Origin of the sequence: Pseudomonas rhodesiae (assembly GCF_007858255.1) — a bacterium.
GTDB lineage: Bacteria > Pseudomonadota > Gammaproteobacteria > Pseudomonadales > Pseudomonadaceae > Aquipseudomonas > Aquipseudomonas rhodesiae.
The window spans coordinates 288,358-402,116 of record NZ_VFEU01000001.1; the positions used below are offsets into that span (position 1 = coordinate 288,358).

Annotated in this window: 100 protein-coding genes, 2 tRNA genes, 1 pseudogene and 1 riboswitch (2 of these 104 only partly in view); of the genes and pseudogenes, 65 read left to right on the forward strand and 38 right to left on the reverse strand. The window is 61.3% G+C overall.

Annotated elements, in window-relative coordinates; translation table 11 throughout:
- The 3 genes in view from FIV35_RS01210 to FIV35_RS01220 are tightly spaced (each overlapping or abutting the next) and all read left to right on the forward strand, a layout consistent with a single transcriptional unit that may run on beyond the window.
- Positions 1-665, forward strand: partial view of a DUF6625 family protein gene (locus FIV35_RS01210; RefSeq protein ID WP_034136626.1) — the 3' portion only. The gene continues 220 nt to the left of window position 1, outside the view; the window shows 665 of its 885 coding nt (coding positions 221-885); its start codon lies off the left edge, out of view; its stop codon occupies positions 663-665.
- Entirely contained in the window at positions 662-1,816 is a 1,155-nt protein-coding gene (locus FIV35_RS01215; protein ID WP_034136627.1) for a glycosyltransferase family 4 protein, read from the forward strand. The genes FIV35_RS01210 and FIV35_RS01215 overlap by 4 nt, the downstream gene beginning before the upstream one ends.
- On the forward strand, positions 1,813-2,697 hold the full coding sequence (locus tag FIV35_RS01220; RefSeq protein WP_034136628.1) for a glycosyltransferase: 885 nt from the start codon (positions 1,813-1,815) through the stop codon (positions 2,695-2,697). The genes FIV35_RS01215 and FIV35_RS01220 overlap by 4 nt, the downstream gene beginning before the upstream one ends.
- Before the next feature lie 46 nt (positions 2,698-2,743).
- Here the strand turns inward: FIV35_RS01220 and FIV35_RS01225 are convergent, their stop codons facing one another.
- Positions 2,744-4,597, reverse strand: a complete 1,854-nt coding sequence (locus FIV35_RS01225; protein WP_034136629.1) for a bifunctional O-antigen ligase/aminoglycoside phosphotransferase family protein — start codon at positions 4,595-4,597, stop codon at positions 2,744-2,746.
- A gap of 157 nt (positions 4,598-4,754) precedes the next feature.
- On the opposite strand from FIV35_RS01225, the gene msbA reads away from it, so the two are divergent.
- The 3 genes from msbA to FIV35_RS01240 all read left to right on the forward strand — a co-directional run bounded on the left by msbA (position 4,755) and on the right by FIV35_RS01240 (position 9,049).
- The gene (msbA, locus tag FIV35_RS01230) at positions 4,755-6,560 is read left to right on the forward strand and encodes a lipid A export permease/ATP-binding protein MsbA (protein WP_034136630.1); all 1,806 of its coding nucleotides are present in this window, start codon (positions 4,755-4,757) and stop codon (positions 6,558-6,560) included.
- Positions 6,561-6,696: 136 nt separating this feature from the next.
- Positions 6,697-8,121 carry a bifunctional D-glycero-beta-D-manno-heptose-7-phosphate kinase/D-glycero-beta-D-manno-heptose 1-phosphate adenylyltransferase HldE gene (hldE, locus tag FIV35_RS01235; RefSeq protein ID WP_034136631.1) on the forward strand — a complete coding sequence of 475 codons (1,425 nt, stop codon included), beginning with the start codon at positions 6,697-6,699 and terminating at the stop codon, positions 8,119-8,121.
- On the forward strand, positions 8,114-9,049 hold the full coding sequence (locus tag FIV35_RS01240) for an NAD-dependent epimerase/dehydratase family protein (RefSeq protein WP_034136632.1): 936 nt from the start codon (positions 8,114-8,116) through the stop codon (positions 9,047-9,049). The genes hldE and FIV35_RS01240 overlap by 8 nt, the downstream gene beginning before the upstream one ends.
- 29 nt (positions 9,050-9,078) lie before the next feature.
- Here the strand turns inward: FIV35_RS01240 and FIV35_RS01245 are convergent, their stop codons facing one another.
- The 4 genes from FIV35_RS01245 to FIV35_RS01260 form a co-directional block, all read right to left on the reverse strand.
- Positions 9,079-10,047: a hypothetical protein gene (locus tag FIV35_RS01245; protein ID WP_034136633.1), complete on the reverse strand. Its 969-nt coding sequence runs from the start codon at positions 10,045-10,047 to the stop codon at positions 9,079-9,081.
- Positions 10,048-10,088: 41 nt separating this feature from the next.
- Positions 10,089-10,901, reverse strand: coding sequence for an aldo/keto reductase (locus FIV35_RS01250; protein WP_034136634.1), 813 nt, complete (start codon positions 10,899-10,901; stop codon positions 10,089-10,091).
- Positions 10,898-12,067 (reverse strand): NAD(P)/FAD-dependent oxidoreductase, encoded by a 1,170-nt coding sequence (locus tag FIV35_RS01255; protein WP_034136635.1) that lies wholly within the window; start codon positions 12,065-12,067, stop codon positions 10,898-10,900. The genes FIV35_RS01250 and FIV35_RS01255 overlap by 4 nt, the downstream gene beginning before the upstream one ends.
- An 82-nt stretch (positions 12,068-12,149) precedes the next feature.
- The gene (locus FIV35_RS01260; protein WP_034095574.1) at positions 12,150-12,485 is read right to left on the reverse strand and encodes a DMT family transporter; all 336 of its coding nucleotides are present in this window, start codon (positions 12,483-12,485) and stop codon (positions 12,150-12,152) included.
- A 101-nt stretch (positions 12,486-12,586) separates the two neighbouring features.
- Here FIV35_RS01260 and FIV35_RS01265 point away from each other — a divergent pair, with 101 nt between their 5' ends.
- A complete protein-coding gene (locus FIV35_RS01265) occupies positions 12,587-13,477 on the forward strand; it encodes a LysR family transcriptional regulator (protein WP_034095575.1) in 891 nt (296 codons plus the stop codon).
- Between the two features lie 23 nt (positions 13,478-13,500).
- Complete coding sequence (waaA, locus tag FIV35_RS01270; RefSeq protein ID WP_034136636.1) at positions 13,501-14,778, forward strand: lipid IV(A) 3-deoxy-D-manno-octulosonic acid transferase; 1,278 nt, start codon at positions 13,501-13,503, stop codon at positions 14,776-14,778.
- A gap of 139 nt (positions 14,779-14,917) precedes the next feature.
- Here the strand turns inward: waaA and FIV35_RS01275 are convergent, their stop codons facing one another.
- Positions 14,918-16,357, reverse strand: coding sequence for a TolC family outer membrane protein (locus tag FIV35_RS01275; RefSeq protein WP_034095577.1), 1,440 nt, complete (start codon positions 16,355-16,357; stop codon positions 14,918-14,920).
- Positions 16,358-16,551: 194 nt separating this feature from the next.
- Positions 16,552-16,657, forward strand: a riboswitch (TPP riboswitch).
- Between the two features lie 149 nt (positions 16,658-16,806).
- Between FIV35_RS01275 and thiC the strand changes: the two genes are divergently transcribed.
- Positions 16,807-18,696: a phosphomethylpyrimidine synthase ThiC gene (gene thiC / locus FIV35_RS01280; RefSeq protein WP_034136637.1), complete on the forward strand. Its 1,890-nt coding sequence runs from the start codon at positions 16,807-16,809 to the stop codon at positions 18,694-18,696.
- A gap of 156 nt (positions 18,697-18,852) precedes the next feature.
- On the forward strand, positions 18,853-20,142 hold the full coding sequence (gene cytX, locus FIV35_RS01285) for a putative hydroxymethylpyrimidine transporter CytX (RefSeq protein WP_034136638.1): 1,290 nt from the start codon (positions 18,853-18,855) through the stop codon (positions 20,140-20,142).
- Here cytX and FIV35_RS01290 read toward each other — a convergent pair.
- Positions 20,111-20,857, reverse strand: a complete 747-nt coding sequence (locus FIV35_RS01290; RefSeq protein WP_034136639.1) for an RsiV family protein — start codon at positions 20,855-20,857, stop codon at positions 20,111-20,113. The two genes, cytX and FIV35_RS01290, sit on opposite strands and share 32 nt — an antisense overlap.
- Positions 20,858-21,050: 193 nt before the next feature.
- Here FIV35_RS01290 and FIV35_RS01295 point away from each other — a divergent pair, with 193 nt between their 5' ends.
- The 8 genes from FIV35_RS01295 to FIV35_RS01330 all read left to right on the forward strand — a co-directional run bounded on the left by FIV35_RS01295 (position 21,051) and on the right by FIV35_RS01330 (position 29,931).
- Positions 21,051-21,668: an NUDIX domain-containing protein gene (locus FIV35_RS01295; RefSeq protein WP_034136640.1), complete on the forward strand. Its 618-nt coding sequence runs from the start codon at positions 21,051-21,053 to the stop codon at positions 21,666-21,668.
- Complete coding sequence (locus tag FIV35_RS01300) at positions 21,659-22,108, forward strand: DUF1249 domain-containing protein (RefSeq protein ID WP_003171323.1); 450 nt, start codon at positions 21,659-21,661, stop codon at positions 22,106-22,108. The genes FIV35_RS01295 and FIV35_RS01300 overlap by 10 nt, the downstream gene beginning before the upstream one ends.
- Positions 22,109-22,205: 97 nt before the next feature.
- Positions 22,206-23,021 (forward strand): 3',5'-cyclic-AMP phosphodiesterase, encoded by an 816-nt coding sequence (cpdA, locus tag FIV35_RS01305; protein ID WP_034136641.1) that lies wholly within the window; start codon positions 22,206-22,208, stop codon positions 23,019-23,021.
- A 121-nt stretch (positions 23,022-23,142) separates the two neighbouring features.
- The gene (locus tag FIV35_RS01310; protein WP_034136642.1) at positions 23,143-23,751 is read left to right on the forward strand and encodes a YqiA/YcfP family alpha/beta fold hydrolase; all 609 of its coding nucleotides are present in this window, start codon (positions 23,143-23,145) and stop codon (positions 23,749-23,751) included.
- Positions 23,752-23,805: 54 nt separating this feature from the next.
- Positions 23,806-25,710 carry a DNA topoisomerase IV subunit B gene (parE, locus tag FIV35_RS01315; protein ID WP_034095584.1) on the forward strand — a complete coding sequence of 635 codons (1,905 nt, stop codon included), beginning with the start codon at positions 23,806-23,808 and terminating at the stop codon, positions 25,708-25,710.
- Positions 25,710-26,705 (forward strand): esterase-like activity of phytase family protein, encoded by a 996-nt coding sequence (locus FIV35_RS01320; protein ID WP_034136643.1) that lies wholly within the window; start codon positions 25,710-25,712, stop codon positions 26,703-26,705. Before parE ends, FIV35_RS01320 begins: the two co-directional genes overlap by 1 nt.
- A gap of 73 nt (positions 26,706-26,778) precedes the next feature.
- Complete coding sequence (gene parC / locus FIV35_RS01325; RefSeq protein WP_034095586.1) at positions 26,779-29,043, forward strand: DNA topoisomerase IV subunit A; 2,265 nt, start codon at positions 26,779-26,781, stop codon at positions 29,041-29,043.
- 177 nt (positions 29,044-29,220) lie between these two features.
- Positions 29,221-29,931 (forward strand): PqiC family protein, encoded by a 711-nt coding sequence (locus tag FIV35_RS01330; RefSeq protein ID WP_167416792.1) that lies wholly within the window; start codon positions 29,221-29,223, stop codon positions 29,929-29,931.
- A gap of 193 nt (positions 29,932-30,124) precedes the next feature.
- Here the strand turns inward: FIV35_RS01330 and FIV35_RS01335 are convergent, their stop codons facing one another.
- Positions 30,125-31,657, reverse strand: coding sequence for an AhpA/YtjB family protein (locus FIV35_RS01335; protein ID WP_034136645.1), 1,533 nt, complete (start codon positions 31,655-31,657; stop codon positions 30,125-30,127).
- Positions 31,658-31,790: 133 nt separating this feature from the next.
- Here FIV35_RS01335 and serB point away from each other — a divergent pair, with 133 nt between their 5' ends.
- Positions 31,791-33,005 carry a phosphoserine phosphatase SerB gene (serB, locus tag FIV35_RS01340; protein ID WP_034095589.1) on the forward strand — a complete coding sequence of 405 codons (1,215 nt, stop codon included), beginning with the start codon at positions 31,791-31,793 and terminating at the stop codon, positions 33,003-33,005.
- Between the two features lie 133 nt (positions 33,006-33,138).
- Here serB and asd read toward each other — a convergent pair whose 3' ends face one another.
- The 3 genes from asd to FIV35_RS01355 are packed head-to-tail and all read right to left on the reverse strand — an operon-like array spanning position 33,139 to position 36,426.
- Positions 33,139-33,999, reverse strand: coding sequence for an archaetidylserine decarboxylase (asd, locus tag FIV35_RS01345; RefSeq protein ID WP_034095590.1), 861 nt, complete (start codon positions 33,997-33,999; stop codon positions 33,139-33,141).
- Positions 34,000-34,014: 15 nt separating this feature from the next.
- Positions 34,015-34,833 carry a rhodanese-like domain-containing protein gene (locus tag FIV35_RS01350; protein WP_034136646.1) on the reverse strand — a complete coding sequence of 273 codons (819 nt, stop codon included), beginning with the start codon at positions 34,831-34,833 and terminating at the stop codon, positions 34,015-34,017.
- A 57-nt stretch (positions 34,834-34,890) separates the two neighbouring features.
- Positions 34,891-36,426: an HDOD domain-containing protein gene (locus tag FIV35_RS01355; protein ID WP_034136647.1), complete on the reverse strand. Its 1,536-nt coding sequence runs from the start codon at positions 36,424-36,426 to the stop codon at positions 34,891-34,893.
- 167 nt (positions 36,427-36,593) lie between these two features.
- On the opposite strand from FIV35_RS01355, the gene motA reads away from it, so the two are divergent.
- On the forward strand, positions 36,594-37,445 hold the full coding sequence (motA, locus tag FIV35_RS01360) for a flagellar motor stator protein MotA (protein WP_034136648.1): 852 nt from the start codon (positions 36,594-36,596) through the stop codon (positions 37,443-37,445).
- Positions 37,446-37,448: 3 nt separating this feature from the next.
- The gene (gene motB, locus FIV35_RS01365) at positions 37,449-38,465 is read left to right on the forward strand and encodes a flagellar motor protein MotB (RefSeq protein ID WP_034136649.1); all 1,017 of its coding nucleotides are present in this window, start codon (positions 37,449-37,451) and stop codon (positions 38,463-38,465) included.
- Positions 38,466-38,530: 65 nt separating this feature from the next.
- On the opposite strand, the gene rsgA is transcribed toward motB, so the two are convergent.
- Positions 38,531-39,562 carry a small ribosomal subunit biogenesis GTPase RsgA gene (gene rsgA, locus FIV35_RS01370; RefSeq protein ID WP_034111514.1) on the reverse strand — a complete coding sequence of 344 codons (1,032 nt, stop codon included), beginning with the start codon at positions 39,560-39,562 and terminating at the stop codon, positions 38,531-38,533.
- Between the two features lie 109 nt (positions 39,563-39,671).
- On the opposite strand from rsgA, the gene orn reads away from it, so the two are divergent.
- Both orn and FIV35_RS01380 read left to right on the forward strand, forming a co-directional pair.
- Positions 39,672-40,214, forward strand: coding sequence for an oligoribonuclease (gene orn, locus FIV35_RS01375; RefSeq protein WP_034136650.1), 543 nt, complete (start codon positions 39,672-39,674; stop codon positions 40,212-40,214).
- 172 nt (positions 40,215-40,386) lie between these two features.
- The gene (locus FIV35_RS01380; protein WP_173603573.1) at positions 40,387-41,004 is read left to right on the forward strand and encodes a trimeric intracellular cation channel family protein; all 618 of its coding nucleotides are present in this window, start codon (positions 40,387-40,389) and stop codon (positions 41,002-41,004) included.
- On the opposite strand, the gene queG is transcribed toward FIV35_RS01380, so the two are convergent.
- Positions 40,983-42,065: a tRNA epoxyqueuosine(34) reductase QueG gene (queG, locus tag FIV35_RS01385; RefSeq protein ID WP_034136651.1), complete on the reverse strand. Its 1,083-nt coding sequence runs from the start codon at positions 42,063-42,065 to the stop codon at positions 40,983-40,985. The two genes, FIV35_RS01380 and queG, sit on opposite strands and share 22 nt — an antisense overlap.
- Before the next feature lie 63 nt (positions 42,066-42,128).
- Between queG and FIV35_RS01390 the strand changes: the two genes are divergently transcribed.
- From FIV35_RS01390 to FIV35_RS30210, 13 genes and pseudogenes are all read left to right on the forward strand, one after another.
- Positions 42,129-42,989, forward strand: a complete 861-nt coding sequence (locus FIV35_RS01390) for an NAD(P)H-hydrate dehydratase (RefSeq protein WP_034136652.1) — start codon at positions 42,129-42,131, stop codon at positions 42,987-42,989.
- Positions 42,977-43,447 (forward strand): tRNA (adenosine(37)-N6)-threonylcarbamoyltransferase complex ATPase subunit type 1 TsaE, encoded by a 471-nt coding sequence (gene tsaE / locus FIV35_RS01395; protein ID WP_034136653.1) that lies wholly within the window; start codon positions 42,977-42,979, stop codon positions 43,445-43,447. Before FIV35_RS01390 ends, tsaE begins: the two co-directional genes overlap by 13 nt.
- 15 nt (positions 43,448-43,462) lie before the next feature.
- Positions 43,463-44,884: an N-acetylmuramoyl-L-alanine amidase gene (locus FIV35_RS01400; RefSeq protein WP_034095601.1), complete on the forward strand. Its 1,422-nt coding sequence runs from the start codon at positions 43,463-43,465 to the stop codon at positions 44,882-44,884.
- On the forward strand, positions 44,884-46,797 hold the full coding sequence (mutL, locus tag FIV35_RS01405; RefSeq protein WP_034136654.1) for a DNA mismatch repair endonuclease MutL: 1,914 nt from the start codon (positions 44,884-44,886) through the stop codon (positions 46,795-46,797). Before FIV35_RS01400 ends, mutL begins: the two co-directional genes overlap by 1 nt.
- Complete coding sequence (gene miaA, locus FIV35_RS01410) at positions 46,797-47,768, forward strand: tRNA (adenosine(37)-N6)-dimethylallyltransferase MiaA (RefSeq protein ID WP_034136655.1); 972 nt, start codon at positions 46,797-46,799, stop codon at positions 47,766-47,768. Before mutL ends, miaA begins: the two co-directional genes overlap by 1 nt.
- Positions 47,769-47,860: 92 nt before the next feature.
- Positions 47,861-48,121 (forward strand): RNA chaperone Hfq, encoded by a 261-nt coding sequence (gene hfq, locus FIV35_RS01415; RefSeq protein WP_034095604.1) that lies wholly within the window; start codon positions 47,861-47,863, stop codon positions 48,119-48,121.
- A gap of 12 nt (positions 48,122-48,133) precedes the next feature.
- Positions 48,134-49,435, forward strand: a complete 1,302-nt coding sequence (gene hflX / locus FIV35_RS01420; protein WP_034095605.1) for a ribosome rescue GTPase HflX — start codon at positions 48,134-48,136, stop codon at positions 49,433-49,435.
- A gap of 96 nt (positions 49,436-49,531) precedes the next feature.
- Positions 49,532-50,707, forward strand: coding sequence for an FtsH protease activity modulator HflK (gene hflK, locus FIV35_RS01425; protein ID WP_034136656.1), 1,176 nt, complete (start codon positions 49,532-49,534; stop codon positions 50,705-50,707).
- Complete coding sequence (hflC, locus tag FIV35_RS01430; protein ID WP_034095607.1) at positions 50,707-51,573, forward strand: protease modulator HflC; 867 nt, start codon at positions 50,707-50,709, stop codon at positions 51,571-51,573. The genes hflK and hflC overlap by 1 nt, the downstream gene beginning before the upstream one ends.
- A gap of 292 nt (positions 51,574-51,865) precedes the next feature.
- Positions 51,866-53,053, forward strand: coding sequence for an ATP phosphoribosyltransferase regulatory subunit (locus tag FIV35_RS01435; protein ID WP_034136657.1), 1,188 nt, complete (start codon positions 51,866-51,868; stop codon positions 53,051-53,053).
- A gap of 54 nt (positions 53,054-53,107) precedes the next feature.
- Positions 53,108-54,397: an adenylosuccinate synthase gene (locus FIV35_RS01440; RefSeq protein WP_034095609.1), complete on the forward strand. Its 1,290-nt coding sequence runs from the start codon at positions 53,108-53,110 to the stop codon at positions 54,395-54,397.
- Positions 54,398-55,512: 1,115 nt separating this feature from the next.
- Positions 55,513-55,566, forward strand: a pseudogene (locus tag FIV35_RS30205) (hypothetical protein); the annotation flags it as partial.
- 201 nt (positions 55,567-55,767) lie between these two features.
- Positions 55,768-56,472: a methyl-accepting chemotaxis protein gene (locus FIV35_RS30210; protein WP_371918512.1), complete on the forward strand. Its 705-nt coding sequence runs from the start codon at positions 55,768-55,770 to the stop codon at positions 56,470-56,472.
- A 50-nt stretch (positions 56,473-56,522) separates the two neighbouring features.
- On the opposite strand, the gene FIV35_RS01450 is transcribed toward FIV35_RS30210, so the two are convergent.
- The 4 genes from FIV35_RS01450 to FIV35_RS01465 all read right to left on the reverse strand — a co-directional run bounded on the left by FIV35_RS01450 (position 56,523) and on the right by FIV35_RS01465 (position 59,601).
- On the reverse strand, positions 56,523-58,082 hold the full coding sequence (locus FIV35_RS01450) for an ABC transporter permease (protein WP_034136659.1): 1,560 nt from the start codon (positions 58,080-58,082) through the stop codon (positions 56,523-56,525).
- Positions 58,082-59,107 carry an extracellular solute-binding protein gene (locus FIV35_RS01455; protein WP_034111524.1) on the reverse strand — a complete coding sequence of 342 codons (1,026 nt, stop codon included), beginning with the start codon at positions 59,105-59,107 and terminating at the stop codon, positions 58,082-58,084. Before FIV35_RS01455 ends, FIV35_RS01450 begins: the two co-directional genes overlap by 1 nt.
- Positions 59,108-59,251: 144 nt before the next feature.
- Positions 59,252-59,338, reverse strand: a tRNA-Leu gene (locus FIV35_RS01460).
- A 176-nt stretch (positions 59,339-59,514) separates the two neighbouring features.
- A tRNA-Leu gene (locus tag FIV35_RS01465) sits at positions 59,515-59,601 on the reverse strand.
- Positions 59,602-59,825: 224 nt separating this feature from the next.
- Here FIV35_RS01465 and rnr point away from each other — a divergent pair.
- The 13 genes from rnr (at position 59,826) to FIV35_RS01530 (ending at position 77,938) form a co-directional block, all read left to right on the forward strand.
- A complete protein-coding gene (gene rnr / locus FIV35_RS01470; protein ID WP_034136660.1) occupies positions 59,826-62,453 on the forward strand; it encodes a ribonuclease R in 2,628 nt (875 codons plus the stop codon).
- Positions 62,450-63,214, forward strand: coding sequence for a 23S rRNA (guanosine(2251)-2'-O)-methyltransferase RlmB (gene rlmB / locus FIV35_RS01475; RefSeq protein WP_034136661.1), 765 nt, complete (start codon positions 62,450-62,452; stop codon positions 63,212-63,214). The genes rnr and rlmB overlap by 4 nt, the downstream gene beginning before the upstream one ends.
- 200 nt (positions 63,215-63,414) lie before the next feature.
- Positions 63,415-63,837, forward strand: a complete 423-nt coding sequence (rpsF, locus tag FIV35_RS01480; protein ID WP_003236224.1) for a 30S ribosomal protein S6 — start codon at positions 63,415-63,417, stop codon at positions 63,835-63,837.
- A 28-nt stretch (positions 63,838-63,865) separates the two neighbouring features.
- A complete protein-coding gene (gene rpsR, locus FIV35_RS01485) occupies positions 63,866-64,096 on the forward strand; it encodes a 30S ribosomal protein S18 (protein WP_002551829.1) in 231 nt (76 codons plus the stop codon).
- Between the two features lie 36 nt (positions 64,097-64,132).
- The gene (locus tag FIV35_RS01490; protein WP_034095615.1) at positions 64,133-65,026 is read left to right on the forward strand and encodes a YybS family protein; all 894 of its coding nucleotides are present in this window, start codon (positions 64,133-64,135) and stop codon (positions 65,024-65,026) included.
- 18 nt (positions 65,027-65,044) lie between these two features.
- A complete protein-coding gene (rplI, locus tag FIV35_RS01495; protein WP_003171376.1) occupies positions 65,045-65,491 on the forward strand; it encodes a 50S ribosomal protein L9 in 447 nt (148 codons plus the stop codon).
- Positions 65,492-65,602: 111 nt separating this feature from the next.
- Positions 65,603-67,000, forward strand: coding sequence for a replicative DNA helicase (gene dnaB / locus FIV35_RS01500; protein ID WP_034095616.1), 1,398 nt, complete (start codon positions 65,603-65,605; stop codon positions 66,998-67,000).
- 97 nt (positions 67,001-67,097) lie between these two features.
- Positions 67,098-69,401, forward strand: a complete 2,304-nt coding sequence (locus FIV35_RS01505; RefSeq protein WP_034136662.1) for a YgiQ family radical SAM protein — start codon at positions 67,098-67,100, stop codon at positions 69,399-69,401.
- Between the two features lie 208 nt (positions 69,402-69,609).
- The gene (gene ssp4 / locus FIV35_RS01510; RefSeq protein ID WP_034095618.1) at positions 69,610-70,542 is read left to right on the forward strand and encodes an Ssp4 family T6SS effector; all 933 of its coding nucleotides are present in this window, start codon (positions 69,610-69,612) and stop codon (positions 70,540-70,542) included.
- On the forward strand, positions 70,539-70,988 hold the full coding sequence (locus FIV35_RS01515) for a hypothetical protein (protein WP_034136663.1): 450 nt from the start codon (positions 70,539-70,541) through the stop codon (positions 70,986-70,988). The genes ssp4 and FIV35_RS01515 overlap by 4 nt, the downstream gene beginning before the upstream one ends.
- A 188-nt stretch (positions 70,989-71,176) precedes the next feature.
- The gene (locus FIV35_RS01520; RefSeq protein WP_083377914.1) at positions 71,177-74,467 is read left to right on the forward strand and encodes a transglutaminase family protein; all 3,291 of its coding nucleotides are present in this window, start codon (positions 71,177-71,179) and stop codon (positions 74,465-74,467) included.
- A gap of 94 nt (positions 74,468-74,561) precedes the next feature.
- Positions 74,562-77,048, forward strand: a complete 2,487-nt coding sequence (locus tag FIV35_RS01525) for a circularly permuted type 2 ATP-grasp protein (RefSeq protein ID WP_034095621.1) — start codon at positions 74,562-74,564, stop codon at positions 77,046-77,048.
- Positions 77,048-77,938, forward strand: a complete 891-nt coding sequence (locus tag FIV35_RS01530; RefSeq protein ID WP_034136666.1) for a transglutaminase family protein — start codon at positions 77,048-77,050, stop codon at positions 77,936-77,938. Before FIV35_RS01525 ends, FIV35_RS01530 begins: the two co-directional genes overlap by 1 nt.
- Positions 77,939-77,984: 46 nt before the next feature.
- Here FIV35_RS01530 and FIV35_RS01535 read toward each other — a convergent pair whose 3' ends face one another.
- Complete coding sequence (locus FIV35_RS01535) at positions 77,985-78,167, reverse strand: hypothetical protein (protein WP_034095623.1); 183 nt, start codon at positions 78,165-78,167, stop codon at positions 77,985-77,987.
- 332 nt (positions 78,168-78,499) lie between these two features.
- Here FIV35_RS01535 and azu point away from each other — a divergent pair, with 332 nt between their 5' ends.
- Positions 78,500-78,946 carry an azurin gene (gene azu / locus FIV35_RS01540; protein WP_034111536.1) on the forward strand — a complete coding sequence of 149 codons (447 nt, stop codon included), beginning with the start codon at positions 78,500-78,502 and terminating at the stop codon, positions 78,944-78,946.
- 106 nt (positions 78,947-79,052) lie between these two features.
- Here azu and nadE read toward each other — a convergent pair whose 3' ends face one another.
- From nadE to FIV35_RS01555, 3 genes are all read right to left on the reverse strand, one after another.
- Positions 79,053-79,880, reverse strand: a complete 828-nt coding sequence (gene nadE, locus FIV35_RS01545) for an NAD(+) synthase (protein ID WP_034136667.1) — start codon at positions 79,878-79,880, stop codon at positions 79,053-79,055.
- Positions 79,881-79,883: 3 nt separating this feature from the next.
- Positions 79,884-81,098, reverse strand: a complete 1,215-nt coding sequence (gene pncB / locus FIV35_RS01550; protein ID WP_034136668.1) for a nicotinate phosphoribosyltransferase — start codon at positions 81,096-81,098, stop codon at positions 79,884-79,886.
- Positions 81,099-81,269: 171 nt separating this feature from the next.
- Positions 81,270-82,160, reverse strand: coding sequence for a LysR family transcriptional regulator (locus tag FIV35_RS01555; RefSeq protein ID WP_034136669.1), 891 nt, complete (start codon positions 82,158-82,160; stop codon positions 81,270-81,272).
- A gap of 152 nt (positions 82,161-82,312) precedes the next feature.
- Here FIV35_RS01555 and amaB point away from each other — a divergent pair, with 152 nt between their 5' ends.
- From amaB to FIV35_RS01600, 9 genes are all read left to right on the forward strand, one after another.
- Positions 82,313-83,803: an L-piperidine-6-carboxylate dehydrogenase gene (gene amaB / locus FIV35_RS01560; RefSeq protein WP_034136670.1), complete on the forward strand. Its 1,491-nt coding sequence runs from the start codon at positions 82,313-82,315 to the stop codon at positions 83,801-83,803.
- A gap of 106 nt (positions 83,804-83,909) precedes the next feature.
- Positions 83,910-85,193 (forward strand): L-pipecolate oxidase, encoded by a 1,284-nt coding sequence (gene amaA, locus FIV35_RS01565; RefSeq protein ID WP_034136671.1) that lies wholly within the window; start codon positions 83,910-83,912, stop codon positions 85,191-85,193.
- 374 nt (positions 85,194-85,567) lie between these two features.
- Positions 85,568-86,704, forward strand: coding sequence for a branched-chain amino acid ABC transporter substrate-binding protein (locus tag FIV35_RS01570; RefSeq protein ID WP_034136672.1), 1,137 nt, complete (start codon positions 85,568-85,570; stop codon positions 86,702-86,704).
- A 183-nt stretch (positions 86,705-86,887) separates the two neighbouring features.
- Positions 86,888-87,802 carry an ABC transporter permease subunit gene (locus tag FIV35_RS01575; protein ID WP_034095631.1) on the forward strand — a complete coding sequence of 305 codons (915 nt, stop codon included), beginning with the start codon at positions 86,888-86,890 and terminating at the stop codon, positions 87,800-87,802.
- A 3-nt stretch (positions 87,803-87,805) separates the two neighbouring features.
- The gene (livM, locus tag FIV35_RS01580; RefSeq protein WP_034136673.1) at positions 87,806-89,083 is read left to right on the forward strand and encodes a high-affinity branched-chain amino acid ABC transporter permease LivM; all 1,278 of its coding nucleotides are present in this window, start codon (positions 87,806-87,808) and stop codon (positions 89,081-89,083) included.
- Positions 89,080-89,955 carry an ABC transporter ATP-binding protein gene (locus tag FIV35_RS01585; RefSeq protein WP_034136674.1) on the forward strand — a complete coding sequence of 292 codons (876 nt, stop codon included), beginning with the start codon at positions 89,080-89,082 and terminating at the stop codon, positions 89,953-89,955. Before livM ends, FIV35_RS01585 begins: the two co-directional genes overlap by 4 nt.
- Positions 89,952-90,668, forward strand: coding sequence for an ABC transporter ATP-binding protein (locus tag FIV35_RS01590; protein ID WP_034095634.1), 717 nt, complete (start codon positions 89,952-89,954; stop codon positions 90,666-90,668). The genes FIV35_RS01585 and FIV35_RS01590 overlap by 4 nt, the downstream gene beginning before the upstream one ends.
- A 707-nt stretch (positions 90,669-91,375) precedes the next feature.
- Positions 91,376-92,140 (forward strand): SDR family oxidoreductase, encoded by a 765-nt coding sequence (locus FIV35_RS01595; protein ID WP_034136675.1) that lies wholly within the window; start codon positions 91,376-91,378, stop codon positions 92,138-92,140.
- Between the two features lie 179 nt (positions 92,141-92,319).
- Complete coding sequence (locus FIV35_RS01600) at positions 92,320-93,225, forward strand: cation diffusion facilitator family transporter (protein ID WP_034136676.1); 906 nt, start codon at positions 92,320-92,322, stop codon at positions 93,223-93,225.
- Here the strand turns inward: FIV35_RS01600 and FIV35_RS01605 are convergent.
- The 5 genes from FIV35_RS01605 to ureE all read right to left on the reverse strand — a co-directional run bounded on the left by FIV35_RS01605 (position 93,197) and on the right by ureE (position 97,305).
- Complete coding sequence (locus tag FIV35_RS01605) at positions 93,197-94,315, reverse strand: AGE family epimerase/isomerase (RefSeq protein ID WP_034136677.1); 1,119 nt, start codon at positions 94,313-94,315, stop codon at positions 93,197-93,199. The two genes, FIV35_RS01600 and FIV35_RS01605, sit on opposite strands and share 29 nt — an antisense overlap.
- A gap of 569 nt (positions 94,316-94,884) precedes the next feature.
- Positions 94,885-95,457, reverse strand: a complete 573-nt coding sequence (locus tag FIV35_RS01610; protein ID WP_034136678.1) for a HupE/UreJ family protein — start codon at positions 95,455-95,457, stop codon at positions 94,885-94,887.
- Positions 95,458-95,479: 22 nt separating this feature from the next.
- Positions 95,480-96,094 carry an urease accessory protein UreG gene (ureG, locus tag FIV35_RS01615; protein ID WP_034095639.1) on the reverse strand — a complete coding sequence of 205 codons (615 nt, stop codon included), beginning with the start codon at positions 96,092-96,094 and terminating at the stop codon, positions 95,480-95,482.
- Positions 96,095-96,133: 39 nt separating this feature from the next.
- The gene (locus tag FIV35_RS01620; RefSeq protein ID WP_034095640.1) at positions 96,134-96,808 is read right to left on the reverse strand and encodes an urease accessory protein UreF; all 675 of its coding nucleotides are present in this window, start codon (positions 96,806-96,808) and stop codon (positions 96,134-96,136) included.
- Complete coding sequence (gene ureE / locus FIV35_RS01625; protein ID WP_034111550.1) at positions 96,805-97,305, reverse strand: urease accessory protein UreE; 501 nt, start codon at positions 97,303-97,305, stop codon at positions 96,805-96,807. The genes FIV35_RS01620 and ureE overlap by 4 nt, the downstream gene beginning before the upstream one ends.
- Positions 97,306-97,582: 277 nt before the next feature.
- Between ureE and FIV35_RS01630 the strand changes: the two genes are divergently transcribed.
- Positions 97,583-98,089 carry a C40 family peptidase gene (locus FIV35_RS01630; RefSeq protein ID WP_034136761.1) on the forward strand — a complete coding sequence of 169 codons (507 nt, stop codon included), beginning with the start codon at positions 97,583-97,585 and terminating at the stop codon, positions 98,087-98,089.
- Positions 98,090-98,094: 5 nt separating this feature from the next.
- Here the strand turns inward: FIV35_RS01630 and FIV35_RS01635 are convergent, their stop codons facing one another.
- Both FIV35_RS01635 and FIV35_RS01640 read right to left on the reverse strand, forming a co-directional pair.
- On the reverse strand, positions 98,095-98,727 hold the full coding sequence (locus tag FIV35_RS01635) for a TetR family transcriptional regulator (RefSeq protein WP_034095642.1): 633 nt from the start codon (positions 98,725-98,727) through the stop codon (positions 98,095-98,097).
- Between the two features lie 152 nt (positions 98,728-98,879).
- A complete protein-coding gene (locus FIV35_RS01640) occupies positions 98,880-99,284 on the reverse strand; it encodes a hypothetical protein (protein ID WP_034136679.1) in 405 nt (134 codons plus the stop codon).
- Between the two features lie 370 nt (positions 99,285-99,654).
- Here FIV35_RS01640 and FIV35_RS01645 point away from each other — a divergent pair, with 370 nt between their 5' ends.
- Entirely contained in the window at positions 99,655-101,724 is a 2,070-nt protein-coding gene (locus FIV35_RS01645; protein ID WP_034136680.1) for an AsmA family protein, read from the forward strand.
- Between the two features lie 97 nt (positions 101,725-101,821).
- On the opposite strand, the gene FIV35_RS01650 is transcribed toward FIV35_RS01645, so the two are convergent.
- Positions 101,822-102,352, reverse strand: coding sequence for a ferritin-like domain-containing protein (locus tag FIV35_RS01650; protein WP_034095645.1), 531 nt, complete (start codon positions 102,350-102,352; stop codon positions 101,822-101,824).
- A gap of 175 nt (positions 102,353-102,527) precedes the next feature.
- Here FIV35_RS01650 and FIV35_RS01655 point away from each other — a divergent pair, with 175 nt between their 5' ends.
- Complete coding sequence (locus FIV35_RS01655; RefSeq protein WP_034136681.1) at positions 102,528-103,418, forward strand: esterase/lipase family protein; 891 nt, start codon at positions 102,528-102,530, stop codon at positions 103,416-103,418.
- Here the strand turns inward: FIV35_RS01655 and FIV35_RS01660 are convergent.
- Complete coding sequence (locus FIV35_RS01660) at positions 103,415-104,293, reverse strand: DMT family transporter (protein ID WP_034111555.1); 879 nt, start codon at positions 104,291-104,293, stop codon at positions 103,415-103,417. The genes FIV35_RS01655 and FIV35_RS01660 overlap by 4 nt on opposite strands.
- Before the next feature lie 120 nt (positions 104,294-104,413).
- Between FIV35_RS01660 and FIV35_RS01665 the strand changes: the two genes are divergently transcribed.
- A complete protein-coding gene (locus tag FIV35_RS01665) occupies positions 104,414-104,716 on the forward strand; it encodes a PsiF family protein (RefSeq protein WP_034136682.1) in 303 nt (100 codons plus the stop codon).
- A gap of 182 nt (positions 104,717-104,898) precedes the next feature.
- Entirely contained in the window at positions 104,899-105,912 is a 1,014-nt protein-coding gene (locus FIV35_RS01670; RefSeq protein ID WP_034095649.1) for an AI-2E family transporter, read from the forward strand.
- A gap of 125 nt (positions 105,913-106,037) precedes the next feature.
- On the opposite strand, the gene FIV35_RS01675 is transcribed toward FIV35_RS01670, so the two are convergent.
- Positions 106,038-107,306 carry an Hsp70 family protein gene (locus FIV35_RS01675; protein WP_034095650.1) on the reverse strand — a complete coding sequence of 423 codons (1,269 nt, stop codon included), beginning with the start codon at positions 107,304-107,306 and terminating at the stop codon, positions 106,038-106,040.
- A gap of 239 nt (positions 107,307-107,545) precedes the next feature.
- On the opposite strand from FIV35_RS01675, the gene FIV35_RS01680 reads away from it, so the two are divergent.
- Complete coding sequence (locus FIV35_RS01680; protein WP_034136683.1) at positions 107,546-108,484, forward strand: DnaJ C-terminal domain-containing protein; 939 nt, start codon at positions 107,546-107,548, stop codon at positions 108,482-108,484.
- 21 nt (positions 108,485-108,505) lie between these two features.
- Here the strand turns inward: FIV35_RS01680 and FIV35_RS01685 are convergent, their stop codons facing one another.
- The 7 genes from FIV35_RS01685 to FIV35_RS01715 form a co-directional block, all read right to left on the reverse strand.
- The gene (locus FIV35_RS01685; protein WP_034136684.1) at positions 108,506-109,633 is read right to left on the reverse strand and encodes a sensor histidine kinase; all 1,128 of its coding nucleotides are present in this window, start codon (positions 109,631-109,633) and stop codon (positions 108,506-108,508) included.
- A 94-nt stretch (positions 109,634-109,727) separates the two neighbouring features.
- On the reverse strand, positions 109,728-111,428 hold the full coding sequence (ureC, locus tag FIV35_RS01690; RefSeq protein ID WP_034136685.1) for an urease subunit alpha: 1,701 nt from the start codon (positions 111,426-111,428) through the stop codon (positions 109,728-109,730).
- A gap of 111 nt (positions 111,429-111,539) precedes the next feature.
- Positions 111,540-111,845 carry an urease subunit beta gene (locus FIV35_RS01695; protein ID WP_034111559.1) on the reverse strand — a complete coding sequence of 102 codons (306 nt, stop codon included), beginning with the start codon at positions 111,843-111,845 and terminating at the stop codon, positions 111,540-111,542.
- Positions 111,842-112,375, reverse strand: coding sequence for a GNAT family N-acetyltransferase (locus FIV35_RS01700; protein WP_034136686.1), 534 nt, complete (start codon positions 112,373-112,375; stop codon positions 111,842-111,844). The genes FIV35_RS01695 and FIV35_RS01700 overlap by 4 nt, the downstream gene beginning before the upstream one ends.
- 5 nt (positions 112,376-112,380) lie before the next feature.
- Complete coding sequence (locus tag FIV35_RS01705) at positions 112,381-112,893, reverse strand: GNAT family N-acetyltransferase (RefSeq protein ID WP_034136687.1); 513 nt, start codon at positions 112,891-112,893, stop codon at positions 112,381-112,383.
- Between the two features lie 9 nt (positions 112,894-112,902).
- Positions 112,903-113,205 (reverse strand): urease subunit gamma, encoded by a 303-nt coding sequence (gene ureA / locus FIV35_RS01710; RefSeq protein ID WP_003171437.1) that lies wholly within the window; start codon positions 113,203-113,205, stop codon positions 112,903-112,905.
- Between the two features lie 146 nt (positions 113,206-113,351).
- Positions 113,352-113,759, reverse strand: partial view of an urease accessory protein UreD gene (locus FIV35_RS01715; protein ID WP_034136688.1) — the 3' end only. Its footprint extends 432 nt past the window's final position; only the last 408 of its 840 coding nucleotides appear in the window; the start codon falls outside the window, past its right edge — the gene reads right to left on this strand; the stop codon is at positions 113,352-113,354.

Below are 113,759 nucleotides of genomic sequence, written 5' to 3' on the forward strand. Positions count from 1 at the left end.
GCTTCGGGCCTCAGGCGCCTTACAAACTGTGCGACATCAAACCCGCGCTGGGGTACATCCATGCGGATCGCCTCACGGGTTATGATTTTTGGGCATTTGGTGACCTGGACCTTATCTACGGCAACCTGCGTCGCTATTTCACTGCCGAGCGGTTGGCCGGCTATGACCTGTTCTCCACCCATGAACGGCGGGTCGCTGGCCATTTGTGCCTGATTCGCAACACCGCTGAGATGCAGCGTGTTTTTATGCGGATCAAGGATTGGGAGGCGCGCTTTGCTGATGAAGCGCATCATGCGCTGGATGAAGGTGCCTTCAGCCGAATTTTTCTGTGGCGTAAGAATTTCCCGAAGCCGCTGTTTGAGTTGGTGGGAAAGTTCAACCCCTGGCGTCGACGTAGCGATTTCACTGAAGCGTTCAGCACACCGGGTGGCGTGATCAAGTGGCACGACGGCAGTGATCGCTTTCCCCATCAGTGGTTCTGGAAGGACGGTCGCTTGACCAACGACAGGGACGGCGAGCAGGAATTTCCCTATTTCCATTTCGTGTGTTGGAAACGAAATCAGTGGCCGTTGTTGCCAGAGTCGAGCGCGGAGTACATCCAGGCGCTGGCTGCTGAGCCATCCTGGGTCGTTGATGCCACCGGTTTCCATCGAGGAGAGTTATGAGTCGGCGTTTCAAGGTCCTGCAATTACAGCCTGACTACAATGTCAAATCCCATGATTTTGCCGACCTGGCTGAGCAGATCGTCAAGGCATTGCCCGCAGAGCGCTATACAGTCACGGCGGCATTCCTGCGCGGCCGTCCTGGGCCGGCGGACCCGGTCAGTCGCGCCGAAACGTCCGTTTATTTCGAGTTTTCCGACAAGTCCCTTAAAGGGATGAGGCTGCGCGCCATGTGGCGGCTCTATCAATTCTGCCGCAAGGAAAAGTTTGATGCCGTCGTGTGCAACCGCTTCAAGCCGGTCAACATGATGTTGCAGTTGAACCGCTGGTTGAAAATTCCTCTGTGTGTCGGCATTTCCCACGGCTTTGGTGAATATGATCGTCTGTACCGGCGCAAGCAGGCCTCGCGCTGGATCGACGAACACTGGCGGTTTGTCGGAGTTTCGCCTGCGGTCAAACAGTACCTGCTGGATTGCCAGTGCGGATTTACCGACCAGAACACCTACGCCATTACCAATGCTATCGATATCGAACAGGCCGAAGCCTTGCAGCATCCGCGGGAGCGCGCGCGTCAGTTGTTGGGCATCGACCCTTCGGTGCGCTTGATCGGTGCCTTGGGGCGTCTGGTCCCCGTGAAGGGCCATACCTATTTGTTGCAGGCATTCGCGGCGCTTAAAGATAAATACCCTAATGCGCAGCTCGCCATTATTGGTGCGGGACGTGAGCAGTCCAACCTCGCGGCCCAAATCCAGAGCCTTGGCCTGGCAGGCCGAGTCCATTTGCTGGGATTCAAGGAGAACGCACTGCAATATGTGCGGGCCTTCGATATCTGGGCAATGCCCTCGCTGGCAGAAGGTCTCGGACTGGCCTTGCTGGAAGGTATGAGCGGCCGCTTGCCGGTGATCGCCTCCAGCGTGCCGGCCATGCTTCCGCTGATCGAAGGCGCGGGTGGCCTGGCGGTGGAACCGGCCAATGTGCCCGACCTGACACAGGCGCTGGATACCTACTTGGCGTTGCCCGATGAAGCCCTCGCTCAAAAAGGCGAGCAGGCTTACCAGTACCTCCAAGCGCAGCACGATATTGAAGTGTTTCGCCAGCAATACCTGAAGTTGATTGATTCAGGCTTGGCTCAAGTAGACAGGAACAACGTATGAACCAGAGTCAGCCCTTGGTCACTGTGATCATTGCGTCTTACAACCACGCTCCCTATATCGAGCAGAGCATTCTCAGCGTCCTGAATCAGACCTACTCCAATATCGAGTTGCTGGTGATTGATGACGGTTCGACCGACGACAGCGTAGAGCGTATTCGTCGCTTGCAGGAGCGTTACTCGTTCGACTTTCGTGTCCAACAGAATCAAGGTCTTACCAACACGCTCAATGGCGCTGTGGCGCGGTCCCAGGGGCCGTTGGTTGTGCCGTTCGGTTCTGATGACATCATGTTGCCGGAGCGCATAGCCACCCAGGTCGCCTATATGGACGGTAAGCCTGAAGTCGGTATCTGTGCCGGCAATATAGAGCTGATCGATTCGAATGGCGAACTGTTCCCAGAGAAACGCCAGCGCCGGGATGTACCCTTTCGGCGGCTTGATTTCGATGACATGTTTCTGGAGCGCAAACCTTATCCGCCAGCGCCCACGCTGATGATTCGGCGCGAGGCGCTGGAAAAGGTCGGCGGGTTCGACCCCGAGATCCGTCTGGAAGATTTGTTGATCGAGCTGAAGATCACCCGCGCCGGGTACTTCATCGATGGCCTGAATGTGCTGATGGCTCGCTACCGCAAACACGCCACTAACTCATACAAGAATCATCGATTCATGATCGACAACATCCTGCGCTCATACGCGCTGTTCAGCGATCATCCTCGCTATGACGAGGTGCGTTACAAGTTTCTCAGCTCGATGTTCCTCAAAACCGCCAACCGCGATCGCACATTGGCGCGTGAGCTGCTCGCGCAGATTCCGTTCCGCGCGTGGAACAAGAAAACCTGGCGTGGTTTGAGCCGGCTGTATCTTTCTCCATTGGAAAAAGACTGACATCGCTGCCCGGCGCCCCAGCTTCGAGGCGCCTCTTGCTAGGGCCTCAAGTCGCGGGGCGAGTGAGCGTCAGCACCTGTTCGCGGATTTTGCCAGTGGCGTGTGCCGATGCAACCGATGCGTAGCCGCTGACCAATGGTTCGAAGTGCGTGTCGAATAGCCAGTTACGGTCCTGCGGATAGCGTTGCATGTGCTTCAAGTTACGCTGTCGCAGGGCGCTGCGAAGCGCTGACGGGTAGATGCGCATGTCGGCCAGGTCTATAAGCCCGAACTCACCGTCCTCCAAGAGCAATACATTGCCCAAATGCAGGGAGCGGAAATAAATGCCGCGCTCATGCAACACGGCCATGAACCGGCCTAGTCGCTCCACCAGCGCTTCTCGAACGCCGCTGTCGAGGCTTTGCAGGGCCTGGCGTACCGTCAAGCCGGTCAGGGGCTGATAGCGCACAGCACTGCTGCCATCGCGCAAGCTATACACATCGAGAATGCGTGGCGCAGCAATACCCAGTTGCTGCAGATGTTGGCTGTTGGTGGCGAAGCGCTGGGAGTAGGGGTTGAACCCGCCGGAGGTATACCAGCGCCGAGCCCTGAACAGTTTGAGGAAACTGCCGTCCTCCAGGCGCAATACTTTGGGGCCGAGACCGTCCTCTTCTATCACCTGCGCGCCTTTGGATAGCGCTTCGAACGCCTGTGGGGCAGGTGTCTGCACCGCCATGCCCAGCAGACTGCGACGGCGCTGTGCAATGCTCAGGCCGGCGATCAGCGCCAGGGGGATCCACAGCAGGAACCAGTGTTCCTTAGGGCGCGACAGGATGCCGCCACCTTCGGTCAAGCCGGCGCCGATGCCGTACGCCAACAGGGCCGATGTCAGCAGGAACAGCGGTTGTGCGCGTTCCTTGAAGCCTTTGTACAGCCCCCAGCCCAGCATGAAGATCCATGGGATGAACCCGATGATGCCGACGTAATAGAGCACGCCGAGGGCAAAACTGTGAGGTTCGTACAGCTCGTAAGCGTCCACGACCAGCGACAGATCCGAGTTGAAACTGTGGCCGATCCACGGGTGTTCAGCGATGCGGTGTAGCGTCATGCTCCACAATTCAAGACGGTACGAACTGCCTCGTTCGGTAATCGCCTCGGGATAAAACAGCAAAAGCGCCGCAGCGCCCAGTACCAGCGTGGCGATCATCATTGCCGAACGGCGATTACGTCGCACGAAGGCGATCCAGAAGGCTGCCAATGTCAGGGCAACCAGCGGGGTGCGTGAGCCGGTCGCCAATACCGCGAGCGTCATCACCGCCAGCGCGGGAGCGCTGAACCACAGTACTCGCAACCGCTGGGCGGTTATGCAGATGTACAGCCAGTAGATGCAGAAGAAGCCGAATACGTGGGAGCTGAGCAACGGGTTATCGAGGGCGCCGCGACCGCCGATCATGCGCATGCTCGGCTCGAAGCCTTTGGCGAACGCAATCAGGTTGGCCAGGCAGACGATCAGCGCAATTACCGCCGCACTGAAGAAGATCGGTTTGAACATGTCGTTGCGGTAATGCAGCAGCAGCCCACAGCCGGCAAACAGCATGAATGTGTGCAGCGGTCGCTTGAACAGGTCGGAATCCACCGTGGGTTGCGGGCTCCAGAGCAGCGTGGTCAACGCCCACGCACAAAACACCAGAAACGCGATCACCAGCGGCTCGCGCAACAGCTCCTTGATTTCCCTGGGGCGCAGGCACAGCAACAGCAAGGTCGGCGCGCTGAAAAGTCCGTAGTAGAACTTGTGCAGCACATTGCGGTTGGTCACGAAGAACAGCGAACTTAAAAGCAGTAATAAACCTATGGGTAGAATCCATAGAACCAGGAAGTCGAAAACGCGATTTGCGCCATAGCTGAGGCGGTTGGAGTGCATACAGAAAGCCATTCCAGGAAGAGAAAGCCGACCATCTTAAAGTAGTGGCTATATAATGTCGCCGATTGAGGCCGGCCGGGTGTTGGGTCATGCCGGGTGCAAGTACAACAGAGAAGCTGTGCTAAAGTCAGCCTCCTTTTTTAAAACGCCGCGTGATATGACCGACTCCAGTCCGAGCGCAAGCCCTTCGAGCTTGAAAATATATTTCCGCCTGCTCAGTTACGTGAGGCCCTACGCGGGCTTGTTCGCGTTGAGTATCGTCGGATTTCTGATTTTCGCGTCGACCCAGCCGATGCTGGGTTACATCCTTAAATATTTTGTCGACGGCCTCTCCAACCCAGAAGCGGTGCTGTTCCCAACAGTGCCGTACCTGCGTGACCTGCAATTGCTGCAGGCTGTGCCGCTGTTGATCATTTTGATCGCGGCCTGGCAGGGCCTGGGGTCTTTCCTGGGTAACTACCTGTTGGCCAAGGTCTCTCTGGGGCTGGTTCACGACCTGCGGGTGCAGTTGTTCAACAACCTGTTGACGCTGCCCAACCGCTACTTCGACAACCACAACTCCGGGCACCTGATCTCTCGCATCACCTTTAACGTGACCATGGTCACCGGTGCGGCGACAGACGCGATCAAGGTGGTGATCCGCGAAGGCATGACAGTGATCTTCCTGTTCGCCTCCCTGTTGTTCATGAACTGGCGCCTGACATTGGTGATGATCGCCATCCTGCCGTTGATCGCGGTGATGGTCAGCACGGCCAGCAAGAAATTCCGCAAGCAGAGCAAGAAGATCCAAGTCGCCATGGGCGATGTGACCCATGTGGCTTCGGAGACTATCCAGGGTTACCGCGTCGTGCGCAGCTTCGGCGGCGAAGTCTACGAGGAGAAGCGTTTCCTCAAGGCCAGCCAGAGCAATACCGACAAGCAACTGCGCATGACCCGCACCGGAGCCATCTATACACCGGCGCTGCAACTGGTGATCTACACCGCCATGGCCGTGTTGATGTTCCTGGTGCTGTACCTGCGTGGCGATGCGTCGGCGGGCGATATGGTGGCTTACATCACCTTGGCCGGTCTGTTGCCCAAGCCGATCCGCCAGCTGTCGGAAGTCAGCTCGACCATCCAGAAAGGCGTGGCCGGTGCCGAAAGTATTTTCGAACAGCTCGACGAAACACCGGAAGTCGACCGCGGTACTGTCGAGCGTGACAAGGTCAGCGGCCGCCTGGAAGTGCGTCAGCTGAACTTCACTTACCCAGGCACCGATCGCCATGTGCTCAAGGACATCAGCTTTACCGCCGAGCCTGGGCAGATGATCGCCCTGGTGGGGCGTTCCGGCAGCGGCAAATCGACGCTGGCCAGCCTGATCCCGCGTTTCTATCACCATGAAAGCGGTGAGATCCTGCTCGACGGCGTAGAGATCGAAGATTACAAACTGCTCAACCTGCGCAAGCACATCGCCCAGGTGACCCAGCACGTAACCCTGTTCAGCGACACCGTCACCAACAACATCGCCTACGGCGATCTGGCCGGCGCGCCACGGGCCGATGTTGAAGCGGCGGCGGCGGACGCCTATGCCAAGGACTTCATCGATCAGTTGCCCAAAGGCTTCGATACCCAGGTGGGTGAAAACGGTGTGCTGCTGTCCGGCGGCCAGCGCCAGCGCCTGGCAATTGCCCGTGCCTTGTTGAAGAACGCGCCGCTGCTGATTCTGGACGAGGCCACATCGGCCCTCGACACCGAATCGGAACGGCATATCCAGGGCGCGCTGGATAAAGTCATGCAGGGCCGCACCACCCTGGTGATCGCCCATCGTCTTTCCACCATCGAGAAGGCCGACTTGATTCTGGTGATGGACGACGGTCGGATCGTCGAGCGTGGCACCCATGCCGAGTTGCTGGCCCAGAACGGCTATTACGCCCGTCTGCATGCCATGGGCCTGGATGCCCCGGTCTCGGCGGATATCACTTAAGCCCGCCTGCGCTACGGCTGACGATGGCGGGGGAGTGCGCTCCCTCGCCATACCATCTTCTGTCACACCCCCCACAAGCCTGCTGTAACCCTGTGCTAATATCGCGCCCCTGTTCATTTTGTATGTGGGTTGCTCCATGAAGTTGTCCATGCCGCGATTCGATCAAGCCCCTGTCTTGGTGGTCGGCGATGTCATGCTCGACCGTTACTGGCATGGTGGTACCTCACGGATTTCCCCTGAGGCACCGGTACCGGTAGTCAAGGTCGAGCAAATCGAAGACCGTCCAGGTGGCGCTGCCAACGTTGCCCTTAATATCGCCGCCCTCGGCGCTCCGGCCTCGCTGGTCGGTGTGACCGGCGACGATGAAGCCGCCGACAGCCTGGCCAACAGCCTGCGCGGCGCCGGCGTGCGTGCGCTGTTCCAGCGCATCGCCCATCAGCCGACCATCGTCAAGCTGCGGGTCATGAGCCGTCACCAGCAGTTGCTGCGAATCGATTTCGAAGAGCCCTTCGCCACCGACGCCCTGGCCCTCAGCGGTCAGGTCGACGAACTGCTCGAAGGCATCAAGGTGCTGGTGCTGTCCGACTACGGCAAAGGCGCGTTGAAGAACCACCAAATGCTGATCCAGGCCGCCAAAGCCAAGGGCATCCCCGTATTGGCCGATCCCAAGGGCAAGGACTTCTCGATTTATCGAGGTGCCAGCCTGATCACGCCGAATCTCAGCGAGTTCGAAGCTATCGTCGGCGGTTGTGCCGATGAGCACGACTTGGTGAACAAAGGCGCCACGCTGATGGCTGACCTTGATCTGGGCGCCTTGCTGGTCACCCGTGGCGAGCACGGCATGACCCTGCTGCGCCCCGGCCACCCGGCGATGCATCTGCCGGCGCGGGCCCGTGAAGTGTTCGATGTCACCGGCGCCGGCGACACAGTGATCTCCACCCTGGCCGCGTCCATCGCCGCTGGCGAAGAACTGCCCCACGCGGTGGCCCTGGCCAATCTGGCGGCGGGCATCGTGGTCGGCAAGTTGGGCACCGCGGCCATCAGTGCTCCGGAATTGCGTCGCGCGATCCAGCGTTCCGAAGGCTCGGAGCGCGGTGTGCTGAGCATCGAGCAATTGCTGCTGGCGATTGATGACGCCCGTGCCCACAACGAAAGCATTGTGTTCACCAACGGCTGCTTCGACATCCTCCACGCTGGTCATGTGACGTACCTGGAGCAGGCCCGCGCCCAAGGCGATCGTCTGATCGTCGCGGTCAATGACGATGCGTCGGTCAGCCGTCTGAAGGGCCCCGGCCGTCCGATCAATAGCGTCGACCGGCGCATGGCGGTCCTGGCCGGTTTGGGCGCGGTGGACTGGGTGATCAGCTTCCCTGAAGCGACCCCTGAAAATCTGTTGGCCCAGGTCAAACCCGATGTGCTGGTCAAGGGCGGTGACTACTCCGTCGACCAGGTGGTCGGCGCCGATATCGTCAGCGCTTACGGCGGCACGGTCAAAGTGCTGGGCCTGGTGGAGAACAGCTCGACCACGGCAATCGTCGAGAAGATCCGCAACAATGAATAAGGCTGAACCGTTGGTTTTGATCACCGGGGGCGCGGGCTTTATCGGCTCGCATCTGGTCGATGCACTGCTTGCCAAAGGCTATGCCGTGCGGGTGCTGGATAATCTGTCCACCGGCAAACGCAGCAACCTGCCCCTGGACAATCCGCGCGTGGAGCTGCTCGAAGGCGATGTGGCCGACGCCGAACTGGTGGGTCAGGCTGCCCTCGGCGCGACGGCGGTCGTACACTTGGCCGCCGTGGCCTCGGTGCAGGCCTCGGTGGACGACCCGGTCAGCACGCACCAGAGCAATTTCGTCGGCACCTTGAATGTGTGCGAAGCCATGCGCAAGGCCGGGGTCAAACGCGTGGTGTTTGCGTCCAGCGCGGCGGTGTATGGCAACAATGGCGAAGGGGCCTCGATCGACGAAGAGACCACCAAGGCGCCGCTGACGCCCTACGCGTCCGACAAGTTGGCCGGCGAATACTACTTTGATTTCTACCGTCGCCAGCATGGTCTGGAGCCGGTGATGTTCCGTTTCTTCAATATCTTCGGGCCGCGTCAGGACCCGTCCTCGCCGTACTCCGGCGTAATCAGCATCTTCTGCGAACGTGCCCAGCAGGGCCTGCCCATCAGCGTGTTCGGTGATGGCGAGCAGACTCGCGATTTCATGTACGTGGAAGACCTGGTGGACGTATTGGTGCAGGCCATCGAAGCGCCGGATGCGCCGCTGGGTGCGATCAACGTGGGCTGGAACCGCACCACCACCCTCAAGCAGGTCTTGCAGGCATTGGAAGAAGCGGTGGGCTCGTTGCCCGCCGTGACTTACGGGCCGGCGCGTTCGGGAGATATCCGACATTCGCGGGCGAACAACCAGCGGTTGCTGGCCAGCTTCACCCTGCCTGAACCCACGCCGTTGAAGGTCGGTTTGCAGCGCCTGCTTAACGGCTGAATCCTGTGGCCAGTACGCTAATTGCTTGATTAGCGGCTGGCCTTTTTCCTCGGCACAATCTTGCCCAGCATCCGCCGCGCTTTGCCGGTCAGGCGTTTGAGTTTCGATTCTTTCTCCGGCTGCGCCAGGCCCTGCTGGCGCAGCCAATCCTTCCAGCGAATCCGCTCTTCTCGCACCACCCAGCCGTCCTGCTGGGCGAAGCTCTCCGCCAGGAACAGGCCCCGTGTGCTGGCGGGGTGCAGTTGGTCTTTCTTGACTGTGTACAACTCGGCCAGTGGTTGACCGTCTTTCAGTGGCATCAGGTACAAGTCCGGGCGTTGACGGTCCAGGCGCGCTACCAACTGGTCGCCTTCCAGGCGCTCATCCACATGGAACAGGCTCAGGGACTTGGCTTCCTTGGGCACTTCCAGGCGCAGGTCGTAAATCAATTGCAGCGAGGCGGTGGGCAGGTGCACATAGGCCCGTGGGCGTTCGATCAACTGGGTGGTGGCGCAGCGGACCGGGCGCGCGGCGCCGGACAATGGGCTGAGGCGAAACGGCAGCGCCTCGCGGTAATGCAGGGCGGCGGAGTAGGGCGCCGGCAGCCAGGTATCGTTGAAGCGCCCGCCGAGCCAGCCTTCGGGGGTTTCCAGCAGGCACTCTTCGGCGATTTCCTGGATGGCGGTGTGCAGCGGCAGGTTCAATTCGTGAGCCGGGACGTAGCCGGAAATCAGCTTGAGCACCACGTCGCCCCGGTCCTGGCGGCGCTGGCGCACCAGCACCCAATAATCGCGGTTCTGCCAGTGCAAGGTCAGACGCACCGAGACCCCAAGGTTGGCCAGTTCCACTGCGAAGCGCTCGGCGTCCGGTACGTCCACCGGTTTGCGCCGTTGCAGGGTCTGGGCGAAGTTGAGCGGCATGCCGACGCTCTGGTAACTCAGGCCCTCGGGGGTGGCTTCAACGTGCAGCGGCAGTGTCTTGAAGTTGCTGGGGTTTTTTCTTATGAGCGTGCGCGGCATGTCGGCTCCTTCTTGCGACGGGGTCGGCCGCGTGGGCGGCATCAGCGTTGACGAATGACCTGGGCAGCGGTCGCCACGTTATGGGCCAGGTGCAGCGGGTTAATGGTCCCGACAATAGCACTGGCGACGCCCGTTTGCGCAAACAACAAGGTGAAACTGGCGCGTATTGGATCCATTCCGGGTTCCAGGCAGACATGGCCGCTGGCCAAGGCTTTTTTGACCAGGATGCCTTTGCCGTGGGCCGCTGCATAATCAATGACGGCTTTCTCGGCCTGTTCGTTCAGATTGTAGGTGACCATCGCGCAGTCGCCTTGCTCCAGGGCCTTCAAGCCGCCTTCGACGGTTTTGCCGGAGAAACCGAAACCGCGAATCTTGCCCTCTTGCTTGAGCTGCGCCAGGGTCTGGTACACCTCGCAGTCGTTGAGGATGTGCAAGTCGTTGCCGTCGGAATGCACCAGTACCAGGTCGATAAAATCCGTTTCAAGTCGTTTCAAGCTGCGTTCTATCGACATGCGCGTATGCGCTGCACTGAAATCGTGACGGGAGACACCCGCTTCGAACTCTTCACCCACCTTGCTGACGATCACCCAGTCCTGGCGCTGACCACGCAACAGCGGCCCCAGGCGTTCTTCGCTCATGCCATAGGCCGGCGCGGTGTCGATCAGGTTGATCCCCAGCTCGCGAGCCTGGCGCAATAGCATGCGCGCCTCGTCATCCCCTGGAATCTGAAAGCCGTTGGGGTATTTCACCCCTTGATCGCGCCCCAGTTTGACGGTGCCCAGGCCCAGCGGCGAAACAAGCAGGCCGGTGTTGCCCAGCGGGCGATGCAGGTCGTGCAGGGTCGGCAAGCTCATGGCAGCAGGGTCTCCCAGGCGGGTACGCCGAGGGCGGGTTTGGGCAACTCCGGCAGCGGTTGCGTGGGGCCTGGCTGGATGCCATCGCGTTCCAGGCTGTGCAGCACGCGGTCGGCGAAATCTGGCGCCAGGGCCAATTTGGTCGGCCAGCCCACCAGCAGGCGGCCCTGTTCGGCGAGGAAAGCGTTATCGGGACGGCTCAGGCCCGACTGCAGCGGTTCGGCACGGTCGACTCGCAGGGTGGCCCAGCGGGTCTGGTGCATGTCGATCCAGGGCAGCAAATGCGCCAGCTCTTTCTGTGCTGTGGCGATTTGTGCTTCCGGTGTGCGCGCCACGCCATCGGCCTCGGCGATGTCGCCGCCCATGTACCACACCCATTCGCCATTGGCGGCCGGGTGCGTGGTGATGGTCAGGCGCGGCTTGGTGCCGCCGCCCAGGCAATGGGCATACAGCGGCTTCAGGCCGGGGCCCTTGGCGAGGATCATATGCAGTGGCCGCGTCTGCATGGCCGGCTGGCTCAAGCCCAGGGCACTGAGCAAGTCGGCAGTGCCGGCGCCCGCGCTCAATACAATGCGTTGGGCGCGAATCTCGCGGCCGTCCACCTTCAGGCCCACCAAGGTGCCACCGTCCTGCAGCGGTTCGATGTGCTGCCCGGCGAGCAGGCTGTCACCGCCCAGTTGTGCCAGGCGCTCGATCACGCTGGGCACGTCCACCACCAGTTCGGCCAGGCGATAGACCTTGCCTTTGAAGCGCTTGTCTTGCAGAGCTGGCGGCAAATCGTCGCCTTTGACCTGATCCACACGGCCACGCACAGCCTTGCTGGCGAAGAAGCTGGTGAGATTGCCGGCGAGGGTGCCGGGGGACCACAGGTAGTGCGCCTGGGACAGTACGCGCACCCCGGACAGGTCCAGCTCGCCGCTGCCGGCCAGGGCCTCGCGCCAGCGGCGCGGCATGTCGGCGATGGCTTCGGAGGCGCCGGTGAGGGCGCCGTGCAGGGCGTATTTGGCGCCGCCGTGAATGATCCCCTGGGACTTCACACTTTGTCCGCCGCCGAGGGTGGCGCTTTCTACCAGCACCGTGGAAAACCCCTGGCGGCGCAGGCGCACGTTGAGCCAGAGGCCGGCAACCCCGGCGCCGACAATCAGAACGTCGGTGGAAATAGGCATGCGCGCGGGACCTCTGCGTTGGAAATGGGCGCCTAGTATAGCGCGCTGCGCTGCCTCATCAGTGCGACACGTTGGCCGCGACTCAATGCCCAGCCGTTTTCGAGAACAGCTGAATCACCACCACCCCCAGCACAATCAGGCCCATGCCCAGCATCGCCGGCAGGTCGAGCTTCTGCCCGTAGATAAACAGCGCCGCCACGCTGACCATCACGATCCCCATCCCGGCCCACACGGCATAGGCCACGCCCACCGGCACCGTGCGCACCACCAGGGTCAGCATCCAGAACGCCACGCCGTAGCCGACGATCACCAACAGCAGTGGGATCGGCGTGCTCCAGCCCTTAATGGCTTTCATGGATACCGTAGCGATCACTTCCGAGCAGATGGCGATGGCCAGGTAGCAGTAGGCGGCATTCATAGGTCAATCCTCGGCGTAGGGCGGGTCAATAGGCCGGCATTTTAGCGGCTGCTTAGATGGGGTAAAGTCATTACCTATCAGTATGAGAGATAGGTTGCTCCATGAGCGTTCAATGGAATCTGGAACAGATGCGCTTATTTGTGAACGTTGCCGAGCAGCGTTCTTTTTCGGCGGTGGCGCGGGGGCAGCGCAAGGCGCAGTCGGCGGTCAGCAGTGGGATTGCAATGCTGGAGGCTGACCTGGGCGTGAGCTTGTTCGAGCGCAGCAGCGGCCGCCAGCCGCGGCTGACCGAAGCCGGCGCGGTGTTGCTCGAAGAGGCCCGGGAAGTTTTGCGCCAGTGCGAACGCCTTAACGGTCGCGCCTTGTCATTGATGCGCGGCGAAGAAGCCTGCCTGCGCCTGGCTCAGGACGAGGCCATGCTGTACCAGCCAGTGCTCGACAGCCTGGACGCCTTGGCCGGGCAATTTCCCAATCTGGAAGTGCAGCTTTCCAGTGCAGCCCAGGGCGATGTCGCACGCAAATTGGTGGAGCGCAAGGCTGACCTGGGCATGCTGTTCTATCACGATCAAATCCCCGAAGCGCTGGAGCGCCGCGTGGTGGGCAGTGTGGAGATGGTCACGGTCTGCGGGCGCCACCACCCGCTGGCGGCGCAGAATCGCGTGGATTGTCAGGGCCTGGCGCAATACCGTCAGTTGCTGATGTCGACCCAGACCAGTGTCTACCCCGGCAGTGAAGCCGCCAGCCCGCAGGTCTGGCGGGCCGACAGCTTCTACGTGCTGGCCGAATGGTTGATCCGTGGCCTGGGTTGGGCCTGGCTTCCCCGGCATGTGGTGCAATACCCCGCGTATCAGAACCTGATGGTCGAACTCGACAGTGAATGGACTCCGCCGGCGCTGGTGGTGGAGCTGGTCTGGCGGCGCGATGAACCCCTGGGGCCCGCCGCGAGATTTCTCGCCGAACGTTTTGCCGAGTGCCTGCGGGCGATTGACTGAAAAAGCCGATAAACTCCGCCGCCATGAATAGAACTCTCTACACCTGCCTGTTTTACCTGGCGCTGCCATTGGTGGCTTTACGTCTGTGGCTGCGCGCGCGCAAGGCGCCGGCCTATGCCCAGCGCGTGGGCGAGCGGTTTTCCTACGGTTTGCCGGCGATGCAGCCGGGCGGGATCTGGGTGCACGCCGTCTCGGTGGGCGAAAGCATCGCGGCTGCGCCCATGGTGCGCGGGTTGCTGGCGCGTTATCCGGACTTGCCGATCACGCTCACCTGCATGACGCCCACCGGCTCCGAGCGTATCCAGGCCCTGTTCGCCAACGAGCCGCGCATCCAGCACTGCTATTTGCCCTATGACGTGCCGTGCGCGGCCAAGCGTTTTCTGGATCGCGTGCAGCCGAAACTGGCGGTGATCATGGAAACCGAGCTGTGGCCCAACCATATTCACGCCTGCGCCCAGCGCGGCATTCCGGTGGCGCTGGCCAATGCGCGGCTGTCGGCGCGTTCGGCCAAGGGCTATGGGCGCTTCGCCAAGTTGACCGCACCGATGTTGTCCGAGATGAGCCTGCTTGCCGTGCAGACGCAGACCGAGGCCCAGCGTTTCCTGAGCCTGGGCGCACGCCCCGAGACCGTGGAAGTGACGGGTTCGATCAAGTTCGACCTGACCATCGACCCGCAGTTGCCGGCCCGCGCCGCCGCGCTGCGTGCGCAATGGGGTGCCACTGAGCGGCCGGTGTGGATCGCCGCCAGCACCCACGCCGGCGAAGATGAAGTGGTACTTGCCGCCCATCGTCAACTGCTCGACAGCTACCCCAATGCGTTGTTGATCCTGGTGCCGCGCCATCAGGAACGCTTCGGGCCGATGTTCGATCTATGCCAGCAGCAAAGCTTCGCCACGGTTCGGCGCTCCAGCGGCGAGCCCGTCACGGCGCAGACATCGGTGCTGCTGGGCGACACCATGGGGGAGTTGCTGTTTCTGTACGCCCTGGCCGACAGTGCTTTCGTCGGCGGTAGCCTGGTGGCGACCGGAGGGCACAACCCATTGGAGCCGGCAGCGTTGGCGCTGCCGGTGATCATGGGGCCGCATGTGTTCAACTTCCTCGAAATCACCGCGATGATGCGCGAAGCCGGTGCGTTGCGCGAAGTGGATGACGCCGAAGGGTTGGCCGAAGCCGTGCGACAGTTGTTCGAGCTGCCTCAGGATGCCCGCAAGATGGCGCAGGCGGGGCTCAAGGTGATGCAGGCCAACCAGGGCGCGCTTGAGCGCTTGCTCAATGGTTTGGGCCGATTGATCGCGATTTAAAGGGAGAAAGGGGCTTGCCCTTGATGACGATCTGTCAGGTCAAAAAGTGTTGGCTGTCTTGCGCTATCGGGGGCAAGTCGAATCGTCGCACCGCCCCTCCCGCATGATCAAGCCCCTCACACATGATTTAGCCGCGTGATTAATTATTCGGGCGGGCCTTGAGCTGTTCGGCGGCGGCCTTGGCCAGGTCCGGCGGCAGGAAGTCGCGGTCCGGGTTGTAGTCAGCCTTGAGGTAGCGCGCCAGGTCCTGCAGATCCCCAGGGTTCAACGTGCCCGCGGCCTGCTTCAAACGCAGGTTGTCGAGGATGTAGTCGTAGCGGCTGTTGTTGTAGTTGCGTACCGAGGCATAGAGCTGGCGCTGGGCGTCGAGCACGTCGACGATATTGCGCGTACCCACCTGATAGCCGATTTCCGTGGCTTCCACCGCGCTCTGGTTGGAGATGATCGACTGGCGGCGCGCCTGTACCTGTTCCACATCAGTGTTAACCGCGCGGTGCAGGTTGCGTGTGTTTTCCACCACCTGGCGGCGCAAGCCTTCGCGTTGCTGCTCGGTCTGGCCCAGGCGCGAGTACGACTCGCGGACCTGCGAGCTGGTCAGGCCGCCGCTGTAGATCGGGATATTCAGGCGCAGGCCGATGGTGCGTTGTTCCACATCGCCGCGATAGGGCGTGCCGAAGGCATTCGGGTTGCTGAACCCCAGCGCATCGTTATCGCCTTTTTCGTATTGCGCCACCGCGTCCAAGGTTGGCGCGTGACCGGCCTTGCGCTGCTTGAGGACTTCCTCGGCGGCGGTGACAGCATAGTTGCTGGCCAGCAGGTTGAGGTTCTGGCGCCCAGCGGTCTCGACCCAGGCCTTGGCGTCGTTCGGCAGCGGCGGCAACACCGGCAGCGTGTGGACAATGCCCTGGATCGAGTTGTACTGACGGTTGGTCAGGGTGATCAATGCTTCAAACGCATCTTCTACCTGACGCTGCGCCAGAATCCGGTTGGCCCGCGCGGTGTCGTAGCTGGCTTGGGATTGCAGCACGTCAGTCTTGTCCGACAAGCCCACGTCGAAGCGCTCGTTGGACTGATCAAGTTGGCGTTTGAAGGCGTTCTCTTCGGCCTTGGTCGAGGCCAGGTTGTCCTGGGCGCGCAGCACGGCGAAGTAGTTCTCTGCGCTCTGCAGAATCAGGTTCTGTTCGGTGGCCGACAGTTGCAGCGCTGCCTGTTCATTGGTGGCTTCAGCCGCCTGCAACTGGAACCAACGGTCGGCGCGGAACAGCGGCTGGCTGAGGGTCGCGCGCCAGGAGTGGGCATCGCGGTTGGCGGTGGCGGCCGGTGTGTCGATCTGGGTGCGTACATTGTTGATGTCGGCGCCGCCGGAGAGGTTCGGCAGCAAGCCGGCGCGGGCCTGAGGCACCACTTCTTTTTGCGCGCCGTATTGGGCGCGGGCGGCGGCCAGGTCGGCGTTGTTATCCACCGCTTCCTGATAGACGCTGACCAGGTCGGTTCTGGCGGACAAGGGCGCTTCAGCTGCCCAGACCATTCCGTTGGTCGCACAAGACACGGCAATAGCCAGTGAGAGTTTGCGCAGCATGAGGCGATCCCTGAATAAATATTACGGTGATAATTCGACGGCCAAGGCTACGGCGGCTGTTTCAGAGCGTCAAGCCTTGGGCAGTAGCCGAGTGTAGTGGCGCCGACCCGACGCAACAATCCTGCAATCATGCCATTCATCACGCTGAAAGCAGCACCATTGGCAATTTGCCCATTCCATGGTCTAGACTGGCCGCGTTCTTGTCGGGGTGCCTTGTTGGAAGGCTGAGATCGGTAAATACCGGATCCCGTTGAACCTGATCAGGTTAGCGCCTGCGTAGGGAACAAGATTTCTCGTCACCCGGCGAGTCCTCTTGTGCTTCGTCCGGGATGTTGTTCGTTTACCGAGCAGCCCTCGTGCGCCAAGCACAGCACTGGTTCCAGTGCGTCCATCCGTCACAGGTTCGCTCCGACAAACATCCACCGCCTGGATAAGTTGGAGAGCCCGTGATGACTACAAAACTAAAAAATACCGTGCATTTGAGTGAATCGGCCAAGGTCGACTCTGGCTCCGTGCAGCCGTTTACCCGCTCGCAAAAAATCTACGTGCAGGGCACTCGCCCGGATATCCGCGTCCCCATGCGCGAAATCAGCCTGGACGTGACCCCCACCGATTTCGGCGGTGAAATCAACGCCCCTGTCACCGTGTACGACACCTCGGGCCCCTACACCGACCCCAATGTGATCATCGATGTGCGCAAAGGCTTGGCCGATGTGCGTTCGCCGTGGATCGAATCCCGTGGCGACACCGAGCGGCTGGCCGGCCTGACCTCGCATTTCGGCCAGCAGCGCCTGAGCGATGCCGAGCTGACCGCCCTGCGTTTTGCCCATGTGAAGAACCCGCGCCGCGCCAAGGCCGGTGCCAACGTCACCCAGATGCACTACGCGCGCAAAGGCATCATCACCGCCGAGATGGAATACGTCGCCATCCGCGAGAACATGAAGCTCGAAGAAGCCCGGGCCAGTGGCTTGCTCGACCAGCAGCACGCCGGCCACAGCTTCGGCGCCAGCGTGCCGAAGATCATCACCCCGGAATTCGTGCGCGAAGAAATCGCCCGTGGCCGCGCAATCATCCCGGCCAACATCAACCACACCGAACTGGAACCGATGATCATCGGCCGTAACTTCCTGGTGAAGATCAACGGCAATATCGGCAACAGCGCCCTGGGTTCGTCCATCGAAGAAGAAGTGGCAAAACTCACCTGGGGCATCCGCTGGGGCTCGGACACGGTGATGGACTTGTCCACCGGCAAACACATCCATGAAACCCGCGAGTGGATCATCCGCAACTCGCCGGTGCCGATCGGTACCGTGCCGATCTACCAGGCCCTGGAAAAAGTCGGCGGCGCCGCCGAAGACCTGACCTGGGAGCTGTTCCGCGACACCCTGATCGAGCAGGCCGAGCAGGGTGTCGACTACTTCACCATCCACGCCGGTGTGCTGCTGCGCTACGTGCCGCTGACCGCCAAGCGCGTCACCGGCATTGTGTCCCGTGGCGGTTCGATCATGGCCAAGTGGTGCCTGGCGCACCATAAAGAGAACTTCACCTACACGCATTTCGACGAAATCTGCGAAATCATGAAGGCCTATGACGTCAGCTTCTCCCTGGGCGACGGCCTGCGCCCCGGTTCGATTGCCGACGCCAACGACGCCGCGCAGTTTGGCGAGTTGGAAACTCTCGGCGAACTGACCAAGACCGCCTGGAAGCACGACGTGCAAACCATGATCGAAGGCCCCGGCCACGTGCCGATGCAGTTGATCAAGGAGAACATGGACAAGCAGCTCGAATGCTGCGACGAAGCGCCGTTCTACACCCTCGGCCCGCTGACCACCGACATTGCGCCTGGCTACGACCACATCACCTCCGGCATCGGTGCGGCGATGATCGGCTGGTTCGGTTGCGCCATGCTCTGCTACGTCACGCCCAAGGAGCACCTGGGCCTGCCGAACAAGGATGACGTAAAGACCGGCATCATCACCTACAAGATCGCCGCCCACGCGGCCGACCTGGCCAAGGGGCACCCGGGCGCGCAGATCCGCGATAACGCCTTGAGCAAGGCGCGCTTCGAGTTCCGCTGGGAAGACCAGTTCAACCTCGGCCTGGACCCGGATACCGCGCGCTCCTACCACGACGAAACCCTGCCTAAGGACTCGGCCAAAGTCGCGCATTTCTGCTCGATGTGCGGGCCGAAGTTCTGCTCGATGAAAATCACCCAGGAAGTGCGTGAGTACGCGGCCAACCAGCGCATTGACGCGGTGGATGTGGACGTGGCCAAGGGCCTGGCGGAGCAGGCGGAGCGGTTCAGACAGGAAGGCAGCCAGTTGTACAAGAAGGTCTAAGGCGGAGACGGCGGTGCCTGTACCGCCGTTATCGGGGGCAAGCCCCCTCCCACATTTTGAATGGCAAACACATTCAAGTGTGGGGGGCTTGTCGAGTCGTCGCACCGCCCCGATTGCAATCTCCCTAACAACACATGCCCCTCAGAGATACCCGCCTTGAGCACTCAATCGAGTACCTATTCCCCTGACATCGCGGTGCCTGCTGACAAAAGAGTCTTCGGCGCCCGCGACCTGTTTTCCCTGTGGTTCTCCCTCGGCATCGGCCTGATGGTCCTGCAAACCGGCGCATTGCTCGCGCCGGGCCTGGGCTTGTCGGGTGCCTTGCTGGCGATTTTCCTCGGCACTCTGGTCGGCGTGCTGTTGCTGGCCGCTGCCGGTGTGATCGGTAGCGACACCGGCTTGTCCGCCATGGCTGCGCTCAAGCTCAGCCTTGGGGCCAAGGGCGCCAGCCTGCCGGCGCTGCTCAACTTGTTGCAGTTGATCGGCTGGGGCTCGTTCGAAATCATCGTGATGCGTGATGCCGCCAGCCTGTTGGGCAGGCGGGCGTTCGGCGAGGGCAGCCTGTTGGCCAGCCCGCTATTGTGGACGCTGTTTTTCGGTGGTCTGGCAACCTTGCTGGCGGTCAGCGGGCCGCTGACGTTCGTGCGCCAGATCCTGCGTAAATGGGGCATCTGGTTGCTGTTGGCGGCCTGCCTGTGGCTGACCTGGAACCTGTTCGCCAAGGCCGACCTAGGCGCACTCTGGGCCCAGGCCGGTGACGGTTCGATGCCCTTTGCGGTGGGGTTTGATATCGCCATCGCCATGCCGCTGTCCTGGCTGCCGCTGATCGCCGATTACTCACGCTTCGGTAAACGCGCCAAAAGCGTATTCGGCGGTACCGCGCTGGGCTTTTTAATCGGTAATTTCTGGCTGATGAGCCTGGGTGTGGCCTACACCCTGGCGTTCGCGCCGAGCGGTGAAGTGAATGCGTTGCTGCTGGCATTGGCTGGGGCTGGACTGGGGATTCCGCTGCTATTGATCCTGTTGGATGAATCTGAAAACGCCTTTGCCGATATCCACTCGGCGGCGGTGTCCAGCGGGATGTTGCTGCGTTTGAAAGTCGAGCACCTGGCATTGGCTATCGGCGTGATCTGTACTCTGATCGCCTGCCTGGCGCCGCTGGCGCAGTACCAGAATTTCCTGCTGTTGATCGGTTCGGTGTTCGCGCCGCTGTTCGGCGTGGTGCTGGTGGATCATTTTGCCCTGCGCCGTCGTGGCCAGGGCGTACCGACTGCTCTGCGTTGGCCGGCGCTGTTGGCCTGGTTGGGTGGGGTTGGCACCTATCACCTGCTGGCCAATCTCTACCCGGATATCGGCGCGACCCTGCCGGCGCTGGTGCTGGCAGGGTTGCTGCAGTTCATGCTCGGGCGGGCCTTCAGCGGCGCGCGGGCACCAGTTCGGGCTTGAGGATGCCTTCCAGGCGCGAGTAGGGGATCTGCAACTCGACGTGGCCCAGGGCGTACGGTGCGATGGTCGAGGTCGGGTACTTAAGGATCACGCCGCCGTAGGTCAGCGCCACGTTCGGGGTTTTCTGGAAGGGGTAGGTCTTCACGAACTCCTGCTCCAGGCTCAGGCGGGTGCTGATCAACCAGCTATTGTGGGCGACCTGGGCGGCTTTCCAGAATGCGTCTTCCTTGCCCGGCAGCAGCATGTCGGTCAGGGACAGGGCTTTTTGCTGCTGGCGCGAATAGTTGATGAACGCGCGGCCCGGCTCGCCATGGGTGGCGCCTTGGTCCAGATAGCTGGACAGTTCGATGATCACCAAGCCGTCATGCTGCTCGCGTACCTTGGCTTGCAAATACATGCTGTTGCGCGGCGCGGCGGTTTTCAGGAACTGCTCGCGGTACGTTTCCAGGCTTGTGGGCAAGGGCTCGTTCGGGGTGGTGCGGGTCATGTCCAGCAGGCGCTGCTCGATCAAGGCGTCGAGCTTGGGCTCTTTGGCAAAGTGCACGGTGTCGATGTTCACCAGCGGGCAGTCGGCGCTGGCGCAGCCCGGCTTGCTCTGCTCGGTGGCGTCGCGAGTGGCTTCCAGCGGGGGGCGATAGCTCGGTTGGAACAGGCTTTGGCAGGCACCGAGGGTCAATGCGATGCAGGCCACGGAGGCAATCTTTAAGAGCGACATGGATGTCCTTCGTCTAACGATAAGAGCGAAATTTGTGGTGCTTCGACTGCCAGCGAGGCAGTCAGTTCGCCACTAAGCTATTTAGAGTGAGTTTGACGTCCGCCGTCTATCCCGGCAACCGGAAAGGGGCTGCACCAAGGGGCGCGAGCGCGTTAGGATGGCGCGAATCGCCCAGGCATAACGAGGAAGGGATATGACGGACACTGCAAAATCGACGCCGAGTACGATTGAAATCGTTAAGCGCGACAATGCCTACAAGGGCTTCTACCAACTCGATCGCGTGCAACTGCGCCACGAGAAATTCGATGGCGGCATGAGCCGGGTGATCAACCGCGAAGTCTTCGTCCGTCACGACGCCGTGTGTGTATTGCCCTACGATCCGCAGCGCGACGAGGTGGTCTTGATCGAGCAGTTTCGCGTGGGCGCCATGGGCCGCGCGAGCAACCCGTGGCTGGTGGAGATGGTCGCCGGCTTGATCGATAAGGATGAGCAACCGGAGGAGGTTGCGCACCGTGAAGCCGAGGAGGAAGCTGGGCTGACCTTCTCCGCGTTGTGGCCGATCACCAAGTATTTCCCGTCGCCCGGCGGCAGCACCGAATTCGTCCACTTGTACCTGGGCCGTTGCGACAGCACGGGCGCAGGCGGCGTTCACGGCCTGGAAGAAGAAGCAGAAGACATCCGCGTCACCACCTGGGCCTTCGAAGACGCCCTGCAAGCGGTGCGCGACGGCAGAATTTCCAACGCAGCCAGCATTATCGCCCTGCAATGGCTAGCGCTTAACCGCGCGGAAGTGAGGGGGTTATGGCAGTAAAGGCACGGGAACGTTATCGGGTCGACCTGATCGGGCTGCAAGCGGCCTGCGAGGCCAACTATGCGCGGCTGATGCGCTTGCTCCCCGACATGCGCCACGCCCCCGAGGCGCGGCGCATCGGCGTGACCCATGGCGACCAGATGCTCGGCGTACTGGCCCTGGAAGTCATCGTCAATTGCCCGTACACCACCACCCTGCGCGTGCGCCAGGAACACAGCCTGCCATGGTTGCCGGTACCGCAACTGGAAGTGCAGGTGTACCACGATGCACGCATGGCCGAAGTGATCAGCGCCGAACATGCGCGGCGCTTTCGCAGCATCTATCCTTACCCGAATGTGTTCATGCATCAGCCCGATGAAAAAGCCCAGCTCAATGTGTTCCTTGGTGAATGGCTGAGCCATTGTCTGGCACTGGGGCACGAGTTCGAAGTCGTGCGGTAGATGTGAACTGCGTCTGCTTCCTTAGGTTTCCTCTTTGTGTCCTGCCCAGCATAATCGCGCCAACCGTCCATTTCTGTGATTGCCTTGGGAGAGCGCCTTGCCGAGCGTATCCACCGTGAGCCCCGACGCTTCGGCGTTGCTGGTGCAACTGTCCGACAGCCACCTGTTTGCCGAGGGCGACGCCACGTTGCTGGGCATGAATACCCGCGAGAGCCTGCAACGGGTGATCGAATTGGTGCGCAAGCAACAGCCGTCTATCGACCTGATGCTGGCCACGGGGGATCTGTCCCAGGACGGTACGCTTGAGTCGTATCAGCAGTTTCGCGCCTTGACCGCGGCCATTGACGCTCCCGCGCGCTGGATCCCCGGTAATCACGACGAACCGCTCCTCATGGCCCAAGCCGCCGAGCACAGTGATTTGCTGGAACCGGTGGTCGATATCGGCCACTGGCGCATTACCCTGCTGGACTCCGCCGTACCTGGCTCCGTACCGGGTTATCTGGAGGACCAGCAGCTGCAATTGCTCGCTCAGTCCTTGAGCGAGGCGCCGGATCGTCATCACCTGGTGTGCTTCCACCACCATCCGGTGTCGTTCGGCTGCGCATGGATGGAGCCCATCGGCTTGCGCAACCCCGAGGCCCTGTTTGCCGTGCTGGACCGCTTTCCCCAGGTAAAGGCCGTGCTCTGGGGCCACGTGCACCAGGAGATCGACCGCGAGCGCAATGGCGTGCGCCTGCTGGCGTCGCCTTCCACCTGCATCCAGTTCGCGCCGGGCAGCGAGGATTTCAAGGTCAGCGAGCAGGCACCGGGCTATCGCTGGTTGCGTTTGCATGCCGATGGGAGTTTGGAGACCGGGGTGGAGCGGCTCAAAGATTTCGCCTTTACCGTCGATTACGGCAGCAACGGCTATTAAAGACCGCAAACACTCCTCATAACGGTGGGAGATAGCTTGCGCCCAGTTGGATCATCGGCTGCTCACGCCACCTCGATCCCTGTAAACTGCGCCTTTTTCGCGTAAGCATGGAGAGCCCGGCATGTCGGCTTCGATCCTGTATATCCACGGTTTCAACAGCGCGCCGGCGTCCAACAAGGCCAGCCAGTTGATAGGTGTCATGGACGCTCTGGGCCTGGCCGATCAGTTGCGCGTGCCGGCCCTGCATCACCATCCACGTCAGGCAATTCCTCAATTGGAACAAGCCATTGCCCAGTTGGGGCGGCCGCTGCTGGTCGGCAGCTCCCTCGGCGGCTACTATGCAACCCATCTTGCCGAGCGCCATGGCCTAAAGGCGCTGCTGGTCAACCCGGCGGTCAGCCCCCATCGGATGTTCGACGGTTACCTGGGCACCCAGAAGAACCTCTACACCGATGAAACCTGGGAACTGACCCAGGACCATGTGACGGCGCTGGCCGAGCTGGAAGTGCCGGCTCCCCAGGATGCCGCGCGTTATCAAGTGTGGTTGCAGACCGGCGATGAAACACTGGATTATCGCCTCGCCCAGCAGTATTACCGGGCCTGTGCCTTACGCATCCAGGCCGGTGGCGATCATGGTTACCAGGGGTTTGCCCGGCAACTGCCGGCGCTGCTCAGTTTTGCCGGCATTGGCGCAGATCAGTATCAATCCTTCGATTTCTCGGCACTGTAATTGCCTTGCAAACCGCAGGTTACTTTTTAATCGAACGACTCACGATGAGACCCCATGGCCACTCCCAGCGCTAGCTCTTATAACGCCGACGCCATCGAAGTCCTCTCGGGCCTCGACCCGGTGCGCAAACGCCCCGGCATGTACACCGACACCAGTCGGCCGAACCACCTTGCCCAGGAAGTCATCGACAACAGCGTCGACGAAGCCTTGGCTGGGCACGCCAAGTCGGTGCACGTCATTCTTCATGCAGACCATTCCCTGGAAGTGTCCGACGATGGTCGCGGCATGCCCGTGGACATCCACCCAGAAGAAGGCGTGCCGGGCGTCGAGCTGATCCTTACCAAGCTGCACGCCGGCGGCAAGTTTTCCAACAAGAACTACCAGTTTTCCGGCGGTTTGCACGGTGTGGGTATTTCCGTGGTCAACGCCTTGTCCACCCTGGTGCGGGTCAAGGTCAAGCGCGATGGCAACGAGTATCAGATGACCTTCGCCGATGGCTACAAAGCCACCGACCTGGAAGTGATCGGCACCGTTGGCAAGCGCAACACCGGCACCAGCGTGTACTTCGCGCCGGACCCGAAATACTTCGATTCGCCGAAATTCTCCATCAGCCGCCTCAAGCACGTGCTCAAGGCCAAGGCCGTGTTGTGCCCGGGGCTGCTGGTCACCTTTGAAGACAAAGGCACCGGCGAGAAGGTCGAGTGGCATTACGAAGACGGCCTGCGTTCCTATTTGGAAGACTCGGTCAGCGACTTCGAACGCCTGCCCAACGAGCCGTTCTGCGGCAGCCTGGCGGGTAACAAGGAAGCCGTCGACTGGGCTCTGCTGTGGTTGCCCGAAGGCGGCGACAGCGTGCAGGAAAGCTACGTCAACCTGATCCCGACCGCCCAGGGCGGTACTCACGTCAACGGTCTGCGTCAGGGCTTGCTGGATGCCATGCGCGAATTCTGCGAATACCGCAGCCTGCTGCCGCGCGGCGTGAAGCTGGCGCCGGAAGACGTGTGGGAGCGCATCGCGTTCGTGCTCTCGATGAAGATGCAGGAGCCGCAGTTCTCCGGGCAGACCAAGGAGCGCCTGTCGTCCCGTGAAGCGGCGGCGTTTGTCTCCGGGGTGGTCAAGGATGCCTTCAGCCTTTGGCTCAACGAGCATCCGGAACTGGGCCTGGCCCTGGCCGAGCTGGCGATCAACAACGCCGGGCGTCGCCTCAAGGCCAGCAAGAAAGTCGAGCGCAAGCGCATCACCCAGGGCCCAGCGCTGCCGGGCAAACTGGCCGATTGCGCAGGGCAGGATCCGATGCGCTCGGAACTGTTCCTGGTCGAAGGTGATTCCGCCGGCGGCTCCGCCAAACAAGCGCGGGACAAGGAATACCAGGCGATCCTGCCGTTGCGTGGCAAGATCCTTAACACCTGGGAAGTCGATGGCAGCGAAGTCCTGGCCAGCCAGGAAGTGCACAACATCGCCGTGGCGATCGGTGTCGACCCCGGCGCGGCGGACATGAGCCAGTTGCGCTACGGCAAGATCTGCATTCTCGCCGACGCCGACTCCGACGGCCTGCACATCGCCACCTTGCTCTGCGCGCTGTTCGTGCAGCACTTCCGCCCGCTGGTGGATGCCGGCCACGTCTACGTCGCCATGCCGCCGTTGTACCGGATCGACCTGGGCAAGGAGATCTTCTACGCCCTGGACGAAGCCGAGCGCGATGGCATCCTCGACCGTCTGGTAGCCGAAAAGAAACGCGGCAAGCCCCAGGTCACCCGATTCAAGGGCCTGGGCGAGATGAACCCGCCGCAACTGCGTGAAACCACCATGGACCCGAACACCCGGCGCCTGGTGCAGTTGACCCTGGACGATTTCGCCGCCACCAGTGAAATGATGGACATGCTGCTGGCGAAGAAGCGCGCCGGGGACCGCAAATCCTGGCTGGAATCCAAGGGCAACCTGGCCGAGGTTCTGGGCTGATGCGCACAGGCTTCGCCCTGGCGATCCTGATGTTGAGCGGGCTGGCAGCGACCACCGTCGCCGCCGCGCCCGTGGTGGAACTCAAACTCGTGTCCGAACACCCGGTGGACGGCATGCGCGGCGGCAACCTGTCGGGGCTGGCGCAGTGCGGTAACGAACTGTTTACGGTGTCCGATCGTGATGACGATCAGATCTATCGCCTGGATACCAGTGCGCCCACTTGGCAGGCCGACGCGGTAAAGATCGAGGTGCCGCCGGTGCCGGACTCCGGCTTGCCCTGGGGGCTGCGCTCGCGTACCAAGGCCGCTTCGTTCATTCGCGGCGGTGACCTGGACTTTGAAGGCATCAGCTGTGATGGCATGGGTAATCAGTACATTGTCAGCGAAGCCCATGCCGCGGTGCTGAAGGTGCCAGTGAGCGGCGCGCCGCAATGGCTGAAAATCGCCCCGAGCATGGTGCGAGAGGCCCGCGCCAGCGGCATGTTGCTGCACTTCAACGCATTGTTTGAAGGATTGGCGATCAACCCGGAAGGCAACCAGCTCTGGCTGGCGGCCGAGCGCGAGCGGCGCGGGCTGATCTCCATCAAGCGTGCGCAAAGCCTCTGGGATTGCGATGGCCCGTGCGTACTGCTGAGCGAGGCCGGCCAGGAAGTGCAGCCGGCCAAGTTCACCGATGCCAAGGCGGTGTCCAAGGATTTTTCCGACCTGGCGCTGTACAACGGCAAATTGTTTACCCTGGAGCGTAATGCGTTCCAGATTTGCCGGCGCGATGCGGTCACGGCCAAGGTCGAGCTGTGCTGGTCGTTCGCCGACGAAACCCTGACCCCCGAACGCCGCTACGCCCAGCCCTATGGCTTGGCCGAGGCGCTGGTCATTGACGAAAGCGGGGCCTGGCTGGGTATCGACAACAATTTCGGCCCCCGGGCCGATGGTGAAAAACGCCCCATGGTCTATCGTTTCGCCGCCCCGGCCGGCGGCTGGAGCGCCCAGCCATGAATCGGCCCCTTTTTGAATCGAATCAGCGCAGCGGCCGTTCCGCTGCGCCTTACCCACTATTGATGAGGCCCGCATGAGTGACATCCTCGCAGACAGCTTAGATGGCGTAGAACGCCGGTCGCTGGCTGACTTCACCGAAAATGCCTACCTCAACTACTCCATGTACGTGATCATGGACCGTGCCTTGCCGCATATCGGCGACGGCCTGAAGCCTGTGCAACGGCGCATCATCTACGCGATGAGTGAGTTGGGCCTGGATGCCGACTCCAAGCACAAGAAGTCGGCGCGTACCGTCGGTGACGTGCTCGGTAAGTTCCACCCCCACGGCGACTCGGCTTGCTACGAAGCCATGGTGCTGATGGCGCAGCCGTTCAGCTATCGCTACACACTGGTAGACGGCCAGGGTAACTGGGGTGCGCCGGACGATCCCAAGTCCTTTGCCGCCATGCGTTACACCGAAGCCCGCCTGTCGCGTTACTCCGAAGTGCTGCTCAGCGAGCTGGGCCAGGGCACGGCGGATTGGGGGCCGAACTTCGACGGCACCCTCGACGAACCCCTGGTGTTGCCGGCACGTTTGCCGAATATCCTGCTCAATGGCACCACCGGTATTGCGGTGGGCATGGCCACTGACGTGCCTCCGCACAACCTGCGCGAAGTGGCCACCGCCTGCGTGCGCCTGCTGGATGAGCCGAAGGCCACCGTGGAGCAGCTCTGCGAGCATATCCAGGGGCCGGACTACCCGACCGAAGCGGAAATCATCACGCCGCGCGCCGATCTGCTGAAAATGTACGAAACCGGCAAGGGCTCGGTGCGTATGCGCGCCGTGTACCACGTCGAGGATGGCGACATTATCGTCACCGCGCTGCCGCACCAGGTGTCCGGCGCCAAGGTGCTGGAGCAGATCGCCGCGCTGATGCAGGCCAAACCGTCGAAACTGCCGCAGGTCGCCGACTTGCGTGACGAGTCCGACCATGAAAACCCGTGCCGCATCGTGATTATCCCGACCAATAGCCGGGTCGATCATGAAGTGCTGATGCAGCACTTGTTTGCCAGCACCGATCTGGAGTCCAGCTACCGGGTCAACGTCAACATCATTGGTCTGGACGGCAAGCCGCAGTTGAAGAACCTGCGCAACCTGCTGGTGGAGTGGCTGGAGTTCCGGATACAAACCGTTCGGCGCCGCCTGCAGTTCCGTCTGGACAAGGTCGAGCGCCGTCTGCATCTGTTGGACGGTTTGTTGATCGCTTACCTCAACCTGGATGAAGTGATTCATATCATCCGCACCGCCGAGCATCCGAAGGCCGAACTGATCGCCCGTTTCGAGCTGAGCGAGATTCAGGCGGACTACATCCTCGACACCCGCCTGCGTCAGTTGGCGCGTCTGGAAGAGATGAAGTTGCGTGATGAACAGGATGCCTTGCTCAAGGAACAAGCCAAACTGCAAGCCCTGCTGGGTAGCGAAGCCAAGCTGAAAAAGCTGGTGCGTAGCGAACTGATCAAAGACGCCGAAACTTACGGCGATGACCGCCGCTCGCCCATCGTCGAGCGCGCCGAAGCGAAAGCTCTGACAGAAACCGAGCTACTGCCCAACGAGAAAATTACCGTCGTTCTGTCGGAAAAGGGTTGGGTTCGCTCCGCCAAAGGGCATGATATTGACGCCACTGGCCTGTCGTACAAGGCCGGTGACGGGTTCAAGACCGCAGCTGCTGGGCGTTCCAACCAGTTTGCGGTGTTTATCGACTCCACCGGGCGCAGTTACTCGGTGCCGGCCCATACCTTGCCGTCGGCACGGGGGCAGGGCGAGCCGCTGACCGGGCGTCTGACACCGCCACCGGGGGCAAATTTCGAGTGTGTGCTGCTACCGGACGATGACGCGCTGTACGTGATTGCGTCCGATGCGGGATATGGCTTCGTGGTCAAGGGGGAAGACCTTCAAGCCAAGAACAAGGCGGGCAAGGCGCTGTTGAGTCTGCCCAACAACGCCAAAGTGATCCTGCCGCGGCCGGTTCACGACCGTGAGAACAACTGGCTGGCGTCGGTCACTACCGAAGGGCGTCTGCTGGTGTTCAAGATCAGCGACCTGCCGCAATTGGGCAAAGGCAAAGGCAACAAGATTATTGGAATCCCCGGGGAGCGGGTGGCCAGTCGCGAAGAGTACGTGACCGACATCGCCGTGATTCCGGAAGGTGCAACCCTGGTGCTCCAGGCAGGTAAGCGCACCTTGTCGCTGCGCCCTGACGACCTTGAGCACTACAAGGGCGAGCGTGGCCGCCGGGGTAATAAATTGCCTCGTGGCTTCCAGCGGGTGGATGCTTTGTTGGTTGAAACGCCCGTTTAAGGCGTTTTAGAGCCCTCGATCTACGATTTAACCCGTAGATCGACGCTTTGGCGCTGGAGTCATGGCGCATATTCACGGATGATATGGCCTCTTCAGCGCCGGCGTGGCCGAGCGTGTACAGGTTATTTTTTAGTATTACATTGTGGTTCGCCTTGTGGCAGCCACCTGGATGGGATGATGACTGCTCCACGCCTTCCTTTTATTTTTATGCTCGCTGGCCTTTTGGGGCTGGCGGGTTGCAGCACACATCAACCGGTGTCGCTGTACCAGCTGGACAGCGGAAGTCCGGCTCAGCCAGCTCAAACCGCCGGCATGGCGGTGTTGCTGGGGCCGGTAATCGTCGCCGACTACCTGCAACGCGAGACCCTGCTGCAACGTCAGAACGACGGCAGCCTGCAAGGTTCCACCGATGGTCGTTGGGCGGGCAGTTTATCGTCCGACATCAACCAGCTGATGCTGCGCCAGGTGGCCGGTCAGTTGGACAGCCAGCGTGTGGTCCTCGCCCCCGCGCCTGCCGGCTTTACGCCGGACGTGCAGGTGCTGTTGACCATCACCCGATTGGACTCGGGTGCTTCGCAACCGGCAATTCTCGATGCGCAGTGGCGCTTGATCGATCGCCGTGGCCAGGTGCGTGACAACCGCATCGTGCACTTGCAGGAACAGCACACCGGCACCACCGCGTCCCAGGTCCAGGCCCAGGGCGTGCTGTTGCAGCATTTGGCGCAGCAACTGTCGGTGGCGCTCAAGCCATTGGCCAACCAGCCACCGATTGCCGCCGAGGCCCCGCGCAAACAAGCGCCGGCCCAGGCCAAGCCGGTTGCTCCGGAAAAGCCCAAGATGCCGATGGCCACGCCGATTCGTACCGATATGGAAGTGTTCCGGTTTTGATCTGAATGCCACCCAAACAAAAGGCCCGCTGATTCAGCGGGCCTTTTGTTTGCGTGCGATTTACTTGAAGTTTATAGGGATCCAAATGTGGGAGAGGGCTTGCCCCCGATAGCAGTGGGTCAGTCAGCCCAGCTGTCACTGACACATCGCCATCGGGGGCAATCCCCCTCCCACACTGATTTTGCGGTTTGCTTCAAGGCTTTGTACGGGTCTCGTGCATCCGCGCTAACTGACGCTCCAGCATCGACGGATACGGTTCCATCAAACGTTCCACACAGCTTGCGCCTTCGGGGCTGGCAATCGGGCGGATACGGGCGCGCTGGCGAATCAGCGGGTCTTCGCTGATCTTGCGCTCCACCAGCAGCAGGTTGCGGCTGTGTTGGGACAAGGCCAGCGCGTCCTGGGCGATTTCGGTGAGCAGCAGGTCGATCTGGCTCATGCCGAACAGATCGTCGCCCACTGTCAGGCCCAGTTGCAGTTGCAAGGTGATGCCACTGTCCGCCACTTCGATCTGCAGGGCATGGCCCAAGGCGCGCAGCAGCTCGCCGCAGCAGATGGCGTTGGTCAGGTAGTCTTCACCGCTGTCTTCGCTGTGGAACAGCATCAAGGTGCTGCCATCGTTGAGGGTGTGCAGTTCGCTCTGGTACAGCGAGGCGGCCTGGTCGAGGCAGTCGCGGTAGCGCTCCAGCAATTCCGTCAGGCGTGCGCGGGGCAAGCGACGCAGTTGGTCCTGGGCGCCGAGTTGTACGGCCAGTACCGCGCTGTGCTGAGGCTCGGCGTTTTTCGCCGGCACCGCTTTGGGCGCGACGGCCGGGCTGCTGGCCGCGGTATCGCGCAGATCAGCGAACGGGTCTTCGTCGTCCAACTCATCCTCTTCGGCGATAAGTGCCCTGCGTGTCGCCGGCTTGAGGCCCGCCACCGGCGGCTTTTCGTCGAAGCCCGGATCGCGCAGGTCGCGTACTTCGAATTCGGGTTCTTCGTCGTAATCGGTGTCGTCGAATTCGGGTTCCGGTTCAACTTCGCGAACCACCGGCTCCGGGGCGAAGCTGGCGTGGAGTTGGCGGGCAAGGTCGCCGATTTCATCCTGGCGGTCGGTGGCCGGGGTGTGTTCGTCGATATCCCGCAGCCAGATGCGCAGTTGCATCAGCGGTGTCGAGATATGCCGACCCAGGCGCAGGCTCAAGGCCAGGGCCAGGGCCAGCAGAATCGCGCTCAGGATGCCCATGCTTTGCAGGCTGATGGTCATCGGCTGCTGGAATTGCTGCATATCCAGGCTGATGCGCAACTGGCCGGCCTTCACGTCCTGAAAGGTGATATTGCTCTGGTACAAGCCTTCGGCCTCACCCAGCAAGCCGTTCTTCGGGCGCTGGCCGGCTTCGGCCATGATCCGGTTGTCGACGCTGTAGATGGCGGCGTGGGCCACCAGCGGATTCTTGGTGAGGTTATTGAGCAGCACGTTGAGACTGAGGATGTCGTTGGACACCAGCAGCTCGGTCGCCGAGGTAGCGGTCTGGGTGGTCAAGCTTTCGCCCAGGGCGTCGGCTTGCTCGTGCATGGCCTGTTTGAACTGCAAACCCATTACGCAGGCGTAGATCACCAGGGCCAGGGCGACCAGGATCACGTTATGGCTGGCGATGCGTAATGCGATCGGTACACGGCGGTGGCGCAGTGCCCGGAAGATCAGCAGGAAGAAGTTGTCGGTTTTTACTGGCGTGGGCCGGTTCACTTGAGCTCGGCTCTTGGTCCGTGAAGTTGACGCGCAGTATAGCGACAGGCCCATGACCGGCAAAGCGCTGGCTGTGCCCGATGGTCACTGAAAGTGGGTAGAATGCGGTTTTTTTCCAGCCTGGGGGTGCGCCTTGCGCGAAATTGTCCTGATTAACATCACTGGGGAAGACCGCCCGGGTCTTACCGCTGCCATTACCGGTGTGCTGGCCCAGGGTGGTGTGAACATTCTCGACATCGGCCAGGCCGTGATCCACGACACCCTGTCGTTCGGCATCCTGGTGGAAATTCCCAGCAACGAGCAGTCATCGTCCGTGCTCAAGGACATCCTGTTTACCGCGTACAAGCTGGATCAACAGGTACGTTTCACTCCGGTATCCGAAGCGGACTACCAGCATTGGGTGGCCGGCCAGGGCAAGAAACGCCATATCGTCACGTTGTTGACCCGCAAGGTCACCGCTGAACAACTGCAGCGCGTCAGCTCCATCACCGCGCAGTACGGCTTGAATATCGACCACATCGACCGTCTGTCGGGGCGCATGCCATTGGACACGCCGGCCGACCAGGGCAAAGGCTGCATCGAGTTTTCCGTGCGTGGCGAGCCGGCTGACCCGCAGGCCCTGCGCGCGGAATTCCTCAGCGTCGCCCAGGAGTTGAACGTCGATATCGCCTTCCAGGAGGATTCGCTGTTCCGACGCAACCGCCGCCTGGCGGTGTTCGATATGGACTCCACCTTGATCGAAGCCGAAGTCATCGACGAACTGGCCAAGGCCGCCGGTGTGGGCGATCAGGTCAGCGCCATCACTGAGCGTGCCATGGCCGGCGAGCTGGACTTCCGCGCCAGCTTCAAGGAGCGCCTGGCACTGCTCAAAGGCCTGGATGTGAGCGTGCTGGATTCCATCGGCGCTTCCCTGCGCCTGACCGAAGGCGCCGAAACCCTGTTCGCCGAACTCAAGCGCCTGGGTTACAAAACCGCGATCTTGTCCGGCGGCTTTACCTACTTCGCCAAACAGTTGCAGGCCAAGCTGGGCATCGATTACGTTTTCGCCAACGAGTTGGAAGTGGTCGACGGCAAAGTGACCGGCGTGGCGGTTGAGCCGATTGTCGACGCGCAACGCAAGGCCGACCTGCTCAAGGAGCTGGCGCACAAGGAAGGGTTGCGTCTGGAGCAGACCATCGCGGTAGGCGACGGTGCCAACGATTTGCCGATGCTGGCGATTGCCGGGTTGGGCGTAGCGTTCCGGGCCAAGCCGCTGGTCAAACAGTCGGCCAAGCAGGCCATTTCGACCCTGGGGTTGGACGGTGTGCTGTATCTGTTGGGCTTTCGCGACCGCGATGGCCAGCTCTGACTGACTCAATCCGGTCAGAAAATGTGAGAGGGGGCTTGCCCCCGATAGCAGTAGATCAGTCACTTTGATGTTGACTGACACTCAGCTATCGGGGGCAAGCCCCCTCTCACATTGGGTCTCTGCAAATATTGGATCAGGCTTTCGGCAGGCCGATCCCTTGACCCATCTGCACCGGCGAACCGGCCAGCAGCGCTTCTGACCACTGCACTTGATCCGGCCCGAACAGCACGATCGCGGTGGAACCCAACTTGAAACGTCCCAGCTCCGCACCTTTTTCCAGGTGGATTGGCGCGCGGGCGGCTTCGTCATAGCGGAAGGTTTTCAGCTCGCGCTTGGGTGGCGTAACCAGGCCGGCCCACACGGTTTCAATCGACGCCACGATCATTGCGCCCACCAGCACCACAGCCATCGGGCCGCGTTCGGTGTCGAACAGGCAGACCACCCGCTCGTTGCGCGCAAACAGCTCCGGCACGTTTTCGGCGGTGGTCTGGTTGACCGAGAAAATCCGCCCCGGCACATAGACCATCTCGCGCAGCGTGCCGGCCAGCGGCATGTGCACGCGGTGATAGTCCTTCGGCGACAGGTAAATAGTGGCGAAATCGCCGCCCATGAAAGGCGCCGCCATGGCTGCATCGCCGCCCAGTAATTCCAATACGCTGAAGCTATGGCCTTTGGCCTGGAACACACGGCCATGCTCGATCGGGCCCAGTTGGCTGACTGCGCCGTCGGCGGGGCTCAGCACGGCGCCGGGGGTGGGGTCGAGTGGGCGCGCGCCGTCTTTCAAGGCACGGGTGAAGAACGCGTTGAAGTGCTCATAAGCGGTCACGTCCTCCACCAGTGCCTGGGACATATCCACTTGATAGCGCTTGGCGAACCATGTGGTGAAGGCATTTTTGAACCAGCGCACGCGGCACTCGGCCACGCAACCGGCCAGACGCGACAGTAAGTGGTGCGGCAGCAAGTACTGGCTGAGGATAAACAACTGCTTTTTCATAACTGTCCTTAAACCTTAAGTCTTTTCAACGGGCGTGTCGGGGTGATTACCCCATTCGCCCCAGGAACCGGCATAACCTTTGACTCGCGGATAACCGAGCGCCTTGGCCACCAGGTAGGTGAAGCCAGAGCGATGGTGAGTCTGGCAATGGGTGATGATTTCTTTGTCGGGCGTCAGGCCCAGGTTTTCAAGAATCTGTGGCATGTCGCGGCGGATGCGCAGGTTGCGCGCCTTATCCATGCCTTCAGTCCATTCGAAGTTGACCGCACCGGGGATATGCCCGCCCTTGGCCGCGAGCACCTTCTCGCCGGAATACTCCAGCGGGCCGCGCGCGTCCCAGATGCCCAGGTCGGCAGCGCCAAGACGGCTTTGCAGGTATTCGCGGGTGGCGGTGGGGCCATCGTGCAACGTGACGCTGACCGGGCCGCCGGCCAACGGGGGGACGTCGGTGGAGACGGGCTGGCCGTCTGCCAACCATGCCAGCAGGCCGCCGTCGAGATAGTGGTATTTCTGATGGCCGATCACGTCGAGCAACCAGATAAAACGCCCGGCCCAGCCGCCGCCTTCGTCGTCGTAGACCACGTAGGTCGCATCCGGCGTGTGGCCGAGTTCGCCAAACAGCTTTTCCAGGTCGGCCTTGTTCGGCAGCAGGCCCGGAGCCGGCGGTTGGCCCAGTTGGGTGCGTTTGGGGTCAACGAAGTGCGCGCCGGGGATATGCCCTTCGGCGTAGCGGGCGGCGCTGGTGAGGTCCACCACGATCAGGTGTTCGGCACCCAGGCGACTTTGCAGGTCGGCGGATTCGATCACCAGCGGCAAGCCAGAGAAGTCAGGCATGTGAGGTCTCCTGGGCGTAAAAGTTGGCGATAAAGGACGGCGATTGTAGCGCAAGCATCAGGCGCCGCGGTTGGTAAAGCAGTGCAGGGCCTTTTCGATGCATTGAGCGGTTTTGCCGAACGCCTGCACGGTGGTTTCCGAGAACGGACCGCCCCCCTGGTCGGCCACCATCAGCATCACGACTTTGCCGTTGCAGCTCAGGGAGCGCAGCAGCAAGTGTTCGCCATTGAACAGGCGGCGCAGGATCGGCGGCAGCAGCGCGGAGAACTGCGCGTGGTTGTCCGGTGTGAAGCGCACCTGGGCGGATTTTTCCAGCAGACGCTGGAGCATTGTGCTGTGGACCACATCCAGGCTCAGGTTGGCGGCATCCTTGGGTAGGCCGTCGACCTGATGCACGCGCAGGGTGCTTTGGGCGCGGTCGGTCATCAACAGCATCACCCGTTGCATGCCGCTGGCAACCAGCGCCTCCTTGGCGCAGGTAGTCAGGTGCATGGCGTTGGCAAAGCGGCTCGGTTCCATTAGCAGTTCGGTGCAGCGGCTGCGCCACACGGCCAGCGCCTCGGCGGTGGGCGGCGGGGCGGGCAGCAAACCACGGTGGATCTTCTGCACATGCCACGGCCAAATCAACGACAGCGCCGGGTGCCAAAGGTCGGGCATCAGCGTGGTGCGGGCGCTGGTCACTGCCTGTTGATGGACTTGCTGCTGCACTTCGGCCAAGGGTTGTTGCAGGTACAGAGCGGTGAGGAATTGCCAGCGCTGCGTGTGCGGGCAGGTCCAGGATTCTTGGGCGGACATCGCTAGGCCATTGGCCAGCAGTACGGTGTTGGCCGGCTGGTTCAACCAGCGGCGCAGATGGGGGGCGGCGTCCAGCAATTGCTGTTGGTGCAGTGGGTCTTCGTCACGGGCGATACGCAGCGCTTTGACCAACATGCGTTGCTCATTCAGCAGCAGGGTATAGCCCTGGGATACCCACATCGGCAGGTGCCAGGCTTCGGTCAGGCCGATGCACAAGTCCAGCAGGCGTACGCCGAATAACTGCTGTTCAACCACGCGCGCCGACTCACCCTTGTGGATAACCCGCAGTTCCCATTCTTCCAGCAGCTTGGGATAAACCACCGCCATCGGCCACAGCGGCGACAAAAACAGCAGGCTGCCCCAATGAATGTCTTGCCACAGTCGCGCCAATCGGCTGCCAAACAGACCGTTGGCTTGCTGCGAGGCGTGCTGACTGACCAACAATAGCTGGCGCAACGCCACGGGAATGTCTTGGTCGGGCACCGACGGCAAGCGTGCCAGCAGTTCCTCGGCGCGCTTGAGGCCCAGGCGGTTGAGCGCCACTTCGAGGTTTTCCGCCGGTTCGGCTAGGCTGCCATGGGTATGGCTGTTGGCCTCGCGCATCACGCTGAGCACCAGCGCCGGGCTGTTTTGCATCAGCTCGGCAATATCTCGCAACGAACTGCGGTTGTCGCGGATGGCTTTGCACACACGGTCGTGGCTGGTCTGTGGAACGGGCAGGCGCACCTCGTCCAGACGCTTGATCCAGTCGGGGAGGGAAGCAGGTTTTGCGGTTGGGTCGATTTTTTGTTTGGCCATGGTAGGGGCGCGATCATCACTTGCGGTCAACACGCCCAGAGCGGGCCGAACTGGCTTTTCGCCTTAACGGGCTATAGTCTGGCGCAGTTTTGCCGATAAGTAGAACAAGAGTTTTTCAGTTCCCCCAAATATGTCCATGAACCTGACGGCGCAAGTACTCATCTCCTATGGCTAAAATTATCGGCATCATCGTCGTCTTCGCGAGCGTGCTCGGCGGTTACGTCCTTTCCCACGGTAAGATCGCCGCGCTGATCCAACCTTTCGAAGTGATGATCATCGGCGGGGCGGCATTTGGTGCATTCCTGCAAGCCAACCCTGGGTACATGACCATGCACGTGGTCAAGAAGTCCCTGAGCATGTTCGGCTCGCGCTTCTCCCACACGTTCTATCTGGAAGTGCTGGGCCTGGTCTACGAGATCCTCAACAAGAGCCGCCGCGAAGGCATGATGGCCATCGAGGCCGACATTGAAGACGCCGCCGCCAGCCCGATTTTCGCCAAATACCCGGCCGTGCTCAAAGACGAGCGCATGACCGCCTATATCTGTGATTACCTGCGCATCATGTCCTCCGGCAACATGGCCCCCCATGAGCTGGAAGGGTTGTTCGACATGGAACTGTTCAGCCTCAAAGAAGAACTGGAGCACCCGTCTCACGCGGTGACCGGTATCGCCGACGGCATGCCCGGCTTCGGTATCGTGGCGGCGGTACTCGGTATCGTGGTGACCATGGCCTCGCTGGGCGAGGGTGATCAGGCGGCCATCGGTATGCACGTAGGTGCGGCCCTGGTGGGTACCTTCTTCGGTATTCTCGCGGCTTACGGGTTCTTCGGTCCGCTGGCGACCTCCCTGGCCCACGACGCCAAGGAAGAGATCAACCTGTACGAATCGATCAAGGCCAGCCTGGTGGCGTCCGCTTCCGGCATGCCGCCTTCGCTGGCGGTGGAGTTCGGTCGCAAGGTGCTGTACCCCAAGCATCGCCCAAGCTTCGCCGAGCTGGAACAAGCGGTTCGCGGTCGCTAAGCCATGGAAAACAACCAGCCGATAATCATCAAGCGCGTCAAGCGCTTCGCTGCGGGGCACCATGGTGGTGCCTGGAAAATCGCCTTCGCCGACTTTGCGACGGCGATGATGGCGTTCTTTCTGGTGCTGTGGCTGATGTCTACCGCCACGCCTGAACAGAAGATCGCCATCGCCGGCTACTTCAAAGACCCCATCGGTTTCTCGGAAAGCGGCACGCCCTTTGTGATCGACCTGGGCGGCTCGCCTCAACTGGCGCCTGAACGCACCATCAACCCGGAAGTGAAGACCGAGGCGCCTCAGGAGAAAATCCCGATTGAGCGCGATACGGTCGAGTCCATGGCCGAACAGGTCGAGCAGGAGCGTCTTGAGCTACTGCTGCAGGAGTTGCAGAACAAGGTTGAGGAAAACCCACAACTGCTGAAGTTCAAGGACCAGATTTCTTTCGAGATCACCCCCGAGGGTTTGCGCATCCAGATCACCGACGCCGCCAACCGGCCGATGTTCGATTCCGGCAGTGCGCGTTTGAAGCCGTACTTCGAGGACATCCTGCTGGCCATGGCCGACACCATCAAAGCGGTGCCGAACAAGATCAGCATCAGCGGCCATACCGATGCCAAGCCTTACGCGGGCCAGGGCGACTTTGGCAACTGGGAACTTTCGGCCAACCGCGCCAACGCGGCCCGTCGTGCCCTGGTGGCCGGCAGCTACCCGGATGCGCAAGTGGCGCGAGTGGTGGGTTTTGCCTCTTCGCAACTGTTTGATGCGAAGGATCCGTACAACCCGGTCAACCGGCGTATCGACATTGTCGTGCTGACCAAAAAGGCTCAGCGTGCGATCGAAGGCGATCAACCGCCTGCGACGCCGGCTCCAGGCGCCGGCGCGCCAGGTGAAGTGCCCACTGACCCGAACGCTATCCCGCCAGGGCAGGAGCCGTTGCCGGCCCATGAACTGCGGCAGAAGTTGAATTTGTTCGATGACGGTGGGGTGAAAGACCCGACGGTGCCCAAAGCGGGCTCATAAGCTGTATAGAAAAGGCCGCGATCATCGCGGCCTTTTCACATCTTCCTCGCAGGGCAAGGAACCGGTCAGTAACTGCTCTCGGGCAAGCTCGCAATGATCGACCGATAGCTATTCATCCGCTGCTGTTGCACGCGGCCATCTTCCAGGGCCTTGAGAAGGGCGCAGCCCGGTTCGCGGTCGTGCTTGCAGTCACGGAAGCGGCAGGTGCCGATCAGGTCGTTGAACTCGATAAAGCCGGCTTCCACATCGCTGCGGCTGACGTGGCCGAGGCCGAATTCGCGGATACCCGGGGAGTCGATCAGCTCGCCGCCGCCGGGGAAGTGAAACAGTCGCGCGGTGGTGGTGGTGTGGGTGCCCTGGCCGGACAGCTCCGACAGCGGCCCTACTCGGGTGTCGACTTCCGGCAGCAGGCTGTTGACCAGCGACGACTTGCCGACGCCGGACTGGCCTACGAACACGCTGATGCGCCCGTCCAACTGTTGTTGCAGTTGTTCCATGCCATTGCCGTGATGGGCCGAGACTTCCAGCACCGGGTAGCCCAGGGTGCGGTAGACCGCCAGCAACGCATTGAGCGCCGGAGCATTCTGTTCGTCGATCAGGTCGAATTTGTTCAACAGCAGCAGTGGGCGAATGCCGGCGTGCTCGGCGGCCACCAGGTAGCGGTCGATCAGGTTGGCATGGGGCTCGGGCAGTGGCGCGAAAACAATCACGATCATGTCGACGTTGGCCGCCACCGGCTTGAGCTGGCCGCGACTGTCGGGGCGGCGCAGTTCGGTGCTGCGGGGCAACTGGGCGACGATCACGCCGATCCCTTGGTTGCCAGCACGCCAGACCACGCGGTCGCCGGTGACCAGCGCCGGCAGGTTGGCGCGCAAGTGACAACGGAACACCTGGCCAGCGAGTTCGCCTTCCAGCGCCTCGACTTCGACCTGCACGCCAAAGTGCGCGATCACCAGACCCGTTTGTTCGGGGCCCAGGTCGCCGCCCTCGAGCGCTTCCACGGCGGAGGATTCACGTTTGGCGGCGCGGGCAGCGCGTTCGCCTTGAATCTTTTCGATGCGCCAGTTTTGGCGACGGTTGAGCTGGCGTTTGGCCATTGGTGTTCCGTATCGATAATGCAAAGGTTTGGGTGAAACGGTCGCGAGTCTAGCACGCCCCCGCCTGCTAAACTGCGCAGCTACGCCAAGGTGCCAAGAGAAACGAGCCATGCAAAACCCACAGAACCTGATTTGGATCGATCTGGAAATGACCGGTCTGAACCCCGACACCGACGTCATCATCGAGATGGCGACGATTGTTACCGACAGCAACCTCAATACCTTGGCCGAAGGTCCGGTGATCGCCATCCACCACAGCGACGCAGTGCTAGCCACCATGGATGAGTGGAATACCCGCACCCATGGCAATTCCGGCCTGACCCAGCGCGTGCGCGACAGTCGCATCAGCATGGCCGAGGCTGAAGCCCAGACCATCGCCTTCCTGGAGCAGTGGGTATCCAAGGGCAAGTCGCCGATCTGCGGCAACAGCATCTGCCAGGATCGTCGCTTCCTTTATACCCATATGAAAGCGCTGGAAAGCTACTTCCATTACCGCAACCTGGACGTGTCCACACTCAAGGAACTGGCTGCGCGCTGGGCGCCGGAAGTCAAAGACAGTTTCCACAAGGGCAGCACTCACCTGGCGCTGGACGATATTCGCGAATCGATTGCCGAGCTGCAGCATTACCGCAAGCACTTCATCAAGGCTTGAAACGGTTTCTTACCGTGTCCGGGCTTCCTGTTGTGAGCGGGCTTGCCCCGCGCCGGGCTGCGTAGCGGCCCCACTGCTGTTGCCGCATTTTTCCCTATAGATATCATCGCCAAGTATTTGGGGCTGCTGCGCAGCCCGGCGCGGGGCAAGCCCGCTCACTACAAGGATCGCCATCATGCTGCTGATGCTTTACCTCATTGCCATCACCGCCGAAGCCATGACCGGCGCCTTGTCCGCCGGTCGGCGCGGCATGGACTGGTTTGGGGTGGTGTTGATTGCCTGCGTGACGGCGCTGGGGGGCGGTTCGGTGCGGGATGTGTTGCTGGGGCACTACCCGCTGACGTGGGTCAAGCACCCTGAATACCTGGTGCTGACCTCGGTGGCCGCGCTGGTGACGATCTTTATCGCGCCGCTGATGCGACGCCTGCGCTCGGTATTCCTGGCCCTGGACGCCGTGGGCCTGGTGGCGTTCACCTTGATTGGCTGCATGACCGCCCTGGAAATGGGGCACGGCATGCTGGTGGCGTCGGTCAGCGGTGTGATCACCGGGGTATTCGGTGGCATTCTGCGGGATATCTTCTGCAACGACATCCCGCTGGTCTTCCGCCGCGAGTTGTACGCCAGCGTGTCGTTCCTCGCCGCTTGGTTCTATCTGTTGTGCCTGCATCTGGAGCTGCCCGGCGAGCAAGCCATCCTGCTGACGTTGTTCAGTGGCTTTCTATTGCGTCTGCTGGCGATCCGCTTTCACTGGGAAATGCCCAAGTTCGTCTACAACGATGATGTGCACTGACGCTCGGCATGCTGCTTGAGCGCCCATTCCACATGCTCGCGCACCAGCTCCGACGGGTACTCGCGCCGCGCTTTCAGGGCCTCCAGTACCGGAATACTTGATGGCGCATTGCCCAGTCCTACCGCCAGGTTGCGCAGCCAGCGCTCATAACCGGCGCGGCGCAGAGGTGAGCCTTCGGTGCTGCTGAGGAATTTATCCTCGTCCCACATAAACAGTTCGGCCAGCTCTGCGTTATCCAGGTTATGCCGTGGCTGGAAATCGCCTTCGCCAGTGGGGCGAGCGAAACGATTCCACGGACAAACGATCTGACAGTCATCGCAGCCGAAGACGCGATTACCGATCAGCGGGCGCAAGTCTTCCGGTATAGCCGTTTTCAGCTCGATAGTGAGGTACGAGATACAGCGCCGGGCGTCCAGTACATACGGGCCGACGAAGGCATTGGTGGGGCAGATATCCAGGCAGGCGGTGCAGCGTCCGCAGTGCTCGGTGCTGTGGGGCGGATCGACCGGCAAGGGCAGGTCGACGAAGAGTTCGCTGAGGAAGAAATAACTGCCGGCCTTGCGGTTGAGTACCAGGGTGTTCTTGCCGATCCAGCCCAGGCCGGCTTGCTCGGCGATGGCTTTTTCGAGCACTGGCGCGCTGTCGACGAATGCGCGAAAGCCAAAGGGGCCGATCTGGGATTGGATGCGATCGGCCAGTTGGTGCACGCGTTTGCGGATCAGCTTGTGGTAATCGCGACCCAGGGCATAGCGCGAGATGTAGGCTTTTTCCGGCTGGGCCAGTAGATGCGCCATCTGGGTGTCGCCCGGCAGGTAGTCCATGCGCAGCGACACCACGCGCAGGGTGCCGGGTACCAGTTCTTCGGGGTGGGAGCGTTTGCTGCCGTGGGCGCCCATGTAATCCATCTCGCCGTGGTAGCCCGCGTCGAGCCAGCGTTGCAGGTGCTGCTCATGCTCGGCCAAGTCCAGGCCGCTGATGCCGACTTGCTGAAAGCCCAGCTCGCGGCCCCAGTCTTTGATCGATTGGGCGAGGGCGGGCAGATCGGAGGTAATAGCGGGCATGAGACACGGGAAACCACAGGTTAGATGCGTATAATTCTGCCAGACATCGGAGCTTGAAGACGCATGCCGCAGACAAAACACGAAATTACCGACGTTCAGCCACTGTTGCCCGGCCATTTGCCGACACTGGCTGCGCGTTCCCCTGACGCCCATAAAGGCCAGTTCGGCCACCTGCTGGTGATCGGCGGCGACCTTGGTTTTGGCGGCGCCGCGCTACTGAGCGCTGAAAGTGCCTTGCGCAGTGGTGCGGGCATGGTGTCTCTGGCCACGCGCCTTGAGCACGTGCCCGCGGCGCTGGCCCGTTTGCCGGAAGTCATGACCCTTGGCGTCAGTTCTGCCAACCAATTGATGGGCTTGCTGGAAAAGATTTCGGTGATCGTCATTGGGCCTGGCCTGGGTGCTGCCAGTTGGGGCAAAAGTCTGTTGTCTGTCGCGGCCAATGCCCGCCAGCCGCAGGTGTGGGACGCCGACGCGTTGAATCAACTGGCCAACGGCGGTGTAAGCCTGCCGGCCAACTGCGTTATCACCCCGCACCCGGGCGAAGCGGCGCGACTGTTGGGGATCTCGACAGCCGACGTTCAGGCCGACCGTCTTAAGGTAGCGCGCGCGTTGAGTCTGAAATTCAATGCCGTCGCCATTCTTAAGGGTGCAGGCAGTTTGATTACCTGCCCGGATGGGCGCGTTTCCCGCTGCGATCAAGGCCATCCGGCCATGGCCACCGCAGGGCTGGGCGATGTATTGGCAGGCCTGGTCGGGGCCTTGCTGGCTCAGGGCATGCCCGCGTACGAGGCCAGCTGCCTGGCCGTTTGGCTGCACGCCACGGCTGGGGAACGACAGGGCACCTTGGGTCGCGGGCTCGCCGCCAGTGACCTGATCCCCGCCATTCGTCAATTGCTGGAGGAGCAGTCACCGTGCCTGAAGTAATTCTTTTTCTGGCCGATGAAGACGCCATGGTTGCGTTGGGCCATCGCCTTGCGCAACTGACGGCCGGCAACGGTCTGGTTTTCCTGGAGGGTGACCTGGGGGCCGGCAAGACCACGCTGTCCCGTGGAATTATTCGCGGATTGGGTCATCAAGGGGCGGTAAAAAGCCCGACGTTCACACTGGTGGAGCCCTACGAGATTGGTGCGGTGCGTGCCTTTCACTTCGATCTTTATCGCCTGGTGGACCCTGAGGAATTGGAGTTCATGGGTATCCGAGATTACTTCGATGAAGATGCTTTATGCCTGATCGAATGGCCAGATAAAGGTGCAGGCTTTTTGCCAAAGCCGGACCTGACCATTACCATTACGCCGCATGAGCATGGACGTCAGCTGAAGTTGTTGCCCCAGAGCGCGCGCGCCGAGTCGTGGTGTGCCGCTTTGGCTTTGGAATTCAAATAATTGGTGGGGTTAGGTATGCGCTTTCGCGCGTTGGTTGCTGTCGTAGGGGTGTTGCTTGCGGCAATGACTGTCAATGCTCTGGCTGCTTCACAGGTAAAGAGTGTGCGCCTGTGGCGAGCGCCGGATAACACGCGACTGGTGTTCGACCTGTCTGGGCCGGTCCAGCACAGCGTCTTTACCCTGACGGCGCCTGATCGCCTGGTGATCGACATCAATGGTGCGACCCTGGCCGCGCCGCTGAAAGTCTCCACCGCCAATACCCCGATTACCGCCATGCGCTCGGCACAGCGTACGCCGACCGATCTGCGCGTGGTTATCGACCTGAAAAAAGTCGTGACGCCCAAGAGTTTCTCCTTGGCGCCAAATGCTCAGTACGGCAACCGACTGGTGGTCGACCTGTTTGACAACGCCGCCGACGCCGCGCCGCCGCCCGCGCCGACCCCGAGCGTGGCAACTGTACCGGCGGTGCCGGTCAACCCTTCGCAGCCTCAGGTCAAGCTGCCACCGCCGCCGCCAGCCCCGGCCGGCAAGCGCGACATCATCGTGGTCATCGACGCTGGCCACGGTGGTGAAGACCCGGGCGCATCCGGCTCGCGTGGTCAGCATGAAAAAGACGTGGTACTGGCCATCGCCCGCGAGTTGCAGCGCCAGGTCAATGGCATGAAAGGCTACCGTGCGGAACTGACCCGCACCGGCGACTATTTCATCCCGTTGCGCGGCCGTACCGAAATTGCGCGTAAGAAAGGCGCCGACCTGTTCGTGTCGATCCACGCCGACGCCGCGCCGTCGACGGCCGCCTTCGGTGCTTCGGTGTTCGCGCTGTCGGACCGTGGTGCCACGTCCGAGACCGCGCGCTGGCTGGCCGACAGTGAAAACCGTTCCGACCTGATCGGCGGAGCTGGCAATGTGTCCCTGGACGACAAGGACAAAATGCTCGCTGGCGTACTATTGGACCTGTCGATGACGGCCTCCCTGACGTCCAGCCTGAACGTCGGCCAGAAAGTATTGAGCAACATTGGGCGCGTCACGTCGTTGCACAAACAGCGTGTAGAACAGGCGGGGTTCATGGTGTTGAAGTCGCCGGATATCCCGTCGATCCTGGTGGAGACTGGCTTTATCTCCAACGCCAACGAAGCGTCCAAACTGGCCAGCGCCAGTCACCAGCAGGCGTTGGCGCGTTCCATCAGCGCTGGCGTGCGCCAGTTCTTCCAGCAGAACCCGCCTCCTGGCACTTACATCGCCTGGCTACGGGACTCCGGCAAGATCGCCCAAGGCCCGCGTGACCATCGCGTGCAGCCCGGCGATACCCTGGCCATGCTGGCGGTGCGTTTCCAGGTATCGCCCGCGACCTTGCGCAATGCGAACAACCTGAAAACCGATGAGTTGAAAGTCGGCCAGGTGTTGACCATCCCAGGCACAGAATTGGCGGCACAGTAATGAGCGAATCAAACCTCACCAGCGGGTCGCGCATTGAATTGCTCAGCCCGCGCCTGGCCAACCAGATCGCTGCGGGCGAAGTGGTGGAACGACCGGCATCGGTGATCAAGGAGTTGCTGGAAAACAGCATCGACTCCGGTGCCAAGCGCATCGATGTGGATGTGGAGCAGGGCGGTGTAAAACTCCTGCGCGTACGTGACGACGGCAGCGGTATTTCCTCCGACGACCTGCCGCTGGCCCTGGCCCGTCACGCCACCAGCAAAATTCGCGATCTGGAAGACCTTGAACGGGTGATGAGCCTGGGCTTTCGCGGTGAGGCCCTGGCGTCCATCAGCTCCGTAGCGCGCCTGACGTTGACCTCGCGCACCCGCAGCGCCGATCAGGCCTGGCAAGTGGAAACCGAAGGGCGCGACATGGCGCCCCGAGTCCAGCCGGCGGCGCATCCGGTGGGCACCTCGGTGGAAGTGCGCGATTTGTTCTTCAACACCCCGGCGCGGCGCAAATTCCTCAAAGCCGAAAAAACCGAATTCGATCACCTGCAGGAAGTCATCAAGCGCCTGGCCCTGGCGCGTTTCGATGTGGCGTTTCACCTGCGCCACAACGGCAAGACCATTCTCAGCCTGCACGAAGCCAATGATGACGCCGCCCGTGCGCGTCGAGTCGCGGCGGTGTGCGGCGCGGGCTTCCTGGAGCAGGCGCTGCCGATCGAAATCGAGCGCAACGGCTTGCGTCTGTGGGGCTGGGTGGGCTTGCCGACTTTCTCCCGCAGCCAGGCGGATTTGCAGTATTTCTTTGTGAATGGCCGCGCGGTGCGCGACAAATTGGTGGCCCACGCGGTCCGCCAGGCTTATCGCGACGTGCTGTTCAATGGGCGGCATCCGACGTTTGTGCTGTTTTTCGAGGTCGACCCGTCGGTGGTGGACGTCAACGTGCACCCGACCAAACACGAAGTGCGTTTCCGTGATGGGCGCATGGTGCACGACTTCCTTTATGGCACGTTGCACCGCGCGCTGGGCGATGTGCGCCCGGATGACCAACTGGCGGCGCCAATCGTAACCGCGGTGGTGCGGCCAAGTGGGCCCGAGGCCGGTGAATTCGGCCCCCAGGGCGAAATGAGCCTGGCAGGCAACCTGCTGCAATCGCCGCAACCGCAGCCGGCTTACACAGCACCGAACGCTGGCTCGGGTGCGGGTTATCAATATCAATACACACCGCGTCCGCAGTCAGCGGTGCCGGTGGCCGAAGCTCAGGCCGCTTATCGCGAATTCTTCGCGCCGCTGCCGGGCGCACAGCCGAGTGCGGCGGCCTTGCCCGAAGGCGGCGGTGATATTCCGCCGCTGGGTTATGCGTTGGCGCAGCTCAAAGGTATCTACATCCTGGCGGAAAACGCCCATGGCCTGGTGCTGGTCGATATGCATGCCGCCCATGAGCGGATCATGTATGAGCGGCTGAAGGTCGCCATGGCCAGCGAAGGTCTCAGCGGCCAGCCGTTGCTGGTGCCCGAATCCCTGGCGGTCAGCCAGCGTGAGGCCGATTGCGCTGAAGAGCATCACGAGGTTTTCCAGAAGCTGGGCTTTGAGCTGCAGCGTCTGGGGCCGGAAACCCTTGCGATCCGGCAGATCCCTGCGCTGCTCAAGCAGGCCGAGGCCAACCGGCTGGTCGCCGATGTGTTGGCGGACCTGATGGAGTACGGCACCAGCGACCGTATTCAGGCCCACATCAACGAATTGCTGGGCACCATGGCCTGCCATGGTGCCATCCGCGCCAACCGCCGCCTGGCGTTGCCGGAAATGAACGGGCTACTGCGCGACATGGAAAACACCGAGCGCAGCGGGCAGTGCAACCATGGCCGACCGACCTGGACCCAGATGGGCCTGGACGATCTGGACAAACTGTTCCTGCGCGGTCGTTGATGAGTGCCTTGCCCCCCGCAATCTTCCTGATGGGTCCCACGGCCGCCGGTAAGACCGATCTCGCTATCGAGCTGACCAAGGTGCTGCCATGCGAGTTGATCAGCGTCGACTCTGCCCTGGTTTACCGGGACATGGACATCGGCACGGCCAAGCCCTCCAAGGCGTTGCTCGCGCAGCATCCGCACCGGCTGATCGACATCATTGACCCCGCCGAGAGTTATTCGGCGGCGGATTTTCGCACCGATGCCCTGGCCGCCATGGCTGAGATCACCGCACGGGGCAATATTCCCCTGCTGGTGGGCGGCACGATGCTCTATTACAAGGCTTTGCAGGAAGGTCTGGCGGATATGCCGCCAGCGGACGCCCAGGTGCGCGCCGAGCTTGAAGACGAAGCTGCACGCCTTGGCTGGCAAGCCCTGCATGATCAGTTGGCAGCGGTAGATCCGGTGTCGGCGGCGCGCATTCATCCTAATGACCCTCAGCGCCTGACGCGCGCCCTGGAAGTCTGGCGTGTCAGCGGGCTGACCATGACCGAGCATCGGCAGCGACAATCTGCGCAAAGTGCTGATGCAGGCGCATCTGGGCAGTCACAATTGCCCTATACTGTGGCCAATCTGGCCATCGCTCCGGCAAATCGCCAGGTGCTGCATGAACGAATTGCACAAAGATTCACAATTATGTTGGAACAGGGGTTTGTGGAAGAGGTCGTAGCACTGCGTTCCAGAGGTGACCTGCATCCAGGGTTGCCTTCGATACGTGCTGTAGGCTATCGCCAAGTCTGGGATCATCTGGATGGCAAGCTGACGTCAGCCGAAATGCAGGTGCGCGGCATCATCGCCACGCGCCAATTGGCGAAACGCCAGTTCACCTGGTTGCGCAGTTGGAGCGATTTGCACTGGCTGGACAGCCTGGAAAGCGACAATCTGTCACGCGCCTTGAAATACTTGGGAACGGTCTCCATATTGAGCTGAGTCCTTGCAATTGCCGTCTATCCTTGGGGGTGTGACGGTTAAAGCTTTCTATTTTCCGATTTTTATTATTGATCCTTAAAGGAGTGCGGCACATGTCAAAAGGGCATTCGCTACAAGACCCTTACTTGAATACCTTACGTAAAGAGAAAGTGGGGGTTTCCATTTATCTGGTCAACGGTATCAAGTTGCAAGGTACGATTGAGTCGTTCGACCAGTTCGTGATCCTGTTGAAAAACACCGTCAGCCAGATGGTTTACAAACACGCTATCTCGACAGTCGTCCCTGTTCGCCCAATCCGCCTGCCTAGCGCAGCGGGTGACGAGCAAGCTGACGCTGAGCCAGGTAACGCCTGATAGGAGTCTCCTTTGTTCTTTGAGCGCCACGGTGGTGGTGAGCGAGTAATCCTCGTTCACTTGGATGGACAGGACCCTGAGGCGCGCGAAGATCCGCAGGAGTTTCAGGAGCTGGCAAATTCGGCCGGCGCCGAGACCGTTGCGTTTTTTAACGTGCCGCGTCATCGGCCAACCGCCAAATACCTGATCGGCAGCGGCAAGGTCGAGGAATTGCGCGACCTGGTTCACGCCGAAGAAGCCGATCTGGTGATCTTCAATCACACCCTCACGCCCAGTCAGGAACGTAACCTCGAACGTGTTTTCGAGTGTCGCGTGATTGACCGCACCGGTCTGATTCTCGATATCTTCGCCCAGCGCGCCCGCACCCATGAAGGTAAGCTTCAGGTCGAATTGGCCCAGCTTGACCATATGAGTACGCGTCTGGTGCGCGGCTGGACTCACCTTGAGCGTCAGGGTGGCGGTATCGGCATGCGTGGGCCGGGTGAAACCCAACTCGAAACCGACCGCCGTCTGCTGCGGGTTCGCCTGCGTCAGATCAAGGGGCGGCTGGAGAAAGTCCGCAGCCAGCGCGAGCAGTCGCGCCGTGGGCGTTCGCGGGCGGATATTCCTACCGTGTCTCTGGTGGGCTACACCAACGCCGGCAAGTCCACGCTATTCAACAACGTGACGAAGTCCGACGTGTACGCGGCGGACCAACTGTTCGCCACCCTCGACCCTACTTTGCGTCGTCTGGATCTGGCCGACCTGGGGCCGATCGTGTTGGCCGATACCGTGGGTTTTATTCGTCACTTGCCGCACAAGCTGGTCGAGGCATTTAGGTCTACGCTCGAAGAGTCGAGCAATTCCGACTTGCTGCTGCATGTAATCGATGCGGCCGAGCCGGACCGCATGTTGCAGATCGAGCAGGTGATGCTGGTGCTGGGCGAGATTGGTGCCCAGGACTTGCCGATCCTCGAGGTCTATAACAAACTCGATTTGCTTGAAGGCGTGGAGCCGCAAATCCAGCGCGATGAGAACGGCAAGCCCCAGCGGGTCTGGCTGTCGGCGCGCGATGGCAGTGGCCTGGAGCTGCTTGAACAAGCGATTGCCGAGTTGCTCGGCAGTGATTTGTTTGTCGGCACCTTGCGCTTGCCCCAGCGTTTTGCTCGACTGCGTGCACAGTTTTTCGAGCTGGGCGCGGTACAGAAAGAAGAACACGACGAAGAAGGTGTCAGCTTGCTGGCCGTTCGATTGCCGCGCTCGGAGCTGAATCGGCTGGTCAGTCGTGAAGGTGTGGTGCCGACAGAGTTCATCGAACAACACACTTTGCAATAAAAGCCTCCGAAAGCGGTTGTGCCGCAGTAGCAGGCATTCTGTAGCATTGGTCGGCGCGCCGTGGGTGCGTCTTTGCTTTATCAGATGGAGAGCGCTATGGCTTGGAATGAGCCGGGTGGCAACTCGAATAATCAGGATCCTTGGGGTGGTAAGCGCCGCAATAATGGCGACCGCAAGGGGCCACCAGATCTCGACGAGGCCTTCCGAAAGCTGCAGGAAAGCCTGAATGGGTTGTTCGGTGGTGGAAAAAAACGTGGTGGTGACGACGGCGGTCGCACGGGCAAGGGCGGTGGTTACGGCCTGCTCGGCTTGGGCCTTGTGGTGCTGGCAGCTGTCTGGCTGTACAGCGCGGTCTACGTGGTGGACGAGCAGGAGCAGGCCGTGGTGCTGCGCTTCGGCAAGTACTACGAGACTGTTGGTCCGGGCCTGAATATCTATTTCCCGCCGATCGACAAGAAGTACATGGAGAACGTCACGCGTGAGCGTGCCTACACCAAGCAGGGCCAGATGCTGACCGAAGACGAGAATATCGTCGAAGTGCCGCTGACCGTGCAGTACAAGATCAGCAACCTGCAGGACTTCGTGTTGAACGTTGATCAGCCGGAAATCAGCCTGCAACACGCAACCGAAAGTGCACTGCGCCATGTGGTGGGCTCCACCGCCATGGATCAGGTGCTCACCGAAGGTCGTGAGCTGATGGCCAGCGAGATCAAGGAGCGCCTGCAACGGTTCCTCGATACCTACCGCACCGGTATCACCGTCACCCAGGTGAACGTACAGAGCGCAGCGGCACCGCGTGAGGTGCAAGAAGCCTTCGACGACGTGATCCGTGCCCGTGAGGACGAACAGCGTTCGCGCAACCAGGCTGAAACCTACGCCAACGGCGTCGTGCCGGAAGCCCGTGGTCAAGCTCAGCGCATCATCGAAGATGCCAACGGTTATCGCGACGAAGTAGTGTCTCGCGCCAAGGGTGAGGCCGATCGCTTCACCAAGCTGGTGGCCGAGTACCGCAAGGCGCCCGAGGTTACCCGCGAGCGTCTGTACCTGGACACCATGCAGGAAGTTTTCAGCAATACCAGCAAGGTTCTCGTGACCGGCAGCAAGGGTGGGCAGAACAATCTGCTTTACCTGCCGCTGGACAAGATGATCGAAGGTGGTCGTAGCAGCACCAGCGCGCCGTCTACCGGTTCCAATGCCGCTGCCAATGAAGCGAGCGCCCGTGCGGCTGCTGACTTGCTGCAACAGCAAACACGTACCAGGGAGAGTCGTTGATGAGCAATAAATCGCTGACCGCCCTGATTGTGGGCGTCGTCGTGGTCATCGCTGCCTGGAACTGCTTCTACATCGTGGCTCAGACCGAGCGTGCGGTGCTGCTGCAATTCGGTCGCGTGGTCCAGGCGGATGTCCAGCCGGGTCTGCATGTAAAAGTCCCCTACGTCAACCAGGTGCGCAAGTTCGATGCACGCCTGATGACTCTGGATGCACCGACACAGCGCTTCCTGACCCTGGAAAAGAAAGCCGTGATGGTTGACGCCTACGCCAAGTGGCGCGTCAAGGACGCCGAGCGCTTCTACACCGCAACTTCCGGTCTCAAGCAGATTGCCGACGAACGTTTGTCGCGTCGTCTGGAATCGGGCCTGCGTGACCAGTTTGGTAAGCGCACCCTGCACGAGGTGGTGTCCGGTGAGCGTGATGCGCTGATGGCGGATATCACGGCTTCGCTGAACAAGATGGCGGAAAAAGAGCTGGGCATCGAAGTGATCGATGTTCGGGTCAAGGCCATCGACCTGCCGAAGGAAGTAAACCGCAGCGTGTTCGAGCGTATGAGCACCGAGCGTGAGCGTGAAGCGCGTGAGCATCGCGCCAAGGGTAACGAGTTGGCCGAAGGTATCCGCGCTGATGCCGATCGTCAGCGTCGTGTACTGCTGGCCGAAGCCTATCGCGAGTCTGAAGAGGCCCGTGGTGATGGCGACGCTCAAGCTGCGGCGATCTACGCCAAGGCCTACGGTCAGGATCAGGAGTTCTACGCGTTCTATCGCAGCCTGCGTGCCTACCGTGAAAGCTTCGCCAACAAAACCGACGTCATGGTGCTGGACCCAAGCAGCGATTTCTTTCGCTACCTGGAAAAAGCCAAGTAAGCGCCTGTGACTGCGTAGGGCACACTCCGTCGGGCGGGTAAAACGCCTGGCGGGGTGATCCTTTCAGAAAACGGGTGTATGATGCGGCAGCCGGGAAATTCCCGGCTTTTTTGCGTCTGCATGTTTGATTCGGCAGGCGTGACAGGTTTTTCGAGGAAAGTGCCCGACGAGGCCGCTGGCAGGCCGTTCGTCACGTCGCTCTTGCGCGTGGTTTATGCAGGCGGCGGGCATTTTCTGCTTCACTCAAGGCTCGGCCGAGGGCTGGCCGCCCGGATCAAAGGGGAATGGCGTAATGGCAACGGTAGACCGCTGGCTGCTGCCAGATGGCATCGAAGAAGTACTGCCACCGGAAGCTGCGCGCATCGAAGTAGCGCGCCGCCAGGTGTTGGATCTGTTCCAGAGCTGGGGTTATGACTTTGTCGTAACCCCTCATATCGAGTACCTCGAATCCCTGCTGACCGGCGCGGGCCAGGACCTGGATCTGCGCACCTTCAAGGTTATCGATCCGCAGTCGGGTCGGCAGATGGGATTCCGTGCCGACATCACGCCGCAGGTGGCGCGCATCGACGCACACACCCTGCGTCGCGAAGGCCCGAACCGCCTGTGCTACGCCGGCAGCGTACTGCATGCGAAGCCCCGCGCCTTGTCGTCTTCCCGTAGCCCGATCCAGCTGGGCGCCGAGCTGTACGGCGACGCCAGCCCGAGCAGCGACGTGGAAGTCATCAGTTTGATGCTGGCCATGCTGCAACTAGCTGACGTCCCGGATGTGCACATGGACCTGGGCCACGTCGGTATCTATCGCGGCTTGGCCCGTGCGGCCGGTTTGTCTGGTGAAGTGGAGCAACAGTTGTTCGATGCCTTGCAGCGCAAGGCCATCGATGAAGTCATCGCGCTGACTGAAGGTGTGCCCGCCGATCTGGCCCGCATGCTACGCGCGCTGGTGAACTTGTGTGGCGGCCGCGAAGTGCTTTCGGCTGCTCGTGAACAACTGGCGAGCGCGCCGGCGGCGGTCTTGGCGGCGTTGGATGATGTGGTGGCCATTGCCGAGCAGTTGTCGGCACGTTTCCCGCAGTTGCCGCTGTATTTCGATTTGGGCGAGCTGCGCGGTTATCACTACCACACGGGTGTGGTGTTCGCGGTGTTTGTTCCGGGCGTTGGCCAGGCCATCGCCCAAGGCGGTCGTTATGACGATATCGGCGCCGACTTCGGTCGCGCGCGTCCGGCCACCGGCTTCTCCACCGATTTGAAAACCCTGGTGACCCTGGGGCGTGCTGAGGTCGAGCTGCCGTCTGGTGGCATCTGGATGCCCGACAGTACGGACGCAGCACTCTGGCAGCAGGTCTGCCAGTTGCGCAGTGAGGGTCAGCGTGTCGTCCAGGCATTGCCTGGGCAGCCATTGGCCGCCGCCCGTGAAGCGGACTGCGACCGGCAATTGATTCTGCAGAACGGGCTTTGGCAAGTATCGCCACTGGCTTCTTGAGTTTTCCTGCCGGCCATCGCCGGCACCAAGTTTGCGCGAATGAGGACAAGTGTTATGGGTAAGAATGTCGTAGTCCTGGGCACCCAATGGGGTGATGAGGGCAAAGGCAAGATCGTTGATCTGCTGACCGAACATGCTGCCGCCGTAGTGCGCTACCAAGGTGGTCACAATGCTGGCCACACCCTGGTCATCGATGGCGAAAAAACCGTTTTGCACCTGATCCCGTCGGGCGTGCTGCGCGAAGGTGTGCAGTGCCTGATCGGTAACGGCGTGGTGGTTGCACCGGACGCCCTGCTGCGGGAAATCACCAAGCTGGAAGAGAAAGGCGTACCGGTGCGCGAGCGCCTGCGTATCAGCCCGTCCTGCCCGCTGATCCTGTCCTTCCACGTCGCGCTGGACCAGGCCCGTGAAAAGGCCCGCGGCGAGCTGAAGATCGGCACCACCGGTCGTGGCATCGGCCCGGCCTACGAAGACAAGGTTGCACGTCGTGGCTTGCGTGTGGGCGACCTGCTCAACATGCCGCGCTTTGAAGACAAGCTGCGTGAACTGGTGGATTACCACAACTTCATGCTGGTCGGTTACTACAAAGAGCCGGCCATCGAGTTCGACAAGACCCTGGCCGAGTGCAAAGAATACGCTGAGCTGCTCAAGCCGTTGATGCTGGACGTGACGGCTGAGTTGCACGACCTGCGTCGCGCCGGCAAGGACATCATGTTCGAAGGTGCCCAAGGTTCGTTGCTGGACATCGACCACGGCACCTACCCGTACGTGACCAGCTCCAACACCACGGCTGGCGGCGTTGCCACCGGTTCGGGCGTGGGCCCAATGTTCCTGGATTACATCCTGGGCATCACCAAGGCGTACACCACGCGCGTCGGTTCGGGTCCATTCCCGACTGAGCTGTTCGACGAAGTAGGCGCGCACCTGGCCAAACAAGGCCATGAGTTCGGTGCAACCACCGGCCGTGCTCGCCGTTGTGGCTGGTTCGACGCCGTTATCCTGCGTCGCGCTATCGATGTGAACAGCATCTCGGGCATCTGCCTGACCAAGCTGGACGTACTCGATGGTCTGGAAACCATCAACATCTGCACCGGCTACAAAGATGCAAACGGTAACGACGTTGCGCCGACTGATGCCGACAGCTACGTAGGCCTGCAGCCTGTGTACGAAGAAGTGCCGGGTTGGACCGAGTCGACCGTGGGCGCCAAGTCCCTGGAAGAGCTGCCGGCCAATGCCCGTGCCTACATCAAACGCGTTGAAGAACTGATCGGCGCACCGATTGACATTATTTCGACGGGCCCTGACCGCAACGAAACCATCGTTCTGCGTCACCCGTTCGCTTAATAAGCTGTTGATCTAAAACGCAAAGGGCTCCTTCGGGAGCCCTTTGTCGTTTCCAGGCAATAAACGGCACGACCCTTGCTGTATTTCCTTCTTTCGCGGTGCTATCAAATTAATGGCACCCGTGGTGGAGGGAATTTCCGATGTCTGCCGTTCTTTCATTGTTACAAAGCCGATTGCTGCGCCCGGTGTTCGTTACCCTGGGTATCGCTCTTTTGGTGCAGGTGCTGGTGGCCGTCGCGCTGACGCGGAGCACCGTCACGGTGTTGGAAGCCGATCTGGGCAACCGCCTAGGCATCGACAGTCAAAAACTGTCGAACGAGCTGGCGCAAGCCGGGAAGGAAGTCACTTCCAGTCTCGACAGCCTGTCCTCCAGTACGCGTCAGCGCTTGACCAGCGGTTTGTCTTCGCGTTTGCAGGCAGAGCAGAAGCAACTGCGCGCAACCCTGGAAAAAGACCTGCAAGACTCCGCCAATGATATGGCGCAGCTGCTGGCTTCGGTGGCGCCGCGGGCCATGTGGGACAGCGATGTGCCGACTTTGTCCGAGTTTGCCCGGCGTGCTCAGCGCAATCCCAACGTGTTGTTCGTGGTCTACGACGACGCGACCGGTGAGCATTTGACGCGTTACCTGAACCGCGAAAACCCAATCAACAAAGCGCTGTTGGAAAAAGGCCAAGGCGATCGTGCCTTGGACAAAGTGCTCAATGCGGCCAAGACCGACCCGTCGGTTTACTACGTTGAGGCGTCCATCAGTCCGAATGGCGTGGAGATCGGCAAGGTGCTGATGGGGGTGTCCACCGCTTCGGTGGAAGCCGACCTGCAGGCGTTGGATAAGCGTTTTGCCGCCCTGATCGCCAGCGGCGACCAACTGGTGGGCGACAGCCTAAAGGGCGCGGCGGCGGACAGCGCAGCCGCTATGGGCGCGAAGTTGCAGTCGGCGCAGGCCACTGCCACCCAGATGACGGCCAATACCACCAATGCCGTGCAGGAAGCGGCCGGTACGCTGCGCTGGCGCATCGGCATGGGCCTGGCGTTGGTGGGGCTGGGGGTTCTGCTGCTGATTGCAGTGGTGCTCGGGCGCCGCGTGGTCAATCGCCTGAAATTGCTGATTGCGGCCATGGATGATCTGGCGGCGGGCGAGGGTGACCTCACCAAGCGCGTGCAAATCAGCAGCAAAGACGAGATCGGCGACATGGCCTCGGCGGTTAATCGCTTTGTGGATAAGTTGCAACCGATCGTGCGTGAGGCGGGCGATGTGGCCCAGCGTACCGGGGTTGAGATCGGTGCAATGACCTTGCGTAATGCCGGTGCCGATGCGGCAGCCGGTTTGCAGCGTGATGAAGTGGCCGAAAGCCTGCGTGCCCTCTCGGAAATGGCCGACGAGGCTCAGGCCGAAAGCCAGGCTATGCAGGCTGCTTTGCAGCAGGTGGTGGATATTCGCCAGGCTACGGACCAGAACTCACGCACTTCGGCCGAAGTAGGTAGCTTGATTGAGGCATTGGCTGGGCAGGTCGAGGCGGGCGCGCAGGTTATCGAGCGTCTGGCGCAACAGAGCGAGCAGATCGAGGTGGTGTTGACGGTGATTCATGGCATTGCCGAGCAGACCAACCTGCTGGCGCTTAACGCGGCCATCGAGGCTGCGCGGGCCGGCGAGACTGGGCGCGGCTTTGCTGTGGTGGCGGATGAGGTGCGCGCCTTGGCGAGCAAGACTCAAAGCTCCACTGGGGATATCCAGGCGCATATCGTGGCCTTGCAGCAAGGTGCCCGCGAGGCGGTGGAAACCATTGGCAAGGCCGGTCGCCAAGCCAATGAGGGTTTGTTGGTGCTGCGCGATAGCGTGCGCTTGCAGCAGACGGTGCAGGCGTCGGTGGAGCAGGTGCACGCCGCGATTGGCCTGGCCACTCGTGCCGCTGAACATCAGGCTAAAGGCGCCCAAGCCGTGCGTGGACGGGTCGAGGTGATCCATGCCCAGGCCGAGCGTGCCGCACAGGCAGTGGTGGAAACCACCGCCAGCGGCAAGGTGTTGGATGGGTTGGCTGCGCAGTTGAAGGCGAGTCTGGGTCAGTTTCGGGCTTAGCGTTGCCTGCCGTACAACCTGTGGGAGGGGGCTTGCCCCCGATAACGCTTTCAGCGACTCAAATACATCCGCGTCGTGAGCAAATAGACCGGCAGCCCCGACACCACGATCAACAGCGCCGCATAAGGCGCCGCCGCCGCGAATTCCACATTTGAGGTGTGCGCCCACACGGCTGTCGCCAATGTGTTCAACCCGGTTGGGCTGAGCAGCAGCGTCGCGGTCAGTTCTTTCATGGCATCGAGAAATACCAGTGCGAACGCTGCGCCCAATGCCGGAAAGATGATCGGCAGGGTTACCCGGCAAAACGCGCTGAATGACGATGCCCCCAGCGTGCGCGCGGCCTCTTCCAGTTGCGGTGCCGCCTTGTTCAGCGCGGTGCGGATCGGCGCCTGGGCCAGTGGCAGGAACAGCAGCGCATACGCGATCAGCAGCAACGCCGAAGTCTGGTACAGCACCGGCACATAGTGCAGGGCGAAGTACACCAGCGTCAGCGCAATCACCAGCCCAGGCAGGGCGTGCAGCAAGTAGGGCAAGCGTTCCGCCCAGATCGCCAATTGGCCCTTGTAGCGCACCACCAGCAGCCCGACCGGCACCGCGAGCACCAGGCACAGCGCCGCACCGCCCAGCGACAGGGCCAAGGAGGAGAGCAGCGCCTCGCTGATTTCAGCCAGCGGAAACGCCGCCGACGAACCCACCGCCAACCAATAGCCGAGCATCCCCAGGGGAATGCCGCTGCCAATGATCGCCAGCGCCAGGCAATACACCTGGCCCAGCGGCGCCCACTTGCCTAGTTTGACCGGCTCGGCATGGCGCGCGGCGCCTTGGCCGATGCGCACATGTCGACCTTTGCCACGCACGCGCAGCTCCAGCCACAACAGGGTCAGGCACATCACCAGCAGCACCGCCGAGAGCATCGCGGCATTGGCGTTGCTGAATTCCAGTTCGAATTGCTGATAGATCGCGGTGGTAAACGTCTGTAGGCCGATGATCGACAGCGCACCGAACTCCACCAGCATATGCAATGCGATCAGCAGCGCCCCGGCCAGTAAGGATGGCCATAACAACGGCAGCGTGACGCGCAGGAATATGCCCCAGCGATTCAGCCCCAGGGTGCGCGCCGATTCTTCCAGTGACGGGTCGAGGTTACGCAACGTTGCCGCCACCGGCAGAAACACCAATGGGTATTTGGACAGGCTCATCACCAGAATCGCCCCGCCCAGCCCCTCGAAGTCGGCGCTCAGCGACACCCAGGTGAAACTGCTGACAAACGCCGGCACGGCAAATGGCAGGCACAGGATCACGCCCCAGATGCGCCGCCCGCGCAGGTTGCTGCGTTCCAGCAGCCACGCCAGGGACAGGCCGATCACACCGCAGGTCAGCGTCACACCGACCATCAGCGCCAAGGTGTTGCGCAGCAATCCGAACACGTAAGGCCGCCACAGCAGATGCACCGCTTGCGCCCAGCCCGCCTCCCAGGCCTTCAGCCCCACATAGGCCAGCGGCAACAGGCTCAAGCCAACCAGCAATAGCACGGGAATCAGCAGCCAGATCGAAGGGCGCTTGCGTCGAGGGTTGAATCCCCCGCCCATGGCGGGGAGCGATGGGTTCATCAGTTCAGGCCAACTTCACGTTCCAGCTCCAGGGCTTCTTCGGCATTGCCCAGGTCGGCGGGGGTGACTTTTGGCGGTTGCAGTTCGTTGAACGGCTTAAGCCCGCGATTGGACTGCATACCTTTGCGCAGTGGGTATTCCGCCGAGGTGTTGGTGATCACACGCTGGCCTTCTTCGCTGGCCATGAACGCCAGCAGTTGCTGCGCTTCCTTGGGATGCTTGCTCGACTTCAGCGCCGCAGCGGAGGACACGGTGATCAGGCCGCCGGCGTCGCCATCGGTGAAGTAATGCAGTTGGGAGTCGAGATTGGTTTTTTCTTTCTTCAAGGCAAACCAGTAGTAGTTGTTCACCAGGACCGTAGCCACTTCGCCGTTTTCCACCGCCTTCAGTGCCACCATGTTGTTGCTGTACACCTTGCCGAACGCGCGCAGGCCAGTGAGCCATTCTTCGGCGGCTTCGCGGCCGTGCAGCTTGATGATTGCCACGGCTTGTTCCTGGAACGCGCCGCTGGTGGGGACAAAGCCGACTTTGCCTTGCCACTCGGGGCCGGCGAAATCCAGCACCGACTTGGGCAGGTCTTTCTCGGCGATCAACTTGGGGTTGAACGCCACGACGCGGGTGCGTGCGGTTACGCCCATCCAGTCGCCATTGCTGCCCACGTAGTCCTTGGGCAAGACGTCCAGGGTGCTGGCGTCGATCTTGGCCAGCAGGCCTTGCTCGCCGAGCTTGTTCAGCGGTGGGGATTCTTCGGTGTAGATCACGTCGGCGGGAGAGCGCTCGCCCTCTTCCACGACCTGGCTGGCCAGCTGGTTGCTGCTGCCTTTGCGCACATTGACGTGGATGCCTGTCTTGGCTTCGAAGGCTTTGGCGAGTTCGTCGCCGACTTCTTTGTGTTGACCGTTGTACAAGGTCAGGGAGACCTTGTCGGCGGAATAGGCAGTGGGGGAGAGCAGAGTCAGGCCGAGTAGAGTGATGGTCAGGCCACGCAGAAGGGATGTCTTGGGACGGGTATCGCGGATCATCATCCGGGGTTTTCCTCACTTGAGTGCAACAAATCATTGCAAGGATAAACGATAAAACTTCTCAAGTGCGGGTGAGGGGACAATTGCGGGAAAAGTTTTCAAGCCCCGGAAACGAAAAAACCCGCTTTCGCGGGTTTGATCTGAGTATGGTGCCCAGGAGAAGACTCGAACTTCCACGACCGTAAGGTCACCAGCACCTGAAGCTGGCGTGTCTACCAATTTCACCACCTGGGCATTCTCAGCAGCGTTACCGCCGTTGATGGGGCGAACTATACGGTGGGCTTTTTGATCTGTAAACCCCTGATTCAAAAATATAAATCAAGTTTTTCGTTAGAAATCAAAGGCCTGTAACGCAAAAACCCGCTTTCGCGGGTTTTTGTGAGACTCAAGGCGAACCTCAAGTTTTGAATTGGTGCCCAGAAGAAGACTCGAACTTCCACGGCCTTGCGGCCACCAGCACCTGAAGCTGGCGTGTCTACCAATTTCACCATCTGGGCAGTATCTGCGACGTTGCCGTCGTCGATGGCGCGCACTATACGGAGCGCTTTTTGAGCTGTAAACCCCCGCCATGAAAAAAACCTGGAAAATTTCGCCAGTGGTCGTGCAAGGTGCCCGGCGAGGGCTTTAAAGGGCGTTTAAACGCTTGTTGATGCCTGAAATTTCCCGTTTCAATACGCGTATGCCAAACTAACCCGCATATAGACAAGGTGAAAACTCTCTAATGGCCGATTGGCAGTCCCTCGATCCCGAGGCCGCTCGTGAAGCGGAAAAATATGAAAACCCTATTCCTAGCCGCGAACTGATCCTGGCGCATCTCGCCGATCGGGGTTCGCCTGCTAGCCGCGAGCAATTGGTTGAAGAATTCGGTCTGACCACCGAAGACCAGCTCGAAGCCCTGCGCCGCCGCCTGCGCGCCATGGAGCGCGACGCTCAACTGATCTACACCCGCCGTGGCACCTACGCGCCTGTGGACAAGCTCGACCTGATCCTCGGTCGCATCGCCGGCCACCGTGACGGCTTCGGCTTCCTGATCCCGGACGACGGCAGCGATGACCTGTTCATGAGCCCTGCGCAGATGCGTCTGGTGTTCGACGGCGACCGTGCCTTGGCACGCGTTTCCGGCCTCGACCGTCGCGGTCGTCGCGAAGGCGTGATTGTCGAAGTGGTATCCCGTGGTCACGAGACCATTGTCGGCCGGTACTTCGAAGAGGGCGGTATTGGTTTTGTCGTTCCGGACAACCCCAAGGTGCAGCAGGAAGTGCTGATCACTCCAGGCCGCAACGCCAACGCCAAGGTCGGTCAGTTCGTCGAGGTGAAAATCACCCACTGGCCAACCCCGCGCTTCCAGCCTCAGGGCGATGTGATCGAAGTGGTCGGCAATTACATGGCGCCGGGCATGGAAATCGATGTCGCGCTACGTACCTACGACATTCCTCACGTCTGGCCCGAAGCCGTGGTGAAGGAAGCGCGCAAGCTCAAGCCGGAAGTTGAAGAGAAGGACAAAGAGAAGCGCATCGACCTGCGCCATCTGCCGTTCGTGACCATCGACGGCGAAGATGCCCGCGACTTCGACGACGCGGTCTACTGCGAAGCCAAGCCGGGCAAGCTGCGCCTGTTCTCCGGCGGCTGGAAGTTGTACGTGGCGATCGCCGACGTTTCCAGCTACGTGAAGATCGGCTCGGCCCTGGATAACGAGGCCCAGGTGCGCGGTAACTCGGTGTACTTCCCTGAGCGCGTGATTCCGATGCTGCCGGAGGAATTGTCCAACGGCCTGTGCTCGCTGAATCCGAAAGTCGACCGTTTGGCCATGGTGTGCGAGATGACCATCTCGAAAACCGGCGAAATGACCGACTATCAGTTCTACGAAGCCGTGATCCATTCCCAGGCCCGCCTGACCTACAACAAGGTCAGCACTATCCTGGAAACGCCGAAATCCAGCGAAGCCAAGGCTCTGCGTACCGAGTATGCGGGTGTAGTGCCGCACCTCAAGCAGCTGTATGCGCTGTACAAGGTGCTGCTGGGCGCACGTCATGTGCGTGGCGCCATCGACTTTGAAACCCAGGAAACCCGGATTATTTTCGGTTCCGAGCGCAAGATTGCGGCGATCACACCCACGACCCGCAATGATGCCCACAAGCTGATCGAAGAGTGCATGCTGGCGGCCAACGTGGCCACGGCTGAGTTCCTCAAGAAGCATGAGATTCCTGCGCTGTACCGTGTGCATGACGGCCCACCGCCGGAGCGTCTGGAGAAACTACGCGCATTCCTCGGCGAGCTTGGCCTGTCCCTGCACAAAGGCAAGGAAGGCCCGACGCCGAAGGATTATCAGGCACTGCTGGCGAGCATCAAGGATCGTCCGGATTACCATGTGATCCAGACCGTGATGCTGCGCTCCCTGAGCCAGGCGGTGTACAGCGCCGACAACCAAGGCCACTTCGGCCTGAATTACGAGGCGTACACTCACTTCACTTCGCCGATCCGTCGTTACCCGGACCTGCTCACGCACCGCGCGATCCGCAGTGTGATCCATTCCAAGATGAACACCCCGCACGTCAAGCGCGCCGGTGCCATGACCATTCCGAAGGCGCGCATCTATCCGTACGACGAAGCGGCCCTGGAACAGTTGGGCGAGCAGTGCTCCATGAGCGAGCGCCGCGCCGACGAAGCCACGCGCGATGTGGTGAACTGGCTCAAGTGTGAGTTCATGAAAGACCGCGTGGGCGAGTCCTTCCCGGGCGTGATCACTGCCGTAACCGGTTTTGGTCTGTTCGTCGAGCTGACCGATATCTACGTCGAGGGTCTGGTGCACGTCACCGCCTTGCCAGGCGACTACTACCACTTCGACCCTGTACATCACCGTCTGGCGGGCGAGCGCACCGGTCGCAGCTTCCGTTTGGGCGACACGGTGGAAGTGCAGGTCATGCGCGTCGATCTCGACGAGCGCAAGATCGACTTTGGTATGCCTGATAAACCGGTCGAGCCGACTGGCCGTAAAAAACGTGGCGGCGATACCGCTGCGCCAGCCAGCAAGGGCAAAGGTACGGCTGCCAAGACGGCTGAACCTGAGCCGGCTAAAGCCGCTCGCCGTTCGTCCGCCAAAGACAAAGCTCCCGATGCCTATCGCCCAAGCGACGCGGCGGCGAAAAACGCCGAGCTGCGCAAGAGTCGCGAGTTGAAGCAGCAGTTGCTCAACGAAGCCAAAAGTGGTGGTAAAGCGGCGTCTGGGGGAAAGTCCCACGGCGCGGAAAAACCGTCGAGCAAACCGAGTAAACATCGTAAAGGCCCGCCGAAAGCGGGTTCGGCTCCCGCGAAAAGCGGCGGGTCGCGCAAACCTAAGGCCAAGTCATGAGTCTGGAAAAAATCTACGGCGTACACGCCGTAGAAGCCCTGCTGCGTCACCATCCCAAGCGCGTCAAGCAGGTATGGCTGGCGGAAGGTCGCAGCGAACCGCGCGTGCAGGCGCTGGTCGAGTTGGCTAATGAAAACCGTGTCGCCATCGGCCAGGCCGAGCGCCGTGAGATGGACGCCTGGGTCGAGGGTGTTCACCAGGGTGTCGTGGCTGATGTCAGCCCAAGCCAGGTGTGGGGCGAGGCCATGCTAGATGAGCTGCTCGACCGTACCGAAGGCTCGCCGCTGTTGCTGGTGCTGGACGGCGTGACCGATCCGCACAACCTCGGCGCCTGTCTGCGTTCGGCGGATGCTGCCGGCGCGCTGGCGGTGATTGTGCCTAAAGACAAGTCCGCCACCCTGACGCCGGTGGTGCGTAAGGTGGCCTGCGGCGCAGCGGAAGTGATTCCGCTGGTGGCCGTGACCAACCTGGCGCGCACCCTGGAGAAACTCCAGCAACGCGGTTTGTGGGTCGTGGGCACGGCGGGCGAGGCCGAGGTCAGCATTTATGACCAGGACCTCACCGGCCCGACCATTCTGATCATGGGTGCCGAAGGCAAAGGCATGCGCCGCCTGACCCGCGAGCACTGCGATTACCTGGTGCATTTGCCGATGGCCGGTAGCGTCAGCAGTCTCAACGTTTCGGTCGCGACCGGCGTGTGCTTGTTTGAAGCCCAGCGTCAGCGTGGGGCCAAAAAGGCGGTCGCTTCGCGCAAGTCCTAAGCTTAAAGCTGCAAGTTAACAGCACGGTGGTTGACCACTTGTAGCTTGTAGCTTGCAGCTTCCCCCCTGCTCCTCTACTATTGCGCCCCTTGCCTTCCTGGCAGGCATTGATGTGCCTCCGTGCAGCAAGATCCATAAGTGTCATTCACTCCTTGTCTGACCGTTTTTGAGCGGCAGGCTACAACCCGTAAGGAGCATTCATGCGTCATTACGAAATCATCTTTTTGGTCCACCCGGATCAAAGCGAGCAAGTCGGCGGCATGGTTGAGCGTTACACCAAGCTGATCGAAGAAGACGGCGGCAAAATCCACCGTCTGGAAGATTGGGGCCGTCGTCAACTGGCCTACGCAATCAACAATGTTCACAAGGCTCACTACGTGATGCTGAACGTTGAGTGCACTGGCAAGGCCCTGGCCGAGCTGGAAGACAACTTCCGCTACAACGATGCAGTGATCCGTAACCTGGTCATCCGTCGCGAAGAAGCCGTTACCGGCCAATCCGAGATGCTCAAGGCTGAAGAAAACCGCAGTGAGCGCCGTGAGCGTCGCGACCGTCCTGAGCACGAAGGCGCTGATAGCGCTGACAGTGATGACAGCGACAACAGCGATAACGCTGACGAGTAATCCACGGACCTTTTAAGGAGCCTATCAAATGGCACGTTTCTTCCGTCGTCGTAAATTCTGCCGCTTCACCGCTGAAGACGTGAAAGAGATCGATTACAAAGATCTCAACACTCTGAAAGCCTACGTATCCGAGACCGGCAAAATCGTTCCAAGCCGTATCACCGGTACCAAAGCACGTTATCAGCGTCAGCTGGCCACCGCTATCAAGCGCGCCCGCTTCCTGGCCCTGCTGGCCTACACCGACAGCCACGGCCGCTGAGACCGGGCAGTCGACAAGTAGTAAGGGATTGAATGCATGCGCGCCTTAGCTGAGTTCATCATGCGCGGTCGTATGCAGGCCACTCTGGTAGTGGCTGGCTGTGCGGCGTTGCCGTTGCTTTATTGGTTGGGTGCTGCCGCGGGTTGCCTTGTGCTGCTGCGGCGCGGTTTGAAGGACGCCGTTGGCGTTCTTGCCCTGGGTTTGTTGCCGGCCTTGATCTGGTGGCTGCAAATGGGTGATCCACGAGTGCTTCTGGTACTGCTGGGGTCATCGAGCCTTGCGTTGGTTTTGCGCGCAAGCGAGTCCTGGGTCCGCACGCTGCTGGTCAGCGTGGCATTGGGGTTGGTGTACTCAGTGATGCTTGGCGCGGCTTTCCGCCCGCAAATCGAGGCGCTGGCGCAGGAGATCGTCAAGATCCTGCCGCTGGCCCTCGGGGATCTCTACCAGCAATTGTCGGTAGATGAGCGAGCGCGGTTTGCGTCACTGATTGCGCCGGTCCTGACCGGCCTGATTGCGGCATTGTTGCAGGTCGTCAGCGTGCTGAGCCTGATTCTTGGGCGTTATTGGCAGGCGTTGTTGTACAACCCGGGTGGTTTTGGTCGCGAGTTTCGCAGTATCAGAATCCCCGCGGGACCGGCGATGTTGCTGCTGGCGTGCATGGTTGTCGGACCGAACTTCGGTCCACAGATGGCCTTGTTGGCGCCGATTTGCAGTGTACCGCTGGTGTTTGCCGGGCTGGCCCTGATCCATGGGCTCGCCGCGCAGAAGCGCCTGGCCAAGTTTTGGCTGGTGGGGTTGTACGTGACGCTGTTGCTGTTCATGCAGCTGATCTATCCGTTACTCGTGGTTCTGGCCATTGTCGACGGCCTGATTGATTTTCGCGGTCGTCTGGCGCCGAAAGACGCCGATAACGCGAACGGTGAAGGTTAAAAGTTAGAGGATTTTCACATGCAACTGATCCTTCTGGAAAAAGTCGCCAACCTGGGCAACCTGGGCGACAAAGTGAACGTTAAGGCCGGCTACGGTCGTAACTACCTGCTGCCATACGGCAAAGCCACCGCTGCAACCGCTGCCAACCTGGCTGCGTTTGAAGAGCGTCGCGCTGAGCTGGAAAAAGCCGCAGCTGACAAAAAAGCATCGGCCGAAACTCGCGCTGCCCAACTGGCTGAGCTGGAAGTGACTATCACTGCCACCGCCGGTGACGAAGGCAAGCTGTTCGGTTCGATCGGCACCCACGACATCGCTGATGCACTGACCGCCTCCGGCGTTGAAGTGCAGAAGAGCGAAGTTCGTCTGCCGAACGGCACCATCCGCAACGTAGGTGAATTCGACGTAGCCGTGCACCTGCACGCCGAAGTTGAAGCCACCGTACGCGTTGTTGTGGTAGCTGCTTAAGGCTGTACCTAACTGACTGGCACCTCGCGTGTCAGCCAGTTAACATCGGGCACGATCCTGTTTACAGGTCGTGCCTTTTGTTTTTCTACACACCCCAAATTCCAAGTGGCCATGAACGATATTTCCGCTCCTGAGCAATACGATCTGCAAACCGCTGCCCTGAAGGTGCCGCCGCATTCCATCGAGGCCGAACAGGCCGTGCTCGGTGGCTTGATGCTGGACAACAACGCCTGGGAACGCGTGCTGGATCAAGTCTCGGACGGGGACTTCTATCGTCATGACCATCGCCTGATTTTCCGCGCCATCGCCAAGCTGGCCGACCAGAACTCCCCGATCGACGTGGTGACCCTGGCCGAGCAACTCGATAAAGAGGGCCAGACCTCCCAGGTCGGCGGCCTCGGTTACCTGGGCGAGTTGGCGAAAAACACGCCGTCCGTCGCCAACATCAAGGCCTATGCCCAGATCGTGCGTCAGCGCGCCACGCTGCGTCAGTTGATCGGCATCAGCACCGAAATCGCCGACAGCGCCTTCAACCCCGAAGGCCGCACCGCTGAAGAAATCCTAGATGAAGCCGAGCGCCAGATCTTCCAGATCGCCGAAGCCCGACCGAAAACCGGCGGCCCGGTAGGCGTCAACGAGCTGTTAACCAAGGCCATTGACCGGATCGACACCTTGTTCAACACCGACGCCGCCATCACCGGCATTTCCACCGGCTACACCGACCTCGACGAGAAGACCAGCGGCCTGCAACCGGCCGACTTGATCATCGTGGCCGGCCGTCCGTCGATGGGTAAAACCACCTTCGCGATGAACCTGGTGGAAAACGCCGTGTTGCGCAGCGACAAGACCGTGCTGGTGTACTCCCTCGAGATGCCAGGCGAATCGCTGATCATGCGTATGCTGTCGTCCCTGGGCCGCATCGACCAGACCAAAGTGCGTTCCGGTCAGTTGGAAGACGACGACTGGCCGCGCCTGACCTCGGCGGTCAACCTGCTCAACGACCGCAAATTGTTTATCGATGACACGGCGGGCATCAGCCCTTCGGAGATGCGTGCGCGTACCCGTCGTTTGGTGCGTGAGCACGGCGACATCGCCTTGATCATGATCGACTACCTGCAGCTGATGCAGATCCCGGGCTCCAGCGGCGATAACCGCACCAACGAAATTTCCGAGATCTCCCGTTCCTTGAAAGCCCTGGCCAAGGAATTCAACTGCCCGGTGGTGGCACTGTCCCAGCTCAACCGTTCCTTGGAACAGCGCCCCAATAAACGCCCGGTGAACTCCGACTTGCGGGAATCGGGTGCGATCGAGCAGGACGCCGACGTGATCATGTTCGTATACCGCGACGAGGTGTATCACCCGGAGACCGAGCATAAAGGCATCGCCGAGATCATCATCGGCAAGCAGCGGAACGGGCCGATCGGCTTTATCCGCCTGGCGTTTATCGGCAAGTACACGCGCTTCGAAAACCTGGCGCCGGGCAGCTACAACTTCGACGACGACGAATAAAGCCTTCTGCTCAATTCCGACCATTACCGTCGGAATTGGTCATATTTTGTGCTATATTCCGCGCCCGCGATTTTTCATCTCAACACCGGTCACCGTCATGCAAACAGCCAAGCCGTTATTTGACTATCCCAAGTACTGGGCCGAATGTTTCGGCCCTGCGCCATTCCTGCCGATGAGCAGGGAGGAGATGGATCAGCTTGGCTGGGATTCCTGCGACATCATCATCGTCACCGGTGATGCGTACGTTGACCATCCGTCGTTCGGCATGGCGATCATCGGCCGGCTGCTGGAGTCCCAGGGCTTCCGCGTCGGGATCATTGCCCAACCGAACTGGCAGTCCAAAGACGACTTCATGAAGCTCGGCGAGCCGAACCTGTTCTTCGGCGTCGCGGCCGGCAACATGGACTCCATGATCAACCGTTACACCGCCGACAAAAAAATCCGCTCCGACGACGCCTACACCCCTGGCGGCATGGCCGGCAAACGCCCGGACCGCGCCAGCCTGGTGTACAGCCAACGTTGCAAGGAAGCCTACAAGAATGTGCCGATCGTGCTCGGCGGCATCGAAGCTTCCCTACGCCGCATCGCCCACTACGACTACTGGCAGGATCGCGTGCGCAACTCGATCCTGATCGACGCCACCGCCGATATCCTGCTGTACGGTAACGCCGAGCGGGCCATCGTCGAGGTGGCCCAGCGCCTATCCTGGGGCCACAAGATCGAAGACATCACCGATGTGCGCGGCACCGCGTTTATCCGCCGTGACACGCCGGCGGGCTGGTACGAAGTGGACTCCACCCGCATCGACCGTCCGGGCAAGATCGACAAGATCATCAACCCGTACGTGAACACCCAGGACACCCAGGCCTGCGCCATCGAGCAGGAGAAAGGCCCGGTCGAAGACCCGGAAGAAGCCAAGGTCGTGCAGATCCTGGCCAGCCCCAAGATGACCCGCGACAAAACCGTGATCCGCCTGCCGTCGGTGGAAAAAGTGCGCAATGACGCGGTGCTCTATGCCCACGCCAACCGTGTGTTGCACCTGGAAACCAACCCGGGCAACGCCCGCGCCCTGGTGCAAAAGCACGGTGAAGTGGACGTGTGGTTCAACCCGCCGCCCATCCCGATGACCACCGAAGAAATGGACTACGTGTTCGGCATGCCTTACGCACGCGTCCCGCATCCGGCGTACGGCAAGGAGAAGATCCCGGCCTACGACATGATCCGCTTCTCGGTGAACATCATGCGTGGCTGTTTCGGTGGCTGCACCTTCTGCTCGATCACCGAGCACGAAGGCCGCATCATCCAGAACCGTTCCGAAGAGTCGATCATTCGCGAGATCGAAGAGATCCGTGACAAAGTCCCAGGCTTCACCGGGGTGATCTCCGACCTCGGCGGCCCGACCGCGAACATGTACCGTATCGCCTGCAAGAGCCCGGAAATCGAATCCGCGTGCCGCAAGCCATCGTGCGTGTTCCCTGGCATCTGCCCGAACCTGAACACCGACCATTCGTCGCTGATTCAGCTGTACCGCAGCGCCCGTGCATTGCCGGGAGTGAAGAAGATCCTGATCGCCTCCGGTCTGCGCTACGACCTCGCCGTGGAATCGCCGGAATACGTGAAAGAGTTGGTGACTCACCACGTCGGTGGTTACCTGAAGATCGCCCCGGAACATACCGAGGAAGGTCCGCTTAACCAGATGATGAAACCGGGCATCGGCAGCTATGACAAGTTCAAGCGCATGTTCGAGAAGTACACCAAGGAAGCGGGCAAGGAACAGTACCTGATCCCGTACTTCATCGCCGCTCACCCCGGTACCACCGATGAAGACATGATGAACCTGGCGCTGTGGCTCAAGGGCAACGGTTTCCGCGCCGACCAGGTGCAGGCGTTCTACCCGTCGCCGATGGCCACCGCCACCGCGATGTATCACTCGGGCAAGAACCCGCTGCGCAAGGTCACTTACAAGAGTGACGCAGTAACCATCGTCAAGAGCGAGGAGCAGCGCCGTCTGCACAAGGCTTTCCTGCGCTACCACGACCCGAAAGGCTGGCCGATGCTGCGCGAAGCGCTGACCCGCATGGGCCGCGCCGACCTGATCGGGCCGGGCAAGGACCAACTGATCCCGCTGCATCAGCCGAGCACCGACAGCTACCAGAGCGCCCGTCGCAAGAACTCGACGCCGGCCGGTAGCCACAAGGTCGCCAAGCAGACCACCACCAAGATCCTCACCCAGCACACCGGCCTGCCACCTCGTGGCAGCGACGGCAGCAACCCGTGGGACAAGCGTGAACAAGCCAAGGCCGCGGCCCAGGCGCGTAACAAGCAGGCGGCTAAGGAACGTAGCGATGCGGCCAAGGGCAAGGGCGGCAAGCCAGCCCGCAAGCCTGTGGTGCCGCGTTGATCGTCGCTTGAAAATGCAAAACGCCAGCCTTGTGCTGGCGTTTTGCTTTCTGGTCGGGGGTGAGGCTGTTTGGTAAGGTGGCGCTCATTAAATCGCTATCGGGGGCAAGCCCCCTCCCACACTTGACCGCATTCACGCTCCAATTGTGGGAGGGGGCTTGCCTCCGATAGCGTCAGTCCAGTCTCCACCCTTCAAGGAAGAACTCCTCATGGGCAACCCTCTGGCCGGCATCGGTATGGACTCCAACCGCTCCCAGTTCATGGCGCGCCAGCGCATCGAAAGTCAGATCAACTTGCCACGCTTATTCGCCGCCATTGACGCCGACCCCGGCATCGTCGGCGCAGGCGTGGTGTATATCGACGCCGACTTCAACGTCGTCACCCTGCGCGAATTCAAGCCCATTTGCAGTATCAAGCCCAAGCGCATCATTTTGCGTGAAGCGCAGAAGTACATTTCGCCTGCCCAGTTTGTAGAGCAGGTGAAGACCGACCCCCGTGAAGGTCGCCTGCAGAAGGAGGCGTTTGATATGGGGCTTTCCTGCGGCGCGGCGGTGATTGGCTGGATTGTGGTGTTCAGCGGCAGTGTCGCTGTACCGTTCACCGCCGGCGCCAGTGCTTTTGTGGTGGGCATTGGCGTCACGGCGGCATTGGCCAGCAGCGCGCAATGCGGTTTTGGCGTGGCGCGTACTTACAACGAAGTGCTTGACCCTGAAGCCAACGACCGCATGGACGACGCGGAATGGTATGGCGCCGTTTCCCCAGTTCTCGATGCCGCCTCGCTGGTGGGCATCGGCACGGGCGCCTTGACCACGTTCCGGCTGCTCAAGGCCAAAAAAGCTGCCGCATTAGGCAAGAGTTGGTACGAGTTGCTCAAAGGTCTGACGCGCCAGGAGCGTAAGAAGTTGACCAAGGAGTTGCTCAGCCTGAGAGACCCGAGCCTGACCCCCAAATTGATCAAATTGCAGCAGCGTGCCGGCAAACTGACCAAAAGCTACAGCTCGACGCAAATCCGTCATGCCACGCTGACGCAAATCAAGGATGCATTGGGGGGCCTGCTGGGGATCTGGGGCAGCTATCGAACCGGCCATGTGGGCACGGCTGAAACCATTGCGATCGGTCTGTTCGAGGATTTGACGGAATGAAGGGCTTTCCCGACATGGGCAGCTTCCTGGCGCGTTATTTTCCCGTATTCATGGGTACCGTGTTCATGGCGATCTTTTCCGGCTCGGCCGCAGTGTCGATGGCGGGCGTGACGTACCTGCGCGGAGTTGATCCCGCGCTCAAGTCCAGTTATTCAGGGGCTGCGATCCTGGTATTGGTGGCGGTGCTAGTGTTTGGCAACGTGATGATCGCTCGAGGCTATCCCTGGGCGACCAGGCTGGTGGCAGGCTACCTGGTGTGCTGCCTGTTGTTCGTCGTGCCGATGATTCAATACGACCTTCACTTGCTGGTATACGGCTCGGCGTTGTTGTTTCCGTTGCTGGGGTTGCTATTGCTCAACAGCAAGCGCCACCGCGAAATGCGCCACAGACTCCTCGAAATACGTCGTCTGCGCCAAGCCGTCGTTGCGCAGCGAAAAGCCCGTTGATTGGCTGGATTTGCTCTTCATTCGCCTACTCGCGTCACAAATAGGTGCAACGCTTGCACTATTGCCCTCTACGATGGCGCCGTTTTGGTGCTGTACTGCACCGGGTCTTACGATAACGCGCAATGACCGCTGCTCTGGCATAAGTCTTGCGCGCTATGTGCCCATGCCCTGGCTCGCAGGAGGCCGCCGTGTCGATTCATGTCGCGTTGCACCACGTTACGCATTACCGCTACGACCGTGCTGTCGAACTCGGCCCGCAAATTGTGCGCTTGCGCCCGGCGGCCCACAGCCGTACGCGGATTTTGTCCTATGCGCTGAAAGTGCTGCCCGAGCAGCACTTCATCAATTGGCAACAAGACCCCCAGGGCAATTACCTGGCGCGCCTGGTGTTTCCGGAAAAAACCGCCGAACTGCGCATTGAAGTCGATCTGGTCGCCGAGATGGCGGTGTTCAACCCGTTCGACTTTTTTCTTGAGCCCTACGCCGAAAACATTCCCTTCAATTACGCCGCCGACGAGCAGCGCGAGCTGGCGCCGTACTTGGAAACCCTGCCGTTGACGCCGAAGTTCGCTGCTTACCTGGCCGGTATCGACCGCACGCCGCTGCCGGCGGTGGACTTTCTGGTGGGCCTCAATCAACGCCTGGCGGCGGACATCGGCTATCTGATCCGCATGGAACCCGGTGTGCAGACCCCGGAATTCACTTTGGAAAACGCCTCGGGTTCGTGCCGCGACTCGGCCTGGCTGCTGGTGCAACTGTTGCGCAACCTGGGGCTGGCGGCGCGGTTTGTCTCGGGTTATCTGATCCAGCTCACCGCCGACCTCAAAGCCCTGGACGGGCCGTCCGGCACCGATGTGGATTTCACTGACCTGCACGCCTGGTGTGAGGTGTACTTGCCTGGTGCCGGCTGGATCGGCCTGGATGCCACCTCCGGCCTGTTCGCGGGGGAAGGGCATATTCCGTTGGCCTGTAGCCCCGATCCTTCCTCTGCCGCACCGATCAGTGGGCTGGTGGAGCCTTGCGAGTGCGAGTTTGCCCATGAAATGTCGGTGGAGCGGATCTGGGAGGCGCCACGCGTCACCAAGCCTTACACCGAAGAGCAGTGGCACGCGATCCAGGCCCTGGGCCGGCAGATCGACGGCGACCTGCTCAAGCACGACGTGCGCCTGACCATGGGCGGCGAACCGACCTTCGTGTCCATCGACGACCCCGACGGCGCCGAGTGGAACACCGCCGCGCTGGGGCCGGACAAACGGCGCCTGTCCGCCCAGTTGTTCCAGCGCATGCGCCAGCACTACGCGCCCCAGGGCCTGGTGCACTTCGGCCAAGGCAAGTGGTACCCCGGCGAACAACTGCCGCGCTGGTCGCTCAATTGCTATTGGCGTCGCGACGGCGTGCCGATCTGGCACAACAGCGCACTGATCGCCGACGAGCAGCAGGACTACGGCGCCAACGACGAGTTGGCTGGGCGCTTCCTGGCCAGCGTCGCCGAGCGCCTCAAATTGCCGGCGCGTTTCGTGTTCCCGGCCTTCGAGGATAATTTTTATTACCTGTGGCGCGAAGGTGCGCTGCCGCGGAACGTCACGGCCCAAGACCCGCGACTCAGCGACGAACTGGAACGCGAGCGCCTGCGCAAAGTGTTCAGCCAGGGTTTGGATAAAGTCATCGGCCATGTGCTGCCGCTGGCGCGCACGGCGGCCAATGACCGCTGGCAGAGCGGGCGCTGGTACCTGCGCGATACCCATTGCCGGTTGGTGCCGGGGGACTCGCCCCTGGGCTACCGCCTGCCATTGGCGTCGCAGCCCTGGGTGACGGCAGCGGAGTATCCGTTCGTGCACCCCACAGACCCTAACCAGGATCTGCCGGAACTGCCGGATAATGCGCAGCTGCACAACCACGCCGAGCCGGCCCCCAACGACGAGCGCGTGCCGCAGGTGGACGAATCCGCCGATTGGCTGACCCGCACCGCGCTGTGCGCCGAGGCTCGCGAAGGGCGGCTGTACCTGTTTATGCCGCCGCTGGAGCGCGTGGAAGATTATCTGGAACTGGTCGCCGCCATCGAAGCCAGCGCAGAAGAACTGCATTGCCCGCTGCTGCTGGAAGGCTACGAACCACCGGCCGATACGCGGCTGAGCAACTTCCGGGTCACGCCGGACCCGGGCGTGATCGAGGTCAACGTGCAACCGTCCGCCACTTGGGACGAGTTGGTGGAGCGCACCGAGTTTCTCTACGAAGAGGCGCGACAAACCCGACTGACCACGGAAAAATTCATGATCGACGGGCGCCACACCGGCACCGGCGGCGGCAACCACTTCGTACTCGGCGGCGCCACGCCCAAGGATTCGCCGTTCTTGCGTCGTCCGGATCTGCTGCGCAGCCTGATCAGTTACTGGCATAACCACCCGTCGTTGTCTTACCTGTTTTCCGGGCTGTTTATCGGCCCCACGTCCCAGGCGCCGCGGGTGGACGAAGCGCGCAACGATGCGCTGTACGAGCTGGAGATCGCCTTCGCGCAAATGCCCGAACCCGGTGAGGAATGCCCGCCGTGGCAGGTCGACCGCCTGCTGCGCAACCTGCTGATCGATGTCACGGGCAATACCCACCGCGCCGAGTTCTGTATCGACAAACTCTACTCCCCCGACGGCGCCACCGGTCGTCTGGGCCTGTTGGAACTGCGTGCCTTTGAAATGCCGCCCCATGCGCGCATGAGCCTGACCCAGCAGTTGCTGCTGCGCGCCTTGGTCGCGCGGTTCTGGCGTGAACCCTATGCCCCGGCCAAGCTGGCGCGCTGGGGCACCGAGCTGCATGACCGTTTCCTGCTGCCGCACTTTATCGAGCAGGACTTTGCCGACGTCATCGTCGAACTCAATGCCGCCGGGTATCCGCTGCGGGCTGAATGGTTTGCCGCGCACTTGGAGTTTCGTTTTCCCAAGGTCGGCGACTATGCCGTCAGCGGTATCGAGCTGGAATTGCGTCAGGCCCTGGAACCCTGGCATGTGCTGGGCGAAGAGGGCGCGGCAGGCGGCACGGTGCGGTATGTGGATTCGTCCCTGGAACGCCTGCAAGTGAAGCTCACCGGCCTGCCGCCGCAACGATACCTGTTGACCTGCAACGGCATCCCGGTGCCGCTGCAACCCACTGGTCGTGTCGGTGAGTTCGTCGCGGGTGTGCGCTACCGCGCCTGGCAACCGGCCAACTGCCTGCAACCGACCATCCCGGTGCATGCGCCGCTGGTGTTCGACCTGCTCGACACCTGGATGCAGCGCTCGCTGGGCGGCTGCCAGTACCATGTTGCGCATCCGGGCGGGCGCAATTACGACAGCTTGCCGGTGAATGCCAACGAGGCGGAGAGCCGGCGCATGGCGCGGTTTTTCCGGCTCGGCCATACACCCGGAAAGCTCCCCGTACCGACCATCGTGATCAACGATGAATTACCGATGACCCTGGATCTACGACGCTTTGCCAATAAGAATGACTGACTGCGATTGAAGGTGGGAGGGCCCAGCTCCCGCCCACCGTTGATTGCAATGAATCTGAGTTAATCTGAGCCCCTTTGCCTCTGCCGAGCGTTCCATGTCCGACTTGCTCGACCGTTACCCGCTAACCGCGGGCACTTATCATGAATTGCTGGACGACAGCGGTGTAGTGCGTGCCCATTGGCGACGCCTGCTCGATCACCTGCAGCGCAGCACCCCGGCGCAGCTGGCCCAGCGTCAGGCGCTGTTGACCCGGCAGATCCAGGAAAACGGCGTGACCTACAACGTCTACGCCGACCCTAAAGGCGCCGACCGCCCATGGGAATTGGACCTGCTGCCCCATGTGCTGGCCTTTGACGAGTGGCAGCACCTGGCGGCCGGTATCGCCCAGCGTGCGCGCTTGCTCAATGCTGTGCTGGCCGATCTGTATGGCCCGCAGCGCTTGATCAAGGAAGGTCTGCTGCCGGCGGAACTGGTGTTCGGGCATAACAACTTCCTATGGCCGTGCCAGGGCATCCAGCCGCCCGATGGCACGTTTTTGCACCTGTATGCGGTTGACCTGGCGCGCACCCCGGATGGCCGCTGGTGGGTCACCGCCGACCGCACCCAGGCGCCGTCGGGTGCCGGCTACGCCTTGGAGAACCGCACCATCGTGTCCCGTGCCTTCCCGGACCTGTACCGCGACTTGCAGGTGCAGCACCTCACCGGTTTTTTCCGCACACTGCAGGAAACCTTGGCGCGCCAGGCCCCCGGCGATGATCAGACGCCGCTGATCGTGCTGCTCACCCCAGGGCGTTTCAACGAAAGCTACTTCGAACACCTCTACCTCGCCCGTCAGCTCGGTTACCCGCTGGTGGAGGGGGGCGATCTCACCGTGCGCGACAGCCGCGTGTTCCTCAAAACCCTCAGTGGCCTGCGCCGCGTGAACGCCATCATGCGCCGCCTGGACGACGACTTTTGCGACCCGCTGGAGCTGCGCACCGACTCAGCCCTCGGCGTGCCCGGCCTGCTCGATGCGGTGCGCCAGGGCAATGTGCTGGTGGCCAATGCCCTGGGCAGCGGCGTGCTGGAGTCTCCGGGTTTGCTGGGCTTTCTGCCGAAAATCAACCAGTTTTTGTTTGGCGAAGAACTGATCCTGCCGTCCATCGCCACTTGGTGGTGCGGCGAGGCGCCAGTGCTTGCCGAAGCCTTGGAAAAACTGCCGGAGTTGCTGATCAAACCGGCATTTGCCTCGCAGAGTTTTACCCCCGTGTTTGGCCGCGATCTGGATGATGCGCAGCGCCAGGCCCTGACCGAACGCATGCGCGCGCGCCCTTACGCGTACGTGGCCCAGGAGCTGGCGCAACTGTCCCAGGCGCCGGTGTGGCACACCGAAGAGGATCACCTGCAACACCGTGCCATCGGCATGCGTGTGTATGCCGTGGCCAGCGACGACGGCTATCGCGTGCTGCCTGGCGGCCTGACGCGCGTCGCCGCCGAGGCCGATGCCGAGGTGGTGTCGATGCAGCGCGGTGGCGCGAGCAAAGACACCTGGGTGCTCGGCGAGCGGGCGCCCGGCGGCGAACAGTGGCGCGCACAACGTTCCATCGGCGCCCATGATCTGGTGCGCCGCGACCCGTATCTGCCCTCGCGGGTGGTGGAAAACCTGTTCTGGTTCGGCCGGTATTGCGAGCGCTGCGATGACAGCGCGCGCTGGCTGCGGATCGTGCTGGCGCGCTATGTCGACGGCGACGACCCGCTGGCGTTGCAGGCGGCGGTGGAACTGGGCGAGAACTTGCGCTTGTTGCCGGAGGAGGGCGACCTGCCCGAGCGTCTGCTGGCCGCGTTGCTGGGTGACGACTGGCCGTCGAGCCTGCGCGCCAACCTGCAACGCTTGCAGTGGGCGGCGTCCCAGGTGCGCGGCAAGTTGTCCCGGGAAAACTGGCAGGCCCTGGTGGAGCTGCAGCGCGAAGCCTTGGAGTTGGAGCGCGAAACGGCGGACTTCGGCGAGTTGCTGGACTTTCTCAACCGCCTGGTGATGTCCCTCGCGGCGCTGTCCGGGTTCGCCCTGGACGACATGACTCGCGATGAAGGCTGGCGCTTCTTGATGATGGGGCGGCGCATCGAGCGCCTGCAGTTTCTCAGCAGCAGCCTTGCGGCGTTTCTGCGCGGCGTGGCGGTGTTCGATCAGGCGGGGCTGGAATGGTTGCTGGAATTGGGCAATAGCAGCATCACCTACCGCTCGCGCTACCTGGCGGTGCCGCAACTGATCCCGGTGCTCGACCTGTTGCTGCTGGACGAGCAGAACCCCCATGCGGTGTTGTTCCAGCTCAAACTGGTGAGCCGCACCTTGCGGCGGCTCAACGACGACTTTGGCGTGCCGCGAGAAACCGGCCTGGGGCCGTTGGTGGAGCGCCTTACACGCTTCGACCTGAGTTGCCTGGAGAACCCGCTGTTCGGCGAGTCCGGCGTACGCGCCGCGCTGGATGGCCTGGCCGACCTGCTGCAAGCGGTGGCCGATGAGAGTGGGCAAGTGTCGGATCGCCTGGCACTGCGCCACTTTGCCCATGTGGATGATGTGAGCCAGCAAACGGTGTCGCTGTGATGAGTGCGCGCTATCAGATTTTCCACGATACCCATTACCACTACGACAGCCCGGTGTCCCTGGCCCAGCAGTTGGCGCATCTGTGGCCGCGTGCGTGTGAGTGGCAACGCTGCAGCGCGCAACAGTTGGATATCAGCCCGTCGCCGTCTTCACGCCGCGATGAGTTGGACGTGTTCGGCAACCCCATCACGCGCCTGGCGTTCGAGCGGCCCCATGACGAGCTGCTGGTCAATGCCGGATTGACCGTGGAAGTGCTGGCGCGCCCGGCGCCGGATTTCGCCCGGTCACCCGCCTGGGATCAGACCCGCGACAGCCTGACCTACAGCAGTCGCCCGATGTCGCCCGAGGTGATCGAAGCGTGCCGTTATCGCTTCGAGTCGCCCTATGTGCATTTGAAACACACCTTCGTCGATTTTTCGGAAAGCTGTTTTGCGCCGGGGCGGCCATTGCTGATGGGCGTGCAGGCGTTGATGCAGAAGATCTTCAGCGAATTCACCTTCGATGCCGAAGCCACCCAGGTCGCTACTCCGCTGGTGGAGGTGCTGGAACGCCGTCGCGGCGTGTGCCAGGACTTCGCCCACCTGATGCTTGCGTGCCTGCGCTCCCGTGGCCTGGCGGCGCGTTATATCAGCGGCTACCTGCTCACCCAGCCGCCACCCGGCCAGCCACGTCTGATCGGCGCCGATGCGTCCCATGCGTGGGTTTCTGTGTATTGCCCGGTGTCGGGCTGGGTGGATTTCGATCCGACAAATAACGTACAGCCGGCACTGGAGCACATTACCCTGGCCTGGGGCCGGGATTTTTCCGATGTGTCGCCGTTGCGTGGGGTGATTCTGGGGGGAGGGAGCCATGACCCGGAAGTGCGGGTGACGGTGATGCCGCTGGAGTAACGGTGGATTGTGGTGAACAGGGCGGGCCTGTTCACCACAAAGAAAATTATTCAGCCGGATCTTTTGGTGTTTCGGTCTCGTCGCTCGTTTCTTCACCATCGGCATCCGGGTTCAGCGCGCCGGCTTCTTCATCGGCGGCGGCTTTCTTGCGTTGCAGCTTTTCCTCTTTCTTCTGTTCCTTGGCCAAGTCTCTCTGACGTTTGGCGAAGGAGTAATTAGGTTTGGCCATGGGCAATCCTCTAGGGTCGAAGGTGAGGGTGGGCGGCACGCGGCTGCCTCGGGTCGCCATGGTAGCAGCTTAGCAGCGCGCTTGGCCTTCACTTACCGCAGGCGTAGGCGGCCAGCAGGCCGTTGAACAGTTGGTTGAGGCGCATGGCTCGGACTCCAGTGGATGAGGGAGCCGATCATAAGCAGGCTGCGGCACTTTGGCCGGTTGATTATGTCGATAGGTCTGATAGCCTAAAGTTGTATACAATTTGTTGATTCAGATCATAGGAAATCGTGCCTGTCTCAGGCACCCTTGCCGCATCATGCGTTTTTAACCCTGCCTTGGAGATTCACATGTTTGCCAAAATCGTTGCTGTTTCCCTGCTGACATTGGCCAGCGGCCAGTTGCTGGCTGCAGAGTGCAAGATTACCGTCGACTCCACTGACCAGATGTCCTTCAACACCAAGGAAATCACGATCGACAAGAGCTGCAAAAAATTCACCGTCGAATTGACTCACTCCGGCAGCCTGCCAAAAAACGTCATGGGCCATAACTGGGTGCTGACCAGCGCCGCTGACATGCAGCCGGTCGCGACCGATGGCATGGCCGCCGGTATCGAAAAGAACTACCTGAAAGAAGACGACGCCCGCATCATCGCCCACACCAAGATCATCGGTGCCGGCGAGAAAGATTCCGTGACCTTCGACGTGTCGAAGCTGGCCGCGGGTACTGATTACGCATTCTTCTGCTCGTTCCCAGGCCACATCTCGATGATGAAGGGCACTGTGGTCGTCAAGTAAGCGCGCGTAATCGTTCATCGGGGGCAAGCCCCCTCCCACAGTTGACTGTATTCACAATCCAAGGTGGGAGGGGGCTTGCCCCCGATGACGTTCTGCCTGGTTCAACTCACGGCGCAAACGGCATGACCCGCTTGTGTTCGGTCTTGCGATACGTCTCGCAGATGATCCTGAACGCCTCTTCCCGCACCGGCTCGCCATGCAGGAACGCATCGATCTCAGCGTAAGTCACCCCATGTGACGCCTCATCCGGCTTACCCGGCGACAAGTCTTCCAGGTCGGCGGTCGGCACCTTCTCCACCAGGGATTCCGGCGCGCCAAAGTGCCGTGCAATCGCACGTACCTGGTTTTTTACCAGCCCGCTCAACGGCGCCAAGTCGCAGGCCCCGTCGCCGAACTTGGTGAAAAAGCCCATCACCGCTTCCGCCGCATGGTCGGTACCGATTACCAGGCCGCCCGCCGCACCGGCGATGGTGTACTGCGCCACCATGCGCATCCGCGCTTTGGTGTTGCCCAACACGAAATCGCGGGACACCGCTGCTTGACCTTCAAACGCCGCCACTTCATTGGCCAGGGCTTTGACCGCCGGGCCGATATTGACGGTGTGGCGCTCGTCCGGGTCGATAAAGTCCACTGACGCCTGGGCGTCGATTTCATCGAACTGGGTTTCATAGGGCAGGCGCACGGCGATGAAGCGGTAGGCCTCGTCGCCGGTGCTGGCGCGCAATTCCTGCATCGCCCGTTGAGCCAGCAGGCCGGCGGTCAGGGAATCGACGCCGCCACTGATGCCCAGCACCAGGGCCTTGAGCCCGGAGTTGCGCAGGCAGTCCTGAATAAACTTCACGCGCCGCGCCACTTCGGCTTCAAGCGCGGCCTGGTCATTGAATGGCGCTTGGACCTTGAGCTGCTGCGCAATCTCACGCTGTACGGCTTGCATGGTTCACTCCTTGCTGGATAGGGCAGGTACTTTGAAAACGTGACGCAAATAGGCGACGAAATTCGGGTCGGTGCATTGGGTCTTGCCCGGCTCATCGGAAATTTTCGCTACCGGCTGGCCATTGCAGGCGGTCATTTTAAGCACAATGCTCATGGGCTCCACCCCTGGAATGTCACAGGTCAGGTTGGTGCCGATACCGAAGCTCACATTAATGCGACCCCGCAATGCGCGGAAAATCTCCAGGGCCTTGGGCAGCGACAGGCTGTCGGAAAACACCAGGGTCTTGCTCATCGGCTCGATGCCCAGCTTGTGATAGTGAGCGATGGCTTTTTCCGCCCACTGCACCGGGTCGCCGGAGTCGTGGCGCAGGCCGTCGAAGAGTTTGGCGAAGTACAGATCGAAGTCGCCGAGGAACGCGTCAGTGGTGATGCAGTCGGTCAGGGCGATACCCAGCAGGCCACGGTATTCGCGAACCCAGCAATCGAGCGCGGCGATCTGGCTGTCGATCAGGCGCGGGCCGAGCTGCTGATGGGCCATGATCCATTCATGGGCCATGGTGCCCAGGGGTTTCATGTCGAACTCGCGGGCCAGGTGCACGTTGCTGGTGCCGACGAATCGCCCGGGGAAGTCATGTTTGAGCACACTGACCACTTCTTCCTGCACCCGGTACGAGAAGCGCCGACGGGTGCCGAAGTCGGCCACTTGCAGCTCCGACAGCTCGTCGCTGCTGGCGTTGGCCGTCAGCCAGTCGAACTTGCGGTACAACTGCTCGCGCGCTTGTTCGAGGATCACCGTCTGGTAGCGGTAGCGGTTGCGCACTTCGCTGACAATGGCAAGCAACGGCACTTCGAACAGGATCACATGCAGCCATGGCCCGCGCAGGCGGATAAACAGCTCGCCGTTCTCGATGCCGGTCTGCACGTAGCGCAGGTTGAAGCGGAACAGCCCGAGGAAGCGCAAAAAGTCCGGCTTCATAAAGCTGATGCGCTCCAGAAAACCCAGCTGATCCGGGCTCAGGCTCAGCTCGGCGAGGCGCTCGATCTGGTAGCGAATCTCCGCCAGGTAGGGGCGCAAGTCTTCGCTGTTACGGCAACGGAATTCCCATTCAACTTCCACGTTGGGGTAGTTGTGCAGCACCGCCTGCATCATGGTCAGTTTGTAGAAGTCGGTGTCGAGCAGGTTCTGCACGATGCGATCGGCAAACACACTCTCGCTCATAACGGGAATCTCCAGATGGGTCGGCGAGGGGGCCGACCTTTACGCACAATTAAGGAAGGGGGCTAGTGGCGCATAGACCTGAGGGGTTTTGCCAGACATTTTTTCGGTGAGGCCACTGGCCTAATCGCGGCAAGCCCCCTCCCACATTTGAAATGCATTCCACTCCAGGCACTAAATCACCTGCTCCATCATCCACTTCACAAATTCGCGCACCTTGGGCACTTCGGCCGCGTGCTCCGGGTAAGCCAGGTAATACGCATCCTGGCTAGGCATCGCATGCTGCCAGGGAATTACCAGTTTGCCGTCGGCCAGTTCTTCTTCCACCAGAAAACGCGGTAACAACGCCACGCCGCACCCCACCTGCGCCGCGCGGATGCACATATAGAAAGTGTCGAAACGCGGGCCGTGGTAGCTGTGCTCGGTATGGTAGCCCTGGCTGGCGAACCAGTCGTGCCAGCCTTGAGGCCGCGAAGCGTTTTGCAGCAGTACCAGTTCGCTCAATTGGGTCGGGTCGGTAAAGGGCTGCGGGGGCAGGCTTTCCGGGGCGCACACCGGTACCAGCTCTTCGCTGAACAGCTTCAGGCTCTCGGTGCCGGGGCGTGAGCCTGGGCCGAAGTAGAAGGCCATGTCGGCCTTGCCTTGCAGCAGTTCGTCCGGCTCCTGCTCGTTGCACAGGTCCAAATGGATCTGTGGGTGCCGCAAGCGCCAGCCCTTGAGGCGTGGCACCAGCCAGCGCGCGCCGAAGGTGTAGGGCGTGGACACCCGCAGCACTTCGGTCTCGCCGCCGTAAGAGCGCAGGTAATGGGTGGACATCTCCACCTGCGTGAGGATCTTGCGCACTTCCACCAAATACAGATCGCCCGCCGGGGTCATCTGCAAGCGCCGGCGCACGCGGCGAAACAGCAGGTGTTGCAGCAACTCTTCCAATTGCGCCACCTGTTTGCTCACCGCGCTCTGGGTGAGGTTCAGCTCCTCGGCGGCGCGGGTGAAGCTCAGGTGGCGCGTGGCGGCTTCGAAGCACTGCAAGGCGGTGATTGACGGCAAATGTCGTTTGTTCAGCACGGGGTGCCTCTTTTAATTCTTGGCATGAATAAACGGAATGATATCTCGCCTAATCGTCGTTTGTTGGCAAGTCTTGGGCCAGCTACAAATAAGCTTTGGATCGCCGCGCCGGTCGCAGCGCATTTTTTGTACGCAGATTGAAGGAGTGACCCATGGTTGCCGCATTGCTTGATCGTCTCGGGGTGAACCCGGCGTTGTACCAGTCGGGGAAACAGCCCGTGCATTCGCCGATCGATGGCAGCCGTATCGGCAGCGTGCACTGGGAGGGCGCCGCCGAGGTGGAGCAGCAGGTCAGTCGCGCCGAGCATGCATTCGAAGCCTGGCGCAAGGTGCCCGCACCGCGTCGCGGTGAGCTGGTGCGCCAGTTCGGTGAGGCACTGCGCCAGTACAAGGCCGACCTGGGTGAGCTGGTGTCCTGGGAAGCTGGCAAGATCACTCAGGAAGGGTTGGGTGAAGTGCAGGAAATGATCGACATCTGCGACTTCGCCGTCGGCCTGTCGCGTCAGTTGTACGGTTTGACCATCGCCTCTGAGCGCCCTGGCCACCATATGCGTGAAACCTGGCACCCGCTGGGGGTGGTCGGCGTGATCAGCGCGTTCAACTTTCCAGTCGCGGTGTGGGCGTGGAACACCGCGCTGGCACTGGTGTGCGGCGACGCGGTGATTTGGAAACCTTCGGAAAAGACCCCGCTCACCGCCCTGGCCTGCCAGGCGCTATTCGAGCGCGTGGTGAAAAACTTCGGCGATGCCCCCGAGTACCTGAGCCAGGTGATCATCGGCGGCCGCGACGCCGGCGCCGCGCTGGTGGATGACCCGCGCGTGGCCCTGATCAGCGCCACCGGCAGCACCCGCATGGGCCGCGAAGTGGCGCCTAAGGTCGCCGCGCGCTTTGCCCGCAGCATTCTCGAGCTGGGCGGCAACAATGCCATGATCCTTGGCCCGAGCGCCGACCTGGACATGGCGGTGCGCGCCATTTTGTTCAGCGCCGTCGGCACCGCCGGCCAGCGTTGCACCACCCTGCGTCGCTTGATCGCCCATGAGTCGGTCAAAGAAGAAATTGTCACCCGCCTCAAGGCCGCCTATGCAAAAGTGCGCATCGGACATCCGCTGGAAGGCAACCTGATCGGCCCGCTGATCGACAAACACGGCTTCGACGCTATGCAGGATGCCCTGGAGCAAGCCTTGAGCGAAGGCGGCAAGGTATTCGGCGGCAAGCGCCAGCTGGAAGACAAGTACCCCAACGCTTACTACGTGTCGCCGGCCATTGTGGAAATGCCCGAGCAAAGCGATGTGGTGTGCACTGAGACCTTTGCGCCGATCCTCTACGTAGTCGGCTATACCGATTTCGCCGAAGCCCTGCGCTTGAACAACGCCGTGCCGCAGGGCCTGTCCTCGTGCATTTTCACCACCGACGTGCGTGAAGCCGAGCAGTTCATGTCTGCGGTGGGCAGTGATTGCGGCATCGCCAACGTCAACATCGGCCCCAGCGGCGCGGAGATTGGCGGCGCGTTTGGCGGTGAGAAAGAGACCGGCGGCGGGCGTGAATCGGGTTCGGATGCCTGGCGCGGCTATATGCGGCGCCAGACCAACACCGTGAACTATTCGCTGGAGTTGCCGTTGGCGCAGGGCATTACTTTCGACTGATTACTGCACGTTGGACTGAATCTGGGGAGAGGGCTTGCCCCCTCCCACATTTGATCGCACTAGCACATCAAGATGGTTGTTTGTTGGGTCTCATCGGAGTCTGGCAATGGCATTACGCGAAACATGTTTGTGGGAACACCTCACCCCCAGCCGGCCGGATCGCGCCGCGCTCAAAGGCGAGGTCAACGTGGATGTGTGCGTAATCGGCGCCGGAATCACCGGCCTGTCGGCGGCCATTCACTTGCTGGAACAGGGAAAGAGCGTCGCCGTGCTGGAGGCCCATCGCACCGGGCACGGTGGTTCGGGGCGCAATGTCGGGCTGGTCAACGCCGGCTTGTGGATTCCCCCTGACGATATCGAAGCCGGCTTCGGCGAAGCGGTGGGCAGCCAGCTCAACCGCATGTTGGGTGCGGCGCCGGCGCTGGTGTTCAGCCTGATCGACAAATACAACATCGATTGCCAACTGCGTCGCGAGGGCACGTTGCACATGGCGCATAACGCCCGTGGCGAGGCGGATCTGCGCAGTCGTGAAGAACAATGGAAGCGCCGTGGCGCGCCGGTGGAATTACTCACCGGCCAGGCGTGCGAGCAAGCCACGGGCACCAAAAAGATCGCTGCTGCGTTGCTGGATCGGCGCGCGGGGACCTTGAACCCGATGGCCTACACCAGTGGTTTGGCCAACGCCGCAATGGGGCTCGGCGGTCAGTTGTTCGACCATTCCCCGGTGACCCAACTGGAACGCCAGGGCTCGAACTGGTCGGTGCAAACCGAGCGCGGTGCGGTGCGGGCGGCACAGGTGGTGATCGCTTCCAACGCCTACACCGAAGGCGAATGGACCGAGCTGCGCCGCAACTTTTTCCCCGGTTACTACTACCAGGTCGCCTCGGCGCCTTTGAGTGACGACGCTGCGCGGCAAATCCTGCCTGGCGGTCAGGGCTCCTGGGACACCCGCCAGGTCTTGAGCAGCATCCGCCGCGATGCCGATGGCCGACTGTTGCTGGGCAGCCTGGGCAACGGCAACCAGAAACCGGCATGGTTTCTCAAGGCGTGGGCCGATCGGGTGCAGCAGCACTATTTTCCTTACCTCAAATCGGTGCAGTGGGAGTACACCTGGACCGGCTGCATTGCCTTCACACCCGACCATTTGATGCGCCTGTTCGAACCGGCCCCGGGGCTGGTGGCGGTCACTGGCTACAACGGCCGCGGCGTGACCACCGGCAGTGTGGTGGGCAAGGCGTTTGCCGACTACATCTGTCACCAGAATCCCCAGGCATTGCCGATTCCGTTTGCGCCGATGCAGCCGTTGGCGGCGGTGGGCCTGCGCAGCTGCCTGTATGAGGCAGGATTCTCGCTGTATCACGCGGGGCAGTGCTTGAGGATTGTCATCTGATCAGCGAAATACCCTTCAAATCCCTGGGTTTTCTTAGCAAGCTACTAATCTGTATTGGTGCAAGTCGTAGCAATCACGCACTGTAAATGTGCAGTTCCGTTACGCCTTGGGTTACCGCTGTAGGAACTGTCGTTTGTGGTTCTGGTTGCAGGTGGCACCGGTAGAGGTTGTACCTTTTTGGGCTTGCGGTTGCGCCTGTGCGCGCCAGGGGGTTGCACGTCCTGGCGAGCGGAGCCGAAACACCTGTAATAACAATGACACCGTGTCTTTTTGAAGAATAAAAACGTAATGGCACGAGGCTTGCTCTGAGCTTTCGGTGAAAGGTTTGAATGCAAGTTGTCGTGCCAATAATCAAAAATATCGGAGCACCACTCATGTCCCAGACGTTTTACAAGAAAGGCTTTCTTGCTCTCGCCGTTGCAGCGGCGCTGGGTGTTTCTACGTTTGTTCAAGCTGATGTGAAGATCGGCGTAGCGGGGCCGATGACCGGCGCCAACGCGTCGTTCGGTGAGCAGTATATGAAGGGTGCCCAGGCGGCGGCCGACGCCCTGAACGAGACTGGCGGTATCAACGGCGAGAAAATCGTGCTGGTAGCCGGTGACGACGCATGCGAACCCAAGCAAGCCGTGGCCGTGGCCAACCGCCTGGTGGACCAGGACAAAGTGATTGGCGTGGTCGGGCACTTCTGCTCGTCGAACACCATCCCCGCGTCTGAGGTGTACGACGAGGCCGGCGTGATCGCAATCACCCCAGGCTCCACCAACCCGCAAGTGACCGAGCGCGGCCTGGGCGCCATGTTCCGTATGTGCGGGCGTGACGACCAGCAAGGCATCGTGGCCGGCGACTACATCGTCGATGTGCTCAAGGGCAAGAAGGTCGCGGTGATCAACGACAAGGACACCTACGGTAAAGGTCTGGCCGACGCCACCTCGGCGCAGTTGACCAAGCGTGGCGTCAAGCCAGTGCTGGAAGAAGGCCTGACCCGCGGCGAGAAAGACTTCAGCGCCCTGGTCACCAAGATCCGTGCCACCGGTGCTGACGTCGTGTACTTCGGCGGCCTGCACCCGGAAGCCGGCCCGCTGGTGCGTCAGCTGCGCGAGCAGGGTCTCAAGGACGTCAAGTTCATGTCCGATGACGGTATCGTCACCGACGAGCTGGTGACCACTGCCGGTGGCGCGAAATACGTGGACGGCGTGTATATGACCTTCGGTGCCGACCCGCGTCTGCTGCCGGACAGCAAGGCCGTGGTGGAAGAGTTCCGCAAAAAGGGCTACGAGCCGGAAGGCTACACCCTGTATGCCTACGCCTCGCTCCAGGCCCTGGCCGCCGGCTTCAATGGCGCCAAATCCAACAAAGGCGAAGACGCGGCCAAGTGGCTCAAGGCCAACCCAGTCAAAACCGTGATGGGCGAGAAGAACTGGGATGCCAAAGGCGACCTGAAAGTCTCCGACTACGTGGTTTACCAGTGGGATAAAGACGGCAAATACCATCAGTTGGAAAAGCAGAAGTAATCCATGCGAGAGGGGGCTTGCCCCCGATAGCGGTGTGTCAGTCAACAGTTGTCTAGCTGACCCACCACGTCGGGGGCAAGCCCCCTCCCACATTGGGACTGCGTTGTGATTGAGATCTGACTTTTCCTCCAGAAGCGCCGCGCACCTCCGGGTGTGCAGGTGCTCACCGCGTGAGATTGCGTTATGGATGGTATTTTCCTGCAGCAACTGGTCAACGGCCTGACCCTCGGGTCGGTCTATGGCCTGATCGCCATCGGCTACACAATGGTCTATGGCATCATTGGCATGATCAACTTCGCCCACGGCGAGGTTTATATGATTTCCGCTTACCTCGCGGCGATCAGTCTGGCACTGCTGGCTTACTTCGGCATCGAATCCTTCCCGCTGCTCATTCTCGGCACCTTGATCTTTACCGTGGTCGTCACTGGCGTTTACGGGTGGGTCATCGAACGTGTCGCCTATAAACCGCTGCGCAACTCCACCCGACTGGCGCCGCTGATCAGTGCCATCGGCATCTCATTGATCCTGCAGAACTACGCACAGATCGCCCAGGGCGCCAAGCAACAAGGCGTGCCGACGCTGCTCGCCGGCGCATGGCGTGTCGATATCGGCACCGGCTTCGTGCAGCTCACCTACACCAAGGTGTTCATCCTGCTGGCGGCCTTCGCCGGCATGGCATTGCTCACCTACGTCATCAAGTACACCAAACTCGGCCGCATGTGCCGCGCCACTCAGCAAGACCGCAAGATGGCCTCGATCCTGGGGATCAACACCGACCGCGTGATCTCCTACGTGTTTGTGATCGGTGCCGCCATGGCGGCCCTGGCCGGCGTATTGATCACCCTCAACTACGGCACGTTCGACTTCTATGCCGGCTTCATCATCGGCATCAAGGCGTTTACCGCAGCGGTACTCGGCGGCATCGGCTCCCTACCTGGGGCGATGCTCGGCGGGATCATCCTCGGGATCTCCGAATCGCTGTTCTCGGGGTTGATCAACTCTGACTACAAAGACGTGTTCAGTTTCTCCCTGCTGGTGGTGATTCTGATTTTCCGTCCTCAGGGCCTGCTGGGTCGTCCGCTCGTGGCTAAGGTGTAAAACATGTCTGCTGCCAAACCCATCGATATCAAGAAAAGTGTCGTCGATACGGTCCTTGCCGGGCTGATTTCGCTGATCGTGTTCGGTCCGATCGTCGGCGTGGTCCTCGACGGCTACAGCTTCAACCTGGAACCCGCCCGTGTGGGCTTGCTGGTCGCCATTGTGATGGTCGGCCGCTTTGCCATGAGCCTGTTCCTGCAAACCCCCAAGGGCGTGAAGATCCTGCAGGGCTTCGAAAGCAGTGGCTCCGGCGTGCATGTGCTGGCACCGGACTACAAATCGCGGCTGCGCTGGATCATTCCGGCGTTGATCGTGATCGCCATCGTGTTCCCGATCTTCGCCAACAAGTACCTGCTGACCGTGGTGATCCTCGGGCTGATCTACGTGTTACTGGGCCTGGGCCTGAACATCGTGGTTGGCCTGGCCGGGCTGCTCGACCTGGGTTATGTGGCGTTCTACGCCATCGGGGCCTACGGTCTGGCGCTGGGTTACCAATACCTGGGCCTGGGCTTCTGGTCGGTGCTGCCATTGGCGGCCGTCGCGGCGGCGCTGGCGGGGTGCATCCTCGGCTTCCCGGTGTTGCGCATGCACGGCGACTACCTGGCCATCGTGACCCTGGGCTTCGGTGAAATCATCCGGCTGGTGCTCAATAACTGGCTGTCGTTCACCGGCGGCCCGAACGGCATGCCCGTGCCGTCGCCGACCTTTCTGGGTCTGGAGTTCGGGCGCAGAGCGAAGGAGGGCGGGATACCGTTCCACGAGTTCTTCGGCATCGATTACAACCCCAACATCAAGTTCATGTTCATCTATATCGTGCTGTTTTTGGTGGTGCTGGCTGTGCTGTACATCAAGCACCGCCTCACGCGCATGCCGGTGGGCCGCGCCTGGGAAGCCCTGCGCGAAGATGAGATTGCTTGCCGCTCCATGGGCCTGAACCACGTGCTGGTCAAGCTCTCGGCGTTCACCATTGGCGCCTCGACGGCCGGTTTGGCCGGGGTGTTCTTTGCCAGCTATCAGGGGTTCGTCAACCCGTCGTCGTTCACCTTCTTCGAGTCGGCGCTGATCCTGGCCATTGTGGTGTTGGGCGGTATGGGCTCGACGGTGGGCGTAGTGATCGCGGCGTTCGTGTTGACCGTGGCGCCGGAACTGCTGCGCAGTTTCTCCGAGTACCGTGTATTGCTGTTCGGGGTGTTGATGGTGGTGATGATGATCTGGCGACCGCGCGGTTTGATCCGCATCAGCCGTACCGGCGTGACACCACGTAAAGGAGTGGCGCCATGAGCAAGGAAGTTGTGCTTTGCGTGGAACACCTGATGATGCACTTCGGTGGCATCAAGGCCTTGAGCGATGTGAGCCTCAAGGTCGAACGCAACTCGATCTTCGCCCTGATCGGCCCCAACGGCGCCGGCAAGACCACGGTGTTCAACTGCCTCACCGGTTTCTACAAAGCCAGTGGCGGCAAGATCGAGCTCAACGTGCGGGGCAAGCAGACCAATGTGATCCAACTGCTGGGCGAGCGCTTCCAGGCTACCGATTTTGTATCGCCGAAAAGCTTCCTCAGCCGCGTCTACTACAAGATGTTCGGCGGCACCCACTTGGTGAACCGGGCGGGGCTGGCGCGTACGTTCCAGAACATTCGCCTGTTCAAGGAAATGTCCGTAGTGGAAAACCTGCTGGTGGCCCAGCACATGTGGGTCAACCGCAATATGTTGGCGGGCATCCTTAACACCAAGGCGTATCGCAAAGCCGAGAGTGATGCCCTCGACCACGCGTTTTACTGGCTGGAAGTGGTGGACTTGGTGGACTGCGCCAACCGTCTGGCCGGCGAGCTTTCCTACGGCCAGCAGCGGCGCCTGGAAATCGCCCGGGCCATGTGCACCCGGCCGCAGATCATCTGCCTGGACGAGCCGGCGGCGGGCCTCAACCCCCAGGAAACCGAAGCCCTCAGCGCGATGATTCGCCTGTTGCGCGACGAACACGACCTGACGGTGGTGCTGATCGAACACGACATGGGCATGGTGATGAATATTTCCGACCACATCGTGGTGCTGGACCACGGCAACGTGATCGCCGAAGGCGGGCCGGATGCGATCCGCAACGACCCGAAAGTGATCGCCGCTTACCTGGGCGCTGACGAAGAGGAGCTGGTATGAGTGCACCTATCCTCGAAATGAAGGAACTGGACGTGTTCTACGGCCCGATCCAGGCCCTGAAAAAAGTCTCGCTGCACATCAATGAAGGCGAAACCGTCAGCCTGATCGGCTCCAACGGTGCGGGTAAGTCCACACTGTTGATGTCGATCTTCGGCCAGCCTCGGGCCGAGTCCGGGCAGATCCTCTACAACGGCGTCGACATTACCCACAAGTCGTCCCACTACATCGCCTCCAACGGCATCGCGCAGTCGCCGGAAGGGCGGCGGGTGTTCCCCGACATGACCGTCGAGGAAAACCTGCTGATGGGCACCATCCCGATCGGCGACAAGTTCGCCAGCGAAGACATGCAGCGCATGTTCGAGCTGTTCCCGCGCCTCAAGGAGCGGCGTAACCAGCGCGCCATGACCATGTCCGGCGGCGAGCAGCAAATGCTCGCCATCGCCCGTGCGTTGATGAGCCGGCCCAAGTTGTTGCTGCTGGATGAACCGAGCCTGGGGCTGGCGCCGATTGTGGTGAAGCAGATCTTTTCCACCCTGCGCGAATTGGCGGCTACCGGGATGACGATCTTCCTGGTGGAACAGAACGCCAACCACGCGTTGCGTCTGTCGGACCGCGCCTATGTGATGGTCAACGGTGAGATTCGCCTGACCGGCACCGGCAAGGAGCTGTTAGTGAACGAGGAAGTGCGCAACGCCTATCTCGGCGGGCACTGAGTACGTGGGGGAGGGGGCAAGCCCCTCCCCCGCATTTCTTTTGAGTGATCCACAAGGCTGATCCAAATTGTGGAAAACAAATCCAGCCTCCCTCCAAAGCGCGACATATAGCCGCCGCAAATCGCTGTTTTGTCACAGTTTTGACTTGTCCCCATCCACTGTGGAACCGGCTGTGGGTAACGTGGGAGTAGCTGGCTGAAAGCCTCTGTTTCCGGGGCTTGTAGCCTGGTGGTTGTTTTTTGAGTAGTGGTTTTTTTGGGAGCGTTCGAGGGGTTTGTCAACCTGTTTAAAGACACAGGTATATGACCGAATTATGTCCGTTAAGCCTGTGGATAAGTCTGTGATTAAACTCTGGAAAGACCTCCGCAGAGGCCGAAATAACTGGCCTGGAGCCATCGCGCGGATTTTTCAGCGTGTGTCGGGGCTACATAGGCCTCGCTGAAGGTCAAGCAAAATACTTTCCGAAACAGCCCGCAGCCCTTGTATACAGCGGGTTTGGTCGGTTTGCACTTGCCCCCAAAGCCTGTGGGCGCAGCTGTGGATAACCTGCGTGCATATGGCTACAGGCTGCGCAGTACAAGGGTTTGAGCCAAGTGATCATAAAATAACCAGTCGTGCCGCAGTGCGTGCGCTTAGCGGTTGCCGCAACGGCGGTGGACGGGCATTCTGCTGGCTGATTTTTACCCGTCGCTCGCAAGGAGAACACCATGTCCGACACGCTGTTTATTACTGGCGCCACTTCAGGTTTCGGCGAAGCCTGTGCTCGTCGCTTCGCCCAGGCTGGCTGGAAACTGGTGCTCACTGGCCGGCGTGCCGAGCGTTTGAATGCGCTGGTGGAAGAACTTTCCAAGCAGACCGAAGTGCATGGCCTGGTGGTGGACGTGCGTGATCGCAAGGGCATGGAAGACGCGATCGCTAACCTGCCGCCGTCGTTCGCCACCCTGCGCGGCTTGATCAACAACGCCGGCCTGGCGGTGGGCACCGACCCGGCGCCCAAGTGCAACCTGGACGACTGGGAAACCATGGTCGACACCAATATCAAAGGCCTGCTGACCACCACCCATCTGCTGCTGCCACGTTTGATCGCCCATGGTCGTGGCGCGGGCATCATCAACCTGGGCTCCATCGCCGGCAGCTACCCATACCCGGGCAGCCATGTGTACGGCGGCTCCAAGGCGTTCGTCAAACAGTTCTCCCTGAACCTGCGCTGCGACCTGCAAGGCACCGGCGTGCGCGTGACCAACATCGAGCCGGGCCTGTGCGAAAGCGAGTTCTCCCTGGTACGTTTTGGCGGTGACCAGGCGCGATACGACGCCACCTACGCCGGCGCCGAGCCGATTCAGCCCCAGGACATCGCCGACACCATTTTCTGGGTGCTTAACACCCCGGCGCACGTGAACATCAACCGCTTGGAACTGATGCCGGTGAGCCAGAGCTGGGCGGGGTTTGCGATTGAGCGAGGGGGCAAGTAAGGCTTTAGACCGGGTCGCTGCCATCGGGGGCAAGCCCCCTCCCACACTCGACCGTGTACAACTGTGGGAGGGGGCTTGCCCCCGATGGCGTCAAACCGGCCAAAACACGACATAAGGTACACTCCCTGCCTGAAAGCCCCTCCGCATCGTGCGGATTCAGGGTTTTGACGGGAGGAAATGTGAGTAACCGAGGTGAGCAGGCACTGCTCAAACAATCGACGATTCTGATGTTCGCAGTCGCGATCGCCGGGATTGTCACGGGTGTGATATCCGGCGCCCAATCCATTCTGTTCGACGGCTTTTTCTCGCTGATCGCCACCGCCATCAAGGTGCTGATGCTGATCACGGCCAAGCTGATCGCCAAGAAAAGCAACGAGCGTTTCCAATTTGGCTACTGGCACCTGGAACCCATGGTGCTGCTGATCGAAGGCAGTTTCCTGCTGCTGATCGCTATCTATGCGTTTCTCAACGGTGTGTTCGGCATTATCAATGGCGGGCGTGAGATCGAGTTGGGGCTGGTGATCATCTATGCGGCGGTGTTTACCGTTGTTGAATTCGCTTACTTCTTCTATGTGCGCTACCGCAATCGCAAGCTCAAATCATCGCTGATCCAGTTCGACAACATCAGTTGGCTGGTGGACGCGATGCTGTCGGTGGGGCTGCTGATCAGCTTTCTGGCCGCGCTGTTGCTCAAGTCCCAGGGCTATGGCGAATGGGCGGTGTATGTCGACCCCATGATCCTGATCCTGCTGGCCCTGAGCATGCTGGCGCCGGCGTTCAAGATCCTGCGCCCGGCGTTGCGCGACGTGCTGGGGATTGCCCCGGATCATCTGGACGACAAGGTCCGCGAGGTAATGGACGCCGCGACGGCGAGACATGGTTTCGAAGAGTACGTGTCGTACGTGCAGAAGCATGGACGCGCTCGGTTTATCGAAATCCATGTGGTGTTGCCAGCGGATTACCCGGTGGATAACGTTGCGACCCTCGACGGACTGCGCGAAGAGATATCCACAGGGCTCGGCACGCCGGATGCGGCGCGCTGGTTGACGATCAGCTTTACCGCAGATCGTAAGTGGATTGCGTAAGGCCCTGGTAGCAGGTCGCCAAGTGATACGGCGTGGTCGACGGCATGTCCCGTCGGCTCACGGCGCCGTTGGCATCCAGGCATTCGTGCCAGCCTTTGTCGTGCAGGAAGTGCTGCTGCAGCGCCAGCAATTGGCGTTGCAACACGGCCTGGCTGTTGGGGCGCAGAGTCAGCGCGCGCAGGTATTCGGCCTGGGCCCAAATGCGTTGGGTGCCGTCGCGCACGCTGCCATCGAGGGCAAGCATGCCGCTGACCGCGCCGGTCACGTTATCTACACCCTTGAGTTCGGCATAGGCAAACGCCCGCGTCAGTGAGGCGTGCAACGGCGTACCGCGCAGCACATCCGACGATTCCAGCAAAAAGAACCATTCGAACTGGTGCCCGGGCTCAAACCAGTTATCCACAGCATTCAGCGGTTTTTCCATCATCACGTCGTGCTGGCGGTCGATGAAGCGCTTTTGCATAGCGGTTGCCAGGCTGAGCAGAGCGGCTTGCACGGCGGCGTCCTCACGCACCGCGAGGGTGGCCAGAAAGCCTTCGGCCAAATGCATCAACGGGTTCTGCAGCGGGCCGGAATCGAGCGACGACCAGTTGCGCTCCAGTACGGCTTCGTACAGGCCGTCATCTATGGCGAAGCGTTGCGCGACGACTTCCAGGGCCGCGTTGAGTACCGATTCCACCAACGGTTCGCGCACCTTGGCCCAGTAATGGGCACAGGCGAAGATGATGAATGCGTGGGTGTAGAGGTCTTTGCGCATGTCCAGCGGCTGGCCGGCGGGGTCGATGCTGTAGAACCAGCCGCCGTGTTCGGCGTCGTGGAAGTGCCGCTGCAAGGAGCGAAACAACGCCGCTGCCCGCACTTGGGCAAACTCGGCATCGGGTTGGCCGATCAGGCTGGCGAACAGATACAACTGCCGGGCGCAGGCCATGGCGCGGTAGCGTTGCGGCGGTAAAGGATGGTGATCGGCGTCCAGCGCCTCGTAAGGCAACGCCAGCTCGGCATTCCAGCCTGGGCCCTGCCATAGCGGCACGATCAGGTCATGGAAGTGGGTGAGCACGGTGTTCAAAGAGGGTTGGGAAGCGCTGGGCATTGGCTGGCGTCGTCACGGCAGAGGTGTAGGCGCGCATGGTAGCAGGCTTGGGTTCTGTGGTGTCTGTGGCACAGCTATCGGGGGCAAGCCCCCTCCCACCTTTTGATAGCAATGCAGCCAAATGTGGGAAGGGGCATGCCCCCGATGAGGCCTTTAGCCGCACTACCAATCAGCCCGCCAGCAACCAGGTCTCTCATACCTTTTGATAGCAATGCAGCCAAATGTGGGAGGGGGCTTGCCCCCGATGAGGCCTTCAGCCGCACTGCCAATCAGCCCGCCAGCAACCAGGCCTCTCATACCTTTTGATAGCAATGCAGCCAAATGTGGGAGGGGGCTTGCCCCCGATGAGGCCTTTAGCCGCGCTGTAAATCAGCCCGCCAGCCACCAGACCCCTTCCACCGTTTGATAGCGCTGCAGCCAAATGTGGGAGGGGGCTTGCCCCCGATGAGGCCTTTAGCCGCGCTGCCAATCAGCCCGCCAGCAACCAGGCCTCTCATACCTTTTGATAGCAATGCAGCCAAATGTGGGAGGGGGCTTGCCCCCGATGAGGCCTTCAGCCGCGCTGCCAGTCAGCCCGCCAGCAACCAGACCCCAGTCGCCGCCGAAGCCGCCCCGGCCACTCGCACCAATGGCGCCGCTGCCGCCGGCAGGAAGCGCACCAGTGCATAACCGGCTGCGTGCAGTGCTGCCGTCGCGCCGACAAAACCGGCGGCGTATGCCCAAGGGCTGGACATCTCCGGCAGTTCCAGGCCATGGGCCACACCGTGAAACAGCGCAAACAACGCCGTGGCGCCCATCGCCATCAACAGCGGCGGCCGCACCGCCAGCGCCACGGCCAGGCCCAGGGCCAGCACCGAGGCGGCAATCCCGTTTTCCAGCGCCGGCAGCGCCAGGCCTTCGAAACCCAGCAAGCCGCCGATCAGCATCGTGCCCACAAACGTGCACGGCAGCGCCCAGCGCGCGGCGCCTTTTTGCTGGGCGGCCCACAAGCCCACCGCCAGCATGGCCAGCAAATGATCGAGGCCGCCCAAGGGGTGGCTGATACCGGCCACCAGGCCGTTATCGCCGTGGCCGGGATGGGCGAAGGCCAGCGCCGGAGCGAGAAGCAGGGCAGCGGTGGCAAAGAGTTTGTTGAGGCTCATAACTAGCTTCCTTGAAGAGAGATCAGGCGGCGGTCAGCAGACCCTGGCGTTCGATAAAGGCCACGATGTCGTCCAGGCCGACCCCGGTTTTTTGGTTGCTGAACACAAAGGGTTTACCGTTGCGCATGCGCTGGGTGTCGCTGTTCATCAGTTCCAGCGAGGCGCCGACCAAGGGGGCGAGGTCGATCTTGTTGATCACCAGCAGGTCGGATTTGCAGATGCCCGGGCCGCCTTTGCGCGGCAGCTTGTCGCCGGCGGACACATCGATCACGTAGATGGTCAGGTCCGACAGTTCCGGGCTGAAGGTCGCCGACAAGTTATCCCCACCGGATTCCACCAGGATCAGGTCCAAGCCGGGGAAGCGGCGGTTGAGTTGATCCACCGCTTCGAGGTTGATGGAGGCGTCTTCACGAATCGCCGTGTGCGGGCAGCCGCCGGTTTCCACGCCGATGATGCGCTCGGGCGCCAAAGCCTGGTTGCGCACCAGAAAATCGGCGTCTTCGCGGGTGTAGATGTCGTTGGTGACCACCGCCAGGTTGTAGCGATCGCGCAGGGCGAGGCACAGGGCCAGGGTCAGGGCGGTCTTGCCGGAGCCTACCGGGCCGCCAATGCCGACGCGCAAGGGTTGTGTGTGCATGTGCTTCTCCGAAGTAAAGGGCGCCAAAATTAAAAGAACCTATGAACGAAACAGGCGGCTGTACTGGCGCTCGTGGGCCATGCACGCCAGGGACAGGCCAAACGCGGCGCTGCCGCAATGGTCGGGGTCGATGCGACTGGCGTCCTGCTGGGCTTGTTGCAACAGCGGCAGCAGTTCGCTGGTCAGGCGCTGGGCAGCTTGCTGGCCCAGGGGCAGGGTTTTCATCAGCACGGCCAATTGGTTTTCCAGCCAGCTCCACAGCCACGCGGCGAGGGCGTCTTCGGCGCTGATGCTCCAGGCGCGCGCGGCCAACGCCCAGCCAAGGGCCAGGTGTGGTTCGCTGAGGTGGTCGAGAAAGTGACGTGCGGCGGCGTCCAGTTCGGGCAATCCGTTGAGCAGTTGTTGCAGGGAATAGCCCATCTGCCGACTTTCTTGATACAGCTCGCGAGTCTCACGGCTGGCGCGGTGTTCTTCGCACAATTGCGTCAGCCGCGTCCAATCCTGAGCGGCGGCCGCCCGGCAGTGGGCGAGCAGCAAAGGCGCTTCGAAGCGCGCCAGGTTGAGCAGCAACTGGTCGCCGATCCAACGCCTGGCGCTGGCCGCATCGCAGACGCGGCCGTTCTCCACGGCCATCTCCAGGCCCTGGGAATAGCTGTAGCCGCCAATCGGCAATTGCGGACTGGCCAGACGCAGCAACGCCCAAGCTGGGTTCATAGACGCACGCCGAACTGATGCAGCTTGGGCGGGTAGTTGAAGTCTTCATCGCCATGGCGCGAGTGGTGATGGCCGCCGCCGTAGGCACCGTGCTCCGGTTGAAAGGGCGCCTCGATGGTTTCGGTGTGGGCGCCCAGTTGTTCGAGCATGGCCTTGAGCACGTAGTCATCGAGCAGGCGCAACCAACCATCCCCGACCTGCAGCGCCACATGGCGGTTGCCCAGGTGATAGGCGGCGCGGGTCAGCTCATAAGCGCTGCTGCAGGTGACGTGCAGCAGCTGTTCAGGGCGTGCAGTGACGCGTACGACACGTCCGTCTTCCGCCTGTAGGCATTCGCCATCGTGCAGCGGCGGCTGGCCACGCTCCAGAAACAGGCCGACGTCTTCACCATCGGCACTGAAACAGCGCAGGCGGCTTTTGCTGCGCGCTTCGAAATTCAGCTGCAATTCAGCGGCCCAGAGGGCTTGGGGGGCAATTCGGCGATGGATCACCAGCATCAGAAAGCTTCCAGCTAGGGGCAATGAACCAGCTAGAGCAAGGGCCTTGCCAACCCCGCAAAAGCGTAGGAATTACCTGTAGGTGGGGAGGCGGCTGCCACCGAATGGGGCAGTGCTGTGCGCAGGGAGCGCCTCAATATGGTGCGTCTGCCGGTGGCTTGCCCCGGACATGGGCGCTTTGGGATTTTTCCTACGACATCTCGGGATTCGGCGCTCAGCGCGCTACACGGCCGGTGATTAGGCTCTGCGCCGTGTTTAATCCGCTGCGATGTTCATCATGTTTAAGTCATTTTTATGTTCGTTTTTTATCGGCTTGTCGTTTGTTGTGTCGTCGGCTTCAGCCAACTATCAACCGCGTCCGACCCTCGGCGCGTCACTGCAAAGCCTGCCGTCTGCCTCGATTACCAATGTGATCGACCGGGCCCATGAATTGTTGGGCACACCTTATAAGTGGGGCGGCATGTCGGTGGAGCAAGGCTTCGATTGCAGCAGCTTGCTGGTCTACCTGTTCAAGACCCAAGCCAATATCCAGATCCCACGCACCACGGCGGCGATGCACCGTTCAACGGCCGCCACCATCCAGCGCAACGCCCTCAAACCCGGCGATGCGGTGTTTTTCAAGGGCAATGGTCGCGGGCAAGTCAGTCACGTAGGGCTTTACATTGGCGAGGGCAAATTCATTCACTCGCCCCGTACCGGCAAGAACGTACGCATCGACTCGTTGAGCAACAGTTATTGGAACAAGCACTACACCACCGCCAAGCGTTTCCACGCGGCGGGTTGATTGGTCTACTCGGTGCTGCCCAGCCCTTGCCAGTGCTTGAGGCCGATAAAGATAAAGCGCAGCTGTTGAGTGATCTTCGCCTGGGGCGTGAGGTGGGCCGGCAGAGCCTGGGCCGGAGGGTCGATGATATCGGGCAGGGTGGCGAACACGCTCTTGACGATCAGGTCGGCCATCACATGCAAGCCTTCGGCATTCAGGTGTTGCAGCTTTGGCATCAGCGTCAGGTCGGCCGCCAGGTCGCGGGTAATGTCTTCGCGCAGTGCGGCGATGGCCTGACGCACGGCGAGGCAGCCGCCATATTGCTCGCGGGCCAGAAACAGGAATTGCGAGCGATTGGCCGACACCACATCGAGAAAGATGCGTACGGAGGCATCAATGATGCCGCCCATGACGAATTCGTTATGGCGCACCAGGCGAATGGTGGCGCGGAAGGTCTGGCCGACTTCGCTGACCAGCACCAGGCCCAGTTGATCCATATCGGCAAAGTGTCGATAGAAACCGGTGGGGACAATGCCGGCCGTCTTGGCCACTTCGCGCAGGCTCAAGCTGCCAAACCCACGGCCGCACTCCATCAGATGACGAGCAGCGTCCATCAGGGCAAGGCGGGTCTGTTGCTTTTGTTCGGCACGGGGCAGCATGGGCGGGCGGGCTTTGTGGACAAGTACAGCGACGCACTCTAGCAAAACCGCTTGATCGGCGTCGAACTTGGCGGGGTCAGTGGCGAGACAGGTTCTGCAGAAAGTCAAAAGCCCGATCGGCGGATCGGGCTTTTTTCTGGGCCACCACAGGCTCAGCTCTGTGCTTGATGCATTTCTTCCAGGCGGTCGGCACCACCTTCGGCAACGGCATTGCGTTCCAGCAGACGATCAGCACCACCTTCGGCAACACCTTCAGTGTAGGTGCGTTTGTTGGCACGGTCGGAACCACCTTCGGCCACTGCGTTGCGCTCCATCAAACGATCCGCGCCGCCTTCGACCAAACCTTTTTCTTGCAGACGATTAAAGCCATTTTCAGCAACGGCGCCTTTGGCGTAGTCGCGGTTCTCTTCTTCTTGCGAACCGCTGCGTGCCAGGGTTTGGCTGGTCTGCACGGCTTGGGCTTTATTTTGTGGGATCGCTTGTTCGGCAGCTGGCAGGGCGAAAGCGCTCGAAGCCAGGACAGATAACAGGGCGGTAGCGAGTATTTGGCGTTTCATGATCAGTTGCTCCTTGGGAGGGCGATAAAGTGGGTACGTGGCTAATGCTACTCTCGATAAGTCGATATAAAAGTTCATAAACACAATGGTAATAATCAACAGAATTGATTGTTCCCGCCGAAGGCTCTAGATCGCGCCTCTCAAGCACGCGGTTTTGCACCGTGGTGGGTATTTTCGACACGTTGGCGGGTAACATTGGTGCGCCATCGATGGTAGAAACTGTCGGTCCGGTCAGGAAAACCAGTGTTTTGCGCGACTTCTCGCCCTTAAAACGCGATCAGGTTAAACCCGTGGGCGGTTTGCCAGTCGTAGTCTTGTAAGCTGTTCTAAAGGCTGTCACCCAGCCGGTCGTATTCAGGAGTTCTGTGCAATGACGCGCACTCGTAAAGTCGTGGTTTGGAGCTGCGCCAGCTTCGTCGTGTTAATCGCTGCGGTAGTGCTGTTTCTAGTGTTTTTTGATTGGAACCGCATCAAACCGCCCCTCAATGCCAAAGCGTCCGAAGAGCTGCATCGCCCGTTTGCCATCAATGGCAACCTTGCCGTGAAGTGGCAGCGCGAGCCCGACGAAGGCGGCTGGCGCGCCTGGGTGCCGTGGCCCCATGTGATTGCCGAAGACCTGACCCTGGGCAACCCCGACTGGTCGAAAAAGCCGCAGATGGTCACCCTCAAAAAAGTGGAGCTGCGCATTTCGCCCCTGGCATTGTTGGCGCAACGGGTGGTTATCCCACGTATCGACCTCACTGAGCCGAGTGCCGAGTTGCAGCGCCTGGCCGATGGCCGCGCCAACTGGACCTTCACGTTCGACCCTAAAGACCCCGACGCCGAGCCCTCCAATTGGGTGGTGGACATTGGTGCCATCGGGTTCGACAAAGGCCATGTGACCCTCGACGATCAAACCCTCAAAACCCAGCTCGACGTGATCATCGACCTGTTGGGCAAACCCATTCCCTTCGGCGAAATCGTCGGCGATGCCGATGCCAAAAAAGCCTTGGAAAAAGGCTCGGCTCCTCAGGACTACGTGTTCGCCCTCAAGGTCAAAGGCCAGTACCACGGCCAGAAGCTCGACGGTGCCGGCAAAATCGGCGGGCTCTTGGCTCTGCAGGACGCAAACAAACCGTTTCCGCTGCAAGCTCAGGTCAAGATCGCCGACACCAGCATCGCCCTGGCCGGCACGCTGACCGACCCTCTTAACCTTGGCGCCCTTGACCTGCGCCTCAAGCTCGCCGGCACCAGCTTGAGCAACCTGTACCCGCTGACCGGCGTGACCTTGCCCGATTCACCGGCGTACGCTACCGACGGTCACCTGATCGCCAAGCTGCACGACGCCAGTGGTGCGTCGTTTCGCTACGATAACTTCAACGGCAAGATCGGCAACAGTGATATCCACGGCGACCTGGCCTATGTCGCCAGCCAGCCAAGGCCCAAACTCAGCGGTACGCTGGTGTCCAACCAGTTGCTGATGACCGACCTCGCGCCCCTGATCGGCGCCGATTCCAATGCCAAGCAAAAGGCCCGTGGCGGTGACAGCAAGCAGCCGGCGACCAAGGTGCTGCCGGTGGAAGAGTTCCGCACCGAGCGCTGGCGCGACATGGACGCCGATGTGGAATTCACCGGTAAGCGCATCGTGCACAGCGCCGACTTGCCTTTCACCGACCTCTACACGCACCTGGTGCTCAACGATGGCGAACTGAGCCTGGAACCCCTGCGTTTCGGCGTGGCCGGCGGCAAGCTCGATGCGCAGATTCGCTTGAATGGCCGCACCACGCCAATGGAAGGTCGCGCCCGGCTCACCGCGCGCAACTTCAAGCTCAAGCAACTGTTCCCCAGCTTCGAACCGATGAAAACCAGCTTCGGCGAACTCAACGGCGATGCGGATATTTCCGGGCGCGGCAACTCCGTCGCGGCGCTGCTGGGCACCTCTAACGGTGATCTGAAGATGCTGATCAACGACGGCGCCATCAGCCGTGGCCTGATGGAAATCGCCGGCCTCAACGTGGGCAATTACGTAGTGGGGCGCCTGTTCGGCGACAAGGAAGTAAAGATCAACTGCGCGGCGGCGGACTTCGGCGTCAAGAGCGGCTTGGCCACCACGCGGCTGTTCGTGTTCGACACCGAGAACGCGATCATCTATGTCGACGGCACGGCCAACATGGCCACGGAGCAGTTGGACCTGACCATCACCCCTGAGTCCAAAGGCTTTCGCCTGTTCTCCCTGCGCTCGCCGCTGTACGTCAACGGCCCATTTATCAAGCCCAACGCGGGCGTCAAAGCCATTCCCCTGGCCCTGCGCGGTGCAGGCATGGTGGCACTCGGTGTGATCGCCGGCCCGGCCGCCGGTCTGCTCGCCCTGGTGGCCCCGAGCGGTGACGCGCCGAACCAGTGTGCGCCGTTGTTGCAGCAGATGAAGGAAGGCAAGGCGCCGAAGACGGTGAAGGGGTGACGTGACGCACGTTGAATAAGTGGGAGCAGGCAGGCCCTCTGCCACACAAACAAAAGGGGAGCTGACTGATCAGCTCCCCTTTTGTTTGTGTGGCGTTTTACAGGCTTTCGAGAATATCCGCCATGTCGTCCGCGTGCTCTTCTTCCTGGGCCAGGATGTCTTCGAAGATGCGGCGGGTGGTCGGGTCTTTGTCGCCGATGTATTGGATGATCTCGCGGTAGCTGTCTACGGCGATGCGCTCGGCCACCAGGTCTTCGTAGACCATTTCTTTGAGGGTGTTGCCCGCCACGTATTGCGCGTGGGAGTTCTTCGACAGCAGGTCGGGGTTGAACTCCGGTTCACCGCCCAATTGCACAATGCGCTCGGCGAGTTTGTCGGCGTGTTCGGCTTCCTGGGTGGCGTGTTCGAGGAATTCCTGCGCGGCGACGGCGGCTTTGATGCCGCTGGCCATGAAGTAGTGGCGCTTGTAACGCAGCACGCACACCAGTTCAGTGGCGAGGGACGCGTTGAGCAGGCGAATGATTTCTTCGCGGTCAGCGTCATAGCCCTCGGTCACGGCACCGTTTTCGACGTTCTGGCGGGCGCGGCTGCGCAGGGTGGCAACGTCGGTCAAGTTTGCTTCAGTCATCTCAATCTCCTGGGGCTAATCCGGGTTACGCCACGCTCTGTCGGCGTGATCGCTACAAGTTGTGAGTGCCGGGCGAGGCAAAAAGTTTTATCGGATTTGGCGCTGGCGTCATCAGCCGGACTTGCAGTTGGGCTAGGCTGCACGGCATCCAAGTATTTTCGAGGACGTTCGCTTCATGCCGCAGTCGTTAGCCACACGTTATCCGTTGGTACTGGTGCCCGGCATGCTGGGGTTCGTGCGTATCGGGCTGTTCCCCTATTGGTACGGCATCGTCCCGGCCCTGCGCGCGGGTGGGGCGCAAGTCTTCCCGGTGCAGGTGGCGCCGTTGGATTCCAACGAGGTGCGCGGCGAGCAATTGCTGGTGCAGATCGAGCGCATCCGCCGCGAGACCGGCGCAGAGAAGGTCAACCTGATCGGCCATAGCCAGGGCTCGCTCACCGCACGCTATGCGGCGGCCAAACGGCCGGAGTGGGTGGCGTCGGTGACGTCGGTGGCTGGGCCCAATCACGGCTCGGAACTGGCCGACTACTTCCACACCCATTACCCCATCGACAGCGTCAAGGGGCGGCTGGTGAGCGCGTTGTTGCACCTGGTGGCCTGGCTAATGGGCCTGCTGGAAACCGGCTATCGGGGCCCGCGCTTCAAGGCGGACTTGCAGGCGTCGCATCAGTCCCTGACCAGTGCCGGCGTGGCGCTGTTCAATCGCCAATACCCCCAGGGGCTGCCCGACAGCTGGGGCGGTCAGGGCGCGGCGCAGGTCAACGGCGTGCGTTATTACTCATGGTCCGGCACCTTGCAGCCAGGCAAGACCGACCGCGGGCGCAACCTGTTCGATGGCACCCACCGCAGTTGCCGCCTGTTCGCCCGCAGTTTCGTACAGGAGAAAGGCCAGTGCGATGGCATGGTCGGGCGATACAGTTCGCACCTGGGCGTGGTGATTGGCGACGACTATGCGCTGGACCACTTCGACATCGTCAATCAGTCCCTGGGCCTGGTGGGCAAGGGCGCCGAGCCGATCCGCCTGTTTGTCGAGCACGCACGACGCTTGAAGGACGCCGGGGTTTAGGCGGATCGACGCACCGGTGTGGTCCAGCGTTCCGACAGAACCACGCCGCCCAGGGTCAGCAACCCACCCACCAAGTGATACAACGCCAGTTCTTCCTTGAGCACCGCCGCCGCAATGAGTGCGGTGATCAACGGCAGCAGGTTGAAAAACAGCGTGGTGCGGCTCGGCCCGAGGGTTTTGACCGAATGCATCCACGCCAGCGGTGCGAGCATCGACGCCAGCACGCAGGCGTACAGCACCAACGGAATATTCGCCCAGCCCAGGCCGGCCTTTGCGGAGAACAGGTACAGCGGCAACAGCACCACCACCGCCACCAGTATCTGCAAATACAACAACACCAACGGCGGCAGGCGCAGCTGCCATTTTTTCAGCAGCGTGCTGTAGACCGCGTAGGCCAGGGTGGCCACCAGCATCATCGCGTCGCCCAGGTTGACCCCATGTTGCAGCAGGGCGCCGAGGCTGCCGGCCGACACCACTACCGCCACCCCGGCAAACGACAGCACCGCACCGGTGAGCGCGCCGAAGGTCAGGCGCTGGCCGAGGCTGATAATGGCGGCGGTCAACGCCATCAACGGCATCAGCGACAGAATGATGCCCATATTGGTGGCGCTGGTCAGCGACGCGGCGTAATACGCCAGGCTCTGGTACACCGCCATGCCTAGTACGCCGAGGATGCAGACCTTGCCCAGGTTGGGGCGGATGGTCGGCCAATGAGCGATCACCGGTTTGAGCATGAACGGGGTAAACAGCAGGGCCGCCAGCAGCCAGCGGTAGAAACCGATTTCGGCAGGGAAGATCGAACCCACGGCCAATTTGTTGACCACGGTGTTGCCGGCCCAGATAAAGATGGCCAGCAAGGGATAAGCGTATTGCATGACAGCGCCGCATGGATGAATGAGCGGGGATTATCCTCTCTCAGCGCCGGAAGGTGTAACAAGGTTTGACTACACTCTCCACAGGCCGTGCCCTCCGCATGGTAACCGGGAGAAAACTCCATGAAGATGCTGCGTATTCCGTTGTTGATGATGGGCCTGCTGATGTGTGCCGAGGGCTTTGCCGCCACCGCCCAGCAGACCAAGATGACCACCTGCAACGCCGAAGCCACCACCAAGACGCTCAAGGGCGATGAGCGCAAGGCGTTTATGAAAACCTGCCTGTCGGCCCCGGCCGCCAACGATGCCAAGACGCTGACGCCGCAGCAGCAGAAAATGAAGGATTGCAACGCGTCGGCGAAGACCAAGGCGCTGACCGGTGATGCGCGCAAGACCTTTATGAGTAGCTGCCTCAAGGGCAGTTGAGTAGGCGACTCCTCTTGGGCGACTCATCGACTTGCCCCCGATAACGGTGTATCAGTCAGCTCTTGCGTCCACTGATGCACCGCAATCGGCGGCAAGCCCCTTCCCACGCTTGATCGCACTCGCTTGATTCCCTTAAGGCTGGCAGACTGCCCATCCTTTAACGCCGTTCGTTTTGAGGCTGTATGCCAACGTTTTCTCAGCGTCATATGTTGTTGCTGGCCAGCTACATCATTATTTTTGGCGGATTGCTGCTGGTATTGCCGCTCAAGTTGCTACCCAGCCTGCTGGCCGGTCTGTTGGTCTACGAACTGGTCAACATGCTCACCCCTCAACTGCAACGGCTGATCGAAGGCCGGCGCGCGCGCTGGCTGGCGGTGGCCTTGCTGGGCACCGTGATCGTCAGCGTGCTGACGCTGATCTTTGCCGGCGCTATCAGCTTCCTGCTCCACGAAGCGGAAAACCCTGGCGCTTCCCTCGACAAGTTCATGGGCGTGGTCGATCGTGCGCGCGGCCAACTGCCGCCGTTCCTCGACGCCTACCTGCCCGCCAGCGCCGCCGAGTTCCGCGTGGCCATCGGCGACTGGCTGAGCAAGCACCTGAGCGAACTGCAACTGGTGGGCAAAGACGCGGCGCACATGTTCGTGACACTGCTGATCGGCATGGTGCTCGGCGCGATCATTGCCCTGCAACGCATTCCCGACCTGACCAAGCGCAAGCCCCTGGCCGCAGCGTTGTTCGACCGCCTGCACCTGCTGGTCCAGGCGTTTCGCAATATCGTCTTCGCGCAAATCAAAATCGCCGCCCTCAACACCGCCTTCACCGCCGTGTTCCTGGCCGTGGTGCTGCCGCTGTGCGGCATCCACCTGCCGCTGACCAAGACCCTGATTGTGCTGACCTTCCTGCTCGGCCTGTTGCCGGTGATTGGCAACCTGATGTCCAACACCCTGATCACCATCGTCGCGCTGTCGTTGTCGATCTGGGTCGCCGTGGCTGCGTTGGGCTATCTGATCGTGATCCACAAGGTCGAGTACTTCCTCAACGCCCGCATCGTGGGCGGGCAGATCAGTGCCAAGTCGTGGGAATTGTTGTTGGCGATGCTGGTGTTCGAAGCGGCATTCGGTTTGCCGGGGGTGGTGGCGGGGCCGATTTACTATGCGTACCTCAAGAGTGAGTTGAAGCTGGGGGGGATGGTTTAAGGCTTGTTTTGCCTGGGCTGACGCCATCGGGGGCAAGCCCCCTCCCACCTTTGAATGCGTTCACAAATCAAAATGTGGGAGGGGGGCTTGCCCCCGATAACACACCTCGGTATCCCAGGTGAAATTCAGCAGCCGTAGCGCTTACTCGCCTCAATCGCCAACCCGCTGCCGATACTGCCGAAAATATTCCCTTCCACATGCCGCGCATTCGGCAACATCGCCGCGATGCTGTGGCGCAGTGCCGGGATGCCGCTGGAGCCGCCGGTGAAGAACACGGTGTCTACCTGCGCCACGCTGACCGAGGCATCGTTGAGCAGTTGAGTCACGCTGCCACGTACACGTTCGAGCAGCCCGTCGATGGCTGACTCGAACAAGCTGCGGCTCAGGTCCACGCTCAAGCCACGCTCGATGCGGTCGAGCGGCACATGGCGATTGTCGTCGTGGGTCAGCTGGATCTTGGTTTCTTCCACTTCCATCGCCAGCCAGTGCCCGGCGCGCTGTTCGATCAGCTTGAACAGGCGGTCGATGCCGCCGGTGTCTTCGATGTCGTAGCGCATGCTGCCCAGGGCCAACTGGGATTTTTGCGAGTACACCGAGTTGATGGTGTGCCAGGTCGCCAGGTTCATGTGGTGGCTGGTGGGCATGTAGGCGCCGCTCTTCATGCGGCTGCCGTAGCCGAACAGCGGCATCATGCCGGCCAGCGAGAGTTGCTTATCGAAGTCGGTTCCGCCGATGTGCACGCCGCCGGTGGCGAGGATGTCATCGTGACGGTTGTCGTTGTGGCGACGCTCCGGTGACAGGCGCACCAGCGAGAAGTCGGACGTACCGCCGCCGATGTCGACGATCAGCACCAGCTCCTCCTTTTCGATGGTGGATTCGTAGTCGAACGCTGCGGCAATCGGTTCGTACTGGAACGAGATGTCCTTGAAACCGATCTTGCGGGCCACATCTACCAACGTGTTTTCCGCTTCCTGGTCGGCCAGCGGGTCGTCATCGACAAAGAACACCGGGCGCCCCAGCACCACTTCTTCGAACTCGCGGCCGGCGTTGGCTTCGGCGCGGCTCTTGAGCTGGCCGATAAACAGCGCCAGCAGGTCGGTGAACGGCATCGCCGTGCCCAATACGCTGGTGTCGTGCTTGATCAGCTTGGAACCCAGCAGGCTCTTGAGCGAGCGCATCAGCCGGCCTTCGTAGTTTTCCAGGTATTCGTGCAGGGCCAGGCGACCGTAGACCGGGCGACGCTCCTCGAAGTTGAAGAACACCACCGACGGCAGGGTGATTTTGTCGTCCTCCAGCGCAATAAGCGTCTCCTCGCCGGGGCGGATCCAGCCGACGGTGGAGTTGGACGTGCCGAAGTCGATGCCGCAGGCACGGGCTGGGGATGGGTTTTTCATGTCTATCGGGTTCCGGTCGAAAAACGGCCGCGCAGTGTATGCCAGTCCAGAGCCGATGCGTAGGCCGACTATCTGTTAAATCACGCTTGAAAGTCGCCGATTTGCCCCCACATCTGTTGCATACGGCTAGCGCCGATAACACTTTGACGCACCCCCAGGCCATAAGACTCAACAAGTGCAAAGCATCGCACCTTGTGCCCTGGGCTGTGCGATCCCGATGAGAGGATGGTGAACCGCCGATGGATTTCAAAGACTACTACAAGATTCTGGGTGTCGAGCCGACGGCCGATGACAAGGAAATCAAGACCGCCTATCGCAAGCTGGCTCGCAAATATCACCCCGATGTGAGCAAGGAAAAAGACGCCGAAGCCAAGTTCAAGGACGCGTCCGAAGCCTATGAAGCGCTCAAAAGCGCGGATAAGCGCGCCGAATACGACGAGCTGCGCAAGTATGGCCAGCATGGTCAGCCGTTCCAGGGGCCACCGGGCTGGCAGAGCCGTGGCGGCTTTGGTGGCGGCCAGGACGCGGGCGATTTTTCGGACTTCTTCAGTTCGATCTTCGGCTCCCGTGGCGACGCTTTTGGCGGCGGCCAGCGCCGCTCCGCAGCGCGCAAGGGCCAGGACGTGGAGATGCAACTTTCGGTATTCCTTGAGGAGACGCTGTCCACCGAGTCCAAGCAGATCAGCTTCCAGGTGCCGCAATACGACGCCTCGGGCCGGCATGTCAGCAACACCACCAAGAGCCTGAACGTGAAGATCCCCGCCGGCGTCACCGACGGCGAGCGTATCCGCCTCAAGGGGCAAGGTGCGCCCGGCGTGGCCGGTGGGCCCAATGGCGATCTGTACCTGATCATCAAGTTCGCGCCGCACCCCAAGTTCGAAGTGGACGGCGAAAACCTGATCACCCACTTGCCGCTGGCACCGTGGGAATTGGCGTTGGGCGCGGAAGTCGCGGTGCCGACCTTGACCGGCAGGATCAACCTCAAAGTGCCGGCCGGCAGCCAGAACGGCCAGCGCATGCGCGTTAAGGGGCACGGTTTGATGAACAAGGCCGGGCAGCGCGGGTTCCTCTACGTGCAGCTCAAGGCAGTGATGCCTAAGCAGGCCGACGACGAAACCATCGCGCTGTGGCAGGCGCTGGCCAAGAAGGCCAACTTCAACCCGCGCGAAAACGTCTAAACCCGCCCCGGCGCGGGACCGTCACAGCGAGCGCGGCAGCACCACGGTAAAGGTGGTGCCGTCCGCCTCGCTGGACGTCACTTCAATGCTGCCCCGATGGGCCAGCACCACTTCCTTGACGATAAACAAACCCAACCCCAGGCTGGTCGACGTGCTGCCCGGTTCCTCATTGGCGCTGCGCACCAGTGGGTCGAATACCGTGCCCAGGGCGGCTTCGGGGATCGGCGGGCCGTAGTTGTGCATGCGCAATTCCACGCTGTCCGCCGTGCCTTTGAGCGTCAGGGTCACCGCCTGGCTGTGGGTGCCGTGCTGCAAGGCGTTGCCGATCAGATTCTGCAGCAGTTGGTCGACGCGGCCACGGTCCCACTGACCGTGGGTGTCGCCATGGATGATCAGGGCCGGGTTGCATTCCGGGCGACCTGCGCACGCCTCGTCGATGGCCTCGCGCGCGGCGTCCGCCAGGCTCATGGGTTTGGGGTCGATGGGCAGGCTGCTGCCCAAACGGCTGCGTACGAACTCCAGCAGGTCGCTGACCATCGCCCCCATGTGGCGCGCGCCGTTGCGGATATTGCCCAGCAGGCTCAACCCCTGGTTATCCAACTGGGCCTTGCGCAACAGCATCTCGCTCGACATGTTCACTGCCTGCAACGGCGCGCGCAGGTCGTGGCCGAGGATCGCCAGGAAGATGTCCCGCGAGCGCGCCACTTGTTCGGCGTAGGCTGCGGTGGACTCGGCCAGGGCTTCGTCGATGGCTTCATTGAAGCGGATCATGTCTTGCAGGTCTGCCCGTTGCGGGGTTTGCACGCTGTCGACCCACAGCCGGATCACGCAGGCGCGCAAATGGCGGAACTCGGAGGTCATCTGCACCAGGTCAAAGCCCACGGTATGGCGCAGCTCGCCATGGCTGGCGGCGGCTTGATCCAGGCTGGGGGTTTTCTCCGGGCCTTCGCCCTTGGCCTTGGCGGCTTGTTCGCTGGCGCTTTGGCGGGTGTTCATGTCACGGGCGGCGGCCAGCAGGATCGAATGGGCGTGGTCGCGCAATTGTGTGCGGTTGAGGGTGTCGGCGGCGGGTGTCAGGGTCTGGGCGAACAGCTCCCATTCATCAACGATCTGCTCGGCGTGTAACACGATGAATTCGGATAAACGCATGGCCAGGTTTCCAGAACGATGAAAGCGCGTGGCGCATCGTAGCGCCATACGCGTGCTTCATTCACTGGCCCTGCAGGCCTGTGCCGATGAACGGTCAGAACAGGAAGTAACGCTGCGCCATCGGCAGCACATCGGCCGGTTCGCACCAGAGCAATTGCCCGTCCGCCTTGACCTGATAGGTCTGCGGGTCCACGTCGATCTCCGGCAGGTAATCGTTGTGGATCAGGTCGGTTTTCTGCATATCACGGCAGCCCTTGACCACGCCGATGCGTTTCTTCAAACCCAGCGCTTCGGGCAGCCCCTCGTCCAGCGCCGCCTGGCTGATAAACGTCAGGCTGGTGGCGTGCAATGAGCTGCCAAAGCTGGCGAACATCGGGCGGTAGTGCACCGGTTGCGGGGTCGGGATCGAAGCGTTGGCATCGCCCATCAGGCTGGAGGCAATCGCGCCGCCCTTGAGGATCAGCGTCGGCTTGATCCCGAAAAATGCCGGACGCCACAGCACCAGGTCGGCCCATTTGCCCACTTCGATGGAGCCCACCTCATGGCTGATGCCATGGGTGATCGCCGGGTTGATGGTGTACTTGGCGATGTAGCGTTTGGCGCGGAAATTGTCGTTGCCCGGACCGTCGCCGGGCAGGGCGCCGCGTTGCTTTTTCATTTTGTCGGCGGTTTGCCAGGTGCGCGTGATCACTTCGCCGACGCGGCCCATAGCCTGGCTGTCGGAACTTATCATCGAGAACGCGCCGAGGTCGTGCAGGATGTCTTCGGCGGCGATGGTTTCGCGGCGGATGCGGCTTTCGGCGAAGGCCACGTCTTCGGCAATGCTGGGGTCCAGGTGATGGCAGACCATCAACATGTCCAGGTGCTCGTCAATGGTGTTGCGGGTGAACGGCCGCGTCGGATTGGTGGAGCTGGGCAGTACGTTGGGGAAGCCGCACGCCTTGATGATGTCCGGCGCGTGGCCGCCGCCGGCGCCCTCGGTGTGGTAGGTATGGATGGTGCGACCCTTGAGCGCGGCGAGGGTGGTTTCGACAAAACCGGACTCGTTGAGGGTGTCGCTGTGGATCGCCACTTGCACGTCGTAGTCGTCCGCCACCGTTAGGCAGTTGTCGATGCTCGCCGGGGTGGTGCCCCAGTCTTCATGCAGCTTCAAACCGATGGCGCCAGCCTTGACCTGTTCGATCAATGGGCCCGGCAGGCTGGCGTTGCCCTTGCCGGTAAAGCCGATGTTCATTGGGAACGAATCGCTGGCCTGCAGCATGCGCGCCAGGTGCCACGGCCCCGAGGTGCAGGTGGTGGCATTGGTGCCGGTGGCCGGGCCGGTACCGCCGCCGATCATGGTGGTGACGCCGCTGGTCAGGGCTTCTTCGATCTGCTGCGGGCAAATGAAATGCACATGGGAGTCGATGCCGCCGGCGGTGAGGATCATGCCTTCGCCGGCGATCACTTCAGTGCTGGCGCCGATGGCCATGGTCACGCCGGGCTGGATATCCGGGTTACCGGCTTTGCCGATGGCGTGGATGCGCCCGTTCTTGAGGCCCACGTCGGCCTTGACGATGCCCCAGTGGTCGATGATCAATGCATTGGTGATCAAGGTGTCGACCACCTCGGCGGCGAGCAACTGGCTCTGGCCCTGGCCGTCGCGGATCACCTTGCCGCCACCGAATTTGACCTCTTCGCCGTACACGGTGAAGTCCTGTTCCACTTCGACGAACAGCTCGGTGTCGGCCAGGCGGACCTTGTCGCCGACGGTGGGGCCGTACATATCGGCGTAGGCTTGGCGGCTGATTTTCATGTGTGTGCCCTGAAATATTTGTGTTGAATGTGAAATCGCTATCGGGGGCAAGCCCCCTCCCACCTTTGGAATGCGTTCCCCTGTGGGAGGGGGCTTGCCCCCGATGAGGCCCTAAAGGTCGCCCATGATCCGCCCGGCAAACCCGAATACCCGCCGACCGCCGCTCAAATCCACCAGCTCGACCTCACGGCTCTGCCCCGGCTCGAACCGCACCGCCGTACCCGCCGGAATATTCAAACGCATGCCACGGCTGGCGGCGCGGTCAAAGGTCAGCGCGTCGTTGGTTTCGAAAAAGTGGTAATGCGAACCCACCTGGATCGGCCGGTCGCCGCTGTTGGCCACGCTCAGGGTGACGGTACGGCGGCCGACGTTGAGTTCGATCTCGCCGGGCTGGATCTGAAATTCACCAGGAATCATGCAGGTTGCCCCAGGGTCTTGTAGTAGATGGCGGTCGGGCTGTAGCGCCCGTCCGGGCTTTGGCAGTAGTCGGGCAGTTCACCGATCTTGGTGTAGCGCAGCGACTGGTAGAAGGCTTCGGCCGGCGAGCCGGCTTCGGTGTCCAGGTACAGCAGGCCGCGCCGGTGCTGGCGAGCGGCGAGTTCCAGGGCGTTCATCAATTGCTGGCCGAGGCCGTGGCGGCGGGCGCTGCTGTGCACCAGTAGCTTCTGGACTTCGGCGCGATTGCGGCCGTTGGCTTTCTGGCACAACGCCAACTGCACGCTGGCGATCACCTGCTCGTCGCGCACCACCACCCACAGCAACAGGCTGGCGTCTTGCAGGCTCGCCTGCACGCCGTTGAGGTAACTGCGCGCCTGGGCGTCATCGAAGTCGGCCATGAAACCCACCGACGCGCCGTGACTGACAGCGTCCAACAGCAGTTCACTCAAGCCCTGGCGGTAATGGGCGAAACTCTCCGCATTGACGCGACGGATTTGCGCAGCACTCATCGATCTCACTCCTTGGGCGGTTCGGCGCCGGGGTTCAGGGCCAGTTGCATAAAGGTCAGGTCCAGCCAGCGGCCGAACTTGATGCCCACTTGCGGCATTTGCCCGGTGGTGACGAAGCCCAGGCGTTCGTGCAGGCGGATCGAGGCCTGATTGCCACTTTCGATGGCGGCGACCATCACGTACTTGCCGGCGCTGCGCGCTCGTTGGATCAGCACTTCCATCAAGCGTGGGCCAAGGCCCTTGCCGCGTTGGTCGTTGCGCACGTACACCGAGTGCTCGACGCTGTAGCGAAAACCTTCGAATGGTCGCCAGTCGCCGAACGAGGAGTAGCCCGTCACCTCGTCGTTTTCCACCGCTACCAGGATCGGGTAACCCTGGGCCTGGCGCGCGTTGAACCACGCCAGGCGGTTAGCCAGGTCCACCGGTTGTTCGTTCCAGATCGCCGTAGTGTTGCGCACCGCGTCGTTGTAGATATCGCGAATGGCGGGAAGGTCCTTTTCAGTTGCATCACGAATCATGAGCGTGCCTCAGGCAATCGGTTGATGAACGGTGACCAGCTTGGTGCCGTCCGGAAAAGTGGCTTCCACCTGGATATCCGGGATCATCTCCGGGATGCCTTCCATCACTTGTTCACGGCTCAGCAGGGTGGTGCCGTAGTGCATCAGGTCGGCCACCGTGCGGCCATCACGGGCGCCTTCCATCAAGGCGGCGGAGATGTAGGCGATGGTTTCCGGGTAATTGAGCTTCACCCCACGCGCCAGGCGGCGCTCGGCAACTAAGCCGGCGGTGAAGATCAGCAGTTTGTCTTTTTCCCGTGGGGTCAGGTCCATGGTTCAGTCCGTCGTGAAATACATTCGTAAATACAGTGAAGATTAAGTGTGGGAGGGGGCTTGCCCCCGATAGCAGTGGGTCAGTGAAAAATGCTCTGCTTGACACGCCACTATCGGGAGCAAGCCCCCTCCCACATTTTTGATCTTCATGTGCTCCAGATTCTCGGTGATACCGCTTCTCGGCCCAATATGGCCGGGCGCAACAGCCGCCACACATCAATCAACCATCCCCGCGCCAGCAACGCCTCGCTGGCCAGGCAGCGGGCCACCAGCAAGCCGGGCAATTGGGTCAGGTCGCCGCGCACGGCGTGGGGCAGCGCGCGGCAACGTTCCAATAACTCAGGGTCGATATCGCCCGTCACCAGCAACGTGGCGAACACCGGTTGCCCGTCCAGGCCGATGGGCGAATCCAGCAGCCCGTCGCCGCCGACGATGCGTTGGCGTTCATGCCAGAGCGACTGCCCGTCGCGGCGGATATCCAAGTGCGATTGAAAGTGCCCAAGGTCGAAGCGTTCGTCACTGGCCGGGCGGCCCAGCGCAACCACGTCCCAATA

Excerpts from the sequence above, each read along its gene's own strand:
- FIV35_RS01215 (WP_034136627.1), top strand. The coding sequence starts at position 662 with ATGAGTCGGCGTTTCAAGGTCCTGCAATTACAGCCTGACTACAATGTC.
- FIV35_RS01220 (WP_034136628.1), top strand. The coding sequence starts at position 1,813 with ATGAACCAGAGTCAGCCCTTGGTCACTGTGATCATTGCGTCTTACAAC.
- FIV35_RS01225 (WP_034136629.1), bottom strand. The coding sequence starts at position 4,597 with ATGCACTCCAACCGCCTCAGCTATGGCGCAAATCGCGTTTTCGACTTC.
- msbA (WP_034136630.1), top strand. The coding sequence starts at position 4,755 with ATGACCGACTCCAGTCCGAGCGCAAGCCCTTCGAGCTTGAAAATATAT.
- hldE (WP_034136631.1), top strand. The coding sequence starts at position 6,697 with ATGAAGTTGTCCATGCCGCGATTCGATCAAGCCCCTGTCTTGGTGGTC.
- FIV35_RS01240 (WP_034136632.1), top strand. The coding sequence starts at position 8,114 with ATGAATAAGGCTGAACCGTTGGTTTTGATCACCGGGGGCGCGGGCTTT.
- FIV35_RS01245 (WP_034136633.1), bottom strand. The coding sequence starts at position 10,047 with ATGCCGCGCACGCTCATAAGAAAAAACCCCAGCAACTTCAAGACACTG.
- FIV35_RS01250 (WP_034136634.1), bottom strand. The coding sequence starts at position 10,901 with ATGAGCTTGCCGACCCTGCACGACCTGCATCGCCCGCTGGGCAACACC.
- FIV35_RS01255 (WP_034136635.1), bottom strand. The coding sequence starts at position 12,067 with ATGCCTATTTCCACCGACGTTCTGATTGTCGGCGCCGGGGTTGCCGGC.
- FIV35_RS01260 (WP_034095574.1), bottom strand. The coding sequence starts at position 12,485 with ATGAATGCCGCCTACTGCTACCTGGCCATCGCCATCTGCTCGGAAGTG.
- FIV35_RS01265 (WP_034095575.1), top strand. The coding sequence starts at position 12,587 with ATGAGCGTTCAATGGAATCTGGAACAGATGCGCTTATTTGTGAACGTT.
- waaA (WP_034136636.1), top strand. The coding sequence starts at position 13,501 with ATGAATAGAACTCTCTACACCTGCCTGTTTTACCTGGCGCTGCCATTG.
- FIV35_RS01275 (WP_034095577.1), bottom strand. The coding sequence starts at position 16,357 with ATGCTGCGCAAACTCTCACTGGCTATTGCCGTGTCTTGTGCGACCAAC.
- thiC (WP_034136637.1), top strand. The coding sequence starts at position 16,807 with ATGACTACAAAACTAAAAAATACCGTGCATTTGAGTGAATCGGCCAAG.
- FIV35_RS01290 (WP_034136639.1), bottom strand. The coding sequence starts at position 20,857 with ATGTCGCTCTTAAAGATTGCCTCCGTGGCCTGCATCGCATTGACCCTC.
- FIV35_RS01295 (WP_034136640.1), top strand. The coding sequence starts at position 21,051 with ATGACGGACACTGCAAAATCGACGCCGAGTACGATTGAAATCGTTAAG.
- FIV35_RS01300 (WP_003171323.1), top strand. The coding sequence starts at position 21,659 with ATGGCAGTAAAGGCACGGGAACGTTATCGGGTCGACCTGATCGGGCTG.
- FIV35_RS01310 (WP_034136642.1), top strand. The coding sequence starts at position 23,143 with ATGTCGGCTTCGATCCTGTATATCCACGGTTTCAACAGCGCGCCGGCG.
- parE (WP_034095584.1), top strand. The coding sequence starts at position 23,806 with ATGGCCACTCCCAGCGCTAGCTCTTATAACGCCGACGCCATCGAAGTC.
- FIV35_RS01320 (WP_034136643.1), top strand. The coding sequence starts at position 25,710 with ATGCGCACAGGCTTCGCCCTGGCGATCCTGATGTTGAGCGGGCTGGCA.
- parC (WP_034095586.1), top strand. The coding sequence starts at position 26,779 with ATGAGTGACATCCTCGCAGACAGCTTAGATGGCGTAGAACGCCGGTCG.
- FIV35_RS01330 (WP_167416792.1), top strand. The coding sequence starts at position 29,221 with ATGACTGCTCCACGCCTTCCTTTTATTTTTATGCTCGCTGGCCTTTTG.
- asd (WP_034095590.1), bottom strand. The coding sequence starts at position 33,999 with ATGAAAAAGCAGTTGTTTATCCTCAGCCAGTACTTGCTGCCGCACCAC.
- FIV35_RS01350 (WP_034136646.1), bottom strand. The coding sequence starts at position 34,833 with ATGCCTGACTTCTCTGGCTTGCCGCTGGTGATCGAATCCGCCGACCTG.
- FIV35_RS01355 (WP_034136647.1), bottom strand. The coding sequence starts at position 36,426 with ATGGCCAAACAAAAAATCGACCCAACCGCAAAACCTGCTTCCCTCCCC.
- motA (WP_034136648.1), top strand. The coding sequence starts at position 36,594 with ATGGCTAAAATTATCGGCATCATCGTCGTCTTCGCGAGCGTGCTCGGC.
- motB (WP_034136649.1), top strand. The coding sequence starts at position 37,449 with ATGGAAAACAACCAGCCGATAATCATCAAGCGCGTCAAGCGCTTCGCT.
- rsgA (WP_034111514.1), bottom strand. The coding sequence starts at position 39,562 with ATGGCCAAACGCCAGCTCAACCGTCGCCAAAACTGGCGCATCGAAAAG.
- orn (WP_034136650.1), top strand. The coding sequence starts at position 39,672 with ATGCAAAACCCACAGAACCTGATTTGGATCGATCTGGAAATGACCGGT.
- queG (WP_034136651.1), bottom strand. The coding sequence starts at position 42,065 with ATGCCCGCTATTACCTCCGATCTGCCCGCCCTCGCCCAATCGATCAAA.
- FIV35_RS01390 (WP_034136652.1), top strand. The coding sequence starts at position 42,129 with ATGCCGCAGACAAAACACGAAATTACCGACGTTCAGCCACTGTTGCCC.
- FIV35_RS01400 (WP_034095601.1), top strand. The coding sequence starts at position 43,463 with ATGCGCTTTCGCGCGTTGGTTGCTGTCGTAGGGGTGTTGCTTGCGGCA.
- mutL (WP_034136654.1), top strand. The coding sequence starts at position 44,884 with ATGAGCGAATCAAACCTCACCAGCGGGTCGCGCATTGAATTGCTCAGC.
- miaA (WP_034136655.1), top strand. The coding sequence starts at position 46,797 with ATGAGTGCCTTGCCCCCCGCAATCTTCCTGATGGGTCCCACGGCCGCC.
- hfq (WP_034095604.1), top strand. The coding sequence starts at position 47,861 with ATGTCAAAAGGGCATTCGCTACAAGACCCTTACTTGAATACCTTACGT.
- hflK (WP_034136656.1), top strand. The coding sequence starts at position 49,532 with ATGGCTTGGAATGAGCCGGGTGGCAACTCGAATAATCAGGATCCTTGG.
- hflC (WP_034095607.1), top strand. The coding sequence starts at position 50,707 with ATGAGCAATAAATCGCTGACCGCCCTGATTGTGGGCGTCGTCGTGGTC.
- FIV35_RS01435 (WP_034136657.1), top strand. The coding sequence starts at position 51,866 with ATGGCAACGGTAGACCGCTGGCTGCTGCCAGATGGCATCGAAGAAGTA.
- FIV35_RS01440 (WP_034095609.1), top strand. The coding sequence starts at position 53,108 with ATGGGTAAGAATGTCGTAGTCCTGGGCACCCAATGGGGTGATGAGGGC.
- FIV35_RS30210 (WP_371918512.1), top strand. The coding sequence starts at position 55,768 with ATGGCCGACGAGGCTCAGGCCGAAAGCCAGGCTATGCAGGCTGCTTTG.
- FIV35_RS01450 (WP_034136659.1), bottom strand. The coding sequence starts at position 58,082 with ATGAACCCATCGCTCCCCGCCATGGGCGGGGGATTCAACCCTCGACGC.
- FIV35_RS01455 (WP_034111524.1), bottom strand. The coding sequence starts at position 59,107 with ATGATGATCCGCGATACCCGTCCCAAGACATCCCTTCTGCGTGGCCTG.
- rnr (WP_034136660.1), top strand. The coding sequence starts at position 59,826 with ATGGCCGATTGGCAGTCCCTCGATCCCGAGGCCGCTCGTGAAGCGGAA.
- rlmB (WP_034136661.1), top strand. The coding sequence starts at position 62,450 with ATGAGTCTGGAAAAAATCTACGGCGTACACGCCGTAGAAGCCCTGCTG.
- rpsF (WP_003236224.1), top strand. The coding sequence starts at position 63,415 with ATGCGTCATTACGAAATCATCTTTTTGGTCCACCCGGATCAAAGCGAG.
- rpsR (WP_002551829.1), top strand. The coding sequence starts at position 63,866 with ATGGCACGTTTCTTCCGTCGTCGTAAATTCTGCCGCTTCACCGCTGAA.
- FIV35_RS01490 (WP_034095615.1), top strand. The coding sequence starts at position 64,133 with ATGCGCGCCTTAGCTGAGTTCATCATGCGCGGTCGTATGCAGGCCACT.
- rplI (WP_003171376.1), top strand. The coding sequence starts at position 65,045 with ATGCAACTGATCCTTCTGGAAAAAGTCGCCAACCTGGGCAACCTGGGC.
- dnaB (WP_034095616.1), top strand. The coding sequence starts at position 65,603 with ATGAACGATATTTCCGCTCCTGAGCAATACGATCTGCAAACCGCTGCC.
- FIV35_RS01505 (WP_034136662.1), top strand. The coding sequence starts at position 67,098 with ATGCAAACAGCCAAGCCGTTATTTGACTATCCCAAGTACTGGGCCGAA.
- ssp4 (WP_034095618.1), top strand. The coding sequence starts at position 69,610 with ATGGGCAACCCTCTGGCCGGCATCGGTATGGACTCCAACCGCTCCCAG.
- FIV35_RS01515 (WP_034136663.1), top strand. The coding sequence starts at position 70,539 with ATGAAGGGCTTTCCCGACATGGGCAGCTTCCTGGCGCGTTATTTTCCC.
- FIV35_RS01525 (WP_034095621.1), top strand. The coding sequence starts at position 74,562 with ATGTCCGACTTGCTCGACCGTTACCCGCTAACCGCGGGCACTTATCAT.
- FIV35_RS01530 (WP_034136666.1), top strand. The coding sequence starts at position 77,048 with ATGAGTGCGCGCTATCAGATTTTCCACGATACCCATTACCACTACGAC.
- FIV35_RS01535 (WP_034095623.1), bottom strand. The coding sequence starts at position 78,167 with ATGGCCAAACCTAATTACTCCTTCGCCAAACGTCAGAGAGACTTGGCC.
- azu (WP_034111536.1), top strand. The coding sequence starts at position 78,500 with ATGTTTGCCAAAATCGTTGCTGTTTCCCTGCTGACATTGGCCAGCGGC.
- nadE (WP_034136667.1), bottom strand. The coding sequence starts at position 79,880 with ATGCAAGCCGTACAGCGTGAGATTGCGCAGCAGCTCAAGGTCCAAGCG.
- pncB (WP_034136668.1), bottom strand. The coding sequence starts at position 81,098 with ATGAGCGAGAGTGTGTTTGCCGATCGCATCGTGCAGAACCTGCTCGAC.
- amaB (WP_034136670.1), top strand. The coding sequence starts at position 82,313 with ATGGTTGCCGCATTGCTTGATCGTCTCGGGGTGAACCCGGCGTTGTAC.
- amaA (WP_034136671.1), top strand. The coding sequence starts at position 83,910 with ATGGCATTACGCGAAACATGTTTGTGGGAACACCTCACCCCCAGCCGG.
- FIV35_RS01570 (WP_034136672.1), top strand. The coding sequence starts at position 85,568 with ATGTCCCAGACGTTTTACAAGAAAGGCTTTCTTGCTCTCGCCGTTGCA.
- FIV35_RS01575 (WP_034095631.1), top strand. The coding sequence starts at position 86,888 with ATGGATGGTATTTTCCTGCAGCAACTGGTCAACGGCCTGACCCTCGGG.
- livM (WP_034136673.1), top strand. The coding sequence starts at position 87,806 with ATGTCTGCTGCCAAACCCATCGATATCAAGAAAAGTGTCGTCGATACG.
- FIV35_RS01585 (WP_034136674.1), top strand. The coding sequence starts at position 89,080 with ATGAGCAAGGAAGTTGTGCTTTGCGTGGAACACCTGATGATGCACTTC.
- FIV35_RS01590 (WP_034095634.1), top strand. The coding sequence starts at position 89,952 with ATGAGTGCACCTATCCTCGAAATGAAGGAACTGGACGTGTTCTACGGC.
- FIV35_RS01595 (WP_034136675.1), top strand. The coding sequence starts at position 91,376 with ATGTCCGACACGCTGTTTATTACTGGCGCCACTTCAGGTTTCGGCGAA.
- FIV35_RS01605 (WP_034136677.1), bottom strand. The coding sequence starts at position 94,315 with ATGCCCAGCGCTTCCCAACCCTCTTTGAACACCGTGCTCACCCACTTC.
- FIV35_RS01610 (WP_034136678.1), bottom strand. The coding sequence starts at position 95,457 with ATGAGCCTCAACAAACTCTTTGCCACCGCTGCCCTGCTTCTCGCTCCG.
- ureG (WP_034095639.1), bottom strand. The coding sequence starts at position 96,094 with ATGCACACACAACCCTTGCGCGTCGGCATTGGCGGCCCGGTAGGCTCC.
- FIV35_RS01620 (WP_034095640.1), bottom strand. The coding sequence starts at position 96,808 with ATGAACCCAGCTTGGGCGTTGCTGCGTCTGGCCAGTCCGCAATTGCCG.
- ureE (WP_034111550.1), bottom strand. The coding sequence starts at position 97,305 with ATGCTGGTGATCCATCGCCGAATTGCCCCCCAAGCCCTCTGGGCCGCT.
- FIV35_RS01630 (WP_034136761.1), top strand. The coding sequence starts at position 97,583 with ATGTTTAAGTCATTTTTATGTTCGTTTTTTATCGGCTTGTCGTTTGTT.
- FIV35_RS01635 (WP_034095642.1), bottom strand. The coding sequence starts at position 98,727 with ATGCTGCCCCGTGCCGAACAAAAGCAACAGACCCGCCTTGCCCTGATG.
- FIV35_RS01640 (WP_034136679.1), bottom strand. The coding sequence starts at position 99,284 with ATGAAACGCCAAATACTCGCTACCGCCCTGTTATCTGTCCTGGCTTCG.
- FIV35_RS01645 (WP_034136680.1), top strand. The coding sequence starts at position 99,655 with ATGACGCGCACTCGTAAAGTCGTGGTTTGGAGCTGCGCCAGCTTCGTC.
- FIV35_RS01650 (WP_034095645.1), bottom strand. The coding sequence starts at position 102,352 with ATGACTGAAGCAAACTTGACCGACGTTGCCACCCTGCGCAGCCGCGCC.
- FIV35_RS01655 (WP_034136681.1), top strand. The coding sequence starts at position 102,528 with ATGCCGCAGTCGTTAGCCACACGTTATCCGTTGGTACTGGTGCCCGGC.
- FIV35_RS01660 (WP_034111555.1), bottom strand. The coding sequence starts at position 104,293 with ATGCAATACGCTTATCCCTTGCTGGCCATCTTTATCTGGGCCGGCAAC.
- FIV35_RS01665 (WP_034136682.1), top strand. The coding sequence starts at position 104,414 with ATGAAGATGCTGCGTATTCCGTTGTTGATGATGGGCCTGCTGATGTGT.
- FIV35_RS01670 (WP_034095649.1), top strand. The coding sequence starts at position 104,899 with ATGCCAACGTTTTCTCAGCGTCATATGTTGTTGCTGGCCAGCTACATC.
- FIV35_RS01675 (WP_034095650.1), bottom strand. The coding sequence starts at position 107,306 with ATGAAAAACCCATCCCCAGCCCGTGCCTGCGGCATCGACTTCGGCACG.
- FIV35_RS01680 (WP_034136683.1), top strand. The coding sequence starts at position 107,546 with ATGGATTTCAAAGACTACTACAAGATTCTGGGTGTCGAGCCGACGGCC.
- FIV35_RS01685 (WP_034136684.1), bottom strand. The coding sequence starts at position 109,633 with ATGCGTTTATCCGAATTCATCGTGTTACACGCCGAGCAGATCGTTGAT.
- ureC (WP_034136685.1), bottom strand. The coding sequence starts at position 111,428 with ATGAAAATCAGCCGCCAAGCCTACGCCGATATGTACGGCCCCACCGTC.
- FIV35_RS01695 (WP_034111559.1), bottom strand. The coding sequence starts at position 111,845 with ATGATTCCTGGTGAATTTCAGATCCAGCCCGGCGAGATCGAACTCAAC.
- FIV35_RS01700 (WP_034136686.1), bottom strand. The coding sequence starts at position 112,375 with ATGAGTGCTGCGCAAATCCGTCGCGTCAATGCGGAGAGTTTCGCCCAT.
- FIV35_RS01705 (WP_034136687.1), bottom strand. The coding sequence starts at position 112,893 with ATGATTCGTGATGCAACTGAAAAGGACCTTCCCGCCATTCGCGATATC.
- ureA (WP_003171437.1), bottom strand. The coding sequence starts at position 113,205 with ATGGACCTGACCCCACGGGAAAAAGACAAACTGCTGATCTTCACCGCC.